The 115,343-nt window shown below is 53.0% G+C and carries 81 protein-coding genes (2 of these 81 cut by a window edge); 44 read left to right on the forward strand and 37 right to left on the reverse strand.

Annotation, left to right across the window (positions count from 1 at the left end):
* The 7 genes from EG028_RS07895 to EG028_RS07925 all read right to left on the reverse strand — a co-directional run.
* On the reverse strand, positions 1-921 hold the 5' portion of the coding sequence (locus EG028_RS07895) for a RagB/SusD family nutrient uptake outer membrane protein (protein ID WP_120515058.1). 756 nt of this gene lie to the left of the window's left edge; 921 of the gene's 1,677 nt are visible here — the first part of the coding sequence; the start codon lies at positions 919-921; its stop codon lies off the left edge, out of view.
* 33 nt (positions 922-954) lie between these two features.
* Entirely contained in the window at positions 955-4,116 is a 3,162-nt protein-coding gene (locus EG028_RS07900; RefSeq protein ID WP_206614364.1) for a SusC/RagA family TonB-linked outer membrane protein, read from the reverse strand.
* Positions 4,117-4,301: 185 nt separating this feature from the next.
* Positions 4,302-5,342, reverse strand: a complete 1,041-nt coding sequence (locus tag EG028_RS07905) for a FecR family protein (RefSeq protein ID WP_162946255.1) — start codon at positions 5,340-5,342, stop codon at positions 4,302-4,304.
* Positions 5,343-5,570: 228 nt separating this feature from the next.
* On the reverse strand, positions 5,571-6,131 hold the full coding sequence (locus EG028_RS07910; protein WP_162946256.1) for an RNA polymerase sigma factor: 561 nt from the start codon (positions 6,129-6,131) through the stop codon (positions 5,571-5,573).
* Positions 6,132-6,213: 82 nt separating this feature from the next.
* Positions 6,214-6,633 carry a hypothetical protein gene (locus tag EG028_RS07915; RefSeq protein WP_120515061.1) on the reverse strand — a complete coding sequence of 140 codons (420 nt, stop codon included), beginning with the start codon at positions 6,631-6,633 and terminating at the stop codon, positions 6,214-6,216.
* Positions 6,617-7,222 (reverse strand): DUF6934 family protein, encoded by a 606-nt coding sequence (locus EG028_RS07920; protein WP_120515062.1) that lies wholly within the window; start codon positions 7,220-7,222, stop codon positions 6,617-6,619. Before EG028_RS07920 ends, EG028_RS07915 begins: the two co-directional genes overlap by 17 nt.
* Before the next feature lie 172 nt (positions 7,223-7,394).
* Positions 7,395-9,773: a TonB-dependent receptor gene (locus EG028_RS07925; protein WP_120515063.1), complete on the reverse strand. Its 2,379-nt coding sequence runs from the start codon at positions 9,771-9,773 to the stop codon at positions 7,395-7,397.
* Between the two features lie 79 nt (positions 9,774-9,852).
* On the opposite strand from EG028_RS07925, the gene EG028_RS07930 reads away from it, so the two are divergent.
* The 4 genes from EG028_RS07930 to EG028_RS07945 all read left to right on the forward strand — a co-directional run bounded on the left by EG028_RS07930 (position 9,853) and on the right by EG028_RS07945 (position 12,459).
* Entirely contained in the window at positions 9,853-10,683 is an 831-nt protein-coding gene (locus tag EG028_RS07930) for a helix-turn-helix domain-containing protein (protein ID WP_206614365.1), read from the forward strand.
* Between the two features lie 69 nt (positions 10,684-10,752).
* Positions 10,753-11,130, forward strand: a complete 378-nt coding sequence (locus EG028_RS07935; protein ID WP_120515064.1) for a VOC family protein — start codon at positions 10,753-10,755, stop codon at positions 11,128-11,130.
* Positions 11,131-11,245: 115 nt separating this feature from the next.
* A complete protein-coding gene (locus EG028_RS07940) occupies positions 11,246-11,671 on the forward strand; it encodes a DUF1579 family protein (RefSeq protein ID WP_120515065.1) in 426 nt (141 codons plus the stop codon).
* A gap of 32 nt (positions 11,672-11,703) precedes the next feature.
* The gene (locus EG028_RS07945; RefSeq protein WP_123864600.1) at positions 11,704-12,459 is read left to right on the forward strand and encodes an SH3 domain-containing protein; all 756 of its coding nucleotides are present in this window, start codon (positions 11,704-11,706) and stop codon (positions 12,457-12,459) included.
* Here the strand turns inward: EG028_RS07945 and EG028_RS07950 are convergent, their stop codons facing one another.
* Positions 12,460-12,822: a VOC family protein gene (locus tag EG028_RS07950; RefSeq protein ID WP_120515067.1), complete on the reverse strand. Its 363-nt coding sequence runs from the start codon at positions 12,820-12,822 to the stop codon at positions 12,460-12,462. It lies immediately after the preceding gene.
* Positions 12,823-12,985: 163 nt separating this feature from the next.
* On the opposite strand from EG028_RS07950, the gene EG028_RS07955 reads away from it, so the two are divergent.
* Positions 12,986-13,711 carry a DUF4197 domain-containing protein gene (locus EG028_RS07955; protein ID WP_120515068.1) on the forward strand — a complete coding sequence of 242 codons (726 nt, stop codon included), beginning with the start codon at positions 12,986-12,988 and terminating at the stop codon, positions 13,709-13,711.
* Positions 13,712-13,827: 116 nt separating this feature from the next.
* Here EG028_RS07955 and dinD read toward each other — a convergent pair whose 3' ends face one another.
* Entirely contained in the window at positions 13,828-14,559 is a 732-nt protein-coding gene (dinD, locus tag EG028_RS07965) for a DNA damage-inducible protein D (RefSeq protein ID WP_120515069.1), read from the reverse strand.
* Positions 14,560-14,681: 122 nt separating this feature from the next.
* Between dinD and EG028_RS07970 the strand changes: the two genes are divergently transcribed.
* Genes EG028_RS07970 through EG028_RS07980 form a run of 3 tightly spaced genes read left to right on the forward strand, consistent with a single transcriptional unit; the run spans position 14,682 to position 18,342 of the window.
* Complete coding sequence (locus EG028_RS07970; protein ID WP_120515070.1) at positions 14,682-16,754, forward strand: TonB-dependent receptor plug domain-containing protein; 2,073 nt, start codon at positions 14,682-14,684, stop codon at positions 16,752-16,754.
* 48 nt (positions 16,755-16,802) lie between these two features.
* The gene (locus tag EG028_RS07975; protein WP_120515071.1) at positions 16,803-17,387 is read left to right on the forward strand and encodes an HmuY family protein; all 585 of its coding nucleotides are present in this window, start codon (positions 16,803-16,805) and stop codon (positions 17,385-17,387) included.
* A 19-nt stretch (positions 17,388-17,406) separates the two neighbouring features.
* Entirely contained in the window at positions 17,407-18,342 is a 936-nt protein-coding gene (locus EG028_RS07980; protein ID WP_185096812.1) for a DUF6607 family protein, read from the forward strand.
* A gap of 196 nt (positions 18,343-18,538) precedes the next feature.
* On the opposite strand, the gene EG028_RS07985 is transcribed toward EG028_RS07980, so the two are convergent.
* The 9 genes from EG028_RS07985 to EG028_RS08025 all read right to left on the reverse strand — a co-directional run bounded on the left by EG028_RS07985 (position 18,539) and on the right by EG028_RS08025 (position 33,201).
* A complete protein-coding gene (locus tag EG028_RS07985; protein ID WP_120515072.1) occupies positions 18,539-19,384 on the reverse strand; it encodes a sugar phosphate isomerase/epimerase family protein in 846 nt (281 codons plus the stop codon).
* 4 nt (positions 19,385-19,388) lie between these two features.
* Positions 19,389-20,501 (reverse strand): Gfo/Idh/MocA family protein, encoded by a 1,113-nt coding sequence (locus tag EG028_RS07990; RefSeq protein ID WP_120515073.1) that lies wholly within the window; start codon positions 20,499-20,501, stop codon positions 19,389-19,391.
* A 27-nt stretch (positions 20,502-20,528) separates the two neighbouring features.
* Positions 20,529-21,245, reverse strand: a complete 717-nt coding sequence (locus EG028_RS07995; protein WP_206614366.1) for a ThuA domain-containing protein — start codon at positions 21,243-21,245, stop codon at positions 20,529-20,531.
* A gap of 5 nt (positions 21,246-21,250) precedes the next feature.
* The gene (locus tag EG028_RS08000) at positions 21,251-24,511 is read right to left on the reverse strand and encodes a PVC-type heme-binding CxxCH protein (protein WP_120515075.1); all 3,261 of its coding nucleotides are present in this window, start codon (positions 24,509-24,511) and stop codon (positions 21,251-21,253) included.
* A 105-nt stretch (positions 24,512-24,616) separates the two neighbouring features.
* On the reverse strand, positions 24,617-26,182 hold the full coding sequence (locus EG028_RS08005) for an MFS transporter (RefSeq protein ID WP_206614367.1): 1,566 nt from the start codon (positions 26,180-26,182) through the stop codon (positions 24,617-24,619).
* Positions 26,183-26,201: 19 nt separating this feature from the next.
* Positions 26,202-27,275: a glycoside hydrolase 5 family protein gene (locus tag EG028_RS08010; protein WP_120515076.1), complete on the reverse strand. Its 1,074-nt coding sequence runs from the start codon at positions 27,273-27,275 to the stop codon at positions 26,202-26,204.
* A 92-nt stretch (positions 27,276-27,367) separates the two neighbouring features.
* A complete protein-coding gene (locus tag EG028_RS08015) occupies positions 27,368-28,078 on the reverse strand; it encodes a DUF3823 domain-containing protein (protein WP_120515077.1) in 711 nt (236 codons plus the stop codon).
* 18 nt (positions 28,079-28,096) lie between these two features.
* Positions 28,097-29,998, reverse strand: a complete 1,902-nt coding sequence (locus EG028_RS08020; RefSeq protein ID WP_120515078.1) for a RagB/SusD family nutrient uptake outer membrane protein — start codon at positions 29,996-29,998, stop codon at positions 28,097-28,099.
* Positions 29,999-30,018: 20 nt separating this feature from the next.
* The gene (locus EG028_RS08025; RefSeq protein WP_241559054.1) at positions 30,019-33,201 is read right to left on the reverse strand and encodes a SusC/RagA family TonB-linked outer membrane protein; all 3,183 of its coding nucleotides are present in this window, start codon (positions 33,199-33,201) and stop codon (positions 30,019-30,021) included.
* 399 nt (positions 33,202-33,600) lie between these two features.
* Here EG028_RS08025 and EG028_RS08030 point away from each other — a divergent pair, with 399 nt between their 5' ends.
* From EG028_RS08030 to EG028_RS08040, 3 genes are all read left to right on the forward strand, one after another.
* Positions 33,601-36,726, forward strand: a complete 3,126-nt coding sequence (locus EG028_RS08030) for a ligand-binding sensor domain-containing protein (protein ID WP_120515079.1) — start codon at positions 33,601-33,603, stop codon at positions 36,724-36,726.
* 9 nt (positions 36,727-36,735) lie between these two features.
* On the forward strand, positions 36,736-37,494 hold the full coding sequence (locus tag EG028_RS08035; protein WP_120515080.1) for a response regulator transcription factor: 759 nt from the start codon (positions 36,736-36,738) through the stop codon (positions 37,492-37,494).
* 565 nt (positions 37,495-38,059) lie between these two features.
* Positions 38,060-38,698, forward strand: a complete 639-nt coding sequence (locus EG028_RS08040; protein ID WP_120515081.1) for a response regulator — start codon at positions 38,060-38,062, stop codon at positions 38,696-38,698.
* On the opposite strand, the gene EG028_RS08045 is transcribed toward EG028_RS08040, so the two are convergent.
* On the reverse strand, positions 38,691-41,735 hold the full coding sequence (locus tag EG028_RS08045; RefSeq protein WP_120515082.1) for a sensor histidine kinase: 3,045 nt from the start codon (positions 41,733-41,735) through the stop codon (positions 38,691-38,693). The genes EG028_RS08040 and EG028_RS08045 overlap by 8 nt on opposite strands.
* 330 nt (positions 41,736-42,065) lie before the next feature.
* Between EG028_RS08045 and EG028_RS08050 the strand changes: the two genes are divergently transcribed.
* From EG028_RS08050 to EG028_RS08060, 3 genes are all read left to right on the forward strand, one after another.
* Positions 42,066-42,461 carry a hypothetical protein gene (locus EG028_RS08050; protein WP_120515084.1) on the forward strand — a complete coding sequence of 132 codons (396 nt, stop codon included), beginning with the start codon at positions 42,066-42,068 and terminating at the stop codon, positions 42,459-42,461.
* A gap of 12 nt (positions 42,462-42,473) precedes the next feature.
* A complete protein-coding gene (locus tag EG028_RS08055) occupies positions 42,474-45,086 on the forward strand; it encodes a DUF4132 domain-containing protein (RefSeq protein ID WP_120515085.1) in 2,613 nt (870 codons plus the stop codon).
* A gap of 128 nt (positions 45,087-45,214) precedes the next feature.
* Positions 45,215-46,609 carry a serine hydrolase gene (locus tag EG028_RS08060; RefSeq protein ID WP_120515086.1) on the forward strand — a complete coding sequence of 465 codons (1,395 nt, stop codon included), beginning with the start codon at positions 45,215-45,217 and terminating at the stop codon, positions 46,607-46,609.
* Positions 46,610-46,633: 24 nt separating this feature from the next.
* Here the strand turns inward: EG028_RS08060 and EG028_RS08065 are convergent, their stop codons facing one another.
* A complete protein-coding gene (locus tag EG028_RS08065) occupies positions 46,634-47,767 on the reverse strand; it encodes a serine hydrolase domain-containing protein (protein WP_162946257.1) in 1,134 nt (377 codons plus the stop codon).
* A gap of 140 nt (positions 47,768-47,907) precedes the next feature.
* On the opposite strand from EG028_RS08065, the gene EG028_RS08070 reads away from it, so the two are divergent.
* The 5 genes from EG028_RS08070 to eutC all read left to right on the forward strand — a co-directional run bounded on the left by EG028_RS08070 (position 47,908) and on the right by eutC (position 52,011).
* A complete protein-coding gene (locus tag EG028_RS08070; RefSeq protein WP_120515088.1) occupies positions 47,908-48,243 on the forward strand; it encodes a zinc-ribbon domain-containing protein in 336 nt (111 codons plus the stop codon).
* A 58-nt stretch (positions 48,244-48,301) separates the two neighbouring features.
* A complete protein-coding gene (locus tag EG028_RS08075; protein ID WP_120515089.1) occupies positions 48,302-48,937 on the forward strand; it encodes a hypothetical protein in 636 nt (211 codons plus the stop codon).
* Positions 48,934-49,599 carry a hypothetical protein gene (locus tag EG028_RS08080; protein WP_120515090.1) on the forward strand — a complete coding sequence of 222 codons (666 nt, stop codon included), beginning with the start codon at positions 48,934-48,936 and terminating at the stop codon, positions 49,597-49,599. The genes EG028_RS08075 and EG028_RS08080 overlap by 4 nt, the downstream gene beginning before the upstream one ends.
* Before the next feature lie 304 nt (positions 49,600-49,903).
* A complete protein-coding gene (locus EG028_RS08085) occupies positions 49,904-51,277 on the forward strand; it encodes an ethanolamine ammonia-lyase subunit EutB (RefSeq protein ID WP_120515091.1) in 1,374 nt (457 codons plus the stop codon).
* Complete coding sequence (gene eutC, locus EG028_RS08090; RefSeq protein ID WP_120515092.1) at positions 51,274-52,011, forward strand: ethanolamine ammonia-lyase subunit EutC; 738 nt, start codon at positions 51,274-51,276, stop codon at positions 52,009-52,011. Before EG028_RS08085 ends, eutC begins: the two co-directional genes overlap by 4 nt.
* A gap of 83 nt (positions 52,012-52,094) precedes the next feature.
* Here the strand turns inward: eutC and EG028_RS08095 are convergent, their stop codons facing one another.
* The 5 genes from EG028_RS08095 to EG028_RS08115 form a co-directional block, all read right to left on the reverse strand.
* Positions 52,095-52,553, reverse strand: a complete 459-nt coding sequence (locus EG028_RS08095) for a DUF1569 domain-containing protein (protein WP_120515093.1) — start codon at positions 52,551-52,553, stop codon at positions 52,095-52,097.
* Positions 52,554-52,660: 107 nt separating this feature from the next.
* Positions 52,661-53,035: a nuclear transport factor 2 family protein gene (locus EG028_RS08100; RefSeq protein WP_120515094.1), complete on the reverse strand. Its 375-nt coding sequence runs from the start codon at positions 53,033-53,035 to the stop codon at positions 52,661-52,663.
* Positions 53,036-53,143: 108 nt separating this feature from the next.
* Complete coding sequence (locus tag EG028_RS08105) at positions 53,144-54,457, reverse strand: hypothetical protein (protein ID WP_241559055.1); 1,314 nt, start codon at positions 54,455-54,457, stop codon at positions 53,144-53,146.
* Positions 54,458-54,511: 54 nt separating this feature from the next.
* The gene (locus EG028_RS08110; RefSeq protein WP_120515095.1) at positions 54,512-55,507 is read right to left on the reverse strand and encodes a GlxA family transcriptional regulator; all 996 of its coding nucleotides are present in this window, start codon (positions 55,505-55,507) and stop codon (positions 54,512-54,514) included.
* 87 nt (positions 55,508-55,594) lie between these two features.
* Positions 55,595-58,054, reverse strand: coding sequence for a TonB-dependent receptor domain-containing protein (locus EG028_RS08115; protein WP_162946258.1), 2,460 nt, complete (start codon positions 58,052-58,054; stop codon positions 55,595-55,597).
* Between the two features lie 232 nt (positions 58,055-58,286).
* Between EG028_RS08115 and EG028_RS08120 the strand changes: the two genes are divergently transcribed.
* From EG028_RS08120 to EG028_RS08140, 5 genes are all read left to right on the forward strand, one after another.
* Entirely contained in the window at positions 58,287-59,399 is a 1,113-nt protein-coding gene (locus tag EG028_RS08120) for a sensor histidine kinase (RefSeq protein ID WP_241559056.1), read from the forward strand.
* 22 nt (positions 59,400-59,421) lie between these two features.
* Positions 59,422-60,156 carry a LytR/AlgR family response regulator transcription factor gene (locus tag EG028_RS08125; RefSeq protein ID WP_120515098.1) on the forward strand — a complete coding sequence of 245 codons (735 nt, stop codon included), beginning with the start codon at positions 59,422-59,424 and terminating at the stop codon, positions 60,154-60,156.
* Positions 60,157-60,269: 113 nt separating this feature from the next.
* On the forward strand, positions 60,270-61,088 hold the full coding sequence (locus EG028_RS08130) for a CHRD domain-containing protein (protein ID WP_120515099.1): 819 nt from the start codon (positions 60,270-60,272) through the stop codon (positions 61,086-61,088).
* Positions 61,089-61,503: 415 nt separating this feature from the next.
* The gene (locus EG028_RS08135; RefSeq protein WP_120515100.1) at positions 61,504-62,082 is read left to right on the forward strand and encodes a pentapeptide repeat-containing protein; all 579 of its coding nucleotides are present in this window, start codon (positions 61,504-61,506) and stop codon (positions 62,080-62,082) included.
* A gap of 381 nt (positions 62,083-62,463) precedes the next feature.
* The gene (locus EG028_RS08140) at positions 62,464-64,815 is read left to right on the forward strand and encodes an arylsulfatase (protein ID WP_120515173.1); all 2,352 of its coding nucleotides are present in this window, start codon (positions 62,464-62,466) and stop codon (positions 64,813-64,815) included.
* A gap of 269 nt (positions 64,816-65,084) precedes the next feature.
* On the opposite strand, the gene EG028_RS08145 is transcribed toward EG028_RS08140, so the two are convergent.
* Positions 65,085-65,885: an alpha/beta hydrolase gene (locus EG028_RS08145; RefSeq protein ID WP_120515101.1), complete on the reverse strand. Its 801-nt coding sequence runs from the start codon at positions 65,883-65,885 to the stop codon at positions 65,085-65,087.
* A 93-nt stretch (positions 65,886-65,978) separates the two neighbouring features.
* Between EG028_RS08145 and EG028_RS08150 the strand changes: the two genes are divergently transcribed.
* The 13 genes from EG028_RS08150 (at position 65,979) to EG028_RS08210 (ending at position 86,552) form a co-directional block, all read left to right on the forward strand.
* Entirely contained in the window at positions 65,979-66,569 is a 591-nt protein-coding gene (locus EG028_RS08150; protein ID WP_120515102.1) for an RNA polymerase sigma factor, read from the forward strand.
* A 69-nt stretch (positions 66,570-66,638) separates the two neighbouring features.
* The gene (locus tag EG028_RS08155) at positions 66,639-67,577 is read left to right on the forward strand and encodes a FecR family protein (RefSeq protein WP_120515103.1); all 939 of its coding nucleotides are present in this window, start codon (positions 66,639-66,641) and stop codon (positions 67,575-67,577) included.
* An 82-nt stretch (positions 67,578-67,659) separates the two neighbouring features.
* Entirely contained in the window at positions 67,660-71,064 is a 3,405-nt protein-coding gene (locus EG028_RS08160; RefSeq protein ID WP_120515104.1) for a TonB-dependent receptor, read from the forward strand.
* A 5-nt stretch (positions 71,065-71,069) separates the two neighbouring features.
* Entirely contained in the window at positions 71,070-72,863 is a 1,794-nt protein-coding gene (locus tag EG028_RS08165) for a hypothetical protein (RefSeq protein ID WP_120515105.1), read from the forward strand.
* A gap of 6 nt (positions 72,864-72,869) precedes the next feature.
* Positions 72,870-73,067, forward strand: a complete 198-nt coding sequence (locus EG028_RS08170) for a hypothetical protein (protein WP_120515106.1) — start codon at positions 72,870-72,872, stop codon at positions 73,065-73,067.
* A 108-nt stretch (positions 73,068-73,175) separates the two neighbouring features.
* Positions 73,176-74,435 (forward strand): hypothetical protein, encoded by a 1,260-nt coding sequence (locus EG028_RS08175; protein ID WP_123864601.1) that lies wholly within the window; start codon positions 73,176-73,178, stop codon positions 74,433-74,435.
* 5 nt (positions 74,436-74,440) lie between these two features.
* Positions 74,441-75,460 carry a fasciclin domain-containing protein gene (locus EG028_RS08180; RefSeq protein WP_120515108.1) on the forward strand — a complete coding sequence of 340 codons (1,020 nt, stop codon included), beginning with the start codon at positions 74,441-74,443 and terminating at the stop codon, positions 75,458-75,460.
* Between the two features lie 5 nt (positions 75,461-75,465).
* The gene (locus EG028_RS08185) at positions 75,466-76,692 is read left to right on the forward strand and encodes a fasciclin domain-containing protein (RefSeq protein ID WP_120515109.1); all 1,227 of its coding nucleotides are present in this window, start codon (positions 75,466-75,468) and stop codon (positions 76,690-76,692) included.
* 10 nt (positions 76,693-76,702) lie between these two features.
* Positions 76,703-77,725, forward strand: a complete 1,023-nt coding sequence (locus EG028_RS08190; RefSeq protein WP_120515110.1) for a fasciclin domain-containing protein — start codon at positions 76,703-76,705, stop codon at positions 77,723-77,725.
* Between the two features lie 20 nt (positions 77,726-77,745).
* Entirely contained in the window at positions 77,746-78,744 is a 999-nt protein-coding gene (locus EG028_RS08195) for a fasciclin domain-containing protein (RefSeq protein WP_120515111.1), read from the forward strand.
* A gap of 35 nt (positions 78,745-78,779) precedes the next feature.
* Positions 78,780-82,082, forward strand: coding sequence for a TonB-dependent receptor (locus tag EG028_RS08200; RefSeq protein ID WP_206614368.1), 3,303 nt, complete (start codon positions 78,780-78,782; stop codon positions 82,080-82,082).
* 226 nt (positions 82,083-82,308) lie between these two features.
* Positions 82,309-84,141, forward strand: a complete 1,833-nt coding sequence (locus EG028_RS08205; protein ID WP_120515113.1) for a T9SS type A sorting domain-containing protein — start codon at positions 82,309-82,311, stop codon at positions 84,139-84,141.
* Between the two features lie 158 nt (positions 84,142-84,299).
* Entirely contained in the window at positions 84,300-86,552 is a 2,253-nt protein-coding gene (locus tag EG028_RS08210) for an ATP-binding cassette domain-containing protein (RefSeq protein ID WP_120515114.1), read from the forward strand.
* Here the strand turns inward: EG028_RS08210 and EG028_RS08215 are convergent, their stop codons facing one another.
* Entirely contained in the window at positions 86,553-86,963 is a 411-nt protein-coding gene (locus EG028_RS08215) for an SMI1/KNR4 family protein (RefSeq protein ID WP_120515115.1), read from the reverse strand. It lies immediately after the preceding gene.
* 181 nt (positions 86,964-87,144) lie between these two features.
* Here EG028_RS08215 and EG028_RS08220 point away from each other — a divergent pair, with 181 nt between their 5' ends.
* Positions 87,145-88,485, forward strand: coding sequence for an alkaline phosphatase family protein (locus EG028_RS08220; RefSeq protein WP_206614369.1), 1,341 nt, complete (start codon positions 87,145-87,147; stop codon positions 88,483-88,485).
* Between the two features lie 69 nt (positions 88,486-88,554).
* Here EG028_RS08220 and EG028_RS08225 read toward each other — a convergent pair whose 3' ends face one another.
* Genes EG028_RS08225 through EG028_RS08235 form a run of 3 tightly spaced genes read right to left on the reverse strand, consistent with a single transcriptional unit; the run spans position 88,555 to position 93,405 of the window.
* Positions 88,555-90,057 (reverse strand): MBL fold metallo-hydrolase, encoded by a 1,503-nt coding sequence (locus tag EG028_RS08225; RefSeq protein WP_123864602.1) that lies wholly within the window; start codon positions 90,055-90,057, stop codon positions 88,555-88,557.
* A gap of 10 nt (positions 90,058-90,067) precedes the next feature.
* The gene (locus EG028_RS08230; RefSeq protein WP_120515117.1) at positions 90,068-92,089 is read right to left on the reverse strand and encodes a gluzincin family metallopeptidase; all 2,022 of its coding nucleotides are present in this window, start codon (positions 92,087-92,089) and stop codon (positions 90,068-90,070) included.
* A 5-nt stretch (positions 92,090-92,094) separates the two neighbouring features.
* Positions 92,095-93,405: a patatin-like phospholipase family protein gene (locus EG028_RS08235; RefSeq protein ID WP_120515118.1), complete on the reverse strand. Its 1,311-nt coding sequence runs from the start codon at positions 93,403-93,405 to the stop codon at positions 92,095-92,097.
* Positions 93,406-93,548: 143 nt separating this feature from the next.
* Here EG028_RS08235 and EG028_RS08240 point away from each other — a divergent pair, with 143 nt between their 5' ends.
* Together EG028_RS08240 and EG028_RS08245 are read left to right on the forward strand one after the other, a co-directional pair.
* Entirely contained in the window at positions 93,549-95,000 is a 1,452-nt protein-coding gene (locus tag EG028_RS08240) for a ComEC/Rec2 family competence protein (RefSeq protein ID WP_120515119.1), read from the forward strand.
* A 184-nt stretch (positions 95,001-95,184) separates the two neighbouring features.
* Positions 95,185-96,240, forward strand: coding sequence for a linear amide C-N hydrolase (locus EG028_RS08245; protein WP_120515120.1), 1,056 nt, complete (start codon positions 95,185-95,187; stop codon positions 96,238-96,240).
* Positions 96,241-96,259: 19 nt separating this feature from the next.
* Here EG028_RS08245 and EG028_RS08250 read toward each other — a convergent pair whose 3' ends face one another.
* Positions 96,260-96,892 (reverse strand): DUF2306 domain-containing protein, encoded by a 633-nt coding sequence (locus tag EG028_RS08250; protein ID WP_120515121.1) that lies wholly within the window; start codon positions 96,890-96,892, stop codon positions 96,260-96,262.
* A 173-nt stretch (positions 96,893-97,065) separates the two neighbouring features.
* Here EG028_RS08250 and EG028_RS08255 point away from each other — a divergent pair, with 173 nt between their 5' ends.
* The 4 genes from EG028_RS08255 to EG028_RS08270 all read left to right on the forward strand — a co-directional run bounded on the left by EG028_RS08255 (position 97,066) and on the right by EG028_RS08270 (position 102,216).
* Positions 97,066-97,716 (forward strand): Pr6Pr family membrane protein, encoded by a 651-nt coding sequence (locus tag EG028_RS08255; protein ID WP_120515122.1) that lies wholly within the window; start codon positions 97,066-97,068, stop codon positions 97,714-97,716.
* Between the two features lie 54 nt (positions 97,717-97,770).
* Positions 97,771-98,439: a response regulator transcription factor gene (locus tag EG028_RS08260; RefSeq protein ID WP_120515123.1), complete on the forward strand. Its 669-nt coding sequence runs from the start codon at positions 97,771-97,773 to the stop codon at positions 98,437-98,439.
* 111 nt (positions 98,440-98,550) lie between these two features.
* A complete protein-coding gene (locus tag EG028_RS08265; protein WP_120515124.1) occupies positions 98,551-100,956 on the forward strand; it encodes a TonB-dependent receptor domain-containing protein in 2,406 nt (801 codons plus the stop codon).
* A 186-nt stretch (positions 100,957-101,142) separates the two neighbouring features.
* Positions 101,143-102,216, forward strand: coding sequence for a 3-oxoacyl-ACP synthase III family protein (locus EG028_RS08270; protein ID WP_120515125.1), 1,074 nt, complete (start codon positions 101,143-101,145; stop codon positions 102,214-102,216).
* Between the two features lie 48 nt (positions 102,217-102,264).
* On the opposite strand, the gene EG028_RS08275 is transcribed toward EG028_RS08270, so the two are convergent.
* The 6 genes in view from EG028_RS08275 to EG028_RS08300 are tightly spaced (at most 43 nt apart) and all read right to left on the reverse strand, a layout consistent with a single transcriptional unit that may run on beyond the window.
* A complete protein-coding gene (locus EG028_RS08275) occupies positions 102,265-105,348 on the reverse strand; it encodes a PVC-type heme-binding CxxCH protein (protein WP_120515126.1) in 3,084 nt (1,027 codons plus the stop codon).
* A gap of 43 nt (positions 105,349-105,391) precedes the next feature.
* Positions 105,392-108,616 carry a polysaccharide lyase family 8 super-sandwich domain-containing protein gene (locus EG028_RS08280; RefSeq protein ID WP_120515127.1) on the reverse strand — a complete coding sequence of 1,075 codons (3,225 nt, stop codon included), beginning with the start codon at positions 108,614-108,616 and terminating at the stop codon, positions 105,392-105,394.
* Between the two features lie 32 nt (positions 108,617-108,648).
* Positions 108,649-110,034: an enolase C-terminal domain-like protein gene (locus EG028_RS08285; RefSeq protein ID WP_120515128.1), complete on the reverse strand. Its 1,386-nt coding sequence runs from the start codon at positions 110,032-110,034 to the stop codon at positions 108,649-108,651.
* Between the two features lie 2 nt (positions 110,035-110,036).
* Positions 110,037-110,423, reverse strand: a complete 387-nt coding sequence (locus tag EG028_RS08290) for a DUF5017 domain-containing protein (RefSeq protein WP_120515129.1) — start codon at positions 110,421-110,423, stop codon at positions 110,037-110,039.
* Between the two features lie 20 nt (positions 110,424-110,443).
* Positions 110,444-112,291, reverse strand: coding sequence for a RagB/SusD family nutrient uptake outer membrane protein (locus EG028_RS08295; RefSeq protein WP_120515130.1), 1,848 nt, complete (start codon positions 112,289-112,291; stop codon positions 110,444-110,446).
* Positions 112,292-112,314: 23 nt separating this feature from the next.
* Positions 112,315-115,343, reverse strand: the 3' portion of a protein-coding gene (locus tag EG028_RS08300; RefSeq protein ID WP_162946259.1) for a TonB-dependent receptor. 385 nt of this gene lie beyond the right edge of the window; only the last 3,029 of its 3,414 coding nucleotides appear in the window; its start codon lies beyond the right edge, outside the window; the stop codon is at positions 112,315-112,317.

Raw genomic sequence — 115,343 nt, forward strand, 5'->3', positions numbered from 1 at the left:
GTTCGCCCCGCCGTCTACGTCAAAGTACTGGCGTGTATTGTAATGATAAAAATCCGCATAGAACCAGTCGTACTGCAGTTTGTTGAACTCGGACGGAATGGACCAGATGATCTCCTTCGATTCGTGGTTTTTGAAGCCATGCACACCGTTCCATACCGGGTCCAGGAGATAAGTTCCATACACGCCGGCAATGATATCCTCACACAGCTTTTGTGCTTCAGTGAATTTTGGCGTGCCGACGTAAGCCTCCGCGTTAAAATAGAGCCTTGCCAGCAAGGCAGCCGCGGCGGCGGCGCGGAGAGCGCCTTCTTCTTTATCTGCGGCCTGTTTCTTCGGCAGCTTCAGGATCGCTTCTTTCAGCAGCGTCTCGATATGATTGAAAGTTTCCTGGTCCGTGTTCCTGGGCAGTGAAGAACCTTCCAGCGATTCGAAAATGGGCAGCCCGCCGAAATAGTCCAGGCCGTAGAGATAAAATAACGCGATGAGCGTGTTAAGCTGGTTCACGTGATCGTCTTTATCAGCCTGGGTGAGCGCGAATTTGGAATAGTCCAGCTTGCTGAGGTCGGACTTGGCGTCCAGCGCGAGGGCAACGCCCATGAGGGTGCCACGCCAGGTTTCCCATATCCAGTTGTCGTCCGGCGTCCAGCTGTGGTAATGATACCGTTCGTTCTCGCCGCCATTATACCAGTGGCGGCCTTTGGTGGTTATAGCAAAATGATCCGCGGTATATTCCTGGAGCTTCCAACGGTCCGCCCCAAGATACCAGCGGGCATGGGTGAAAGGCCGGTACAGCGCTGCTTTGATATCTTTTTCGCTTTTGAAGAAAGTTTCCGGCGTTACCCGGTCGTAGAATGTCTGGTCCAGCCTGGTGCATCCTGCGAGGAACACAATTGTCAAAGCTGTAATGATCTTTATTTTCATATGGAATGAACTTGTGAATGAAAAATATCCTTCTTAGAAACTAACCTGTGCTCCGAACATAAAAGTGCGGGTTTTGGGGTACACGTTCCTTTCTTCGAAACCCGGCTCCAGCCCGTTGATGTTCACTTCAGGATCCAGGCCGCTGTAACTGGTGATCACAAACAGGTCGCGCACCGTGGCATACAGGCGCAGGCCGCCGAAGGGCTTTACCGCGCCGGGTTTGAAGGTGTAACCAACGGACAGTGCATCCAGTTTCACGAAGTCGCCTTTCTCCAGCCAGTAGTCACTCAGTTCTTTTTCTTTTTTGATCTGGCTGTTTTTGCCGAAGGCGCTGCGGAGCACATTCCGGCCGGTTTTCTGCCCGACGCCGTAATACATGTCGATCATGTTGAACACATCGTAGTTCAGCCAGCTGCGGAAATACACACCCGCATCAAACTGCTTCCAGCTGATGGAATGGTTCCAGCTGAGGATCAGGCGGGGTATGGCGTTGCCTACGAAATATTTGTCTTCGTTCTTTTTTTGCTGGGTCGCTACGTCGAACGGCTTACCGTCCTTGTCGTAAAGCAGCCAGCTGCCTTCAGAAGAGAAACCGGCAGACTTCCAGAGATAAAACTGGCCGATATCTTCGCCCGGATAGAGCCTCACAGCGGTGCCGGGACTTCCCGGAGCGGGAAAACTTTTCCGGTCTATGTAGGTGCTCCCGCCGTTGAGCGTAATAAGCGTGCTTCGGTTTGAAGCGGCGATGAGGCCCGTAGTATAGGTGAAATTTTCCTTGCGTACCACATCCACATTCAGCTCGATCTCATAACCTTTATTCTGCATATTGCCCACGTTCACCGTAGTGGTGTTGTGAATGGCGGGAGGTTGAGATACTTCCACGTTATAGATCATATCGTCCACCTTGCGTTTGTAGAGGTCGAAACGGCCGGAAAGGCGGTTGTCGAAGAAGGCGAAGTCCAGCCCGATGTTGTATTCTTTTTTCACTTCCCAGCGGATATCCTTGTTCTGGTTGTGCAGCACACCGTAAGTGCGGATCCATTCCCCGTCTACCAGCCACCAGGTGTCCGCCCCGTACATACGGGTGGCTACGTTCGCATCAAAACCTTCATTGCCGGTGGCGCCGTAACCGCCGCGCAGTTTCAGGTTATTGATCACGTTGCTGCCTTTGAGGAAAGGTTCTTCGGAGATCCTCCACGCGGCGGACAGACCGGGGAAGGTCCCCCACTGGTTGCCCGGCGCGAATTTGGAAGAACCTTCGTGGCGAAGCGAGCCGGTAAAGATGTATTTATCGCGGTAAGCGTAGTTCACGCGGCCGAAGAAAGCGATCAGTTTCACGGAAGGGCTCTTCCAGGAACCGATCCCCGCGCGGCCGTCTGCCAGGAAGGTACCGGTACCCATGTTATTGTCCTGGATACCATCTACGGGGAAGTTGGAATTGTTCGCATTAAAACCCTGGCCGTTGAAATCCTGGTAGGTATAACCGCCTACGGCGTTGATGCTGTGGTTTCCGATCACCTTATTATAGTTGAGCGTAAATTCGAGCGTGCGGTCGTCCCAGCGGCTGTAGCTCTGCGATGCGTTCCCATCAATGTTTTCCGCGCGGGAAATGCGGTGTTGCGAAGAACGGTAGAAATTGTTATGCTCGGAGTTGTTTTTGATAGCTATCATTCCCGAAGCAAAGAGATCTTTAGTCAGGTTGAGCTTCAGCGTGGAGCTGGCCAGCAGGTACTTGTACTGGGTCTTGTTACTGCGGAGCCTTACTTCGGCCACAGGGTTAAAATAATCATAGCTTGCGGTGAGCACGTTCAGGCCGGTCACATCATCTGCATTGTAGGGCGTTTCGGTGGGATTGAGCAATAACGCCATGTTAAATATCTCGTTGTCACTAAAGTCTGCATTAGCCTGGAGGTAGCTGATATTGGTGGAGAGTTCCGCGAAACCGCCGAGGAATTTGAAATTGGTGTTCAGCCTTCCGCTCACTTCTTTTCTTCTCGATTCGAGCGCCATGCCTTTTGCGTCGCGGGCCATGAAAGTAGCGTATACCTGCGCACTTTCCGTACCACCGTTTACATTCAGCACATAACGCTGGCTGAGGGGATTTTTATTGGTCACTTCATCATACCAGTCGGTGCGGTGCCCGAAGTCCGTTCCGAGGTCGTGCTGCAGGAATTCTTCAGCGGAAAGGCTTTCAGGCCTTCTGCGCACCGTTTCCATGAACAGTTCGCTGGTGAGGGTGACGTTGGTTTGCCCCGCTTTTGCTTTTTTAGTGGTGATAAGGATCACACCGCCGGAAGCCCTGGTACCGTAGATGGCGGCGGCGGATGCATCGCGGAGCACGTTGATGGATTCAATGTCTTCCCGCACTACAGAGTTGATGCTGCCGCCTGGTATGCCGTCTATCACGATCAGCGGCCCCTGTGCGGCGTTGATGGAGTTCACCCCACGCAACTGTACTGAAACGCCTGCGTTGGGATCGGTGCCGTTGTTGCCGGTGGAGATCGTGAGCCCGGGCACTTTACCCTGGATGGCCAGCAGCGGCGATACCGCCCCGGCAATCAGGTCTTTCTGCCGGAGATTGCTCACCGCACTGGTCAGGTCCCGCTTGTTCAGCGTGCCGTAACCCACTACCACTACTTCCCCCAGCTCTTTGTCCGTGCTTTCCACGAGCGTGATGTTGATGACGGTTTGCCTGGCCACCCTCACCGTCTGCGTGGTGTAGCCGATAAAGCTGAAGGAGAGGCTGCCTTCTTCATCCACCTGCACGGTATATTCACCCTTTTCGTTGGACACGGTGCCTTTTCCCGGCCCGGACATCACGGTTACGCCCGGCAGCGGCACTCCGGTTTTGTCGGTCACTTTACCTTTTACGGTGATCACGCCGGCGGGGAGCTCCGCTTTTTTGATGACCACCAGGTTATTGTCCATCAGGCTGTAAGCAAGGCCCGTGCCGGTAAGCAGCTGCCGCAACAGGTCTGTTACAGGCATGTTTTTCGCTTCCAGTGTCACTTTCAGTTGCTCATCCAGTACCAGGTTGCTGAACACGAAGCGGTACGCGGAACGTTTTTCCACTTCTTTCAGCGCGCGGGTGAGGCGGGTTCCCCTGAAGTCCACGCTCACCCTGTCCTGCGAGCTGCCTTCGTAGGCCATTACCTGCAATGTAGTAGTGAGCAGCAATACAATTGTCAGTTTCATAAGTAGAATCTTTTTAAACGCCCGGCTGACGGGCAGTTTAATACAGGTGTTTTTCATACCTTAGTGATGCTTTATGTTAGAAATTGGGCACGGAAGATCCGTACCCGTTTTTAGCCGGGGATAGAACAGGTACCAGCTGTTATATCCCCTTTTTTTATCGGGAAGGGCATTTAGTTTTGGCCAGGTTACCGGCTGATCCTGATGCTCCGGCCTTCTTTCGTGAAGGTGAAGCCGTAAGAGGCTTGTAACGCTTTTAACACCTGGATGATGTTTTCTTCTTCAAAAGTGGCGGTAAATCTATAGGCTTCAAGGGCCTTATCATCAAACTGGATAGACACGTCAAACCAGCGTTCCAGTTTTTCGCGGATGTCTCCAAAGGTTTCATTTTCTATGACCAGCCTGTTCTCCGACCATGCCGTCTCCACGTTCAGCTGCCTGCGGTTGTAACTCATCGGGCGGATGGCTGTTTTGGGCAGGACTGCTTTCAGACTGTCTGACACGACGGCAGACGAGGACACCGGCTTCAGCCCTGGTTCGGGTTTTACGATCACAAATTTTTCTTTCGGCCGCAGCACCCTGAAGCAGGACACCTCGTTTTCCAGCTGGATCTCCACTTTACCGCTCAACAGCGAGGTTTCACTCTTTTTATCGCCTGGATATGATTTTACGTTGAATACAGTTCCTAATACCTTCACATCATATCCTTCGACTTTTACGATAAAAGGTCTCCCCGCGTCCGGCTCCACCTCAAACAAGGCTTCTCCTTTCAGGCGCACACGGCGGTGGCTGACGCCAAAACCACTGTCCAGCCGCAGTTCCGAGCCTGCGTTCAGGATCACGGTAGAGCTGTCCGGCAGGCGTACGGTCTTTTTTTCCGCAAGTAAGGTGATAAATACGCTGGGCGCCGCTTCGGCAAAGACTGCCGGCGGCGTGGAGGGTTTCCATATCCAGTATGCCGCGAATGCTACGACGGCGATGGAAGCCGCTGCGGTCAATACACGGCGCAGGGGGAATACTTTGCTGACGGGGGCGGGCTGCTGGGTTTCCCAGAACATGACGGAGATACCCAGTACCATTTCCCGGGCTTCGGCCATGGTGGCGGCTTCTTCCGGGTATTGCCGCAGGTAGGTTTCCCAACGGACAATGTCCGTTTCCTGCCGGCGGAAACAGTAGTTAACAAACGAGTCGTCTATGACCAGTTCTTCCAATTCATAACGTTCGGACATGAGCTGCCTGTTTCCCTTATTGACGAAAAACAGGGACCGTTTTACCAACTTTTCTTGAATATTCCTGAAAAAAGACGGGAATGCCTTTATGGTGGCAGATTTTGACGGGAAAATGGGCAATGGGACATGATAACCCGGCCGGGGAATGCAGCCCGCCTCCCGGCAAAAGGATATACATGAGCGGGAAGCCCGGGATATCCCCATGCTTACAACCCCTCAAACGGAGCGTTACAATACAGGAAGAATGGAGAAAATGGCGGCAAATTTCAGCCTGGGGTCTGTTTTGGTGAGCTCGGCCCGCAGTGCTTTGATGCCTTCGTAGAGGTTATTGTAAACGGTGCGGCTGTTCCAGCCGGTGCGTTCGGCGATCTGTTCGGTGGTGAGGCCTTCGTAAAATTTCAGGTGGATGACTTTCCGGCAACGGGCCGGCAGGGCGTTGTAGGCGGTTTTTATTTTGGCGATCAGTTCTTCATTGGACTGGATCTCCACGATACTTTCGAGGATGGAGGGCTCGTAGGCTTTGATATCAATGAGCCCGGCAGCTTTCTGCTGCTGTTTTTCCCGGCGGTAATTGTCTACCAGCTTCCGGCTGAAAGCGCGGGAGAGGTAGGCTTGGGGATGCAATACCCCTTTGTACTCCAGGTTCTTCTGCATAAGGTCGAGAAAAAACTGTTGTACAAGGTCACGGCTTTCTTCTTCCCCATACCCCCATCGGAGCGCGATCTTTACCAGGTGGACGTGGAACGAAGCATACCATTGGTGAATATGCTCGGATAAAGGTGAACTCATATCACTATTCGCAACTTTTCTTGTGGCGAAAAAGTAGTAAAAATCCATGGAATAAAAAAAAGAGGCGGATTTCCCCTCTTTTTCAGTAGTAACCCCGGCTTTTGATTGGCGTTGTGATCCCCAGCGCCCTACGCCTCAATATCCTTTTATACAGAAGCGGATGATGTTCTGCCATATAGGCGTCTTTCTCCTCTGTTGTTCGTATTATTACAGGGATGGGAGGCAATGGATTGGCAGCCCGGAAAGCCTCACGTTCATCCCGTCTTTTCTGCAATTCTGTGGCATAAATAGTACGGATATGGCCCAAAAATATTTCCGCCGTTTCTTTTGAGCAGGTAATTTCATCTAATAACCGGATTTCTTCGGTGGGAATAAATTCAGCACAAAGGGTCATTGCCTGCTTCATTCCCTCTCTTTCAATTTTTCTTATTTCCTTCGATAGTTTTTCACACTCGCGTTCATGATATCTGTAACTAGATTCAAGTTCATTCTTTGTCTTCATAATTATGATTTTTAAAGTTATCCAAACCATATCCATCCCTGGATATTACAAAGTAGTTGTACATAATTTTACCGGCGGGTGGCCCACTTTGACTTACAGGAAAAGCCTTGCATCGTATATCCTTAAAATCAAAAGGATTGTCGTACTGCATATGTCCTACTCTGGCGATCCTCACATAAAATTTTATTCCGGTCAGCTTCATATATGCGGACAGATAAACAAAATTCCGCTGCCATCCCCTGTAATAGAACTCAGCCCTCGAATTACTGGAACCATCCACGCCAATGTTATGTCCTGGATAAGCACGTAAATACTCATCAACGAATAACAGGATGGTCGAAAATACCTTCATTAATTTTCTGTAATTCAATCTGGCATGCACATCGATCCTTCCTTTATAATCCATTGGTCCAAAAGCCAGGTTATAAACACATGGCAGTTTCCCCCACGGCATAATGCTCACTTCCAGTTTTAAACTTACAAAAGAACCATCGGTCAACTCAGCCTGGAATGTACCCTCTCCCTTATCCTCAGCCTCATATTCCACAGCATACACATCCATAAAATCAATCTTCGATCTTTGGGTCATAAACAAACAATTAGATGAAACAAACAATTACTACGCCTGCAATTATATTGCATTTTTCAATTCACCTACGTTTTCCCCACCTCCAAAATCCCACCTGTTCATCACATTTTTTTCCACAAAAAAAGCCGGCCCAAACGGACCGGCTTCTCTGCTATCAAAATGAGAATATTCCTTAAAACTTATATCCAACGCTCAGACGGAAATTCCTCCCCGGCTCTGCCTGCCAGTAATAATAATCAGCATAAGCAGCACCACTGTACAGGTAATCATCCAGGATGTTAAACAAGTTCGCATTTACGCTGATGCGGTCTTTTGCCCAGAACAGGCCGCCGTCAAGACGGAAGTAAGAAGGCATCGGGTCCTGGCCGGCACCGCCCCAGCTCCAGGTAGTTCTGTCCGCCTGGTAACTGAACCCGCCTGATACACCAAAGCCTTTCAACACACCTTTATCCAGCTTGTAATGCAACCATGCGTTCGCATTGTGTTTCGCATACCCGGGCACCACATCGCCTACTTTGCCGCCTACAGTGGCGGTTTCTGAAGCACGGGATATTTTTGAGTCAGTGTAAGCATAGTTCGCCACCAGGCTCAGGCCTTTCACGATCTCGCCACGGATATCAAACTCCACACCCTGGGATTTGGTCTGCCCCAGCTGAATGGAATAATTTGAATTGGCGGGGCCAGGCGTCAGTTCATTGTCTTTGATAATGCGGTAAACAGACAAAGTCGTGTTCCATTTGCCTTCCAGCCAGTCCTTCTTCAAGCCGGCTTCCAGGTTATTGCCGGTAATGGGTTTCACCTTTGCTGTCTGGTCTTCCAGCACACCTGTCTGCGGCATGAACGACTGATCGTACAGCGCATATACGGAGAATGATTTATCGATGGAATAACTCAGGCCGATACGCGGCGTAAAACGGTTGTCATATGTTTTGGTGCCATATGAATTTTCCTGCACGTAGGTAAAACGGCCGGCCAGCGTTAAACGGAGCGTGTTATCAAAAAAGCCCAGTTCGTCCTGCACGTACACCCCGGTGTAAAACTGGTCAACAATATTCTGACCAGCGCGTTCTTTCAGGCTTTTGCTGCGGTCGAATTTTGGCAAGCCCATTACGGGCGAACCGTATTTGGGGTTATTGGGATCAAAAAAAGCATTGTTGGAATCCAGCGGAAGGGTCTGCCCCCAGTCTGCCAGGTAATGTTTATTACCTACGTCTATACCGGTGAGTATCTTATGCTGAACAGGGCCTGTATGGAATTCACCATTCAGGAACGCCTGGCCGAATTCAGATTTATTGAGCGCATCCCAGATACCCACGCCGCGAATCATGGTCGCATCCTTGTTCACAGCGATCGGCCACATGGTAGAGCCTTCCTGCATGTAATCGGTATAAGCGCCCTGTACGGTCAGTTTCCAGTTGCGGCTGAAGCTATGCTGGAAGTTCAGCTGCACGCTGTGATCGTCGATGATAGTGGGATCTATGCCTGGCTCCGCCGTGGTAAAATTGCGCGGCAGTTTGGCATATCCGTCCGGGTGAAATACATAAAATGAACCGGCGTCAAACATGTTCACATGCTGGTACATGTATTCCAGGGTAAGGGAAGTGCGGTCGCTGAATTTATAGGTCAGTACAGGCGCAATGCTGTAACGTTTGTTGAATTCATAATCCCGGAAAGAGTTTTTCAGCTGGCCCATTACATTCAGACGGTACAGCAGCTTGCCATTTTTTGTCAGTTTGCCATCCAGGTCCAGGGTACCACGGTAAAGGTCGTAGCTGCCCGTCATGAAGGAAACTTCTCCTTTTGTAATACCGGTCGGTTTTTTGGTGACAATGTTATAGATGCCACTGGGCTCACCGTTGGACATCAGGAAACCCGCGGGGCCTTTTACGAACTCTATATGGTCCACCACGCTCATGTCTTCCGTAAGCGGGCCCCAGGTAGAAGTAATATTCATCCCGTTGCGGAAGGACGATGCCCTTGAGCCGCGCATATTGATGCGCGCGTACAGATCGCCCCAGTGCTCGATGCGCGTAGCGCCGCTCACGTTGCGGGTAACGCCGTCGCCCATGTTGATGATCTGCTGGTCCGCCAGTACCCTACCGGTCACCACCTGGATATTCTGCGGCTGCTCTATCAGCAGGCCGTTCAGGCGGAGGCTGTTCGAAGGTGCCGTTTCCTTATAAGGATTACGGATGTCTTTTACTGTATATTCTTTCAGGTTCACGCTGGAAACATTCAGCGTTACGTTCACTTCAGCGGTTTCGTTGCCGGAAACGGTCACAGCCTGCACCTGGCGGTCGTAGCCCACAAAGGACACTTCCAGCTCATAGTTGCCCGGTTTGATTTGCCTGAGGGAAAACTCCCCGTTTTCCTGTGTTACGCTCATTTTGCGCGTTCCTTTCAGCGTCACGCTCACCGCAGCCACGGGTTTACCGTCTGTGGTGGTCACTTTTCCGGCAATATGGCCGTAGTCGGCTTCGTCGTCGGCGGCAAACACCCCGCAGGAAACCAGCAGGGCAGATATGATCAGGAGTAGTTTTCTGTAATGCATATGTTAGTCTGATTTTCGGCTGCAAAGTTACCCTCGCCCCATGGCTGCCGTCGCTCGGATGCGGAAAACGATTTACGCGATGCGGAAAAAACCATATTACGGCTTTATCTTATATTCGCACCATATGCAGACCCTCCCGGACATACGGCGATTGTTCCACCCGCGGCAGCCATCACTGCGGCACGCGGACAATGGCGTGATGTACACGGAGCTCCTGCCCCATCCCGCGCTTTCCACCTTTATATATTGTTATTGGGAATTATATACCACCCGCCCGCTCAGCGGGCCTTTCTCCTACCGCGTGGTGGCGGATGGCTGCATGGATATTTTTGTTAATGCTTTTAACCCGGAGGAATCCTGGCTGGCGGGATTTTCCGCCTCCTATTCGGAATTTGCGCTGGAAAAGGAGTTTCATTATACCGGCGTTCGTTTCCTGCCATCCGCTTTCCCATTGCTGTTTGGCATACCCGCTTCGGATATGACGGACCGCGTGGAGCCGCTGGATATGTTATTGCCCGATATCGCAAAGGAATTATCCCGGCTGGTAAGCCCGGAAAAATTCGATGATTGTTTCCTGCCTGTGCTTGCAGGCTCACAATTCAGGGTGGACACCCGTTTTTTTGACGCCATGGACCGCATCCTGCAATCCAAGGGCACCTTACAGGCGGAACAGCTCGCGGAAGGCATCAGCGTGCGCCAGCTCCGCCGCCTGTTTGACCAATACGTAGGTGAAAGCCCGAAAACATTCAGCAAAGTGGTGCGGTTTCAGCAGATCCTGCAGGCCAAACCATCCGTGGAAAGCCTTCGCAGGAACAAGATATTTTATGACGCCGGGTATTACGACCAGGCGCATTTTATCCGCGAATTCCGCGCCATGTACGGCCTTCCCCCCAATACCGCCCTTAAATGATTATGTCCGATTTTTACAATGCCATAATCGCCTGAATACCGAATTTTGTTTCATAAAACATGTAACCTTATGAAACTGAATGCTGGCGTCCTTACCAACAAACTGGCCGAATCCAAAAAGTTCTACACGGAAGTACTCGGCTTTGGCGTAACCTTTGAAAATGAATTTTACCTGCTGATGCATACCCCTGGCCGCACCGCTGAGCTCAGCTTCCTGCTGCCCGATCACCCGAGCCAGCAGCCGCTGTTCCAGCCTGCTTTTGAAGGGAGAGGCATGTACCTCACCGTTGAAGTGGAAAATGTGGACGAATGGTATGAAAAGCTGCGGCAAATGGGCGTGGATATCAAAATAACGATGCGGGAAGAGCCTTGGGGCGACAAACACTTTGCCATTCAGGACCCGAACGGCGTGGGGATCGATATCGTCACCTATGCGCCGGCGGAATAAGCATACATAAAACACAAACCCCGGAGCCATTCCGGGGCTTTTTTTGTCCCTTATGCCCCTATAACCTGTCCCGCCCGCACCCGCTACCGGCACGATAATTAATGTAATTTCAGGTATGGAAAATAACATACAGCGCCTCAAAGTATTTGAAGGCATATGGCAGACAAAAGGCACCGGCAGGCAGGAACCCGTGATAACAGTGGAAGGAACCGATACCTACAAATGGTTCCCCGGCGGGCATTTTATGGAGCATTGGGTGGATGTGAAAATGGGAAAAGAACATATGCAGGCGCTTGAAATGATCAGTTATGACCCTGAAAAGAAACAGTTTTTCCTGCAATACTGGAACAATACCGGCAGTATGAGCGCCATGCACGGGACTGTGGAAGGTAACAGCTGGACATTCTTCAGTGAAACCGAACGCGGTACGTTCACCTTCAGCGCGGACGGCAGGCAGATCACCGGCACCTGGGAACAAAGCGAAGACGGCGGCAAAACCTGGAAACCATGGATGGATATGGTACTGACGAAGACCGCATAAAAAATCCTTATATTGAGGAAAAGGAAATACCTATGCCTCGCCTGTTCCTATCGCTGATCCTGGGTTTAATGCCTTATGTTTCATTTGCCCAGCACAATATTGCCTGCATCAATGACCCGGATGGTTTTACCAATGTTCGCAAAACGCCCGGCCTGCAATCTGAAATAACCGGGAAAATAATCAATGAAGAATTCTTTTATTGCGAACCCAATGCAAACGAGTGGTGGAAGATAACAATGAATGGTATGGAAGGATATATACACCGCAGCCGTGTTCGGATGTTAAATGACCTGCCAGACAGCGTGAATGCGGATATTTTTCAACGCAACTTTTCCCAATATACCCAGCAGGTTAAAAAAAAACACGATATCTGGTTGAAGTATAACGAAAAGGAAAAAAGGTGGAGAGATCCGAAAGACAGCCTGGCTTATAAAAAGGCGCGGAAAGAACATGGAAGACAATTCGAAACAAAGCTGGACCCATTGATGCTGGCGTTCAGTCCCTATTTCTGCCGCACGAGGGATACAGCCACGCTTATCCTGGTGTTTAGATACATGCTTACTGATACCGGCTCTGCCAGCGAAACACCTGATGATACTGTTGGGGAATGTTACATTTGCCAGCCGGAGACCGTTTTGCAGGTCATAGCCGGTTTTCCCCGCAAGGAACGCGGCGGGCTATACGCCGCTGTAGAATTAGGGCTGGTGAACCATTCTTTCGGGAAAGAAAAAGAAACAGTGTATCAAAGGCTTTCCAAACAGCTCAAAGATGCGGAAAAGGCCCCCTGATCATTGCAGGTATTCCAGCAGCTCTATCCTGTTCCCGAACACATCGCGGAAAAAGAACCGCTCGCGCCCGGTGATCACCGAAGAATAGGCGATCTCGATCCCTTTGTTTTGCAGGTACGTTTTGGCCGCCTCCAGGTCTGTGACCTCAAAAGCGGGGTGCCGCCCGGAAATATGGTCGGGTAGGTTATCTTCTTCCACCAGGTGCAACTGTACATCGCCCGCCTCAAACCAGGTAGCGTTCCGCGGATGCTGCCCCGGGATTTCCTTCAGCTGTAAAATACCCCCGTAAAATGCCCTGGCTTCGGCGGTTTTGCCTCTCGGGATCATTACCGCCACGTGATCCAACCTTTTAATACTGATCATCACTGGTTAAATTTCTGATTCACGGGGCAAATATCAGCAGATTTGCAGAATAAATGCTAAACTCGTTTAGCAAATTATGATATTATTTTGAAAAGGAAGCCCGGCGGGAGCTGGCATCTTCTTTGCTTCGAGTTGATATATTTGTATTCAAATGCCACCTGTAATGAAACACACCTACCTTGCCTGCGCCTTTTTTGTATTGCTCTTTTCCGGCTGCGAAACCACCCAGCAGATCATTAATAACCTGCCCACCACCACAACGGGCCAGCCAAACAGCCTCCAGATAGCCTCGGGGCTAAGGGAAGCGCTTACCATAGGCACTCAAAATACCGCCAACCGCCTCTCAGCGCCAGACGGCTTTTTCGCTAATGCCATGCTCAAAATACTGATGCCCCCCGAGGCGCAGAAGGTAGAATCCACGCTGCGCAATGTAGGGCTGGGCGGCGTAGTGGACAAGGCCGTTCTTGCCATGAACCGCGGCGCTGAAGAAGCCGCCAAGTCCGCCGCTCCCATCTTCATCAACGCCATCCGCCAGATGAGTATTACCGATGCCATCGGCATCCTGCGGGGAGGCGATTTTGCCGCCACCAATTATTTCAAACAGAAAACCACAGCCGCACTCACCACCGCATTCAGCCCGGTGATCAACAATGCGCTGAAAAAAGTGGACGCCACCAAATATTGGGCGGATGTATTCACAGTATATAACCGCTTCTCAAAAACCCCGGTGAATACAGACCTGACGGCCTACGTGACCGAACGGGCCATCAACGGTATATTTTATGAAGTAGGACTGGAAGAACAAAAAATAAGAAAAGATCCCGCCGCCCGCGTGACCGACTTGCTGAAAACAGTATTCGGCAGCCCACTTGCGCAGAACCGCTACTAAAAGGAGTTATTCAAGATATTTACCGTATGATAAACTGCCTGAGCTGGCAAAGAGGATCGATGAAGTGATCCCTGAGCTGGAGAAAAAAACGACGTTTTAGGGTTTTAATAAAATACTCATTTCTGCTTCCCCTTGCGGGGCTTTTGAATATCTTTTAAAACCTGTTTATTTTCGCCATCAAGCTTTCGTTGAATTTTTTTAACATCCTCAGCCGGGGGCAGTTGTTCTGGTTTTACTCCCCTTTCATGGAGCATTTTCCTCACCGCCAGATTATTATCTATGTGTTCTTTAGATATCGCATTTTCACCTGCAAGATCTTTCTCAATAACGTTGTGGCTTGTTAGCTCGCTTGCAAAATCCTTCGCCTTAATAGTAAGTGTCGGTAAAAAATCGGCCAAGGGCCTACTCTCAGGAACCCTCAATTTCTTTTTCATATCTGCGGTATTAAAACCTCCAAACAATGCCTGATCAACCTTACTCCTGATTATAGCAAACCCCCTTTCATCAACTCCCCGTTCGAAAATCACACCGGAAAGTTTGTTTTCCGATTTTGATAATTTCTCTCTTGCATTAACCCGGGCAATATCTATTAACCGCTGTTCTATTATTTCCTGCTTCCTCGTTTGAACCGCAAAATAAGTCTGTGCGAAAGCAATCTCCGACTTCCCCGCATCACCATTCTGGGCAACCAGGTAACATGCATACCTAGAAAGTGCCATATCATCAATTTGGCGTTGAGCTCCTTTAGCCAATCCGATCATTTTCCCGATATCAGCAAAATGATCAGAAATCTTAGCCCCGGCATTATGACAGGCCTTTTTTGCTTTTTCAAGCACTTTAGCAAAAATATTTAAATGATTGCACCCGCCCCAAAGCTGTTTTTCCCGATCGCGTAACTATATTTCCCTTTTGCGTAACAGTTACGATTTTCCCCTTCCTACATTTGCGGCTCAGCTTCAGACTAGCCAACATGTACAGATATATACTCTTATGCGCCTGCATTTTGCGGGCAGGCATTTCTTTTGCCCAAACCGACACCACCGCCGCCGGCAAAGACCTGCAGGAGGTAGTGGTCACTGCCACGCGAAACGAGCAGCAGGCAGGCAAAGTGCCCATCCCCGTCACCATCATCAACAAACAGCAACTCCGCTCCATGGGTGCGGTATTGCTGCAGCAGGTACTGGCAGAGCAAACCGGCCTGTTCATCACCCCGGACCATGGTACCGGTGTACAGATGCAGGGGCTGGACGCGCAATATGCCCTTATCCTCCTCAACGGCGAACCGCTTATCGGCCGCACCGCCGGTACTTTGGACCTCAGCCGCATCATGGTCGGCAATATCGAAAGGATAGAGATCATCAAAGGCCCCGTGTCTTCGCTCTATGGCAGCGACGCACTGGCAGGCGTGATCAATATCATTACTGACAGCAAAAGCCGCCAGGGTTTTACCAGTATAGACAGCCGTTACGCCACCAACAATACTTTTAATGCCAATGCGGAAACCCGCCTGTTCGGCAAACGCAGCGCCTTCAGCGCCAGCGCCGGATATCTCAGCAGCGACGGTTATACCCTGGGAGACGGCGCCGGAAGCCCAACCTCCGCGCCTTTCAGATCACTCACCCTGCAATCCCGCTGGCAGCAGGACTGGAGCAAACAATTACAGACATCCCTCTCCGGCCGGTATTACCGCCAGCGGTACGACAGCTACTTCCAGGATACCAAAGGCACCGTGGACGATATCGGGAAAGAACAGGACGCCAATATTTCCCTCCAGGTAAAACATACGCCCAACCAGGATTTCAGGCAGACGTTCCGGTTGTATTACTCCCGTTATCACACGCAGGAAGACATGATCTACCGGCAGAACAAAGCGATTTACGATACTTCCTACTTCACCCAGCAATACATCAAACCGGAATACCAGCTGGACTGGCAGGTACATCCCAAACACCTGCTCACGGCAGGATTGGGATATGTGCGCGAATCCGTTGAAGCCACCCGGTACGATGAAAAGATGGCGTTTAATACCGGGTATCTTTTCCTCCAGGAAAACTGGCAGCCGGCAGAACGCTGGAATATATTGCTGGGCGGCCGTTTCGATATGCACGATCAATACCCCTCGCAGTTCAGCCCCAAACTGTCTGCCTCCTATAGATTCCTGCCGCAGTGGCGTGTGATGGCTTCGGTGGGAAGAGGATACCGCGCCCCGGATTTCAGGCAGCTGTACCTGCATTTTAATAACGCCGCCGTGGGTTACACCGTGGCCGGCACCCGGCTGGCAAAGGATATACTCCTCCAGATGCAGCAACAGGGCCTGATCCGCCAACTGTATGTGGATCCGGAGAACCTGAACGAACTGGATGCGGAAAGCTCTTGGTCGTACAACCTGGGCGTGCAGGGCAAACCTTTCAAAAGCAGCCATGCCAAGATGAATTTCTTCTACAACAAAGTGAGCAACCTCATCGATACACGCCCTATTGCCGAGAAAACAAACGGACAGCGGGTATTCAGCTATATCAACCTCAAAAGCATTGCCACCTGGGGCGCAGAAGCCGAATGGGAACAGCAGATCGGGGAACATTTCCGCGCATCCGCCGGTTATCAATACCTCATGAGCCGCGACAATGAACTGTACAAACTGGTAAAAGACAAACAGGTATACACGCAGGATAAAGAAACACGCGAAACACGTGCGCTCAAAAAGAGCGAATACTTCGGGCTGTTCAACCGCAGCCGCCACACCGGCAACTTCAAGCTCAGCTACATCCATACCCGCCTGGGCCTGGACTTCAACGCCCGGCTGCTGTACCGCGGCAAATACGGTTTTGCCGACGAAAACGGGAACCAGGTGCCGGATACAGACAGTGAATTTGTAAAAGGTTACGCCACGGTAAACGTTGCGGCGGCCAAACTGCTGCTGCAAAACCGCCTGCGGATACAGGGAACGGTGGAAAATCTTTTCGGGTATACGAACGCTTCCTATATCCCAACCCTTCCAGGGCGGCTGTTTTCAGTAGCGGTCGGTTACACGTTCAATCACTAAACAAACATTTAATCATCATTCACTTATAAAACGTATAAAACGCAGTATATGAAAAGACAGAAATTTTACCTCGGCGCATTGGCTGTAGCGGCATTTTCCATCACCGCCTGCAGCAACGACGATGATGTGAAGCCTGAGCCCAAACCGACCATCGTATCTACCACCGCCGTCAACGTGAACGCGGACGCGGCAAATACCGGGAAATTCACCCTGTTCAGCTTCGCGGACAATAAAGTGATCGCCAATGCGGATTCCGCCACCACCAAATGGGACATCGGTTTCAGGGCTACCACCATCATCATCAACGGCGGCACCAGCGGCCCCGGCAGCGCACAGGCGCAGGTACTCACCGGCGTATACAACGAGCTCACCGCCGCGCCCGAAGCAGGATATGCCGCGGACGGAGCTACCAAAGCGATCACCGGCTGGTACAATTACAACATGACCACGCACATCATTTCACCGGTAACAGGTAAGTTTTTTGTACTGAAAACCGCCACCGGCAAATACGCCAAAGTGGAAGTGACCAGCTATTACAAAGATGCACCCGCTTCACCGACCCAGACTTCCGAATCCCGTTATTATCATTTCAGGTATGTATACCAGGCAGACGGTACGCGCAATTTTAAATAAACCATAAAGCTTTTCATCAATGAAAAAAACGATCATCTCCGCTATTGCCCTTGCTTTCGTAGCAATGAACGGCAACGCGCAGGACAAGCTCGCACAGGACAAAGCCGCCATCAAAAATCTCTGCGGCTGCCACGACGTTACATTCGAATATTCTGAAACATTCCCGGCAGACACCAATTACAAGCCGAAAGGTTACAAAAAGACCAGCGGCGCCATTGAATACATCACTGTAGCCGAAGAAGGCCCGCGCCGCATCGTGCTCCAGCACCTGCTCATCGCCGGTGGCGATGTGATCAAACACTGGACGGAAGATTGGCAGTACGAAAACCGCACCCTGCTGAGCTTCGACAAAGACGACCAGTGGAAAAAAACAGAGCTCCCCGCCGCAAACGTAAAAGGCCAGTGGACGCAGAAAGTATTTGGCGTGGACGATGAGCCCCGTTACGAAGGCTCCGCCAGCTGGGTACATGCGGATGGAAGGCATTACTGGGAATCCACCAGCAGCGCTCCCCTGCCCCGCCGCGAATACACCACCCGCAGCGATTACAACGTGCTCGTGCGCACCAATCACCACGAGATCACTTCCAAAGGCTCCATCCACGAGCAGGACAACCAGAAGGTAGTCCGCACAGACGGAACCGACAAAGTGATCGTTGGCGAAAAAGGCCTCAACACCTACAACCGCGTGGACGATGCACAATGTGAAAAAGCCATCGCCTGGTGGAATGAACACAAAGCCTTCTGGGCGCTGGTACGCAAAGGCTGGGACCAGCTTTACCAGGACAACTCCACCGTTACACTGCAGAAAAAAGTGAACGATACCCCGCTGTACAAAGCCATGGGTGAACTGGAGAAAAAAGCGCACGACAAAGAACTGACCGGCGCCGCACTCGAAAAAGCCATCGCATCCACCTTGCAGCAGTTTGCAGGCAGGAAGGACGTGAGCATGAAATAATTCAACCCTGAGAAAGTGATCCCGTTCCTGGTTCTTCCGGGAGCGGGATCTGTATTTATAGTCAGTTCATTTATCAGCTAATGAATAGAGGGCGCCAAATAATTGATTATCTACACAAAAGCAAAAGGCGGCTTCTCTTTCGAGAGAACCGCCGATTGTTCCACGTTTCCAGTTACTGAATCAAAAAAAGCCGTTATTAAAAAATACTCCTGTAAAATGTTGCCCCTTCGGCAGCCAGTTCGTCCGCGCTGTTTGCCAGCGGCCGCCAGATACAGGCCGCGCGGGCCAGTTCTTTTGACGGCGCGCCAAAGGTTTCCAGCACGATAGCCCCGTTGTAACCGATCTCTTTCAGCGCGTCGCGGATGCCGGGCCAGTCCAGGTGGCCGGTGCCGGGTGTACCGCGGTCGCTTTCATTGCCCTGCACATGGCAGAGCAGCTCACCGCCTATTTTGCGGATCGAGGCAGGGATATTTTTCTCCTCGATATTCGCGTGAAAGGTGTCCAGCGAAATGCGGAGGCTGGGATGACCGGCTTCTTTTACCAGGTCCAGGGCCTGGTCCACTGTGTTGATCATATCCGTTTCAAAGCGGTTCAGCGGTTCCACTCCCAGCAATACGCCATGATCCGATGCGGCTTTGGCGGCTTCGCGGAGGCCCTGCAGGCACCAGGTTCTTTCCTGCGCCTTTTGTTCAGGGCTTACGATACGCGTTTTGCCGACGGCTGCGTAGAGCGGGCCGGTGAATACGGGACTGCCCATCTGCTCCGCAATGCGGGTACAGTCTATGATGTAATCCAACGCCTGTTTGCGGATGCCTGCATCTTCCGAAGAAAGATCACGGTCCGGCCCGAAAGCGCCGCTGATGGTAATCTTCAGGCCGGTGTCCCGCGCCATGGATTGTAATTGCTGCCAGTCTATCAGTCCCGCGTCCTCCACCGCTACCTCTATGATGTCGTATCCGGCTGCTTTGATCTTTTGCAGCAGGTGAAACGATGCGGTGGAAAAAGGAGAAACCCAAACGAATGTGCTAACGCCTCTCTGCATATGCTTAACTTTCAAAATCAGGTATCTGTATACGTTTGCCGTTGTTCATCGCGGACTCGTGCGCGCAGATGCCCGCGCAGGTGTAGTTTGCCGCAATGTGCGCATCCACCGCGGAATAACGGTTTTCTGTGATCGCCGCGAGGAATTCCTGCACCAGGTGAGGATGCGAGCCGCCATGGCCCGCGCCTTGCAGGAAAGACACGTGATTAGGATCGTCTATCTTTTCCCTTTTGGTAAAATGCGCGATCTCCGGGATCAGCAAAGCGTCCGTATCGGGTACATTGATGCGTTTTGCGTTTTCGCCGCCGTCGAAGATGACGTGTTCTTCATCCTGCAACTGCTCCCATTCGAAAGACATTTTAGTGCCGTATACATCATAACTTTCACGGTACTGGCGCACCACGTCAAAAAGAGAACGGGTGGCCTCGGCTACCACGTCGGAATTTTTGAGGGTGAAGGTGGCCGTTTCCACGGCAAAAGGAGAATTGTACCGTTTGGCGAGATCGTCGCTGAGGCGGCCGGAGCCGTGGCATACCACGGATTCAGCTTTCGTATTGTTGATGCGCAGCAGCGGGGAAATCGCGTGCGTGCCGTTCAGCATGGGCGGATACCCTTTCCAGTATTCGTCCCAGCCGGGCATGCTCATATCCTGGATGTGCGAACCGCGTACAAACTGGATGCGGCCCAGCTGGCCTGATTCCGCGAGATGCAGGCCGTACAGGAACTCACGGGTGTACAATGCGGTTTCCATCATCATATACACTTTGCCTGATTTTTTTCTTGCTTCCACGATGGCTTTACAATCTTCCACCGTCATCGCCATGGGAATGGTGCAGGCGGTGTGTTTGCCCGCATTCAGGGAGGCCAGTGTCATTTTCGCGTGTTCGGGCACGGGTGTTACAATGTGGATAGCATCTACGTCCGCGCGTTTAGGCACATCTTCGTAATTGGTAAAGATGAGGTCATCATCCAGGTTAAACTTTGCTTTCAGCTCTTTCAGCGTTTCCGGATTGCGCGTACAGATACCTACGCGTTTGATGGCGGGATGGTTCTGATAAATGGGTATAAACTCTTTGCCAAAGCCCATTCCAACGATTACTACCGTGATCTGTTTCATTGTATATTCTGATTTGTTATTGAAAATTTATTTACGCGCCGCCCATTTCACGGCATTCCGCAGGATGGTCTGGTATGCTTCCAGCTCATGGGAAGCTGCATCATGGCCCAATGCAAAGCCTACGATACGCGCCTTCGGATTTTTCACCACAAACAACGCGGGATGCGTTACGCCAGCTTCGTTTTTGCTGGTGGCCAGCACACGGATGCCGGGGCCGGCGGGGTCTTCGTTGTAGTGATACAGTTCATCATCCAGTTTAAAAGTTTTGGGAACATTTTTGGTGATGGGATGTTTGGAATCATTCACCGTAACGGTGAAAGGGCCGTATTTTTCATGGGAACGGCTGCCGCCGCTGACCAGTTTAAAATTGTAGGTAGGCCAGTCTCGCCAGTTGTACCAGATGGATGCATGCGCCAGCACCAGGCCTTTACCCGCATCCGTAAATGCGAAAATGGCTTTGCGGGTCACGGAATCCTTGATGGGTTGGTTGTTGGAGAGCATCAGCACGTCTGTTTCAGGCAGATGTTCCAGGATGGTGGTGGGATCGTCTGTATAGGTAACCGTGGCCAGGCCGCCTTTCCGGAGCGTGGCGGCATCTTCTTCTTTGTACCAGCGGTTAAAATCGTGCGAGCCGCCGCCGCCGACCATCAGCACGCGGATCTGCGCCGCCAGCGGATTAGCTGCTATCAGCAATGCCAGGCCGAGGCCAAGGCGCATAATTGGTTTGGAAATGTGGTGTGTCATATCGTTTAATTGATTACTTGCATAATACCGTTCATTCCCCGCCAGTGGCCCGGGAAAGTGCATACAAAAGGATATTCCCCCGCCCTGGAAGGCGCGGTGAAGCGAAGGCTCACTGTTTCGCCGGGGCTTACCAGTTTCGTGGCCCATAATACTTCCGGCACTTTGGGCACGTATTGCATTTTGGAAGCCTGCGGGTCGCGCACCATCGCATCGGCCGCTGCGCCTACTTTGGGCAGGGTGCCGGGTTTGAGGATGAGCAGGTTGTGCTGCATGCCGTCCGGGTTTTCCAGCCTGATGGTCACTTTCTGGCCGGCTTTTACGGTGATGCGTTTTTTATCGTACTGCATGATGTCTTTCACTACTTTCAGGTCTATTACGATGCCGGGCGTTTCAGCACCGGGGGCCAGCGTGGATTTTTTCACCGGCCTGTCCAGCTGGAGAGTGGCGTTTTGCAGTTGCCCCGTGAAATTGAAACGGCCTTTGTAATCCGCTACTTTCTGGTCCGGCAGCTGTTCTTCTCCTGCTCTCAGCACTACAGTGGCGGGAGCGGTAAAAAGACCGGGAGCTTTACCTTTCGCGGCTTCTTTACCATCCACCAGGATACGTATATCGCCTGTTTTGAGCAGTTTTGCTTCCACCTCCATTTTTTCGGGCAGCGTGTCTGTGGTGACAGCCTGGTAACTTTTACCCTGCTGGTTCACCACCATGACCAGTTTACCTTCCCGGATATACAAGCCGTAACCGTTCTGCTGGTTGCCATGCGCCATGATGAGCCCTTCCACCGGGCGTTCCCTGCGTTTGCCCACGGTGCCTTTGATGATGATCTCCTTGCCGGTGATGTCCGGCGGGTTTTGCATGATAGCACGGGGATCGAGGCTGTACACGGTTTGTTCCAGGCTTTTGATCACATTTTTAGCGAAGGCGTTGGGTGCGCCGGTAGCAGCCGCAGCCAGGAATCCATCTTCATGGGTCACCGCCGCGGCAAACAGCGCGCGGCTGAGCCAGGGGTCTTTTGCGTTCTGTGCATTCAGCGCGGCTTTGAAAAGCAACGCACCTGTTTCTTTAGATGCAGGGTAATCTGCCAGACTTTTTAACACCGCCAGCCGCACCTGCAGGTTGCGGTCGTTGATAATATTACTTTGAAGGATGGCGGCCAGCCCTTTCTTCTCTTCTTTTAATACTTCCACCGCGGCCTTGCGCACGCCCGCGGCAGGATGTTTCAGCGCCCGGGTGATCACCGCCATGGAAGCGGCATCGTATGCACCGAGCCCCTGCAGCGTCCACAGAGCATGTACGGCCGGGCCGTTCAGCCCTATTTCATCCACTTTCACATCCTGTATGATCTTATACAGCGCGGGAATAGCCTCTTTGTGCTGCCCTTCCACCAGCAGGCGCTGGGCCGTCATGCGCCAGAACATGTTGTCGTTTTTCAACGCAGCCGTCAATCCCGGCACATCGCCGGCTTTCAGTTGCATGGGCGCGCTGGTTTTGCCTTTTTTGTACACCACCCTGTATATGCGGCCATGCGCCACGTCACGGAGTTTACTTTCAAAAGCGTTGCCTTTGCCATGGGGCTGCTCAGTGAAGGGCAGTACCATTTCGCGGGGGGCCTGTTCTTTTACGAATACGTTGTGCTGGATGATGAAGTTGTACCAGTCCGCCACCCACACCGCCCCGTCAGGGCCTGTTTGCGCCTGTACCGGGCCAAACCATTCATCTGAACTGGCCATGAGGTTCCAGCCGTCTTTTTCTTTAAAGCCCGCGCCATCCGGCTCTATCACGGCTTCGTGCACGAGGCGCACGGTAGGTTCGTTAATAAACGCGATACGGTTCCAGTAGGATTTCGGGAAGTTTCGCGCGGTATAAAAATGATGCCCGGTGGCGGAGGTGAAGCCGCCCATTACGTCCACCTGGCGCAGGTTCGGCGTCATGGCGTGTACATCATAGTGACCGTCTATCTTCTGCACCGCGTCCAGCGGTTGCGCGCCGCTGAGCGTGCGCTGCAGGAAGCCGGCGGGCATGGAATAATAGGCGCTGTGGGTATTGTTGGCAGTGGAAATGAATACATGGTTGTCTTCTGTGAAACCAAGGCCCCAGGTGTTGTTCGAGGTTTTGGCCAGGAAGTTGAAATCTTCGCCGTTCGGCTTAAAGTTGTATACGCCCATGGGGAAACGAAGCGGTTTGCCGTTCATCGTACCGTCAAAGCCGGAGAAACCCACCACGCCCCATATCCGGTTGTTGAAGCCGTAAATAAGGTTGGAAGGGCCGGCGTGCGTGTCCTGTTTGCCCCAGCCGGTGAACAGTACTTCGCGCACATCTGCTTTATCGTCCCCGTTCGTGTCTTTCAGGAAAAGGAAATTGGGCGCCATGGATACGATGGCCCCGCCGTTTGTGAGCACGATGCTGGTGGGGATGTTCAGGCTGTCCGCGAAGATGGTGAACTTATCCGCTTTCCCGTCACCGTCTGTATCCTCGCATATTTTGATGCGGTCGTTTGCGGCGCTGTCTATTTCGGTGAATGCGTTCGGATAATCCACGGATTCCACGATCCAGAGGCGGCCGCGCTCATCCCAGGTCATGGCGATGGGTTTGGTGATATCCGGCTCGGCTGCAAAAAGTTTGATCTCGAAATCCACCGGCACCTGCGTGAGTTTGTTGGATTGTTCGGGACTCAGCGCTTCCTGCATTTTCGGCACGAGGTACCGTTTGGTATAATCCGCAATAGTGTCCGAGTTATAAATATCCACGTCCGGTATGTTAGCCGCGATGATCTGCTGTCTTACGTTTTCGCCGAGCGCCCAGGAAATGCTGTCTTTCATTTTATCCAGGAAAAGCAGCTGTTTCCATTCTTCATCTTTCGTACCTTCCTTGGTGTAAAAGATGCGGCCTTTGCCTTCGGTGCCGGATCTGGCCGCCCATGGCGCGTTTTTGAACATGGCGGCGCCTTTGTTCAGGATCACCAGCCCTTTCCCCGAGGCTACGAACTGCTTCAGGGCTGCGTCCCTCGCGGGTGTGAGCAAAGGCGCGGAAGCGTTGATGATCACCCCGTCGTACGCTGAAAGGTTTTCCGCGTTCAGATCCGCGGCGTTTTCGGTATAGGTGAGATTGATGCCGCTTTTAAACAATTTGGTGGCCAGCCAGGTGGCGTGTATCGTGCCCTTCTGCCCCAGGAACAGTACTTCCGCTCTCCTCCCGCCGTCGTAATTGGCCGCGAAAGTGAAAGCGCATAAAGCTCCTGTGATCATCAATACAATTAATCGGTTCATGCTGTCATTCTTTGAAATAAATATTGTGTTAACCCGGGGTGACAATAGATGAGGTGTTCTGGGGGAACAATGGATGATGTATTTATCATTTCCTAAACACACATTTTAAGCCTCCGTACGCACAGGTGGCAGCAGCACGGGTTTGTAGCCGCCGCGGGAACGGAACCAGAGTATCATGCCTGCATATCCTACCAGCATAATCACCGGGAAGATGGATACGGTGCGGAGTGCGTCTTTTTTGGCGTTCTCGCGCACGGTCTGGATCGTAGCCAGTGTTTCAGGCGACGCGGCGGATAGTCTGGAAGCATCCAGTACTTTGTATGCGCCAAAGAGGCTTTGTCTTTCTTCGGTCACATATGTGCTGTGAAGAGCGGTCTGGTTAGCGACATCATACGTGGCGAGGTTGGCGTCCAGTTTTTTATCCTGTACAAAACCCAATATCACCGCGCCTATCACGCCTACGCCCACCTGGCCCACGGCGCCGGTAAAGTTGAGCGCCAATACGCCGCCTTTGGGAAACTGCTCAGCCACAACGCCCAGCATCGTGCCCCATAGGAAGGTTTTGCCCAGTGCGTATACGGTAGCCGCCAGGATGATATAAAAACCAGTTGAAAATGAGAGGAACTGCAAGCCTGCAAACGCGATCAATGCGCTCACGGCCAGCAGCCCGAGGGGTGAAAGTTTATGAACGAAAGGCCCGGAATAAAAACGGAGGATAGCCATAATGATGGACGTATAGATCAATACCCATCCGCCTTTGAACCCTACCTTCGCCATTTCCGGCGTCATCAGGTCAGTGATCCAGCTGTCTGTGCCCAGCTCAGTGGTAGCCAGCAGGATCATGATGAGCAGCAATAAAATGAACATCGGCCGGCCCCAGCTGCGCACCACCAGGCCCACCGCGCCGGTAATGGCCAGCGTCACCACGATCTTGCCGGTGAGCGACCAGTCCAGCAGGCTGCCGATCTGGAACGTACAAAGAGACACGATGATAAAAATGCCGCCGATACCTACTTCCTTCACCATATCCAGGTAGGATATACCAGCCTGCACGCGCTCGCTGACAGGGAACACGCGGTTGAAGATCATCACGCCGTATGCCAGCACCGGCACAAGAATGAAGCCCATCATATAGGTCCATTTCACACCGGTGTGCATGAGGAAGATACCGAGCAAACCCGCCAGTACCATGCCCGCCGGCCATCCGGCGTGCAGTATGTTCAGCCATTTTGTTTTTTCTTTCGGGTAAAGACTTGCCACCACGGGGTTTACCACCGCTTCGGCCGCGCCATTGCCCAGCGCGAACAGCAGGGTGCCGTAATACAGCATCCAGTAACCGTCCGCCAGTACCGTAAGCAGCACGGAGCCGCAATGGCAGAGGAATGCGAACACCATAGCGCTTTTGTACCCCACCTTGTCTATGATCAGGCTGAACAGCACGATGCTGATGCCGAAGGGCCAGAAACTCACACCAAAGATCTCTCCCTGCTGGGTCTTACTGAGGCCGAACTGTATGCCCCAGCCATCCATCAGGAAAGAGCGGAACACAAACCCGAAGGCGGATGCCACCAGTACGGTAAAACAACCCCAGAACAGCAGCCTGTCCCCGTTCTTAGGCCGGGATGAACCGGTCTGTACCTGCTGCACGGAGGCAGATGATATCATATCCATACGAATAATTTAATGTCGGTTAACGCTTGCCGGTCAGGGATTTGATAAGAGCAGTCTCCGCCGGGTCGTACGGCACGCCGTTCTGCCGGAAAATGTCGTGGAACCATACTTTAGGCTCGCCGCCGTCTTTCATGGGCGTGTCCCAGGCATAGATCGTATTGCTCTTTCCGGCTACCAGCCCCCAGTTGATCGCGATGATCTTTCTTTCCTTCAGGCCGGGCAGGATGTTTTTAAAGAAACTTCCCCTCGTGCGCGCCATGTATTCGGTGCAGATCAGGGGTTTGCCGGTAACGCGGGCCAGCGAATCGGCCACGCGGAAGTGGCTGTCGTCGTTCGTGTAGTCGTGGTATGTGATAACGTCGGAATTATCCAGTTGATACTGGGTGAGTTCTTTCAGGCGAAAGTTCCACACCCCGGCGCTCAGCGGCTGGTCCGGGTTTACGGCGCGGCCCCAGGCAAATACTTTTTGCAGCAGCGGCATGCTTTTGTTGCCATAGTTGGAATTGCCGGGCTCGTTGTATACGTCCCAGAGGAGAATGCGTTTGTCGTGTTTAAATGCGGTGAGCACTGCTTTTACATACGCTTCGAGTGTGGAGATGAGCGCGGGCTCGGTATGTAATAACTTACCCGGGTCCTGGAGCCATCCGGAATTGTGGATGCCCGGTTTGGGAGCGGGTTGCAGGCCTGGTTTGTAGGTATCGTTCCAGCAGTCATCGAAGATGACAAAAACGGTTTTAATACGATGTTTGTCCGCAATGGCAAGGTATTGTTTCATCCGGTCCAAGAACCCTTCCTTGTCCGTTTCCCAGGCCAGGTGATGCAGGTATACGCGCATCACGGTCATGCCGATGCCGGCGGCATAACCCAGATCACGGTTGATGGTCACGGGGTCGAAGGTTTCCTTCTGCCACATTTCCAACTGGTTGATGGCGTTTGCGGGATAAAAGTTGGCGCCCGCCATCCAGGGCACCTTCTGGTACCATTCATTTGCCTTTTCTTTTGACCATACCGCCCTTTCCGCCTGTGCATTCGTTTGCAATGCGGCAGATAATAAAAAGAGCAGCAGCACACATTTCATTGGGAGATTTTTCATTCGTATTGCCAGTTTTGTTTTGCTGATGGAAGGCGGCTGCTCTCCCGGAAGAGCAGCCGCGCATATTTTGATCTACGTTGATTTTCGATCTGTTACAAACTCAGTTTTACCACGGGTGAAAATATCATATCCTCCACCCCGCTCACTTTCAGCCCGATGCGTGCGTACACGTAGCTCTGGGCTGGCACAAGCACAGGGATGGTTGCGCTGAGGGCCACATTGGCCGGATCTGTGATCTCCGCACCTGTCTTGCCGGCGGATGCTATGTTATAGTTGCCCGCGCCGGACACAAAAGCGGATTTGTTGATATAAAGGTTCACCCTTTCGATATCTCTTGCATTGGCGTCTGTGATGATCTTTTCGATGTTAAACACGCCGTTCACTTTGCCCGCGGCAACACTCAGCTGTGCGTTGCGTATCATGTAATAAGGCGTTACTTCCAGGTTGAGCGCCTGGCTGCCGTTCATTCTCACGGTGATGGTATCGGGGTTGCCGGCGGCTGTTTTTTTCCAGAGGAAAGGCCCCTGGCCGTTGGGGACGATCAGTTTATATTCCCCGTTGAACAGCAGCAGGGAATAACTGCCGTCCTGTTCGAAGGAGGTGTTGCTTACCGAGCCTGTTTTACCAAAGCCAAACTGGTACACCTGGTAAGGCACCTGGTTATATTCCAGATGGATCTCTGCTCCCTGGTATTGCAGCCGTCCGCTCAGCATGGCGGAAGGCGGATCGTAGTTGTCCTTTTTACAGCCGGAGGCTGCCAGAACGGTGAGGAGCGTTACTATAAGATAGTTCAATAATTTCATGATGCCGGAGTTTTTTGGTTAATCCTGGTTCGGTTGTTTCAGGATCTTAGGATTATTTGAACGGATGTTGTCATCGATGAAGGAATAATAGTTCCCCATCCGGAACCTGTTCGTACCGGTTACGAGGGGGCTCTTCACGATCTTGAACAGCCATTTGCCATGATTCGGGTTGCCGGGATTATGCAGCTTGTAGCTCCACAGGCCAAAGGGCTGCGTGTTCCTTTTGTTTGCCGCCCCGATATTGGCCAGGAGGTCCGCTTCGGTCATGGCCACGCCATCCCAGACCACATGCGCGTTGCGCCAGCGTTTCTGGTCAAACAGGATATGTCCTTCAAAGGAAAGCTCCGCCCTGCGTTCGTGCATGATACGCGCCAGGGTGATCTGCGCGCCGGTGAGCGGTGTCACCAGCCCCGCGCGGGCTCTTACCTGGTTCATATAACCCGCCGCTACACCGGACTGGCCCAGTTCAAAAGCCGCTTCGGCCGCGTTCAGCAACACTTCCGCATAGCGGTAACGGACAAAGGGCACTTCGCTGCCGGTACCGCGGGAACCGGAGCCTGCCGCGGGATCAAGGTATTTCCGGAGATAAAAACCGGTTTGCGCGGTATGTTCCTTCCCGTTGATCGGGCCGTCGAAACCTACCACCTGTACGGGACCGGCGCCGCCGGGCAGGGTCTTCTGCTGGCCGCGCTCATCACCGGATACAATGCCGCCGTCCGCCAGCTGGTAACCAGCCCAGATGTCTACCGTACGGCCTTTGAAGGAAGTGCCGGGCAGCATCACGGTGCCGCCGAGGCGGGCGTCGCGGCCGGCGAATATGTCCACCTGCGTGTTGTAAAAGACCGGGGCGCCGCCGCCATCCTTAACCGGCAGCGGGGCGAAGGTGTTATCCAGCTTTTCGAATGACTGCACGAGGTTCAGCGAAGGGTTCAGCCTGCCGCCTTCTTCTTCTTCCGCTCCGTAGCGGGGCTGGTTCACCTGTGTGAATCCATGCACTTTGCCGCTTTTCAGCTTAAAATCTTCGATGAAGATCGTTTCGGGATTTGTACCCTTGTCGTAAAAGATAGAGGCGAAATTTTCGCTCAGATCGGGCTTTTTATTATAAAGACCGTAAGCGCCCGCGCTGCCGTCTATGATCTGCTGCGCTGCCGCGAGGGATTTGGTGAAATAACCATTTGCCATGGCGGCGGGAATACCCACTTCGCCGCCTGCCAGCGCCACCTGCGGGGTATTGGAGCCATATTTTGCGATAGAGCCCGCATACAAAGCTGCACGGCACTCCATAGCCAGCGCCGCACCGCGGCTGGCGCGGGATTTATTGTTCACGTCCGCCGGCAGGTCCATTTTGATGGCTTCGGCTTCCGCGATCACAAAATCATAGATGTCTGATTCCTTCGCCCGGGGATGCTGCAGGTAGGTGGGGTCGCCTTTGAAGTCGTACAGCATAGGCTCCAGGATCAAAGGCACGCCGCCCATCCTTTTTACCATTTCAAAGAAATAGTTGGCGCGGAGGAAACGGCCTTCCGCGAGGAAACGTTTTTTGTCGCCATCAGACAGTTTGGTGGCTGCTTCGCAGCGTTGCAGGAATATGTTCAGCTCCCTGATATAGGTATAATCCCAGGTGCTCCAGAAATTATACCCCCATTCGTTGCGTCTTACGATCTCCTGCGGGGCATTGCTCTGCGAAGGGAAGGTTTCTGAAAAGTCCGCCATGGATTCCCAGCTCCTTACAGTGGAAAAATCCAGCTGGCGGTTGTATAGATTGGCGAGGATAGACAGCACCTGGTTAGGGTCTGAAAACGCCTGTTCGTTCGTAAGGATGGACGTGGGCAGCACGTTCAGGAAATCACTTTCCTTTTTGCAGCTGCTCGCCCCCGCCAGTAAGGTCAATATGCCGAATGATACTATTTTAAGTTTCATGGTTCTGATGCTTGAATGGTTTAGAATGAAAGGCTGGCCCCTACGTTGAACACCTTGCTCTGCGGGTATTGCAGACCGTTCCTGTCGTTGATCTCCGGGTCCAGGTTGTATTCTTTCAGGTTATCGAACATAAACAGGTTGTAAGCGTTCACATATATTCTCGCGCGTTGCGCTTTCACCCTGTTCATCCAGTCCCCGGGCAACGTATACCCCAGCTCGATCGTTCTCGCGCGGAAATAGGTCACGTTGTGCATCCAGAAAGTGGACCACTGGTTATTGCTATGTCCGTGATCGTTGTAGCGGAGGGCCGGATATTTGCCGGGGATCCATTTGCTGTTGCGGTCCCAGATATTTTCCCTGTGCCAGCGGTCCGTGAATATTTTGTTCAGGTTGCCGTCGTTGGTGAAAGGCACTTTCATTTCATGCTCCTGGATCCAGGTGTAGTTGCTGGCGCCGGAGAAGTCCATTACAAAATCCCAGTTGCCGTATTGCAGGCCCAGCTGCAGGCCGAAGTTCATGTTCGGCTGCGAGCCGGAAGCCCAGCCCAGCGGGCGGCGGTCGTTGCCGGTGATCTTGCCGTCACCGTCCAGGTCCGCATATTTCAGGTCGCCGGGCAGCAGGGTACGGTTACCCTGGCCGTCGATGTTCACGGGATAATTGTCTATTTCTTCCTGGCTCTGGAACTGGCCGATGTATTCCAGCACCCATTCAAAACCCTGCCAGCGGCCTTCGCCGGAGGCGAAATACTGGTCTACCGAGTTAAAGAACACGGGGTTGTAACTGGAGATAAATTTGCCGCGGGAGTAGCTGATGTTCCCGCCTACGCGGTATTTCAGCTTCTGGCCCAGTTCGCCGTTGTACTGCAAGTTGAAGTCCACGCCGGTACGGGCGTCCTGGTTGATATTTTCATCGGGGATAGCGTAACCCAGCTCGGAGGGGATCAGCACGTCGGTCTTCCTGCCGCGCAGCCCGTCGCGTTTGCGGTAATAATAATCGATGGCGCCGGAGAGTCTATTGTCGAAGAAACCGAAGTCGATACCAAAGTCCAGGTGCGAGCTTTTCAGCCAGGTGATATTACGGATGGGCGCTCCCCTGTCGCGGGACCCGATGACGGGCTTGCCATCCAGGATGGCTACGCCGTCGTTGTAATTATACCCTTCAATGTAGGAGAATTCAGCCAGGCCGAGGGCGCTGCCGTCGTCACCCAGGATGCCGTAGGAGCCTCTCAGCTTCAGGTCAGACAAAATGCGGTTGTTGCCCAGCAGGTTTTTCATAAAACCTTCTTCGGTGATGCGCCATGCGGCGGACACGCTCGGGAAATAACCCACGCGGCGGTCGGGCGCAAAGAGATAGGAAGCATCACGGCGCATGAGGCCTTCGATGAAGTATTTGTTTGCATAGCTGTAGTTCAGACGGCCTGCGATACCTGTCCTGGCCTGCCTGTAATCCTCATCCCTGTAAGTATCCGCCGTGCTGAAGTAGATCAGCGGCAGTACGTTCGTGGTAGGCACGGAATGTATCCAGTTCACCAGGCGCTGGTTGTTGATACGTTCGGACACGACCATGGCGGACACCGTGTGTTTGCCAAATGATTTGTCGTAGGTCAGCCTGATCTGCGAGCTTTGATTGATCACTTTTTCCTGGTTTCTTTCACGCCATGGGTTGATACTGCCGCCGGTGCGGGTATAGGTATCGTTTGAGGGATCGTAGGTGTAAGTGTCGTAGGTATACTCATGGTTATTCAGCAGGTTGTCCGCAAAATAATACGAGTACAGGCCGGCAAGCTTCAGGCCTTTCACACCAGGGATCTCCCATTCACCGTCCAGGTTCATCTGCAGCTGGCGCCAGTCGCTTTTGTATTTACCGGCGTGTGTGGTGTTGAGATATCCCCAGTTGGTTTCGTTGTGTTTGATATCGTTCAGATAATTGGGATTATCGTTGGCGAAAGGCCTTTCCATGGGCGTATTGCGGAGGATGGCGAAACGTGCCTGCCAGTAGTCGTCCGAATGAGGCACGCCGGGGTTCTCCCTTGTTTCCACCCTTCCGTTGATAGACATGCCTACTTTGAGGCCATTGGCCACGCGGGCGGACACATTGCTCTGGATATTGGTACGTTCAAACTTGTATTCCCTGCCCAGTACCGAGTTCTGGAACAGTCGCGTGGCGGAGAGGTAATAAGTCACTTTCTCGGTGCCGCCGGTGAAGTTCAGGTTATACGTATTTATAGGCGTGTTGCTCTTTACAATATAATCGCGCCAGTTAAAACTCTTATAGCCGTATTCCGTGCCTGCTTTGTATTTGTCCAGCTCGGCCTGTGTGATGTTCGTGGTGATGGGGTTGCCGCCTACGGGCACTACGCGGTTCATTTCCGCTTCGGCTTTCAGGCTCATGTAGTCGTATGAATTATCCAGCACGTCGATGAAACGCGTCCAGCTTTGAACGCCCCAGTTGGCGGAGAGATTGATAGAGCTGCGCTGGCCTAGTTTACCTCTTTTGGTTTGCACCACTACCACGCCATTAGCCGCGCGCACGCCGTAAATGGCCGCGGAAGCGTCTTTCAGGAAAGAGATGCTTTCAATGTCGTTCGGCGAAATATTATTGAACTGGCCCTGGTCCTGCTGCACACCGTCTATTACAAACAACGGCGCGCCCATGTTGCGTATCTGGATGCTGGCGGATGCGCCGGGGCGCCCGTCCGCCATCCTGAAAGACACGCCCGGTACCTTACCGGCCAGCGTGGTGCTCACGGTGGAGCCGCCGCGCACGTTGCCGATTTCATCCGCGGTGACGCTGGAAATGGCATTGGTAAGGGACTTTTTGCGGGTGGAGCCGTAACCTACCACCACTACGTCAGTTAAGTCCGTAGCAGAGCTGGAGAGCGTTACATTGATGCTGCTCCTCCCCCCCACCGGCACTTCCTGCGTTTTAAAACCCACCATGGTGAACACGAGCACTGCATTTTCTTTTACAGTAATGGTGTAATTGCCTTCCATGGTAGAAAGCGTGCCGTTGCGGGTGCCTTTTTCGTATACGGTCACCTGCGGCAAAATGTTGCCCGTGCTGTCTTTCACGGAGCCTGTTATTTTTTGCGTGCCTGTTTGCGCGAGCGCCGGCAGACACAACGCGCCCAGCAACATCAGCAGCAATAAGCGCAGCCGTGTTCCTTTGAGCGCAAAGATTTTAGTGTGTGTAAATTCGTTCATAAGTGAAATTGATTTTGGCAGTTAGGAAACATAGTTCTCCCATCAGGGCGCGTGCATAGTTTTTAAACGCCTTGCAATTGTAGAGTGCGGAATATATTGGAAAAGGGTTCTCCGCGGAACGTGGATCTCTTGTTAGCGAATCATTTTGGTCATCAGCCGGAATTACACAATAGAAGCACGTTCCAGCTGATCCTCCGGCTGGGCGGAAGCTGGTTTACCTGCATCTAACATCAGTTTCATTAACGTTATCCAAAGAAAGAGAAATGATTTTATAACCATTCGCCGATTTATTTCATTTTTTCGCAAAAACGTACCAAATTTCAGCGCGCTTATTTATCGCTGTCCGGGAAAGATCAGGTTATTAATATTATATTTGGATCAGCGCACAAACTAACCACGTTGAAAAAAAGAATATTCATACTGCTGCTGATTGCGCTCTCCGCCGGGCATTCCGCCAACGCCCAGAAGTATTATTTCAGGCATTACCAGGTAGAGAACGGCTTGTCTCACAACACAGTGTTCTGTGTGCAGCAGGACCAGCAGGGATTTATATGGATGGGCACCAAAGACGGGCTAAACCGCTTTGACGGGCATGCATTCAAAGTATTCCGCAACATTCCGGGGGACAGTACCAGCCTTGCTTCGAACTTTGTGTATTCGCTGGACGTGGATCCAAACGGGCAGCTGTGGGTAGGCGCCAGCATTGGATTGTACCGTTACCACCCGGTGACGGAAAGTTTTGAAATGATAAAAGGCACCGGCGCTAAAGGCGTCGGTTCTGTGAAATGCGATAAAAAAGGATTGATATGGTTCATGGAGGGGTATTCCCTTTACAGCTACGACCCGATCAAAGATACGCTCATTCATCACCTGGACCCCGCAGGAAGAGAAGATGCGGTAACGGATATTAACATAGACGATGCCGGCAATATATGGCTGGGCTCCTGGAAAGGCACGGTGCGGACATTCAACAGCAGTAAAGCATTCGATATTTTCAGCCATTCGCCCAAAGTGACCTACAAACAGGTGACCGTCATTATGCCCGCATCCGGCGGCAGGCTACTGGTGGGCACTTCCAACCAGGGGCTTAAACTGCTGGACCCGCACAAGGGTACTTATGAAGACCTCATGACCAGGACGAATAATGACGTCGCTATCTATGTACGCCACATCCTGCATCACCAGGGCGATGAATACTGGATAGCCACAGAGTCCGGCATTTACGTGTACAACCTCGCCACGCGCCGGTACATCAACCTGAAAAAAGAATACAACAATCCCTACTCGCTTACGGACAACGCCGTGTACTACCTCCATAAAGACAAAGAAGGCGGCATGTGGGCCGGCACTTTTTTCGGCGGGAGCAATTATTACCCACGGCAATACACCTATTTCCAGAAGTGGTTCCCGGACAACAGCAGTAACACCCTCAGCGGAAACGCCGTGCGCGAGATCTGTGAAGACCGTTTCGGGAATATCTGGGCCGGCACGGAGGATAACGGTATCAATAAAATAGATCCCGCCACGGGCAAGATCACCCAGTATCAGCCCTGCAGGAATGCCAACGGCATCTCCCATACCAATATCCACGGGCTTTATGCGGAGGGAAATAACCTCTGGATTGGCACGCTGGACAATGGCCTGGATAAAATGGACATCCGTAGCGGCCAGGTGGTGAAACATTACGCCGCCGGCCCGGGCTCGTTTTCCAGCAACTTTATCCTCTGGATATACAAAGCCCGGAACGGCTCGCTGTTCCTCGGCACCGGCTCGGAGCTGGCAAAATATGATCATACAAAAGACGCGTTCCTCAAAACAGACCTGATGCCGAACAGCAACCAGCGCAGCATTGCGGAATCGGAGGACGGCACCATCTGGGCGGCCACGGCGGACAACGGGCTGTACTGGTTCAATGAAGCCACCGGGCAGAAAGGGAACTACCGTCATAATCCCGGCGATACCTGCAGTCTCAGCGCCAATTCGCTGAACACCGTGTTTATAGACAGCCGCCAGCAGATATGGACCGGCTCCGAAGGTTTCGGGCTGAACAGGCTGACACCCGCCACCGGCTGTTTTAAAAGATATACCACCCAACAGGGCCTGCCCAGCGATTATATCTTCAAGGTGCTGGAAGATGACCGGGGCAACATGTGGGTGACCACCTCCCGGGGCCTTGCCTGCCTGAACCCGAATACGGGCGCCATACAGGTGTTTACCAGCATCAACGGGCTGCTGAACGACCAGTTCAACTACAACTCCGGTTACAAGGACAAAAACGGCAGGATGTACCTCGGCAGCGTAAAAGGCATGATCAGTTTTAACCCGGACCAGTTCCTGCCGGACACTTTCGTGGCACCGGTATACATTACCGGTTTTAATGTCAAGAACAAAGCCACGGCAAGGGAAGACAAACGCGCGCTTTTTTTCACCAAAAAGATCGTGCTGCCGTATGACCAGTCGTCCTTCAGCATAGACTTCGCAGCGCTGAGCTTTACCGCGCCCGATATGATCTCCTACGCCTATATGATGGAAGGACTGGACAAAGAGTGGACCTATCTCAAAACCAACCGCATCGTATATTTCACGGATCTGAAACCCGGGCGTTACACCTTCAGGGTGAGCACTACGGACAACAACGGAAAGCTGGGCGACCATCCCGCGTGGCTGGAAATTGAGATCAGGCCGCCTTACTGGGCCACTTCCTGGGCGTATGTTTTATACGCTGTCATCGTGGCGAGCGCCGCTTATTATTTTATCCGGCGGTATCATATCCGGCAGACGCTCAAACACAAACGCAAACTGGAAGAGCTGCAACTGAAAAAAGAAAAAGAACTGTACCAGGCAAAAGTAGACTTCCTCACGAACGTGGCCCACGAGATCAATACGCCGCTTACGCTCATCAAAGGGCCGCTGGAGCAGGTGATAGAAAACCCTGAGCGGCTGCAGGCGAACCGCAATCACCTGCAGATCATGGAACGGAATACGAACCGGCTGGTACAGCTCACGAACCAACTGCTGGATTTCCGGCAGACGGAGGCCACCGGTTTCAGGCTCGATTTTAAACGGTTGAATATCTCCTCCATTCTCCAGGACACCTTTGACAACTTCAGGCTGCCCGCCGCGCAAAAGAAGCTCGATTTCAGGCTGAAAATGACCACAGAAGACATCTATGCGTATGCGGACGAAGAAGGTATCAACAAAATATTCAGCAACCTGTTCAGCAATGCCATCAAGTATGCCGACAAAAATGTAAAAATAACGTTGCGGGAAAACGGGAAGGACATCATCCTTGAAGTAACCAACGACGGCCCGTTGATACCGGAAGAAATGCGGGAGAAAATATTTGCGCCATTTGTGCGCCTGAAAGAGAACGAAAAACAAAAAGGCACAGGAATAGGGCTGAGTATATGCCGCAGCCTGACCGTGCTGCACAAAGGCGAGCTGTATGCGGCACAGTCCGAAGACGGCCTGAATACCTTTGTGCTCACCCTGCCTGTTGGCCAGGCAATATCAACCGAAATATAAACCACCGTTATGCAACCTGTTATTCTGCTTGTTGACGACAACGAAGAGATCCTCGATTTTGTCAGCTCGATCCTTGAAAGCGAGTATACCATCCTCCGTTCGGAAAACGGCGAGGAAGCCATCCGCCTGCTGCACGCGGAAAGCGTGGACCTCGTGATCAGCGATGTGATGATGCCGGAAATAGACGGGCTGGAGCTCTGCAAACGCATTAAGACCACCTTTGAGATCAGCCACATCCCCGTGATACTGCTCACGGCCAAAAACACGCTGCGCTCCAAGATAGAAGGACTGGAAACAGGCGCGGACGCCTATATCGAAAAACCTTTTTCCCCCGCCCATCTCAAAGTGCAGATCGCCAACCTGCTGAGCAACCGCATCAAGGTAAGGCAATACTTTGCCAGCACACCGCAGGCCGCCATCAATACCATGGCGCATACGGGCGAAGACAAGGCATTCCTCAACAGCATCTACGACTTCATTCTCCAGGAGATAGAAAATACGGAACTGGACGTGGATCACCTTTCACGTTTTGCGAACATGAGCAGGATCAGCCTGTACAGGAAGATCAAGGCGATATCCGATCTTACGCCCCATGAGCTGATCAATATCACCCGGTTAAAAAAAGCGGCGGAGCTGCTGGAAGAAAAAAACTATAAGATCTACGAAGTGGCGATGATGGTGGGATACAAATCGCAGACCCATTTCGGGAAAAATTTCACCAAACAGTTTGGCGTAAGTCCGAGCCAGTATGCAATGCAGAAGAAGTAAAGACCACCCGCCAGTTCCGGTACCGGAATAGCGCACGTTATAAAGGGATAAACAGGTCCTTTCCGCTAATATTTCTACCGGTTGTAATCTTGGTAGCAGGTGTATTCGGTTGCGGAGGAGCCGGAATTTAACGCCAGTGGCTATTCCAGTACGGTTCCGGGTATGCGCATTCCTACCGGCGCAATATCGTCAGATGCACTCGTTGGTTCAAATATTTTACAGGAAATCAGTTGCCTGTGCACTGAAAACAGCTTAAATGCCTTAAAAGTGAATGTAATCGGGCATTCCCGGGGAATGGATACAATTCTTCATAGGTGGTTACGGTTTGTTTTACGTTTGTTTAGGTTATTGATAGAATATGGGTATGCTCATCAAAAAAACGGGTGTACCTGGTAGTACAATTCTCGTGGCCCTAAATTAGCGGAAACACACTATTCCCCGTATAGAGCGAATTCGCAAGGTTTGTAGTATTAATACTACATTGGCAAAAACCGTCCCGGGGAGTGGTGCGGGGCATGTAAAAATGATTACTTTTACGCTGTCTAAGTCTATTTGAACCGCTCCTATGAAAACTGTACTCATTGCGGACGACCACTCTATCGTGAGATTAGGCGTTTCGCATATTATATCCACTCTCTCCACACCCACTGTCGTCGAAGAAGCGTCCACTTTCGACGAGGTGATTGTTTACCTTGAAACGAAACCTTTCGACCTGCTGATACTGGACATCAACATTCCGGGGGGTAACAACCTCCAGATGATCGATGCCGTAAAGCTGCGCCAGCCGCAGATCAGGATACTGATGTTCAGCGGCTACGATGAGCAGTTGTTTGCCATCAATTACATGCAGGCCGGGGCGGATGGTTACCTGGTAAAATATTCCCCTGAAGAAGAGATCAGATCGGCGATCAGCACGGTGCTCAATCAACAGAAATACATGAGTGCCGGCACGAAGGAGCAGCTGCTGAACATGCTCAACTCCCAGCGCGAACCGGTACAGAACCCGCTCTCCATCCTGTCCAGCCGCGAAGTGGAGGTGATGTACCTTCTCACGAAAGGTATTCCCGTTGCGCGCATTGCGGACATGCTGAACCTGCAGGTCACTACCGTGAGCACCTACAAAACCCGCATCTTTGAAAAGCTGCAGATCAGCAATATTGTTGAGTTGCTGGAAAAAGTAAAAATGTACAGTACGGCTAACTGAGCAGGTGCAGCACAACGCTCACCCGGGTGCCGCCGCCTTCGTTCGGCTGCATTTTCAGCCGCCCGTTGATCAGCTGCAGCAGCTCTATCACGATCAGCAGGCCCAGCCCCCTGTGTTCCTCCGGCCAGTGGCTGTCCCCTGCCAGGTATCTCCCCGGCGAATGCATATTGACCCGCTCCAGGAGCTGCGGATGAATACCGATGCCCGTATCGGTCACACGGATGATCACCATATCCCCTATCCGTTCTGTTTCAAGCGTAATGGTGCCCGCAGGTGTATATTTCACCGCATTGTCCAGGAGGTTGTGCACCACCACGCCCAATAGCTGCCTGTTCACCAGGGCCGGCCCGGTCCCGTTCGTATGATGAATGATCCCGACGTTCCGCATCTGTGCGATCGGCCTGAATATACCCGCTTTCTCTTCCAGCAGCTGGTCCAGGTTCAGCATCTCAGACGAGGAACCGTTTACCGAAAACTGCATCTTCATGTACTGGATCAGGTTTTCGATGAGGTGGTACATGCGGTAATGCGTTTCGTAGAGTGCGTCGTGCTGTTTGTCTTTCCCGCGCATGGCGCCGGTCATGAGCAGCAGGAATTTCATGGGGGTCTTGATGTCGTGCGTAATGGCCGCAATGAGGCGCTGCTGCATGAGCGCCTGCTGATGCAGCTGTCTTTCGGAAGATTGCAGGAACTCCAGCGTTTCTTCCAGCCTGCGCGTTCTCTCGGATACATGCATTTCCAGCATCCGGTTTTTGTACTGGCTACGCGCCAGCCTGATGCGCATAAAAACAAACACCAGCAACCCGAGGAAACAGGCCGCCAGTACCCGGAACCAAAGTTTTTCGTACCAGGCTATCTGCACGGTGATAAACACCACTTTGTCAATATAATTCTGCCTGCCAAAACCATTTACTTTCCTGACGCGGAGCCGGTAATTGCCCGAATGCAGGCGTGAGAACGAGATAGAGCGGTCGTTTTCCACCGGCAGCCAGATATCCTCCCCATCGCCTTCCAGCGTGTAGAACAGCTGCACATTGTACCGGTCCCCAAAGTAGGGCGTGCTCACCTCCAGGCGGAACTGCTGGTAGTTGTTCGGCAGCACAACGGTGTCTGTGAGCGCCAGCCTCCGGGTGTCCATTTCCATATTATCTATGAACAGCCCTTTGTCCGGCAGTTCCGCTTTGATACCGGAAGGCGGGAACATCACCAGCCCGTCCAGCGAAGGCAGGGACAGGTTGCCGTTCGGCAGCTTCAGCGCGCATGGCTGGCAGCCCCCGTTGAATTCATTGGTATTAAAACCCTTGTTTTTGCCGTAGTACAGGTAAAAGACGTAGGAAGATTCCCCATGGGCATATGCCAGCAGGTCTTTCCGCGCTACCTGGAAAAGCCCTTTGTTTGTCGTGATCCAGAAATAACCATTGTCATCCTGTGTTATACAATGGGCCGTATTGAGGTATTGCAGCCTGTCCAGCGGCATCTGGTAGGTCATTCCGTTCTCCAGCAGAAAAAAGCCTTTGTCGTAAGTGGTCACCCATAGTTCTTTCCGGGACAGGGAATAGACGCTGCGTACATTATAACCGCTGAGGCCGGCAATGGTATCTACTTTAGCGTTGCTGAGCTTTACCTTGAACAGTCCCCTGCCCGAGCCCACCCACAACACGCCGGGATGTTCGTATGAAAAATAGGTGATATCCTGCACAGCTGAAGTGAACAACAGCGGTACGGGATCAGGCCGGTCCGTGTCCACATAATACAGCCCGGCGTGTTTGAACCCGATCCAGAGGCGGCCGTCTTGCCCGGCGTAGATCCGGTTGATCTCATCGTGCAACTCCCGCACCCATAACAGTTCAGTGAAATCCTTATTGTATTTTAGCAGGTGGCTGTTGGATTTATGCCAGTGATTGCCCTGCTGGTCCGTTTGCATGCTGTAGGCATCTCCAACGTGCTGCTGCCGCAGCAGGGGAATTTCATAGGTTTTACCAGTTTCGTCAAACAAAAAGCCCTGCGGCGTGATCACGCCATTGGTGCCATACACATTTTGCGAATAATACACTTCGTTGCTGCCCAGGCCTGCCCGCCGCGGCCTGAACTGTTTTTTTGTGATCACGAACAGTCCTTTGGTGAAGCTGCCAAGGAAAAGCCGGTGATGCTGCTCGTCCTGGTATACGGAAATAATATCCTGCCGGTGAAACTCAAAATCCTGCAATACCAGCTGGGTATACAGCATGCCGCCTTCCCCTTCCGTAAGGCGGTAGAGGCTGCCGTTCAGGTAGATGAACAGCTGATCCGCCACATAGTTCCAGTAAAGCTCCATCTTGTTTTTATCCGTGTTGTAAGCGGGGTTTTCAGTAATATCCCCGCAAAGGTTTACGGGATGGCCGCCAAGATTATCCAGCATGAGGAATTTCCCTTCAGCGTCGAGGAAATACAGGTGACGGCGGATAGTGAAGAAGTTCCAGGGATTGTTGTGCGCAAAAGGATGGCTGAACAATTTGCGGTCCTTATCCATGTATGAATAGGAATTGCGGGAGATCAGGTAATAAGAACGCGCGCCCGTGGGAATAAGATAATGATCCACCCGCATTACGGATTTAAAACCGTTGGGCAGGCCCACTACGGGGTAAATTCCGGTGGTATCATTGTACACGAAATATTCGTAATCACGGGTAACAGGGAGGTGATTGTGCCAGAATGTGGCCCTGCCGTTGCTGATGCGGATGACCTCCTTTTCAGAGGTGCGGGCGAACAACATTTTTCTTCCGGCATCGGGATAGATGTAGGTCATGCGGCTGGTGCGCAGCGGGAGGTCGTTGCCATTGAAGTTCCTGAACTTCTGCCCGTCAAAGCGTACGAGGCCGTTTTCCGTGGCAAGCCACAGGAAACCGTCGTTATCAGGCGCTATACTTTTTACGCTGTTTTGAGGCAAACCATTCTCATCCGTAAAATTTTCTACGGTGTAAGGCAGTGTGTCTATATCAGCAGCCTGGACGCTGAATGCACGACTAATTAAACCCAATAGTAAAACAAACGATCTCATGGCCGTTTTAAAGAATCCGGTTGGCGTACTATATAAGTGCGTTATTAAAGATATGGACGCTTTAAGCAGCGGGGTTCCGACGTTTCATATACAAAAAAACATAGCTATATAGGAATGGATTTATCCGCTCCATCCGGCGAAAGAAATCTGACAGGCAAATATAAAAATGAATTATTCGGAATCCTAAGCGAAAGTTTGTTTTTTTTGAAATATAACACGGGCGGCAACGGGAACGTGATGTATGGTAAATCTTTCAAAATGAGGCCCATACAAGGGAAGGTGAGAATGAAAAATGCCGGATTTGTCTTATATTTAAGGTAAATTATACCTATGCCCGTAACCCTAACAATGACAGACGAGAGCGCCGGCGGGAAGGTGCTCCGTGAGCTGGAAATATCCTTTGCCAGCGAGCTTACGACAATCTCAGATATCATCACCACCCGCGTTCGTGCTGAAGTGGAAGCCTATAACAATAAGATGCCGGAGTATTTCAACGGCCTCATACAACCCGGCGATGCAGAACGCACCATCAACGGATTTAAGATAAAAGCCCACAAAAAGGTGGATGCCAGCCAGCAATGCGCGACCGCACTCGACGCCTATACGAAAAATGGCTTCTTCGTGCTGGTGGACAATATCCAGTCCACCTCGCTGGATCAGATGGTCCTGATCAATGAAAACACCCGCATCAGCTTTATCAAACTCACGCCGCTGGTAGGCGGATAAAACCTATGCCTTATGGGGATCTTCGATTTTCTGAAGAATAAAAACTCCGGCAACAAACCAGCGGCCGGCAATGACGCGCCGCCTGAAAAAAGCCAGCCACCGGGCGATACGCGCTCTTTTTATCTTGCCATCGGCGAGGCGGCCCACCAGGAAATGCTGCACGAAAGAGCCATCAATTCCATCTCCCCTTTTACCGATAAAAAGGTATTTAAAGAACGTATACAACCGCTGACGGATAAAGAAAAGGTGGCATTAATCGTAACCGCCACGCAGGAACTGCACGCCCTGATGACCGATCACACGAAATTTAACACCTCGAAGGGCAACCAGATGTATCACCTCTGGACCTTTATTATCGAGGCAACGATCAAAGAGAAGATGAACCTGGACGATGAGGATATCCATACCCTCGTGACCGTATTCAGCAGTTACCAATGCACGCACCATGACAACAATCATATCAGCCACTGGCCCATCATGCAGCTGATATCACAACTCGATAAGATCAAACCCGAAGGACCGGTATCGGATACATTGAGGAGCGCGCTCAGTACGCTGAAAGAAAAACTGGAAGCCCCGGCGGCGTATCACCTGCGAAAAGATCAGACCAAACAACTGGCCAAGCTCGGCCCGGTATACGCCCGGCTCATGCAGACTGATGGTGGACCGGTGCCTGTTTATTTCCGGGGCAACGATATATTCAGCGACTATGCCAATCAATATCTCCGTGGACTGAGCGGCGCAGAAGCCGGCCACTGGGCCAGGCTGATGATCCATACACAGAAAGCCAGCGGCAGCAAACCTTCCAATAAATTCCTGACCGAAGGCGGTGCGCTGATCAGGGCCCTGGGCGAAGATGCCTTTCATGAAAAGATCAATGATTGGCTGGTATTCCTGGCCGCTATGAAAGATTCGGAAGAAGATAACGGGTATGGATATACGTGCACTACTTATCTCCATTCCGGCATCTTCGATCACGTCAGGGGATTTGTGTGGATCTGCTCTTATTATTCAGACAAAACCACTTTATTTAATATCGCCGCCCTGGCGGAACGTGCTTTCCGGAAAATACCGCAGACCGGCCCCGCCGCGCCCGCCCTCGGCAACGCCTGCCTGTTTGCGCTCGCCAATTCCGAAGGCATGGGCGGCATCGGGCATCTTTCCAGGCTGAAGCTGCGCATCCGGCAAAATAACACACAGGGCATCATCGAAAAGTACCTGGTGGAAGCGGCCATCGCGCAAGGTGTTTCCACGCACGACATAGAAGATATGGCGGTGGAGGATCATGGTTTTGAAGACGGGAAAATAACCTTCAGCTTCGACAGCGCCAGCGCCGTATTACAATTGACCGGCACAGGCAAAACAGCACTGAACTGGTTCAAAGCGGATGGTACGCCACAGAAGTCCGTACCCGCGCAGGTGAAAGAACAACATGCCGAAACACTAAAGACCATCAAAGAAATCATCAAACAGTCGGAGGCCACGCTCAGCGCCCAGCGGGACAGAATGGACAGGTTTTTCCGGATTGACCGCAGTATTCCCTGGCCGCATTTCAAAACGTATTATTTTAATCATCCCCTGCTCGGATACATTGCCCGCAAACTCATCTGGACAGTGGAGCATGAAGGCATACAACATCATGTCATTTATCATAACGACACCTGGCTGGATCAGGAAGGCCATGCAGTGGCGCTTACACCGGGAGAACAGACGCATTTTACGCTCTGGCATCCCGTACATCACAGCGCGGCGGTCATCCGGCAATGGCGGGACTTCCTCATGCAGGAGCAGATCGTACAGCCGGTAAAACAGGCTTTCCGGGAAATATACCTGCTCACGGACGCCGAAGTGAACACACTCAGCTATAGCAACCGGATGGCCGCGCACATCCTGCGCCAGCATCAGTTCAACTCGCTAGCCAAACTCCGTGGCTGGAAATATGCCCTGCGCGGCTCTTTTGACGGCGGGTCTGAAGAAGTGGCCACCCTCCTTCTGCCCGATTTTAACCTGCGCGCGGAATACTGGATACACGCAGTGCAGGACCAGGAACACATCCTGCCCTCCGGCATGTACGAATACATTGCCACGGACCAGCTGCGGTTCATCAATACCTTCACCAGGGAGACCGTCAGCCTGCCGGAGGTGCCCGCTGTTGCACTCTCGGAAGTCATGCGCGACGCCGATCTTTTTGTGGGCGTGGCCAGCGTGGGCAATGACCCCAACTGGACGGACAGCGGCGGCATCCCGCGATACCGCGATTACTGGTATACCTATTCCTTCGGAGAGCTTACAGAAGTGGCCAAAACCCGCCGTTATATACTCGAAAACCTGGTGCCCCGGCTGAAGATCGCGCCGGTGACCACCTTACAGGATAAGTTCCTTGTCGTAAAAGGAAAATTACGCACCTACAAGATTCACCTGGGCAGCACGAACATCCTCATGGAGCCGAACGACCAGTACCTGTGCATCGTGGCGGTCCGGTCCGCCAAAGAGCCCGGCGGCAGCTTTTTCCTCCCGTTCGAAGGCGATGCGGGGCTTTCTCTTATCCTCAGCAAAGCGATACTGCTGGCGGAAGACGACAAAATAAAGGATGTGACAATTACGCGGCAGATCAACCGTTTATAAAGACGGAGAATAGCACAAGACAAATAGAAGAATGTTTCCCCGGTTGAAATGAAACTTTAGAACAAGGGCCGCGTCCTTATAAAGTAACCCGTCCGTGCGGGGCGGCTTCTCTGTTCAAACAACCTTTTATGATGAAAACACCCTTATCCGTCATCTGCCTGCTGCTTTCGGCCTTTTGCCTCCGCGCGCAAAACCCCGCCGTTGCAAAGCTGGAAAAAGACATTCCCGTGCTAATGAAAGACGCCATGATCCCCGGCCTGACCGCCGCGCTCATTGAGAACGGCCAGCTGGTATGGACGCACAGCTACGGTGTAAGTAATTCCGCCACTGGCAAACCCGTCACGCCCGCCACCGTTTTTGAAGCGGCTTCCCTCAGCAAGGTTGTGGCCGCCTACGGCGTGTTAAAGCTGGTAGACGATGGCCGGCTGGACCTGGACCTGCCGCTCACGAAATATCTCGGCAATAATTATGAGGTAGAAGACGAAAGGATACAACTCATCACGGCCCGCATGGTGCTGAGCCATTCCGGCGGCTTCCCGAACTGGCGGCCGGAAGGCGGCAAGCTCACCATCCTGTTCAAACCGGGCGAAAGGTTTCAGTATTCAGGCGAAGGGTTTGTGATGCTTTCCAAAGTGGCGGAACTGATCACCGGCACGGAGTTTAACGCCTATATCAACAAAACTGTGTTTGAGCCGCTGGGCATGACCAGCAGCAGCTACAACTGGGAAACTCCTTTTGATTCATTGCTGGTATACCGGCACGACTGGCTGGGCGCGCCGTCCCGCCGCTGGGAAGGCCATGGCGTAAACGCCGCCGCCAGCCTGCGCACCACTATCGGGGATTATTCAAAATTCCTGATCGCCCTGCTGGAGGGCAAAGGCCTGAAACCAGCCACCCTCAAGGTTATGCTCAGCCCGCAGATAGGCGTGGACGAGAAGTCGCCACAGGTGGCCTGGGGCCTCGGCGTGGGATTGGAAAGTACTCCTGGTGGGAAATATGCCTGGCATTGGGGCGACCAGGGAGACAGCAAATGTTATTTCACGGCGGACCTGGTGAAGAAAAACGCCATCCTCTATTTTACCAATAGCCGCAACGGCCTTACCATCGCCACCGAAATGCTGAACGACGGCCTCGGCGGCGAACACCCTGCTGTGGCATGGCTGGGTTATGACCGCTACGATCCGGACGCCCCCGCCCTGTACGCGGATATCCTGCAACGCGGGGCGGCCGCGGCCTTACAGGCCCATCATGAGAAAGGCAAAAAATTCACAGAAGCCAAACTGAACACCATCGGCTACCAGTTGCTGCGGCAGAAACGGGTGGACGATGCCATTGCCGTGCTGGAGCAGAACGCCGCGGACTTTCCGCAATCCGGCAATGTATGGGACAGCCTCGCCGAAGCCTGGATGGAAAAAGGCAATAACTCCCTCGCGATAGAATATTACCAAAAGTCCCTCACGCTGGACCCGAAGAACGATAATGCCGTGGTGCAATTAAAGAAATTGCAGGGACAGGGAAAATAAGGACAGCCCTTTCCGGCATACCGCTTATTCCAGGAAATGATCCAGGAAGGCTTTCGCAAATGCCGAAGCCTGCACCTTTCTATTCAGGTTTTTATGAAAGGGGCTGAAGAACCCAAAAGGACCACCCAGCGGCTGAACGATGTGATAAAACGGCCGGCTGACGTCCTGCGAATTGGCAAGAATGATAAAAGTGATGTCTTTTTCCGGCACTTTCAGGAACAGGGCGGAGTATCCCATCCACCAGCCGGTGTGCCAGATCATTTTCAGGCCTTTGTAACTGGTCACGAACCAGCCCAGGCCATATTGGATCTTTTTCCCTCTTTTGTTGACAAAAGGCGTCCATACCTGCTCCCAGGTTCCCGGTTGCAGGAAACGTTTTTCATCTATGGCGGCTGAATAAAGGGCAAGGTCCGCCACGGTGCTCATCAACCCTGCCGCCGGGCCGAAGCCGTATTTGAAGGTGACGGTATCCAGCCGTTTTTTCTTTTTGTTCCAGTCATAAGGCCGGGCCGTCCATGAAAGATATTTTTCTTTGTCCAGGCCGCTGAGACTAAAATCCAGGCTATCGTCCGTACTGGGTGCGGTGCGCGTCATTCCCAGCGGGCGCACGATGGTATCCATCAGCAGCTCCCCGAAACCGCGGCCGGACGATTTTTCGATCGCTTTGTCCAGCTGGTGGTACCAGCCCCCATTGTACCTGAATTTGTAGCCGGGTTTATAACTGTTCCACATGTTGCCCATGGCCGTATGGGTCATGAGATGTTTCAGTTTGATGCGCGGGTCGCTGCCCCAGCGGGCGCCGAGGTTGATGCCATATTTACTGATCGGATCGTCCAGGCTGAGCTTCCCGGCTTCTACCTGTTGCATGAGGAGGATGGAACCAAAGGTTTTGGTAACGGAGGCCACCTGGTACACGGTGTTTTCATCGGGCACGATCTTGTTGGCTACGTCCGCATACCCGAATCCTTTTTTCCAGGTCAGCGTTTTCCCGTGCATGACGCCTACTGAAAGACCGGGGATGTGATATTTTTCCCGGAGGGATGTTATTTTCTTTTCAAAAGAGCTAAGATTGGCGCTGCCCCATCTTTGATCCTGCGCCCGGAGGCCGGCGGTGAAACAAATAAAAAGCATTAGAATGGCGTAAGGTTTGTGCAACATGCTGTCGTTTCTTTGTTTAGGCAAATATGTAAAAAGGCGCTCCGGCAGCCTATTCAATTCCGGAATTGAGTGCTGCTTAGTAAGGAATTGAGAGGTTTTCGGTTTATTTCCATACTTTGGCATCCAAACCTATTTACCCTATGAGCCTTGTAATTTTCGGAACCTCGCAGACACCTGTCCATACAGAATATCTGCATACAGACTGTCCTGTTTGTAATTCAAGCCAGCACGCAGAAGTGATGGTGTATTCCGAATACGTTCATGTTTATTATATACCCTTTTTCCCGGTGGGCAAAGACGCCTTTACTGTTTGCAGTCAATGCGGGTTTAAAAAAACAACCCCACTCACCCGCGGGTTCTGCTCCGCCCATTCGCTGGATTACCGGAAGTACCGTCACCCAATGCGTACATTCTCCGGTCTCTTGACCATTGGCGGCCTCATTGGCCTGACCATTCTCGTTTACCAGCTGGACTAATAAAATATTAGTATTATTTGCACTATATTTGAGGCGTCTTTCTGTAAACCGTACAGTTATGAAATACGCCCTATGCCTTTTTCCCGCTTTTCTGTATGCCATTACGGCATCTGCCCAAACTGCTGAATATGAGCTTTATAAACGATCCGCGGATTCCTGCGGGCAGTCGGTGATGCTTTACCGGGACGGGACTTTTTATACCACCGGCGGCTGCAAAGGCGCCGGGGAAAGTTCGGTAGGGCAATGGCGGCAGGTACAGGACACGGTATTTTTCCGGTCCGGGAACCCGGAAAATGTAAAAGTGATACAGTCGCTAACGGCGTTCACCACACCCGGCGACTCGCTCAGCGTGGTGATACTCGCCAGCTGCGGCAAAAATATCTCCCAGAGCACTGCGCTTTCCTGGGAACTGCCGGACGGCGGCCGCGACCCGATGCTTATTTCACCGGAAGGGAAAATACTGATCACGAACCCGCCTTCGGAAGGGCGTTTATTGCTCAGCGTGATGGGCCAGGACATCCGGCTGCCCAGCGATGTGGCCAATAACTTCGTGATCAGGCTGAACATTCCCGCCGAATGGGCATCCGCCCGTGAGTGGTGCCGGATGAGCCGGTTTTGTCTTCTCAGAAAAGAAGGCAGGCTCGAAATGCCCGGTATAATCTCCGCTGTGTATGACCAACACACACATCAATGATCAAAAAAATGATCTTCCTCAGCTGCCTGCTGGCGGCTTTTTTACATGGGGGCGCACAGGAACGCCCTTACCAGACCTACAGCTATTCGTCCATATCGGGTCTTTGCGGGCATACTATCACCCTTCACAAAAACGGGACATACGTTTATATGTCCGGATGTGAAGCAAACCAATATTACAACTGCGGAACCTGGACCACAAAAAGAGACACCATACATTTTCAACCGGCGGACAACAAAACGATCCCGGTCGTACAACAGGTTACCGCCACCCGTGTACCCGGAGACAGTATTTATCTCACCGTCCTGAACAAAAACGACGCGAATGTGACCCAATGGATCTCCGCCGCCCAGTGGCTGCCCCGCATCGGCGTCATTTATCGGTTAAATGAATATGATACCGCCCCGGTTAAAAGCGATATCAGGAAAGAAGGCAGTTTCATTACGCTGATTACGCTGAACCGCATGTTCGCCAGGAGCTTCGATTACCCCGCCGATACCGCCAATCACTTCGTGATAAAACTGCACCTTTCCGAAGACCAGATTGTCACCAGGGGCCGCTGGGACAATATTCCGGCATTCTCCCTGATCAAACACCGGGATAGCCTGAAGGAAGTCATTCCGCATCCGCTCGCCATCAAATATGTACTTGAAAAAAAGTGATCCGCTTGAATTTTACAATCATCCCTTTGATTTATTATAACACCGCCATTTCCCTCCTTCCTATTTTTGTACCATCGGCCACCTCTTCCCGGGATTTAACCCGGTACCCATGTCCAGGCTGGTAAATGCCTACCTGAGAAGCGTGGAAGGCGTCATTACCGGCGAAGTGCTGCGGGTGCATGAATAGAAAACATTAAAAACCAGACACTTATCCTTATCTTTTTTGCGGGGCTGATTGTAACCCGGATAACGTATCTTATCGTACAAAAACAAAAGATCCGGCAGCTTTCCTGAAACGCAATATATGTCCTGGCGCCATACCATACATCACCGCAGCTATCATTTCAGTGACCTGAAAACGTTACTGGCCAAAGCATCGCCGCACCGGTCGGGAGACGCATTGGCGGGGCTTTCCGCCGATACTTACGAAGAACGCGTGGCCGCTCAGATGACGCTGGCCGACCTTCCGCTCAAAACATTCCTGCAACAGGCCGTGATCCCTTACGAACAGGATGAGATCACCCGCCTGATCATGGACACACACGATGCCACGGCCTTCGCTCCCATCGCTTCCCTCACCGTGGGCGGGCTGCGCGACTGGCTGCTCAGCGATCTTGCGGACACCGCCACGCTGCGGCAAACCGCCGCGGGCATCACCCCCGAAATGGCGGCGGCAGTGAGCAAACTCATGCGCAACCAGGACCTTATCAGCGCCGCCCGCAAGATGGAAGTGGTCACGAAGTTCAGGAACACCATAGGGCTAAAAGGCAGGCTCAGCGTACGATTACAACCCAACCACAATACAGATGATCCGAAAGGCATTGCGGCCTCCATGATAGACGGCCTGCTGTATGGCAGCGGAGACGCGGTGATCGGGATCAACCCCGCCACGGACAGCCCCGAAGCCGTGATCAGCCTGCTTACGCTTATCGACAATTTCAGGCAGCAATACCATGTGCCCACACAGTCCTGCGTACTCTGCCACATCACCACTGCTATGCAGGTGATGCGGAAAGCGCCGGTAGACCTTGTGTTCCAGTCCATCGGCGGCACGGAGAAGACCAACAGGAGTTTCGGCGTAAGCCTTTCATTGCTGGAAGAGGCCTATACCGCCGCGCTGGAACTGAAACGCGGCACCATCGGCAACAACGTAATGTATTTCGAAACAGGCCAGGGCAGCAGTTTATCCGCAAACGCACATGAAGACGTGGACCAGCAGACCTGCGAAAGCAGGGCGTATGCGGTGGCACGCCGTTTTAACCCACTGCTGGTGAACACCGTGGTAGGTTTTATTGGCCCCGAATATTTGTTTGACGGCAAACAGATCATCCGCGCCGCACTGGAAGATCATTTCTGCGGCAAGCTGCTCGGCCTGCCAATGGGCGTGGATGTATGTTACACCAATCACGCGAATGCGGACCAGGATGATATGGACACCCTGCTTACGCTGCTGGGCGTGGCGGGCTGCAACTTTGTGATGGGCGTGCCCGGCGCGGACGATATCATGCTGAACTATCAATCCACTTCTTTTCACGATGCGCTGTATATCAGGCAGGCGCTGGGTTTGCGGCCCGCGCCTGAATTTGAACAGTGGCTGATACAATACGGCTTAATGGATCAAAACGGTAAGGCATTACCCGTACCCTCTTCTCACCTGCTGCTGCAAAATTATCTATGAGCGAAGAACTGTACATCACACCGGACCCCTGGAGCGGGTTGCGCAGGTTTACCGCCGCGCGTATCGCCTTGGGCAGAACCGGCGCCGCCATTCCGCTCCGCGAAGTACTACAGTTCAGGCTGGCGCACGCGCATGCCAGGGATGCCGTATTCTCCGCGCTGGACCTCCGGCTGTTCACACAGCAGCCCTGGGAAATAAATATATTGCACAGCGAAGCCGCGGACCGTACGGATTACCTGCAAAGGCCAGACAAAGGCAGGAAACTGCACCCGGCATCAGCCGCGTCTTTCGCGCCCGCGAACAAGGATGTGGCGATCATTGTGGTGGACGGCCTTTCTGCCACGGCGGCGAACCAGCATGCTATTCCTCTGATTGAAAGACTGATGCCCATGCTGCTGTCCCGGAAGATCAGCTGCGCGCCCATACAGCTGGTACAGCAGGGTCGCGTGGCCATCGGCGATGAGATCGGCGGGCTGCTGCAGGCAAAACTTTCCATCCTCCTCATCGGCGAAAGGCCGGGCCTCAGCTCGCCGGATAGCCTGGGCGTGTATCTTACCTTCAGCCCGCGCCCCGGCATTACAGACGAAGCCCGTAACTGCATTTCCAATATCCGGCCGGAAGGTTTGCCTTACGATATGGCGGCCGCCAAGATATTTTATCTCGTACAGGAGGCGCTGCGGCTGCAACTTACGGGCATCATGCTGAAAGACAACTATACTCCCGCGCTGCCATAAACTGCCACGCTCCCCTTTTTATTAAACACAACAACCGCTCCTTTATGGGAAACGGTTGTATACATGCGATATAACTGCGCCGCCTATACGCCAAACTGTGTAAGATGATGATCGAGGTGTTTGTAAAACATATTGTTCCATTCGGGAATGCTGAGCCTGCCAAATGAAAGGCTTTCCTTGTTATCAAAAGCCTGGCTGCCCAGCAGCTGCGTTTTGTTGATATAATCGATGAGGCGCGTTTTTTCTCTTTCAAAATCCCGCTCGCCCGTGATAAGGAAAGCCGGGGCCGTGCGGTTGTGCTTTTTATAAGGTACTTCGTCGCACACTACTTTTTTCACAAATGTTTTCAGCATAAAGCCCATAAAGAAGCCCGGTTTAGGGTATTTGTCATCATACACCATTTCGTAGGCAACATTTACATGGGCCAGCATCTGCCCCACATTCATTTTACCCCATTGCGCCGCGGTGGCGGGCGTAAGACGGTTGATGCGTTCAATCACCTGGTCTGAAACGCCGCGTGTGAAAATGTCCGGTAATGCCATGTTTGGTAGGTTAGGTTTTAAAATACAGGTTTTAGCGGCATAAAAATAAAACATTCCCGCACACAAACGCATAACCCTTCCTCCACCAGCGATACCACAGGATAATTTCAATCCGGTTTTGCGGGCGTAAGCATCGTCAGCACGCATACCCATCTGCCGTTTTCCTTCCGGCATACATTGGTGGACCATTCCAGGAAACTGAACGGCATGCCCTGCCAGGTGCCCGCGCTGGTGCCTTTGCTGGTGATCACGGCGGAGTCTCCGTATATCTTTACCCTGAAAGAGCCTGAATCCATACGGGTATGCACCAGGTCGCCGGAGCCTACCCATTGCAGGTAGGCGGATTTGGGCATGATGCCGCCTTCCGTGCCTACGATCACCCAGTCTTCGGATACAAACTTTTCAAACTCCGCGGTGATGTTCGTGAGGATGGCTTCATCCCAGTCATGCTCAAAATCAATGAGTGTTTGTTGTTCTTCCATGATCTGTTTTTTTGATGCAAGCTACGGGCGTCATCAAACATAAACTTGGAAAAAACCGACATTTATCCGCCGTTGCCGGTATGGTTACAAACCTGCAATGAAGCGTATTTAAAGACGCGGGGGCGTATTCCAGATGGCTTTTACCGTTTCTTCCACATTAATGCCCATCGGGCAGGCGGGGGATTTTGTATTGCCGCGGTTACGGATCATGGGCTTGCCTCTTCCCAGGGATACGATGCGGCAGATGGGCATTTGCAGGAAACCGTTTTTGTCTGTTTTGGCGAGCCAGTCGCGGGCGTACCACAACCATTTGTTACGATACTCCTCAGGCTGAAGATAAAACCAGCTGATCTCGTCGTATCCCCAGATAAAATGCGAAGTAGTGTCCGCCACGCCGGGGTTGCGGCTCACACCGAAGTTGTCGAACTCCACGAGGTAAGGCAGCGATTCGCAGGCCCAGCCGCTGGGCGTAATGCCGCCCTCGCTCCTTTTGAAAAGCGCATCCAGGTAACCGACCTGCAACACGCCCTGCTGTGGTTTATCCACGACTTCTTTGATGCGCAGCGGGAATGAATTAAAGTCCAGCAGGCTTTTGCCATTTGCCACCATGCCGCCGGAAGGCGTATGCGCATCCAGCAGTACCCAGTGGCGGCGGGTATGATCTTTTGCGTAAGCTCTTACTTTGGCCAGGAATTGCGACCAGTGGCGATAGTCTTTGTCTTCCATACCGATGAGCGCGATCTGCCCCATGTGCAGGGCTTCGCAGCCAAGGTTCATATACGAGCCGGACAGGAACATCAGCCAGAGCTGCGCTTCCGTGCGGGTGATATCCGGCACGCTGCGGCCTTTGCCCCAATGGTCCACGAGTTTGCCTTTGAGGTTCAGCATGCTGTCGTAACGGAAGTAACGTTGCTCCACCGGCAGGCCCAATGCTTTGAAGGTCCATTCCGGAATCGGCACACTGTCCGCCATCCGCCCTACGGCCTCGAATACGGCCGCCTGGAAGATCACTTCCGGGTCTTTTTTATGTACCTCGTCAATGAGTTTGCGTGCCTGGCGCCAAAAGTCCGGATTGTTCAGCGTGCTTTCCTTTCCCCAGCGGTAAATAGCCCTGCCGATGAACTTCGCGCCGATGTTGCGGATCATCCGCAGGTCATCTGCTTTGTAGGGATATGTTCCATCGTTCACATAAGGGTCCTCCGCGAGAAATTCCGCCATGGTCACAGAGCGGCTGAGGTAATACTCCAGCGTTTCCCGGGAAATGCCTTTTTCATCAAAGTACCCGATGGCAGTTTTTTTCTGGGACACGGCAGGCGGCGGTGGGGCCGGTGCGGCGGGGGATTGGCCAATGGCCGGGGAAAAGGTAATGAACAGGATGCACAGCAGGGCGCACATACGCAAACAAGCAAAGGATAGTTGCATAGACGTGGTTTTCAGTATTGATATGGTTCAAGATACGGAGAAGAACGGGCACTGTCAATAGAGGCTGTTCACGGCTGCGTCTTTGTTGTATTTATTGCGGTATTCCTGCGGCGTGAGCCCGGTGATCCTGCGGAAAAGGTCCCTGAACGCTTTGACGTCCGCATACCCTGTTTCGTACATCACTTCATTCACGGTTTTACGGCCGGTTTCAAGCGATTTTTTAGCCATTTCCACCCTTACCCTTTGCTGGTATTCAACGGGGGTATTGCCGGTGGCTTTGATAAAGCGCCTGTCGAAGTTGCGGCGGCTTACGGAGAGGCTGACGGCCAGCTCGTCCATGTTCACTTTTTCGTCCAGGTGGTTTTCGAGGTAGGCCTGTGCCCGCAGGATCACATCGTCCGAATGGTCTTTCTGGCCGTTGAAGATCGTGAAAGGGCTCTGGCTGCTGCGGTCGATGTCCACCTGGAACACTTTGGCGCAAACGATCGCCGTGGGCCTGTCGTAGTATTTTTCCACCAGGTACAGCATGAGGTTGAGGAAAGAATATGCGCCGCCGTTTGTATAAATACCCTGCTCGTCCGTGATCAGCCGGTCCGTTTGCAGGTTCACGCCGGGGAACATTTCGGTGAACTTCTTCGCGGCGTTCCAATGAGTGGAGCAGCATCTCCCCTCCAGCAGTCCCGTGGCCGCCAGCAGGAATGCGCCGGTGCATATGCTGGCCACTTCCGCCCCGTTTTTGTATTGTTCCCGCACCCAGTTCACTACTTCCCTGTTCCGCTCCACTATCGCCTCCAGGCCTTCGTGCGCCTGCGCGGGGATGATCAATAAGTCCGTCTGCTTAACGTCGCTGATATAGGTATGCGGATTGATGGAGAACAGGCCGCCGTAAAGGTCTGTAGATGCAGAAACACCCGCCACCTGCACACGGAACACCGGCTCTTTTCCCAGGCTTTTGTAATGCGCGTTGGCCTTAAGAAAGAACTTATACGGGCCAACCACGCTGCTCAGGTTGTTCTGCCCCTCCGGGATAACGATGGTGAGTGTTTTCATGATCGATCTGTTTGCCCAAAAGTAAAACTAAAAAATGGCCAGATCGGCCCCTTACAATGTCCATCTTCCCCCCGGTAAATAGGTACACTAATTCCTCACCCGCTCCCGTTCTTCCTTTGAGCCGGCGCCATCCGCCCTCCGCCCCTTCAGCCCGGTGCTGCCAAAGCTGCGCGAATAGGTCAGCTTCACGATCCGGGCGATGCCTGATTCCGTACTGAATGTCACCTTGCTGGAAAGGTCCAGGGCTTCTTCCGTCACCGTTCCGAAATAACTGGTGATACGAAGTGTTTTGAAGATGTCCGTAACGGACAACCGGAGGCTACCGCGGTTTTTTGTAAACTCTTTTTTTATACCCCCGTTCACCATACCGAAACCATCCGCTTTTTTTGAGCCGTCGTAAGCAGGCCCGTTGTACCAGCCGGACAGCTCCACGGAGAAACCGGCGGGCATCCTGAATGTTTCGGAGAAGTTCGCGGTGTAGCCCCAGAACGATCCGGTGGCGGGGTATTTTGTATGGCTCAGCTGAAACTTGCGCCAGCCGCCATTTACACTATAACTCATGCTCCACCATTTTGTGACGTTCACCGGGAGGTTCGCCTGTAAGGAAAAACTTTTGAAATAATGCATGTTGTGCGGGGACAGCACGAGGTAATCGCCGGTGAGGCTTTCGGAAAGCTGGTATCGGATGATGGGATCCCGGTCGTGGCTGTACACCAGGCTGAAAACATACCCTTTGTAATTGTAGCCGAGCTTGATATTGTCGGTGATCGTGGGCCGCAGGAGCGGGTTGCCGGTCTCCATGCCGGTAGGGTCTATATACACTACAAACGATGCGAGATCATTATAGGCCGGGCGGCTGATGCGTTTGGTATAAGATAATTGCAGGTCCGATGTTTCCTTCAGTTTCCAGCTGAGGAATATAGCCGGAAAAAGTTTCCCCAGCTTACGGTCCGCCACCACAGCGTCCTTTTCAGGGTCCCGCATCCGGGTGGAGGCGTACTCGTACCGCGCGCCCGCGTTCAGGCTGAGCTTTTTAAGCAGCTGTGCGTTCAGCGACAGATACACCGCGCCGATGCCTTCGTTCATCACGATATTGTTCGTAGCCGCGGCCCTGCCTACCCATTCGCCATCCACGAGGCTTTCTATGCCGGATGCGCTGCGCGTATGGGTATACGTGCCTTTTAACCCGGCTTCCAGCTTCAGTTTCCCGCTGATCTGCCGGCTATGGTCCATCTTCACCACACCCGCCTGAATGACGGAGCCGGACTCCCCCCGCTGCCAGGGAGAAAGTATAGTATCGTTCGGCCCGGGCGGGTTCCCGTACTGGTCCATCATGGTACTGTAGGCGGTGGTAGGAAAACGGTTCCTGTAATGCAGGTAATCCGCATCGATGCGCAGCTGCGATTTTTCGCTGATCTGCCGGTCCGCATACAGGGAGACGATGATGTTATTCCAGCGGTTATGGCCTTTTACATCGGCATCCAGCGAGATCACCTTCCCGTTTTCGATATGATAGGTGGCGTCGTTCCGCACACGTTGTTTCACATGGCTGCGGTTAAACGTGATGCCGCCACCAAAACTGAACCGGGGATCCAGCTTTGTATCAAAACCGATATTCAGGTTATGGCTCTGCTGTGTAGGTTTGATGGTGCTCAGGAAACCCGACCGGGATCTTCCGCCGAAGATGGGCACAATGTGATCCGAAGCGGAAAACCAGTTCATGTTCATGTTGTCGTAGTTGTAGGAATAGTTCCCGTACAGGCCCGTCCGGCGGACGTTCCGTGCAAAACCGGCGCTGGCGGCCGCTTTGCCGCCCCAGCCATAACCGCCGGTGAGGGAGATCTCCGCCTGGTCGCGGTTCCGTTTCAGTTGTATATTGATCACGCCCGCGCTGCCTTCCGCGTCGTACCGGGCGGGCGGGGTGTTCAGCAGTTCTATTTTTTCGATATCGTTCGCGCTCATGCCGCGCAGCATATTCACCAGCTGCTCCTGGCTCATGCGGATAAGCCGGCCGTTCAGCATCACCATCACCCCGCTTTTGCCGTTCAGGCCGATGCTGTTATTGCGCCGGTCTATGTACACGCCGGGGCTGCGCTCCAGTACTTCCAGTACGGAACTGCCTTTGGTAAGCACGCTGCTTTCCACGTTCACAATAGTGCCGTAGGGCTGCTGCAGGAATAGCGGCTTTTCTGCTCGGACGGTCACTTCGTCCAGCTGGCGGGCGGTTTCCTCCAATACAAAAATGCCGCCGTCCCTGCCCTGCCGCGAAAGCTCAAAAGGCGGGGTATCCGTGGTGACAAAACCGAGGCGGGAAAAACGGAGGATATATTTTCCGGGCGGTATGCCTGTGAAGCGGTAAAGGCCCGTTTCATCCGTCAATGCCGCTTTTACGAATACAGTATCCGCCGCGCGGAGCAGGTGGGCGTTGGCGAACGGAACGGGGGCGCCCCCGGGGGAATGGAGCCGGCCGGAGAGCAGGGTATCGGCAACCCCGCCGTGGGCGGAAGCGGATAATACCAGTAACAGGTAAAGGATGAAGGTTTTCATGACAGGGCGGTTTGTTTCCGTTACAAAACAAACCCGCCTCCGCCGCTCCCCAAAACGGGAATGACCACCCGCCGGGGTTAATTGACCAAATGCCGGGAATGCCCCAAAACAGCCCCAAATACCGCTTGTATACCAGCCCCGGCAGGTTGTCATTTATTTGGCGCGGATCGTATAGCGATGCGGCGCAAATGGCCAAATACGCAGTATCTTTAATAACATATACTTCCTCATCGTGCAAACCCAACCCGGGCCACACTGGCTGCTGAAATACAAACTCTATCACATCCCCTTCTGGTGTGTGTACCATTTCACATGGTGGTCCGTGGCCATGGGCAACCCGCTCAAAGCCGCCACCTCCATCATGGAGCCGCACAGTACCATCAAGTTCACGTTTTATGTCATTTTCCAGGCCATCGCCGTGTATGTGAACCTGTATTACCTGATCCCGAAGTATCTCGAAAAAAGCCGTTTCGCCGCTTATATTTCCCTGCTGCTGCTCACCGTCACCGGCGCTTCCGCCATGATCGTGACCGGTTATTACCTCGCGCCTTTCGTGACCGGCAAAACCATGAACGAGATCTTCGGGCACAACAACTGCCTGTTTTTCTTTTTCAGCAACGCCCTCCCCTCCACCCTGGCCAGTATGACGCTCGCCATGAGCATCAAACTCACCAAAAACTGGATACAGGCGAACCGCCGCCGTCAGCTGCTGGAAAAAGAGAACCTGGAGACGGAACTGAACTTCCTCAAGAACCAGATCAACCCGCATTTCCTGTTCAATACCATCAACTCCATTTTTTTCCTGATCCATAAAAACCCGGACAGGGCATCCGATTCACTGGCAAAGTTTTCCGAACTGCTGCGTTACCAGCTGTACGAGTGCAACGACAAGCAGATCCCGCTCAGCAAAGAGATCGACCACCTGGAGAATTGTATAGAACTGGAAAAGCTGCGGCTGAATGAAAACGTGGCGGTGAGCCTCAGCATAGAACCGCCTTTTGCGGAACATCTCAGCATCGCGCCTTTTATCCTGATGACCTTCGTGGAAAACGCCTTCAAACACGTATCGCGGCATACGGGCGAGGCGAACTGGATAAACATCCGCCTGCACCTGCGCGGGCAGCACCTGGACTTTACCGTGGGCAACAGCACCGACCACGCCGCAATGCCGCAGATGGGCGCGCATGGGGGCATCGGCCTGAAAAATGTACAACGGCGGCTGGACCTGATCTATCCCGGCAGGTATTCGCTGAACGTCCGCTCCGGCGCATCCGCCTACGAGGCAAACCTCCAGCTGGAACTGGCCGCGGCGGCGCAACCCGCCCTGCTGCAAAAGATCGGCTGATCATTTTTAAAACACCCGGAACATGATCAATTGTGTAATCATAGACGACGAACCGCTGGCCCGCGAAGGCATTGCGGATTACGTAAAGGAAGTTGACTTTCTCCATCTCGCCGGCACCTGCGAGAACCCGGTGGAGTATGTGAAGCTGCATGAAAACCAGCCGGTAGACCTGCTGTTCCTCGATATTCAAATGCCCAAGATCAATGGCATAGATTTCCTCAAAATGGCGAGGAACCCACCCATGGTGATCATCACCACGGCTTACCCCGCCTATGCACTGGAAGGTTTTCAGCTGAATGTGCTGGATTATCTCCTGAAGCCCGTTACCTTCGACCGTTTTTTCCGCTCCGCCGCCAAAGCCAAAGATTATTACCAGCTGCTGAACAAAAACACGGCTGGCCCGCAGCTGCCCGCCGAAAAAACAACCGACTACTGTTTTATCAAATGCGGCAGCAAATACGAGAAGATACATTTTGAAGATATCCTGTACGTGGAAGGCATGCAGAATTACATCAACATCTACACCACCAAAGGCAAATACGTGACCCTGCTGTATCTGAAGAACCTTGAGCAGAACCTGGAAGGGCATTCTTTCATCCGCGTGCACAAGTCGTACATCGTGTCCGTGAGCAAAATAGAAAGCATACACGGTAATGAGATCTTCATACAGTCCCACCGGGTTCCCATCAGCCGTCATTACCGCGAGCAGGTGCTCCAACAGGTGGTGATGAACAAACTCTGGGACAAATCCCGCTGACCCGGTTGCCGCCAATTCCCCTACTACTGTTGTTTCTCCGCCGGATTTTCCGGCCCCGGGGCAACCAAATTGGACTGATCATTGTATGATTAGTAAGAACAAAACCATTCGTTATGAGAAACAAACACGTAATTGGCATCACTGCCCTCCTGGTGGCCGGTTTTACTTCCTTCTCCTCCTGCAATAACGACGATGATGATGGCAACAACCCCATACTGTTGTTCGAGATCCCCCTCAGCACGAAACTGGAGAACCCCGCCCCGGCCGGCAGATCGGAAACCGGTTTGCTCACCATGCAGCTATACGCGGACAATACGCTCCGTTACAATTTTAAAGTAGATAACCTCGCCGGCGGAGATGCGCTGACGATGGCGCATTTCCATACAGGCGACCCTGTGACCAACGGGCCCATCGTCCTGCCTTTTCCCGCCTGGACGGGCAACACCAGCAGCGGCACCCTCACCCTGCGGCAATCGCTGGCGGACAGCCTGAAGAACCGCAGCAATGATATTTATTTCAATGTGCACTCCACCCAGCTCCCAGGCGGCCTCGTACGCGGCACCGTGAACAGCGACCTGCTGCTGGCGGAAACGGTGAACCTCTCCGGCGTCAATGAAGTGCCGCCCGTGGTGACCACCGCCACCGGCGTAGCGCTCATCCGCCTGACCGTGGACAGGAAATTGTATTCCAAAGTAACCGTGGCTAATCTTCCCGGCGGCGACGCGCTTACCATGGCGCACATCCACCGCGGGGCGGCTGGCGTGAACGGTGCGGTACTGGTGCCTTTATGCGCCACCGCGGCGGACTTCGGCATCTCCAAAATGACCCAGCTGGACGAGCCTACCGCCAGCGCCGTGAGAACGGAATCATTATACGTGAACGTACATTCCACCACCTGGCCGAACGGTGTGATACGCGGGCAGATGCGGTGATATTGTTTACTCTTTTTTCTCAAAAAAGGGGATAAATACGTTTATCCCTTTTTTATTGGTCCCAACCGTTAGTTAAAACTATGCACTTTTGTACAAGGGCTTTAGTAATGCAAGAAAATCTACCTCAGAACTGGCCTTGTTTGAGGCCTTGTTGTGAAAAGGTCGTCATTGCGAGGAGCAGCGGGGGATTTGTGCAGGAGCCGCGACGAAGCAATCTCCATATCTTGGAGTACTTCCATCCGATGCAGGAGATTGCTTCGTCGCCCCACCCACTTTAGCGCTGCTGCTCCTCGCAATGACGGGCTTTGGGCCAGCCCGGGGCACTAATGTGGAGGATCGGCACCGAAGCAGGGCTTTAGTCCGGATTCCAAACCTCTGCACTTTCAGTGCAGAGTATTTTATTTACCTTAACCGGATGGAAGAGCTATACAACGAAACTTTCACCAAAAAGGACTACACGCAGAACCCGCTGCCAAAGGGCGAATACGAGCAGTGCACTTTCGACGGCTGCAATTTTTCAGAGGCGGACCTTACCGGCTGCGTATTCCTGGAATGTGAGTTCAAAGGATGTAACCTGAGCCTGGCCAAACTCAGCAATACCGCTTTCAGGGAAGTGACTTTTAAAGACTGCAAAATGCTGGGCCTGCGGTTTGACCAGTGCAGTAAATTTCTCTTCCAGCTGAGCACGGACAACTGCAATTGCAACAGTGCTTCTTTCTTCCAGACCAAACTCACCAAAACCTCTTTCAAAAATACCCAGTTCCAGGAAGCGGACTTTTCCGAGTGCGACCTCAGCAGCACCCTGTTCGATCACTGCGACTTCAGCAACGCCACTTTCGACCATACGACATTGGAAAAAGCCGACCTGCGCACCTCTTTCAACTATTCCCTGGACCCTGAGCGCAACCGGATACAGCAGGCCAGATTTTCACTGTACGGCCTGCCGGGGTTGCTGGGTAAATATAATATCGAGGTAGACGAGCCCGGGAGCTAAAAACATACTATGTTTCTTCGGTGATCCTTCGGTGATCGTTCGGTCATCCTTCGGTGAAACACCCTCAAACCCGCACCACGACCGAACACAACCGAAGGATCACCGAAGGATGGCAGGAGGATGTCAGTAGGCTTGCCAGTCAAATGCAATACCACGGCCTTTCTACGACGGAACAATACCCTATTGGACAAGTAGGATATGACAGCGGCATTCCCGCAGCACTGGTACTATTTTAACATAAAACTATCCGGCACCCCCGTTTGTTATAATATCCGTCACCCCATACTCCCGGCATACATCATATGGCACTCGACGTTTTTTACCCCTTACCCGGCTACAGTACCGGCACAGGGGATTATTGCAACACTTAAAACGCCTGCCATGAGACAATTATCCGGATCCTTCTTTTCCTTCCTGCTGGTATGTACAACCCTGCACGCTTCCGCGCAGCAACAACCCGGTACGCCGGCAGTGCTGCCGCGGCCGGACTGGCATTTCCGGGGTTTTGAAGGCCGTACCTACCTGGATTCCGACCCCCCGCAATTCCCGCAGCCCGTACAGGCGCCCAAAGGCGCGCCCAATATCGTGCTGATCCTGCTGGACGATACCGGTTTCGGGCAGTATGCCACCTTTGGCGGCGGCGTACCTTCGCCCACCCTGGACAAACTCGCGGCCAACGGGCTCCGGTACAACCGCTTTCATACCACCGCCCTTTGCAGCCCTACCCGGGCGGCGCTGATTACCGGGCGCAACCATCATTCCGTTACTTTTGGCAGTATCACGGAAACCGCCACGGGTTACGACGGTTATACCTGTGTGTTGCCCAAAAGTTGCGGCACCGTGGCGGAAGTGCTGCGGCAAAACGGGTATATGACCGCATGGGTCGGCAAAAACCACAACACCCCGCCCTGGGAAACCAGCTCCGCCGGGCCATTTGACCGCTGGGCAAACGGCCTCGGCTTTGATTATTTCTACGGTTTTAATGCCGGCGATATGAACCACTGGAACCCCATCCTATACGAAAACCGCGACCTGGTACCTCCTTCCAAAGACCCCGATTATCATCTTACCGTGGACATTGCGGACAAAGCCATTGCCTGGACGAGAAGAATGAAAAGCATTTCCGCGGACAGGCCCTTTTTCCTCTACGTAGCGCCCGGCGCGAACCATTCTCCGCATCAGGCGCCGAAAGAATGGATCGACAAATTCAAAGGGAAATTTGACATGGGCTGGGACCAGTACCGCGAAGAAACCCTGCAACGGCAGAAAAGGCTGGGCGTGGTGCCCGCCAATACCAAACTCACCGCACGCTCCGCCGGCCTGCCCGCATGGAATACGCTGAACGCGGACCAGAAGAGGCTGTATGCGCATATGATGGAAGTGTTTGCCGGGTATGCGGCCCACGCGGATTACGAGATGGGCCGGGTGATAGACGCCATCAAAGAAATGCCCGGCGCGGACAACACCGTGTTTATTTACATCGTGGGAGACAATGGCGCCAGCGCGGAAGGCGGCATTGAAGGCTCCGTTAATGAAAACCTCTTTTTCAACGGCTTCCCGGAGAAATGGGAAGACAATATCAAAGTGATAGACGAGCTGGGCGGGCCCAAACATTATAACCACTTCCCGTCCGCCTGGGCGCACGCGATGAACACACCCTTTCAATGGACCAAACAGGTAGCGAGCCATTTCGGCGGCACACGCAACCCCATGATCATTTCCTGGCCCGCGAAGATCAAAGACAAGGGCGGGCTGCGTACACAGTTCGTGCACACGATAGACATCGTGCCCACTATTTACGAGATCTGCGGCATCACGCCACCGGATGCGCTGAACGGCGTTACCCAAAAACCCATTGAAGGGATCAGCATCGCTTATACATTCAACGACGCAAAAGCGAAAGAACAACACAATACACAATACTTTGAGCTGGGCGCCAGCCGTGGCATTTACAGCAACGGGTGGATGGCATCCTCCCCGTCGTTTATGCCCTGGCAAACCGTACGCACAGGGTATGATCCCGATAAAGCGAAATGGGAACTGTACAATGTAACGGATGACTATTCACAAGCCACCGACCTGTCTGCCAGCAACCCGCAAAAGCTGCGCGAAATGCAGGACCTCTGGTGGGTGGAAGCCGCCAAATACAATGTGCTGCCGCTGGACTGGAGGGCGGTGGAGCGCCTGAATGATGAAGCGATGGGCAGGCCCAGCATAACGGGCGACCGCACTTCCTTTGTGTATTACCCCGGCCAGCTGGCCCTGCCCAATGGCGCCGCGCCGCGCATCCTGAACAAGTCCTGGACGTTGACAGCAGACATAGAGACCAGTGGTGCCGGCACGGAAGGCATGATCGTTACCCATGGCGGACTGGTAGGCGGGTACGGGCTTTACCTGAAAGAGGGCAAACCCACCTTTGTATACAACTTCCTGGCGCTGGAACGGCTGAGCATGAGCGGTAATGAGCCGTTGCCACAGGGGAAATCCGTCATCACCATCAATTTTAAATATGACGGCAAAAAAGGCGAGTTCGGAAAAGGCGCGGAAGTGACGATGCTGGTGAACGGGAAAAAGGTAGCGGAAGAAAAACTGCCAAAGACCATTCCGATGCAAATTTCCCTGGGCGAAGGCCTGGACATCGGCATGGATAATGGTTCCGCTGTGGACTTCACTTATAAGCTGCCGTTTGCATTCACGGGAAAGATTGAGAAAGTGGCGATACAGTTGAAATGACGTATTACTATTACTGCCGTCCTCCCGCAACGGGAGGACGGGAAAAATCTAATACAGAACTGGCCTTGTTTGGGGCGTCGTTGTGAAAAGATCGTCATTGCGAGGAGCAGCGGGGATTTGTGCAGGAGCCGCGACGAAGCAATCTCCTGATATTGGCGTACATCCATCCGATGCAGGAGATTGCTTCGTCGCCCCTCCCACCTGGCTCAACTGCTCCTCGCAATGACGAGGCTGTTATTTTCCTCTAGCGTTGCTTACAGACGCAATAACTATTTCTTCCTGATCTCCTTCAGCATCAGGGGAAACGCACCCCTTGGCATATCGCCGTGGCCGTAGCCGTCCAGCTCGTAGAGATACGTGCGTTTATGGCCTTTGAGTTTCATCATGCGGGCGAAGTAGGCATTCTCTTCATAACGCCCGAGCATTTCCATTTCGCGGTCGCCGGTATAGAGGTAGAGCGGCGGTGCGTCTGCCCGTACGTGATAGAGCGGCGCGTATTCGTCGATGACGGGTTGTGTGTCCGGGATGCCTTTTTCGTGGCGGACCGTAAAGTGAGTGATGGCCTGTGTGCTGAAAGAATACAAGGCGGCGATACGGTTGGCATCGATGTTATATTTCCCCAGCCACTGTTTATCCAGCCCGATCATACAGGAGAGATAAGCGCCCGCGGAATGGCCGGATACGTAGATCCTGCCCGTATCCCCGCCGAGGGCGGCCGCATGTTTAAATGCCCATGCCACGGCGGCGGCGGCGTCTTCAATATACGCGGGGCTGGTTACTTTGGGGCTCAGCCGGTAGTTGGCCGCGATCACGATCACATGTTGTTTTTTCAGCTCAGCCGGGATGGATTTATTGCCGCCGGTGATGCCCCCGCCGTGGAACCATACCACTACCGGCGCGTTCTCCGCTTTGGCGGGGTAATATACATCCAGGCGGCAGCGCTCTTTCATATAGTCCGTTTGTTCCCCCACGCGGTAAGGGATATTGTCTTTCTGGATATACGTGGCGGTATCCTGTGAAAACGCGGAGATGCTGGTTATCAGCAATAAAAACAGGGCATAGTGTTTCATGTACCAGGTGTTAGGGTACAAAGAAAATGAATTAACGTAAAATTCACCCTGCTTTATAGTCCGTTTTCCTATTTTGGCTCACATTTCTTATCCATGAATTATGCAATCCTGACTACTGAAGAGCTGATGGAGGTGGTGCGTGGTGGGGACGGGCAGGCGTTCGACGAGTTGTATAACCGGTTCTGGGAACAATGTTACATTTTTGCGTTCAGGCGGCTGAAGAACCGCGATGACGCTAAAGATGTGGTGCAGAACGTATTTGTTACCCTCTGGCACAAAAAGGATAAACTGACCGTGAACGTCAATGCGGAAGCATACCTTTTTACCATGGTGCGCAATGAAACCCTGCGTTGCATCTCCCGGGCCATCAAAGACCGCCGCCGTGAAGAAGAAATGGAACAACTGCTGCAACCCGTGCTGGACGAGCTGCTGGACCCTTATCAGAAAGAAATACTCCTGAAACTGCTCAGCGAAGAAGTACGCCTGCTGCCGGACCGCATGCAGCAGGTATTCCGTATGAACATGGAAGAGAACCTGAACACCACTGAAATTGCCCAACGGCTCAGTCTTTCGGAACAAACCGTCAGGAACACGCTGAACGCGGCGCTGAAAAAGCTGCGCGTTAAAATGAAAGAAGCCGTTCTCCTCATCGTTATGCTCATAGAAGCCGGGCAGATGAAGTAACATTAAGTTAACACACCCGCACTGGTTAAACCCGCCTGCCGCTGCTCATATAAGCAGAAACAAGGCTCAATGAACATACAGCACTTCAAAAGGATCATAGACCGCTTTCTGCAGGGCGATGCCGGGCAGGAAGAGGAACAGCTTATCCGCCAGTGGTTTGCCGCCACGGATAAAGAACCCGTTACGCTGGGCGATGAAGAGCGCAAAGCCCTCGCCGGGGAGATCAAACTGGCGGTGGACGGGCGCATTGGCATCACCCGCCCCGCCAGAGTAATAAGAATGCGCCGCCTGCTGCGTTACGCGGCCATCTTCGCGGTGCCGGTGCTGGGCCTCAGTGTGTATTTAATCGTGCAATACCGGCATACAACAGATACATATGCTTTCCTTCATTTCGAAGCCCCGGCCGGCGAAATGAGAAAGATCACCCTGTCCGACAGTTCCATGATCTATTTATTCCCCGGCACCCGCCTGGATGTGCCCGACCGTTACGGTGAAACGTCCCGCAGTGTGAAAGTAGCCGGCAGAGCCTTCTTTGACGTGAGGCAAAACGTGGGCAAAGTGTTTGAGGTACAGTCCGGCAAGCTGACCACTACGGTACTGGGCACCTCCTTTGAAGTAAAAGAAGGCGCGGACAAACTGATCGTATCCGTACGCACGGGCAAGGTACGCGTGCATTACGGCGCGCGCCTGCTGTCCGACATTACGGCGGGGGACCGCCTGGTGATGGACACCGCCGGCAAAGGTTATGTGCTGGAGCACTGGCAGGGGAAAAATGCCTTCAACTGGATCAGCGGCGGATTATCGTTCCGGCAAACACCGCTGCATGAAGCCCTGGACCTGATGGCCGACTGGTATAAAGTAAAAATGATCATCAGAAATACAGACCTGGAAAAAGAGAAAGTAACAGCCAACCTGGAGGGGCAAACGCTGGAAGCAGCTATGACAGTCCTTTCGCAGACGGTAAAATTCAGATACGAACATAACGGGAACCAGATCGTCATTTATTAAACCGGAAAAATAAACATTCCTATACGGGCAGCGGCATACCTGCTCATGGCCATGCCATGCCCATCACTGTAAATTATAGACTATGCATCATGGGTTACACACAAGGTTATTATTATTGATTTTGCTGGCCCTCACCGCAGTCCCCTCCTTTGCGCAAAACAGGGGAAAAACATTCAGCCTGGGGAAAAACAATCTCAGCGCCCGCGAGCTGATCGCCCTGCTGGAAAAACAAGGGAATATCCGCTTTACCTATAAGGATGCCGTTGCGGCGCGGCTGGAGCAAAACCTGCAACTACCCGCCAGCAGCATCCGGCTGGAAGATGCGCTGAACTACCTGCGCATCTCCGCCGGCATCAGCACGGAGCAGAACGGGGATTACGTGATACTCGGCGTGGCCGGCGACCCCGTGACCGTAAAAGGGAAGGTAACCGATGCAAAAGGCACACCGCTCCCCGGGGTCACCATCAAGATCAAAGGCACGAACACCGGCGCTATGAGCGATGCCAACGGGCAGTTCAGCATCAAGGCGCCTTCCGCGCAGGCAGTATTGTCCTTATCCTTTATGGGATATAAACCCAGGGAAGTGAGAGCCGGCACCGGCGCGGCCCTTAGCATCGTATTGCAGGAAAGTTATACGCAGCTGGGCGAAGTACAGGTTACCGCCACGAACAGGACCAATACCGAAGCCGCCGTATTAAACGAACGTAAAAATTCAGGTGTGGTGCAGGATGCCATCTCCGCCGCGCAAATGACCAAAAGCGCCAGCATTACCACCGTGCAGGCGTTGCAAAGGGTCACAGCCGTGACCGTGACGGACGATAAATACGTAGCCATCCGTGGCCTCGGGGACCGCAGCGTGATCGCCACGCTGAACGGCGCAAGGCTGTCGTCCGCGGACCCGGACCGCAGCGTGGTGCCGCTGGACATCGTACCGGCCGGCCTGCTGGACAACATCACCGTGTACAAAACCCTCTCGCCGGACCGCCCCGCGGATGCCTCGGCCGGTATCATAGAGCTGAAGACAAGATCCATACCTGACAGCCTCACGCTGGAGTTTACCGCGCAGACAGGTTTTAATACAAACATCGGGCTGAACGGCAAATACAACGGCTTCTACAACGACAGGCTCGGTTTCTGGGGGCAGCATGTAAAAGACCACGATCTGCCGGCGGACTTCCTGGCGCTGAAAGACCAGTATCCCGGCGGTCTGGTGCAGATACAGGAAATGTTTATCCAGAGCCGCAACAACCCCGCGCTGGCCGCCGAATCCTACCGCATCAGCACCATTATGCAACGGTTCGAGCCGGTGCTCACCACTTCCTACAAAAACGCCAGTCCGAACCAGGTGTACAATATCGGTTTCGGCAATATGTATAAACTGCGCAACGGCCATAAACTGGGCGTGGTGCTGAACGGCAGTTATTACCAGCGCACGGAGGACATTTACCAGGCCACGCGCAACCAGTACAGCCTCTTCCAGGGCATCGTAACCGGCAATAAGAACATCTTCAACCAGCTGGCCATTCCCAATTTCATTACGCCCGCTTACCCGCGCCTGGGCAACTACCTCTCATATAAGGAGAACATCGGTAAAAAGACCTTAAACTACGGTTTACTGGCCGGCCTCACCTACCGTTTCAACGCAAGGCACATCGTGCAGGCGCAGGTAGTGGGCAGCCGGGGGGCTGAAACACAAGCCAGCAACCTCACCGGTTCGTGGCGGAATACGGGAATGGAATTCCCGGTATACAACGTGATCAACCAGCTGCGTATGTCCCAGCGCACGTTCGACACCTACAACCTGCAGGGCGAGCACAAGATCCTGGAACAGAGCTGGAGCCCCCGCCTCACCTACAACCTGAGCACTTCGCGCAGCACGCAGAACGATCCGGACTTCCGCTCCACCAATCTCGCCAACCTGCGCACCCTCCGTTATGCGGACCCCGGGGGCGTAGGCATCGGTGAAGACACCTATGCATTTGTAACCGGTATGGTGCATGGCGTGGGCGATGACTATTCCAGCATTATGGTGGCGGACCCCAACGGCCGCCAGTTCCGCAAGCTCACCGAGCGCAACTACAACGGCAAGGCCGACCTTACGCAGCCTTTTAAAATAGGCGGCGCCGAGCAGGTACTCAAGTTCGGCTTCAACTACCTGAAACGCGAACGCGACTTCACCACCAATATCCTGGGCCTGCCCTCCACCAGCCTTGGCGGCGGCAGTGCAGACCTGCTGAACCAGGTGGGCGGGAACATCAACGAACTCATCTCTCCAAAATATGTGGGCCTGCAGGATCCCGGCACTTACGACGAAGAAGGCAAGCCCCGCGTAGGCGGTTTCCTCTACCAGATCCGCAAATCGCCCAATAACTACACCGGCACCTACGAAACACGCGCATTCTACGGCATGATAGACACCCGCTTTTTACAGCACTTCCGTTTCGTGGGCGGCGTAAGGTTCGAATCTACCGACATCAAAACGCTGGTAGACACCAATAACATTTTCATTCCGCTGAACATCAGCGCCACCAGCGGCTACACCGGGGACGCGCTGCGTTACAGCACGCTGAACCCGCGCAACCGTTACGTGGAGGACTACAAACCTTTCTATTCCCTGAACCTTACCTACTCCCCGAAGGAAAGCATGAATTTCAGGTTTGGCTACAGCACTTCGCTGGCGCGGCCGGAGATCAGGGAGCTGATCAATATCTATGAATACGACCCCTTCCAGTTCGCCGTGGTAGGCGGCAACCCGGACCTGAAGAACCAGTTCACCCGCAGCTTCGACTTCCGCTGGGAATGGTTCCCGACGCGTGGTGAAGTGATCTCCGCTTCCGCCTTCGGTAAGATCATCGAGAACCAGCTGCAGCGTGTGTTCTTCTACCGCTCGCCCGGCAACCAGAGCACCGCGCCTGAATTCCCGCTGATCGTGTTCGAGAACGACCCGAACGATGGCCGCGTGTATGGCATAGAGCTGGAGATAAGGCACAACCTGGGCCGCTACTGGAGCCCGCTGAAACCGGTATTTTTTGGAGCCAACGCAATGCTGGCCTACAGCGAGATCGACAAAAACCCGGCAAGGCTGGAAGCCGCCCGCATCAACGACCGCCGCTCTCCCGCGAAAAGCCCCGTGTTTGAACAGGCGCCCTATTCCGTGAATGCCTATATCGATTTCGAACACGAGCGGTCCGGCACCAACATTACCGCCAGCTTCAACATCGTGGGCGCAAGACTGATACAGGTGCAGATGGACGGCACACCGGACCTGTACGACAGGCCCGTACCCGTGCTAGACCTCGTATTCAGCAAACATCTCGGCAAACGATGGCTGGTAAGAGGTTTCGGGAAAAATATCCTGAACCCGGACTTCAAACAGGTATATACCAACCCCGGCAACAACGGGAAATACCATGGCACCACCTACATCTACCGGCAGTATAAAAAAGGCTCGGAAGTATCACTGGGTATTACTTACAAATTATTCTGATCCACATGCATATACAGACCATCAAACGGAAAATAGCCACCATCCTGCTTTTGGCACTGGTTTCCATGAGCGCCTGCCTGAAAGAAAAAAAGGACAATCTCATTGAGCCGCTGGACGTTTTGCAGAAATCCAATTCATCCATCCGCATGTTTAACCTGACAGGCGGCCCCGTGGATGTGATGATCAACAACATCCCGCTCACCTCTTTCAACAACTCCGGTGGCGCCACCCCGCTGGGGCTGAGCATCTTCCCATCCGGCAAATGGAACTCAGCCGAGAACGGCAGCCCGTTCACCATCATGAACGGCCTGCTGGACAAGAACGGAAAAGCGCACCTGGTGCTCACCGCCGGAACAATATTAAATGAAGACACGGTGCTGCAGAACGACATCACGCAACCGCGCGATTATTACCTGCTGCCGGACGGGAGCATGAAGATACTGGCCCGGCAGAACATACCGCCTTCCAGGCCCGAGAATTTCAGGATCAGGATCATCAACATGGGCGACGAAAACGATGCGCTTGGCCTGGGCGCCCCGCTCTCCCTCACCTGGGCGGACGGCAGCGCGGTAAGCCCTGAGCTGCAAAACATTGCCTCCAATACCAGTTCTGAATATGTGGAGATCCCATATGGGTCATACCAGTTCAAGCTGTTTACCGGCACCGGCGCGGGCGTCAATGTGATCAAACAACTGGCGGAACTGCCGCTGAATGCGCTGTTTGACGGTTGCAACCCCGACGCCGTGATACCCCAAACGGGCCTCCTGCCCAGGGTGCGCACTTTCAAGCCCGGCGGCGTGTACAGCATCGTGGTGAGCAGCGGCGCGATCACCTTCTGGGATTGTTACAGGTTCTCGAGACTCGGGAAGATGGTCAACTCTTACCGCATTGTGACCGAGCTGGACCCTGGCGTGAACCATTCCTATGCACGCATGCACGCCCTGAACGCTATGCCCGGCAAACAGGTACGGGTAAGGGTGGATGGCGCTTTCTTGAGCGAAAGCCCTATGCCCTACCTCGGATCGCTGCCTTACAATGAAACCGTAAACGCCGATTATAAAATATTCGTACAAGGCGAGCATACCGTGCAGGCCGTGGATGAAAAAGGCACCGTGCTGGCGGAACAATCGCTGCGGCTCTATCCGTACGACAATTACACCATCTGGGTGAACGAACGGCCTGACGGCAAACCGGGATTGTTATTTTCCGCCAACGACATGACCTCCACCCTGTATGCATCCAACTATAACAACGGCCAGTTTCCTGACGACGGCACCAGCGGCACTCCCCGGCGCGTCAATTTCCCGTACGCCTGGCAAAGCCGGTTCCTGAACCTGAGCCCGGACCTGCCTTATGCCACCTTCACCAATGACCAGTCGTTGTTCCAGACGGCGCCGGTGTATGCCGACAGCTTACGGTACTCCTCCGCTTACGTGAACATCGCATCCGGCGTGCTGCCGGAGCGGAATGCTTCCATTCTTTACACCATTCCGGCTAAAAATGAATTTACCTACTTCGGCGCGGAACCGATCTATGAAATGGATATCACGCCTTCGTTCATCAGGGTTTTCAGGAGCCGCCCCGGCAACCCCGGTGAAATACCCGGTGAATGGCTGAAGCAGGTAGCCCCGCTGGATGCGAAAAAAGCATTCATCGCAAACCCGCAACTGTATGTCAGCGGCGGAATGACTCCGAGAGTGGAAACCGGCATTTATTCCATCGCGCTCGTAGGCCGTACCTACAATTCCTCCGGTGGAGATGACAAAGCAAAACTGGTGGTCATCAAGCATAATAAATAAAATATCATGACTATCCGATTGTTTATACAGATACAGGAAAAAGGCCATGGTTGCGAAAAGCCCGTCATTGCGAGGAGCCGCGGGGATTTTATGCAGGAGCCGCGACGAAGCAATCTCCAGATACTGGAGTACCTCACTTCAATGAAAGATTGCTTCGTCGCCCCTCCCACTTTGGCCCTGCTGCTTCTCGCAATGACGGCTTAGCTGGGCAACGTTGGCTCATCTTAAAAATTTCATTTAAAATATTAACGGATGAACCCGAGCATTAATGCGAGGCTCCATCCGGCAAATAAAAAAATAAATCATTATCGGATGAAAGCGATATATTCTTTACTGGTCCTGTGCGCAGTGATGACGGCGGGGTGTATGAAATACGAAGAAGCGCCGCTGGTGGAAAGCCCTTCCTACATCAGGGTGTACAACAACCTGCCCCAGATCGGCAACGCCCTGTACGCCGGGCAGGCCACCCCTTTCCTGACCCTGCTCGTAGACCCGGAAACGGATGGGCAGGGGGTGCCTTCGGACGCGGGCATCGTGGGGGACTTCCTTGCCACCCGGCAGCTCTTCAGCCTGTCTTACCCCATCAACGCCGCGAACAATGATATTTCCGGCTCGGTGTTGAACGGCAGGGGCGGCTCCACTGCTTCGCTGCTCCCTTCCAACTACGAGTATCCCGGCAATGCGCATGTGCTCACCGCGCCCGCCATCAACGGCTTCGATCTTTCCGCGTGGGCGCAGATACCTTCCGGCAAACACCGCATCATGTTCATCGTGCGGCCGCAGAATAATACGCCGTTCAAAAACCTGAGCGCTTTAATACGCGGCAATATACTTATAGACACCACGGTAGAACTGGCGCGGGGCGAAGTATACACCCTGCACGCGGTGGCGCGCGACCTGGATGAAAAGAAATACGGATTGTATATACGCCGGGAAAGTTTTGTGCATGAAACGTTCGATGAGAACAAGATCTACACGGGCTTTGTAAACCTTTCCGGCAATATGCCGAAAGCGATCGGCGCGGGTTACGGCAACGTATATCCGGACAGGCCCGCCATTTACTGCACCTATTATATGCCTTCTGTGGTCAGCAACTCCAACGGCCCCCAGCTAAACATCCTGAAAGGATACGATAAAACCTATTTCACCACCCTGCGGCAAAATATGGATACGGTCATCCATTACCTGGAACTGCCTATGTTGCCAAGGGATTCTTTTTTCCTGCAAAACGTGATCAAAGAATACGCGCCGGATGGCGCTATCGTCCAGGGCGGCCCGCTCAACCCCTCCGGCAGGGGCATTGGCACATTACCTTCGTTCGCGTTTCATTTCGCGGACGCAGCCAACCCCACCCGCTTGACAACCCTGTTCTCCGCGGCTAACCCCCGTACGTTCAACAACTTCGACCCGGTCAACAGCGCGGCAACGAGCTTTACGCCCAACCTGAACCTTATCGTGAACAGCAACAATGTGAACCGGCTGTACTCCACCCTGAACATCATGGAGATCGTGTATGACCGTGTGTACCTGATGCAGGTACAACGCGGCTTTAACACGGTGCCTTTAAACTGATAATCATGAAAGCATACCAGACTTTAATCACCATTTGCCTCCTGCTCAGCGCAGGCTGCATTAAAATGGAAGACGACGCGCCCGTTAAGGTGGAACGCCAGCTGGGAGTGATCCTGCAAAACAACTACGCCTTCAGCATGTTCTACAGCGCCCTGCAACGCACCGGGCTGGACACAGTGACCACTTCGCAGGAACAATACACGCTACTGGCCCCGGACAATGACGCCTTTATCCTTTCCGGCATAGATGAGGACAGCCTGCGGCGTATGAGCGATGCGGCGCTGAAACAGCTCATCGGTTATCACATCATCAAAGGGAACTACCCTTTTTCAAGCCTGCCGCAGACCATCGACTTTCCTTTCACTTCACTTGAGGGTACCGTACTATATGCCTCCGTACCCATGGCACCCAATTCCTGGGAACCGTCAAGGATCCATTTCAACGGCCTCAATGTAAAAAAACTGGACATCATGGCGGCCAATGGCGTGATACACGCCATGGAGAGAGTGTTGCGCTACCCCGCTCCCACCGTAAAACAATGGCTGGAAAATGCGCCCCGGTACAGCCGCTTCGCCGCCTCGCTGAGAAAGTTCGGCCTGCTGGACACCCTTGCCGGTACCGGTCCCTTCGTGGTGCTGGCGCTGCCCAACGAAGTGTTTGACCGCTATGGCATTGACGATGCCATGCTCGAAACAATCGACACCACCACTTATAAAAAACTGCTGTTCAACAACTACACGCTCAGCCCGAGAAGGTTCTTCTGGTCCGACCTCGGTGACGCACCCATTTCCCAATATGGTGCGGGCGTGATGCCCCCGGTGTTCCTGCAACCCGACGCTGTGCTGGAATACACATTCGAAGGGTTCAGGGTATTCCCCTACAATTTCAAGGAACTGCAACAGCTTGGCTGGTGGGAATATGGGGAGCCGGTAAAAGACAGCGACACGGACTATCCCGCGCTGAACGGCGTGGTGCACGGCGTTAGCGGCGTACTCGTTTATCCTGACAGTGCAAGAATAAATTAAAACTTATGAGAACAATATCTTTTATCATACTGATGACGGGCCTGCTGGGCGCAGCATCCTGCCTGAAGCCTTCCGATTCGGACATGCAGGTATCCCTTCCCATACCCCACTCCGGCACGGACATACACGAAGTGCTGGCACAGCAGCCGGGGCTGGCGTTGTACAACCAGGCTTATACACGGCTGGGCATAGACAAGGAAATGGACCACAATAAGGGTTATACGATCTTTGCCGTGAAAGACGCGGGCATGATAGCCGCGGGGCTTACCGCCGAAAAGATCAGCAGCCTGCCACTGGATTCGCTGGCCAAACTGATCCGGTATCACAATCTGTCCGGCGCGCTGGATGACAATGCGATCCTCAGTGCCGCGTTCACCCTCATTACGTCCACACTCCGGCAGGACACCGTTCCCTACCGAGACCACTACGAGCAGCTCGTGCTGCCGCGGCTGTACATTTCGGGCAATGACAAACTTTACCTGAACGATTATCCTGTATCCGCGCTGCCTTCCGCCATCAAAGCGGCGAACGGATACATCTACGCAGTAGACAGCCTCGTGCAGCCGCCGGCGGCGCGTACGGTACTGGAGATCGTGGACGAAGACCCTGAACTGAGCCTGTACCGCTTCGCGCTCAACCTGCGGGACAGCCTCTTCCGCGATCCGGTAGAGGCATGGGGCTATTTTGATGATCTCACCTGCTCCGACACCTTTTTCTTCGCCACCGCCTTCAATCAATATGGCCAGGCGATGACACATAAGCCCACCGTCCTTGCGCCTACCAATGACGCATTCCGTGCCGCGGGGCTGCATACGGAAGAAGACATCCGCAACTTCGCGCTCAGCGTGCCCATGGAAGTATATATTGACTACAACACCTACATGATGTACATCAATTATTCACCCCTGGATTCCATCCTGAAGCGGCACATTATATACAACGAAGAACTGATCAACCAGGCGAGGCTCCCGCTGCTGTACTACGACCTGGCGAAACCCGCTTTCAGCAGCAGCGCTTTAAACGTCTATAAGCGGGGCATCAGCTTCTTTGGCCCGCTGTCCTACAAAAAGGAAACCTACAAATTGCAATTTTCCGTTTCAAACGGCGACCTGAAGGTGCGGTACAACCCAGGCCCCGGTGGAGTGGCCAACATCATCCGCCAGCCCGGCAACAAAGGCATCGGGATAAACGGGGCGGTGTACAAAACGGATCAACTTTTTAAACCGCAATAAACTCAACAGGATGAAGATCAGATCAACACTGCTGTACTTCGCAGGCATCTGCCTGCTGGCCTGCGGCTGCAATAAAGATAAAAACGGCAAAACCGCGCCGGACCCTTCCTATACCAGCCGCATACCCTTTGTGCTGCAGGACAATTTCACTTTCGATGTATTATGGGCTGCTTTGAACTATGCGGACATGCAGGACTCCCTTTTGCAGGAAGGCCCTTATACCCTGCTGGCGGCGCATAACGATGCTTTCGCGCTGTTTAATCAAACATCCAACGATCCCGCCCGCTTCACTTATTTCATAACCTATAACAAGGCCAGGCAGCTGATGCAATACAGCATCCTTTCCGGCATATTGTCCACAAAGGCGATGCCCCTGCAGGAAAACAAAGCCTATCTCACCCACCTCGGCACAAATGTGTACATCAGCAAATACCTGCAAAACGGCGATACGATTGTAACCATGAACGGAATCCGCCTGAAGAGCCTGGACAATCCTGCCTCTAACGGACTGATACAGGTATTGTCCGAACTGCCGAACGTGGAGAATTTCCCTTCGCTGGTCACGGCCGTGCGGAGCGACACCTCACTCTCCCTTTTTTCAGCCGCTATGAAACACAGCGGGCTGACGGATTCGCTGGACGGTGCAAAAGACGCGTACACCCTGCTGCCGCCAATCAACAGGGCATGTATGTCTTCAGGCACTGTACTGGCTTCCATGGAACGCATATCGCAGTCAACGCCCGAAGAACTGAAAACGCTGCTGCGGTATCATATCATCAAAGGGCGGTATTTCACCAGCGATCTTTTCCGCGCGGTAGCGGCCGACCCTTCCGGCATCACGATGCAGGACGGCGGCAAGGTCGGGATCGGCGGCAGCCCCACCGGGTTCAACAGCATCCGGTTCACCGGCACGGGCAACGATGGTATGGCCGCGGGTATACCGCCTTTCCCGTATCAGCGTTTCGATCTCAACTCCAACATACCCGCCGGCAACGGCGTGATGCATAAAATAGACCGGGTATTGATCCCCTGACCCATTTAAAAAGATCAGACATGACTATATACAAACATACACTGATGCTGTGCCTGCTGCTTTTCTGCGCAGCCGCCTGCACCCGTAAAACGGAATTGCTCTCCAACAGGCCGCAACCCGTTATGCAGGATTACCTTGCCACACAGCCCGAACTTTCGCTGTTTGGCAAGGCGCTGAAAAAGGCCGGTCTTGACAAAGACATCCGGCTGCAATCCGGCGGACCTTTCACCTTTTTTGTACCGGTAGACAGCGCCATGATCCGTGCCGGCTTTACCGAACAGGTTATCAATAATTACGACGCGGACAAACTGGCGAAAATCCTCCGGTACCACATCCTCAACGGAAGGCTGAGTTCTACCACGCTGGTAGGCAATTACACACAGGATGCCTTTTCACTGGAACCCGGCCGCCTGCCCAAAGTGAGCCGCAACTTCCACGGCATATTCCTGAACGGCATCACCGTGACCACACCAAACGTGGAACTGGGAGACGGTGTACTGCATAAGATGAACGGCATATCCCTTTTACCCGGCCTGGATGCGTACGACCTGTTACAACAACATCCCGACCTCACCTTCATGGCATATTTCGTGCGCCACACGGACGGCTGGGAAGAACGGCTGCGGGAGCCTGATACCCTCCGGTGGAAAGGCAACGGTCTTGAGCGCGGCTTCACTTTCCTGGCGCCGACAGACGAGGCATTCAGGGAAGAAGGTTACAATACCCCGGAAGAACTGATGCAGGAAGATCCTGTATATGTGCGCAATCTGCTGGGCTTCTACCTGATAGGCGGCCGCTGGTTCATATCGGACTGGCTGGACGGCGTGGAATTATCAGGTTACCGGCGCCCGGCGCTCTATGCGCTAAGCACCAATCCCATGGGGTATTTTATACAGGCAGGCGGTCTCACCTTCAAGACGCATTACAACCTGAATGTGCCGCGCATCATCCACAGCGACATCATGGCGGACAACGGCGTACTGCATATCGTAGATAAAGTGATTAAAGCAGGTATCTGAGCAATATGATTACTGGAACGACAAACACAATACCGATGAAAAAATATTTACTGATCATCATCCTCTGCCTTACCGCCTGGCTACAGGGCGCTGCCCAGGAAACCAGCGGCGGCCTGCAGGGAAGGGTGTTCAACACCAACGGCGAAGCCCTGCCCGGCGCCTCTATAACGGCCACGCACATACCGTCCGGCACGCGTTACGCCATGGTCACTTTTAATGACGGGCGTTTCCTCTTCACCGGCATGCGCATCGGCGGGCCTTATGTGGTAGAGATCGCATTTATAGGCATGAAAAAAGAAACCAGGAACATCCCGAAGATCGCATTGGGAGAACCGCTGGTACTGGAAGTGCATTTACAGGACGATGCCTCCGCGCTGAAAGAACTGGTGGTAAAAGGCAGCCGCAAACCTACCGCCAACACTTACGGCGCAGGCATGAGCATCCGCCAGCAGCAGATACAGAACGTGCCTACCGTCAACCGCAGCTTGACCGACATCACGCGCCTGGTACCACAAGGCTCGAAGGATAACAGTTTTGGCGGGGCCAACTTCCGTTACAACAACGTAACGATAGACGGCGCCATCAACAACGACGCCATCGGATTCAGCCCCAGCACCGGCGGGCAGACGGGCACCTCTAACATGCCCGGCAGCAGCACGCGTACCAACCCCATTTCCCTTGATGCGATCGAGGACATGCAGGTATACCTGGCGCCCTACGATGTGAAGATCGGTAACTTCACCGGCGGCAGCATCAACGCCGTAACCCGCTCCGGCACAAACGAAGTACACGGTTCCATTTACGCCTATGGCCGCAACGCCGCACTGGTTGGCCCGGACAGAACGGGGAACGAACTGGATAAAAAAATGCCGTCCTCCTTTCACGACCTGCAAACGGGTTTCAGGCTGGGCCTGCCGCTCATCAAAAACAAACTGTTCTTCTTCACGAACCTCGAAATCACATCCAGGGAAGATGCGATACAGCTGGTGGCGGGCAGCAATGCTTCAAAAGGCGTATTGTCCAGAACGGACGCCACCGCCATCCGTGAGCATAGCATCAGCAAATATAATTTTGACCCGGGCACAGACGGCCTGTTCAACGCCTCTTCCGGCTCGCGCAAATTCTTCAACCGAATAGACTGGAACATCAACGCCAACAATCAACTGGTACTGCGCAACAACACCATCCTGTCCGATGCCGTACACATGGACCGCGACCAGCTGAGCTTCCGCTTTGGCAGCATTGCGTATAAACAGACGAACAACCAGTCGTCTACCGTAGCGGAACTGAAGACGCGCTTCAGCAACCGCTTCTCCAACAGCCTGGTGCTGGGGTATACGAACATTCACGATTACCGCACCCCCGAAACCGATCCCGCTTTCCCACAGGTGCAGATCGTAGGCAGAACGCCCGGCTCCACTATCTTTTTCGGTACGGACCGTGAAGCCTCCGTATTCAATCTGAAACAACGCACCTTCGAGTTCACGGATAACGTGACCCTGAGCACAGGCAAACACACGCTCACCATCGGCACCCACAACGAGTTTTACGGCATCGATTACGGCTTTGTGAACGGCTGGAACGGCAGGGTGACCTACCAGAGCATCGAAGACTACCTGGCCAACAAACCCCAGCGCGTGCAGGGCAATTTCCATTACTACAACAACAACCGCGATTACCTGCTGGCAAACCCTTCCGCGAAGTTCAACATCAGTTTTCTCAGCCTCTATATCCAGGATGAGATCCGCATATCAGACCGTTTCCGCGTAACCCCCGGCCTTCGCGCGGACTATACACTGCTGCCCGATAAGCAGACGTTGAGCGAACGTACCAAAAACGCCATCGGCGACCCCGATTTCGGGAATACCTATACCTATACCCCACTCAGCAAGATCCTGAACAATTATCTTGAAAAGCCGCTGATGAGCCCCCGCATCGGCTTCCGCGCGGAACTCACGGAAGACCGTTCCCTTGTGCTCCGCGGCGGGGCAGGCATCTTTACCGGCAGGATACCCCTGGCGTGGCTGGGTTACGCCTTCTACAACGACGGCAATTCTTACGGCACCATAGACATGCGCACGGACGGCAGCCCTCCCAGCCCCTTCAGGCCCGGCACCGATCCTTTATTGCCTTCGCCCGGCAACCCTTACCAGGGTATTGCGGGTTTTGCATATGAACAGGGGAAAGTGGTGAACGACCGCAACGCGGGCACCACACAGATAGATGTGATCGATAACGAGTTCGTAATGCCCAGCGTGCTGCGCGGCAGCCTGGCGGTGGACTATACGGACAAACACGGATTCAAATACACGCTGGAAGGCATGTATACCAAAACGATCAAAGACGTGATGTTCCGCCAGGTGAACCTGAAAGACATTCCCGTATATTATGCCTACGACACCGCATCCGGCCTGCGCAGGCAGCCCATCTTCTCCGGCAGCGTGGATCCGCGGCTGGCGAACGCTTACGAGCTGAGCAATACCGGCAAAGGTTACCGTTACAGCATCACCGGCCAGGTCAGCAACCAGTTTGAAAACGGGGTCAGCTTTTCCGCCGCATACACCTACGGCATGTCCAAAGACATCTCCAACGGCATCCGCAACTCCATGGAATCCAACTGGCAGCTGAACCAGGCGCTGAACCCGAATGACCCGCAGCTGGCCTATTCCAACTTTGACATCAGGCACCGCATTGTAGCCACGCTGTCTTACAACAAAAAATGGAATGGCCGCTTTACCAGTCATTTTTCACTGTTGATCACCGCGCAGAGCGGCAGCCCGTATACGTATGGTTTTGTCAACTTCACGCCGCAGAATACGCCGCAGCAGGTAGGCCTGGCCTATATACCGGCACAGGGGGAATCTATCCGGTTCTTTGCGCCTATACTGGCTGAAGACAACCAGACCGTACTGGTCACCCCGCAGGAACAGGCCGCGGCATTCGACCGGTTTATTGAGGGCGATAAATACCTCCGCACCAGGAGAGGGAATTTCACAGAAAGGAACACAGGCAGAACTCCCTGGAACAATAACGCAGACTTTCATTTTGCGCAGGACTTCCATTTTGGCCACAAACGCGAAGGCGCGAGAGAACATACTTTAACCTTCTCGCTGGACATTATCAATGTCACCAACCTGTTGTCAAAAAGCTGGGGGATCGTATACTTCGCGCCCAATACCTACAACTCTACCGCAAGCGTCGGACTGCAGCCGTATATACCTTCCAGGACTTCAGGCGGCTACCCGCTGTACCAGTTCGTGGAGCCCGGCAAGCCATATTCCGTGGACCCTGTGGGCTCGCGCTGGCAGATGCAGACGGGGCTGAGGTATTCCTTTTAACCACCTCGCATAATTCATATTGTTTGATTGCTGGCTGCTTTTTAGCAGCCAGTTTTTTTTACAGGTAAAGCCCCCGGGTTGTCTATCCAGTTGCTCCTGGTCATGTTTTTATTTAAGGACGCGGGTACTGAGATAAAGTTGCAGCCACCCGCCTTACCTTGATGCCCGGAGTTGACCCCTATACGGAAATGCGTTCTTTCACTTCTACATAAAACCTCATGCTATCATGAAAACATTTACCCTGTTTATTCCCTTGTTGCTTTGCTATGCCCTTGCAGCGGCACAACCTGCCGGTTACGTGCCCGGCACGCAGGTCTGCTGGACCTTCAACGGCCGCGCGCACGGTTACTTCAAAGCCGCGGGCAACGGTGAGCGCCACATTCTCATTTCGTTCACCGGCGTTGGTGAAACCGGCTGCGCCAACTACGATTCACAATCGCCGCAGAAATTCCTGAAAGACAATGGCCTGAACTGGGACGGGCGCACTGTGCGCACCCCCGGCGACACCATTATATGGGAGATATATACCGTTCCCAATACATCGAACATGTGGATGGGCGCCTATATATCCGACATCAATTATCTTTTCAACCACATCGCACCGATTGACACCAGCGAACACTGGCGTTTTCATGTGGAAGGGCTGAGCTTTGGCGTAGGGCGGCTCTGGGCGTTCCTGGGCAACTCGCAGGGAGATTACAACCCATACCGGGGCATATTCTCCACCACCATCAGCATAGCAGGCACACAACAAGACCCCGCGCTTATCGCCTCCGCATCCGGCAATACGCGCAACTGGGTATGGGTGGGCAGCCAGGATACGGGGATCACACGCCCGAGTTATTCCCACAACATCTACTACGCCATTACCGGCCCGAAACATTTTACCTACCAGGTGGGCGGCCGTCATGACGGGAGTACCTGGGACAGCTGCCTTTCCCTGAAAAACACGGATACCATGACCAACCGATGGTTGTGGATGGTAAGGAAGCCCGATACGTTAACAGAACCGCCCATTGAGCTACCCTGTCCTATTTCCGGCGGCCCGGCCAATTACGTGGCGGGCACGCAGGTGAACTGGCAGTTCAACAACCGCTCACATGGTTACTTCCGGGCGGCGGGATGCGGGGAAAGGCATGTGCTGATCGCGTTCACGCATGATACCTCCGTGGACAGCACCAATTACCAGCTCAACTCGCCCGCCAAAATATTGCAGGATGCCGGCATTAACTGGGACGGGCGTTCCGTACGGGCGCCTGGCGATACGATCGTTTGGGAAGTGGTCACGATACCGTACAATTCCGGGTTCTATCTTCCCGGCTATGCCAATGATATCACTTATATCCTGCAGCATATAGAACCGCTGGATACGGCCAATCACGACCGCTATCACATTGCCGGCATAGGCCATGGTGCCAGCAGGATGTGGGCTTATCTCATCAATACGCAGAACCACAACAGCCCTTACCGGCATATATTCTCCACCACGCTCACCGTATCTACCACCTGGAGCAGCAACTATGCGCCCGTAACCGCATACAGCGCCGGCAGGCGGCACTGGGTATGGCATGGCGCCAGCGACACCAATCCTACTACGCCGCCGTGGGCTTCCACCGATTATTATAATGCACTCAGCGGCGATAAGCGGCTGACCATGCAGACCGGCGGAACCTTCGGCGCCAGTACCTGGGACAGTTGTTTCAGCATTGCCGGTACAGACAGCAGCAACAACCGTTGGCTGTGGATGGCCACGCCTCCCGCTTCGCCTTTCCTGCGTACCGCTGCCCCCATACCGCCTGTGCTGAAATCGCAGAAACCGGAAAGTCTCCGGCTGTATCCGAACCCCTCCCGCGGCATCTCCCGCCTGAGCTGGAACGGCAAACCCGGAACGGCCTACCGCATCAGCGTATCCGACATCAGCGGCAGGATCCGCAAAACAGAAACAGGCATACGCGGAAGCACACACGTACTGGATATCTCCAACCTCGACAAAGGCCTTTATATCGTACAGGTAGAAGGCGGCGGGGAAAAATTTGTGTTGAAACTGATCAGGGAATAACGCATGACGATGCCGTCTCCCGATAAAGAGCTGCCCGCGAGGGCGGCTTTTTTTCATGGAAGCCGTTCCTCCACGCCGGTATGGAATGAGGCTTTGCCACGGCTGTTACTTTCAGGCGTGTTTTTTGCGATCGCATTGAAGATCATTTAACCGGAACCATGCAGCATATATCCATTGTAAACGCCAGGCAGAACAACCTGAAGAATATATCACTGTCGCTGCCGAAAAACAGGATCACCGTATTCACCGGCGTATCCGGCTCAGGCAAGTCGTCGCTGGTGTTTGAGACCATTGGCGCGGAAGCGCAGCGGCAGCTGAACGAGACATACGACAGTTTTGTACGGCACCGCCTGCAACACTACGGTCAGCCCGATGTGGATAAGATCGAGCACCTGAACGTAGCCATCGTGATCAACCAGAAACGGATAGGCGGCAATGCCCGCTCCACCGTGGGCACGGCCACGGATACCTTCAGCCTGTTACGGTTGTTGTTTTCCCGCGCCGGGGAGCCATTCGCGGGATACGCCAATGCTTTTTCCTTCAACAATCCGGCCGGTATGTGCCCGAATTGCGAAGGGCTGGGAAAAGTAAACACGATCAACCTGAATAAACTGATCGACCGGCGTAAGTCCTTAAACGAAGGCGCCATCAACTTCCCCACCTTTCAGCCCGGCAGCTACCGCTGGGCGCGGTATACGCTTTCAGGATATTTTGACAACGACAAAAAACTGCGCGATTACTCTCCTGAAGAATGGGAGCTGCTGCTGAACGCGCCCGAGCACAAGCCACCGCATCCTTTGCCCGGCTGGGGTAAAACGCAGCAATATGAAGGCGTGATCACCCGCATCACGCGTACTTTCCTGAAAAGAGAATCCAAAACGTTCAACCGTAACAGTGAAGAAGTATACGAAGTGATCCGCCTGGATGACTGCCCGGTATGCCACGGCGCGCGGCTCAATCAACAGGTGCTGGCCAGCGGGATTAAAGGGAAAAACATTGCGGACTGCGCCGCCATGCAGATCAACGAGCTGGAAAAATTCCTGGAACAGATCAAAACCAAACAGGTACAGACCATCGTGGCCGAGCTGATCAAAAGACTCCGGCACCTCATCGATATCGGCCTTTCCTATCTCAGCCTGGACCGTACCACCAGCACGCTTTCCGGCGGGGAAAGCCAGCGCATCAAGATGGTCAAACACCTTGGCAGCAGCCTGACCGGCCTCATTTACATCTTCGACGAGCCCAGTACCGGCCTTCACCCGGCGGACGTACAGCGCCTGAACCGGCAGATGGAGCAGCTGCGCGACAAAGGTAACACCATCCTCATCGTGGAGCACGACCCGGACATCATCGCCATTGCGGACCACGTAGTGGATATGGGGCCCAAAGCGGGCGTACATGGCGGAGAGATCGTGTACGAAGGGACATTCAACGGCCTGAAACGTTCCAAAGGTTTAACCGGCGCATATTTCCGCCAGCAGCATACGCTCAATGAACAGCCGCGCACAGCCTCCGGGCATCTCACCATTTCCAACGCCACGCTGCATAATGTAAAAAACGTGACGCTGCGCATCCCGGAAGGCGTTCTGAACGTGATCACCGGCGTGGCCGGCTCAGGCAAAAGCACGCTGATCAACCAGGTGTTGCCGGAACAACATCCATCCGCCACGCTGATAGACCAGAGCCCGCTACGCGGCTCCAGGCGGGCGCACATCGCCAGTTACACCGGCGTCTTCGACGAGATCAGGAGCCTGTTTGCCAAAACCAATAAAACCAGTGCGGGCATATTCAGCGCAAACAGCGAAGGCGCCTGCCCCGAATGCAAAGGCCTCGGTATCATCACCCTGGACCTCGCATTTATGGACAGTGTGGAAGAAACCTGCGACGCCTGCAACGGTTCAGGTTACAATGGCGAAGCCTTACGTTACAAATGGCATAAAAAAAACATCGCCGAAGTACTGGCCATGACGGTGGAAGAAGCCATTACTTTTTTTGAAGGGTACGCATTGAAAGACATCCTGCAGAAAGTAGCGAGGCTGGGGCTGGGATATATTTCACTGGGGCAGTCGCTGAACACTTTTTCAGGCGGGGAAAGACAACGCCTCAAACTGGCGGCCGAGCTGGAAGAAGAAGGCCGCCTTTTTATCTTCGACGAACCTACCACCGGTCTGCATCCCTCTGATACGGCACAGCTGATGACGATCTTCCAGGAGATGGTGGACAAAGGCAATACCGTCATCATCATCGAACACAATGTGGAAGTGATCAGCCAGGCGGACTGGGTGATAGACATCGGCCCCGGCGCAGGGAACAAAGGCGGAAAAGTGGTATTTGAGGGGACTTTGAAAGATATGGTGAAGGCGAAGGATAGTGTGACGGGGAAGTATCTGAGGGAATATTATTCGAAATAATCAATAGATCACATCATCATCCGCGAAGACCAACCGGATCGTACGCGTAAATGATTCCGCCAGATATTCTACTCCCAGATGCCTGAAATCTTTGTATAAGCCGGGCCGGGTTTTAAGGAAGCCGACATCATAACTGTTGATCATAAAATCGGAAAAGCCGATAAAATCCTTATTGGCAGCTGCCTCATACTCTTTTATGATCCTTTCCAGCGGCCAGATGGCCACAAGGTTCGCCAAAAGATCCATTTCGGCAAAACCATCAGCCAGCATATAAAAGGCTTTAAAGTCCTCCGGGAACTCAAATGACAGCGCTTCCTCCGCCTGCCTGATCTGATCCGGCGATGCACCCGGACTTAGTTTGATCCCTTCCCGTTTCCATTGGTCCAATATCTTTTCGAATGTCCATTCCATAGCACCAAAATAGAAAAATCCTGTCAATGTAATCCCGTTTCGAAGTTAAACCCGGGCACCACAATAATACTCCGGAAACGTCCAATTAAATATTTTTAAACCTGAATTAAAGATTTCGTAACATTATTTATTACGAAGTGTAAACATTATTTTAGACGTTTATACCCTATAACAATTCCAAATGAAAAGAACCATACTTGCGGTTGCCGCAATGTTTTTCCTCCATACTATGGCCAATGGACAGGACCAGCACGTCATCCTGATCAGTATCGACGGCCTCCGGCCCGAGTTTTATAAAGATCCCTCCTGGAACATGGTGAACCTCCGCCAGGCGATGAAAGAAGGCGTGTATGCGGACGGCGTGGACGGCGTATTCCCGACCGTCACCTACCCTTCCCACACCACGATGATCACGGGCGTAAAACCCCTTAAACACGGCGTATATTACAATACACCCTCAGAGCCGCTGGGCATTACCGCCAAATGGATCTGGGATTATAATACCATCAAAACACCCACGATCTTCAGCGCGGCCAAAGACAAAGGTTTAAAAACAGCCTCCGTATACTGGCCCGTTTCCTTTAATTCCCCCGCCACGTACAACTTTCCCGAATACTGGTACCTGTCCGACAAAAAGGCCCGTATCACCCTCAAAGCCCTGAAAGAAAATACCACCCCCGCAGGCCTTTACGAGGAACTGGAAAACAATGCGCTTGGCAAACTGGAAGACATCGACTTCAGCGGCGACTACCTGGGCCTGGACGACAATCTTGCCCGCACCGGCTGTTACCTCATCCGCAAATACAAACCTGCGTTTACAGCCATACACCTGGTAATGGTGGACCACTTTGAACACGAAGAAGGCCGCGACGGCGACAAAGTAAGAGCGGCAGTAGCCAGCGCGGACCGCGCCGTAAAAAGCATCCGCGAAGCGGTGGACATGGCGGGCATTACCAAAAACACCACGATCATCGTCACCGGCGATCACGGGTTTGTAGACATTCACGCCACGCTGGCGCCCAATGTGCTGCTGGTTAAAGCTGGCCTTTATGATCCGCAGAAACCGGAGGACTGGAAAGCTTATTTCCATACGGCGGGCGGCGGATGTTTCCTCCAACTGAAAGACAAAAACGACAAACAGACCAAAGAAAAAGTACTCCAGCTTTTAAAAAGCCTGCCCGTGCAGCAACAGCAGACTTTTATCATCAAGTCCCGCGAAGACCTGGACGCGATCGGCGCCGATCCTACCGCGGCATTGGGACTGGCGGGGCAACAGGGATATGCGTTTTCTCCCACGGCCACCGGCGAGTTCATCCGCGCGGCGAAGGGCGGCACACACGGGTTTTATCCTGATTTTAAAGAGATACAGACGGGTTTTGTGGCCTTTGGCAACGGTATCCGTAAAGGCGGCGTGATCCCGCAGATGGGCCTAGTGGACATTGCGCCGCTGGTGAGCAACCTCCTCCAGCTGGATATGCCGGCGGGAGATGGCTTGCTGCTGAACGGGGTGCTGGCGAAATAAGCGGTTTATATTCAATATATAAAGAAGGGCTCCTGTTCGCGGAACGGGGGCCTTTGCTGTTTTAAATGATCAGGCCTTTACTTTATAATCGATGTAATAACCATTTGTTTCATCTTTTTTAAAGTCGTCCTCAAAAGCCGCTTTTTCTCCTACGTTCATCTTGCTCCGGGCTTGTTTTATTTTCCCTGCGATAGGTTCCTGGTCATGGAAGTCATAAAAAATGCCCTTTTCATTCATGATCATCAGCCGTCCTTTTGTCTTTCGCAGCAGTTCCTGGAGCATTTCGCGGTTGGGCATGGTGCCTTTCCAGGCCGGAGGAATAACCTTGTAATCGAGAGAGCCCATAGCCGCCAGGTCTTTATGCTCCATCATGTTCAGGCCAAGGCGCTCCGCCGTCCCATTGTGGCTCATATGATGCGCAATCTTGTAGAATACTGTACGGCGAAGCAGGTCCTGGGTAAAATGTACACCATCTTCAGGTTTTTCAATACCTTCCCAGCTGATGTTGTGCCAGGTACGCCAGCTGCCATATTCAGCATCTCCTGGAAAAAGCATTACCCGCCGGTTTTCTTCAAATTCAATAGCAATCACCAGGCTTAAATTGTTGGTCAGCGTACCGATCCTCAATGCAAGGTTTCCCGCGCTGAAGAGCCATTCGTTCTCAATCGTGCGCCATGCGCAATCAGGATCGTCATATGACTTACGAACATTATTATTATCTGATGCCGATTCGTAAAAGGCCTCAAAGGGTAAAATACCATCCGTTCCCCCGGCGGCATTTGTGCCTGTTATCGCCACGGCAAAAGCTTCCTCTCCTTTTAATATTTTGTTGTGCGTATAACTTTCACCTTCTCCACCGCCTTCCGTTTCCACATCATCCCACTTTTCCGGGGGGCCCAGTACATAAAACCTTACACCTTCAAGCCCAGGGAGGTCCTCTATGATATTGCCGGGGTACATGTACTCAATATTGTCGTTTGCTATTTCCTTTTTTACGATACGCATTCCTTCCAGCATTCCTTTGTATTGTCCCGCCACGCCTTGCATATGCAGCATTGAGAAGTTTGACAGGGCGGCTGCAAAGTGCTTCCTGGCCCCCATTATCGCAAGGCCATCGGCGCCGTTTATAAATGCCTCGCGTTCCTCTGGCCGCATAAGCGCTTCTTCCAGCCTTTCCGAAGCCAGGGCCAGCGCCCTTTTCTTTTCACCGTATTCTGTTTTCCACCTTTTTATTTTGGAGAGACTGTCATTTTCCGACCAACTCATCCATATCTTTTTTACGGTAAAGTTGTTTGTAAAAACGTCACTGCAGGTTTCGAATACAGATACATGGTCCAGGTGCTCGTGTGTGATCACCAGCAGGTCCACTTCCCCTTCTACATATTCTTTCAGGTCCTCCATGAAGGGCGTCAGCCGGTCTTTGCCGCCGGTCCATACGCCACAGTCGATCATCATCTTAAATCTTACATTGTCACCGGCGAAGAACTTGATGATAAAACAATCGCCGGTACCCATACAGTACATGCGTACCACGGCATGTGTTACTTTATTGGCGCTATTTGTATTTGGCATAAGCTGATAATTAATGATGTAAGAAACAAAAGGGCTCATTCAGAGGATGATGCAGGCCGCTGCCGAAATAGCGGTTGTATTCGCTGAGGTGCATCAGTCCCTCCTCACGCTGGTAATTGTATTGCTGCCTGATCCGCTCCCTGTCTATTTCCACTTCACCGGTCTTTTTAAGTTTATCAATATTCAAAAGCGGTTTGCACACTACATATTTCAGCTCCTGTGTATTCAAGTCAAATATCATGGTACAGCCGCCGTATAATACAAACCTGTCCTGTATGGGCAGGCCATCTTCAGTAGCGCCGGCATTCCCTTCCGGCAGTGGTTCTCCCAGGTGGTAATGCTCTTTGAATTCCCCCGCTTCCATTACGATACCGCTGCGTTGCACCAGCGAAAACACCACCTGGTTCAGCAGATTGTTTTCAGGCCCTACCCTGGACACCAAACGAAGGTTCTGAATCTGATAGGAAGGCCCTTCACCCCCCAGATACTTTTTTGTGGATGTGCGCACACCAAAATCTTTCCAGTTGGTATTAAACACCAACCCCGTCAGCATCTGAAATTTCCCGTTGCCCAGGAACTTTTCGGACAGCCTGCTATGGAGCCCATTTTCGCCTGTGATATATTTCCTGCTGATCCTGAAGATCTTTTCCCTGTCCTGTTCATAGGAGATATCCGAGGCATACTTCCTGAAAAATTGCGTCAGTATCTGGATAGGATCATCTTTCCCATTCCCGGCGAGACCATTTCCGTTCATCAACTCCAGGCTGTCTACACTGAATGTTTTGAGCCCTTGGGGATAAATCCCCCTTCTTCTGAAAGCTTCTATAAAGGCGAGGCGGTAATCGAGGCTGTCATTATTTACCAGGGCCCTATCCGCCGTGATGATTGCGCGCAGGTAATCACCGAAAGTGATGTCTACCGGCGGGCAATAGTCCAGCGCCCTGATACACATATTCAGCACGTGTTTGGCTGCTTTGGACGCCTCTGAAGCCAGGCGGTTCACCAGGTCCGGGTGCAGTTCTCCCTGAGGCAGCACTCCAGTCCCACCGGTGGCCATTCGCAAAAGGTCTTTTATTCTTCCTTTATAAATGCTGAGAAATGCCTCAAATACGGCCGAAACGAGGGTACTGCCCCGCTGATGCGGCTCCATCACGGTGTTATACTCATCGCCGCGCGGCTCTTTTGCTTTCCATGTTTTAGTAACAGGGTCTATCTCCCCAATGGCGTCCCTCAAGGAGCCATAGCTGCCGATAGCGGAGCCAAACTCCTGCGCCAGCTCGCCCAGCAGATTCTGCGACGCCAGGTCGCCACGGGTTTTAGCCACCTGGTGTTTTAACACTTCGGGAAAAGTAAAGTGCTGGAAAAGCGCGACGATATCTGCAAATGCTTCATGAAATGCAAGAACATCCGGATTGGAAGCCTCTGAATAGGCCGGATACATACCGTCCAGGATAGCGTGCGTTACCTCATGGGCAATAATATCATGACTGAGACAGGTAAATACAAACGAGCCTGGCATGTGCAGGGTATTGTTGGCAGGCCTTGCTTCGAAATACCCAAACAGCAGCGCTTTTTTCTGCGGGCTGTAATAGGCATTGGTATCACGGAGAGCATGCGGGTATACGCGGAGCCTGGCTACATATTCCGCGTACTTGTCGCGGTCCGCCAGCCGCCGGGGAGCCCATATCACTTTCCTGCCAAGTGCCGTTTCAAAATTAGTGATGGTGGTCATGGCTACCGCATAGACCATCTGCTGATGAAACTGCGGGTTAACTTCAGACGGCTGTAATCCGTCCTGCGCCAGCAGGTTTTTATTATTGAGTACCACCGGTTCGTAATGTTTTTTGGTGGTGGGGTCGTAATCCACCACCTCCAGGTATTCACCCACCGGGCCGGGGTCAAGTTTGGTTTCCCATGGCACATTGTATACAATATTGTTGATAAATGCGGTATCGCTTCTGAGCGACAACGAGGGGTCGAAGGCGTAACCACGGAGCCTTCTGAAAGCGGGAATTTTGTCTGGGATAGGCATAATAATCAGTTTATCAGATCGGGACAATATAATTTTACCTGTAGCTCTGTAAGGTCTTCCGCATGTCGGATCAGGAAGTTCACCCGCTCTTCGGACAGGCGGGTGAGATTGGTGCCTGTATTCCGGGCAACCATTAGCTCCGCACCGTTCAGCCCCCGTGCCGCAATACCGCTGAACCCTACTTTTGAAGCGATAAAATCTTTGATCTCCTGCTTGTGGTTCTTTATATCCTGGAGGTATTGCGGGGGGAAATTGTGATGCTGTATGACAGATAACGGTACGTTCCCTTCCAGCATATTGTCCACAAACCCGTCCAGGCACTCTTTAATATCCCAGCCAAGGGAATAATAAGCGATGGGCCTGCCTGTCACATTTGTATAAATATGCTGGACCATCTGGGCGGTTTTGATCCTGTACATGAACAGGTTCATTGTGCGGAGCAATAATGAGAAAGTATTTTTGTATTGTTTATCGCCCATAAAAGGCCCGCCGGCATCGGAAGTAATGATCCGTCTGCAGGCCAGCCCACCTTTGGGTTGCGTAATCTTCGAAATACCCTGGTTGTCGTATACTCCGCCGTCTACCAGTACCGGCTTCACCCTCTTAAAATCCCCGCCGGCCTTATAATAACATGCATCAATCTTTACCGGGGAAAAAACAAACGGTATGCAGGAAGAGGCCATTACCGCACGGGCGATGGGAAACTCCCCCGGGTTAAATTCGACAGGCGGGATATACACGTCCTTATCCGAATACATAGAATCCGACATAAAGTTCCTCCCGAAGTAAAAAGGCCTGCCGGTATGCAGATTGGATGATCCGATGACCAAAATCGGGGACCCTTTAAGGTCCCTCAGCTTTTGGCCGTGATAAAGGAACCTGTCGTAAGCGCGTTCTATCACCTTGCTTACGTCAAATATCCGGAACTGGTATTTCATGAGCAATATGCCCCACATCATCAGCAACAGGAACGTCAGCCAGGCCCAGGAAGTAAAGGACAATACGATGGAAACAAGCGGAAGCCCGATAAATACAAAGGCAGATCTGATCACGGTCCAGGTGCGAAGGATGCTCCTGATCACATCATGTTTCTGCAAATTGTTTTTCATTTCTTCATGAAAGGCTTTGTATTCGCCTTTATACAGGCACCAGGCCGCACCTGTAATAGTACCCCCCGAAATAGTGGACAACACACTGACCTTGTCCAGTATATGCAGGTCATTCAGCTTGTTTAAAGTACCAAGATGAAAAGCTGCGGCGCGATAGCCGCCTCCGGAAAGGGACAAGCCCAACTCATGACGGGGAATAACGGGCATAAAGGATAAACATTAGGGGTAAATGAAAGATAAAACATATTTTATTGTCCACCAATACCCAAAAGTGAGTATTGTTTATTTACGCCTGATAAGATAAATTGAGTATAATCTCTTATCATCTTTACCCCCCAATTTCACACCGCATGCACGACCTTCTCATCACCCAGAATCTTTGTCTGCACCCTGCCGGACAGGGATTTTTTTACAGCGGCAATATGAGTTTATACCACTACCCGACAGAATTCAGATTTGTCTTTGATTGCGGTAGCCTGAACAGGGACAACATTAGGGATGAGATCGATAAATACAAGCGCACACAACTAACGTCCCAAATTGACCTGCTTATAATTTCCCACTTTGATGCGGATCATGTCAATCACCTGGACTACCTGCTGAAAGGAATAAAGGTCAAAAAGATCGTCGCGCCTTTTGTAGGAATCGCTGAGCGGCTATTCCTCGTATTCCGGCTGATAGAACAGGGAGAACTGAATAACCCGGATAGCAGCGGCACCGTGGATATCATCATCGATCCGGCATCCGCTTTGGCACCGTACCTGGACGAGGGTGGTGACATTACTTTTGTGGACAGCGACCCGGAGAACCCGCCATTTCCACCGCCGGGCGATGATGCGCCGCCGGATGAAGAAGGCCGGGGAGAAAATATCGAATGGAGCTTTGCATTTGAAGGGGGTACTATGCCGATGCCCCCCGGTGAACTGAACACCAAATCCACGCAGGCAAGGAAAGTAAAGGATTCACAGAAAGGGTTTACACGGGCGAATGATACCCCGTTGATGGAGTTCCTCTTCTACAGGAAAGATATTGGGTCGGATAACAAAGCTTTTTTTGATAAAGTATATGAACTGTTCCTGCAACGTTTCAGCACGGAGTTTAAGTATCCGGCAAATCCTGGCATTGATGAACTGACAAATGTGATCAAAAACAATCTTCGTTCGGCCACAATCGTAAAAGAGTTATTCCAGGAAGCGCTGAAAACGGTAAATAACATCTCCATCAAAGAAAATGAGTTGATGAACATGAATACCACGGCACTTTCATTGTTACACTATAACCTGGTGAAAAAATTCAGTAAAATCGCACCCTGGCATTACGCGAAAAACTCTGACCGTTATACCCAGCAGATATACCATATCCAAAAATTGGATGGAACGGCCGGCACTGAGACACGCCTTAGGTCCAATCAGGTTGACTTTCAATATTATTACGGATATCACTATGAAAGGTCTCTCATAGCCAACACCCTGCTTACCTCGGATTCATTTCTGCTGGCGGAAGAAGATACCAACGCTTTTATGAGGAGATATAAAAACTATTGGCATAACTTCTGGTTATTCCAGGTGCCGCATCATGGCTCTTCCCATAATTCCAGCCTGCATCTTTTTACAAGGCTGCCGGTCGACCGCTGGTTATTTATCAATTACGGCGTACATAAAGCCTGGGGCGGCACCTGGCGGCATCCCAGTCCCAAAGTGATCACAGACCTTGTAGCCGCGGGAATCTCCACCAACCTGCTGGCGGTAAATGAAAATAATGGATACCATATACGGGTGGAATATACACTTTATGACCGTTGAGCAAAAGCTAAATATTTCCCTATAAAATATAATCAAGCTATAAAAGTAAGAGACCGGCCCCCTCCCAACCTACAGCACTTTCCCGGAGGTTAGCGGTAACCTCCGGGTTAGCGGCGGCCGCGGCCGGAAGGGTCGTTAAACATTCTGTGTCCGGGCTTGTTAGTAAAAAGTAAATCCTGATATTATGAGACACCTGATCAGACTTGCAATACTGGCGGCTATCTCCATGATCATCTGCCCGCCTACACCTGTGAACGCCTGTACGCGCGTGGTGTACAAAAGCCCCGGCGGCCTTGTACTTACCGCCCGATCCATGGACTGGAAAGAAGACATCCTGACCAATCTCTGGATATTCCCACGGGGTATGCAGCGCAGCGGGGAAGCCGGCCCTAACTCCATTAAATGGACCTCCAAATATGGCAGCGTAACGGCATCAGGATATGACATCTCCACCACGGACGGGATGAATGAAAAAGGGCTGGTAGCGAACGTGCTATGGCTCGTGGAATCAGAATATCCTCCCTATAACGGCAGCGGCCCGGGATTGAGCATCGCTGCCTGGGTACAGTATGTGCTGGACAATTTTGCCACGGTGAATGAGACCGTTGAAGCCCTCCGCCAGGAAAAATTCACTGTCGTAACCGATAAGGTGCCTGGTATGGAACGCCTCGCCACCCTGCACCTCTCCGTATCGGATGCCTCCGGCGACAATGCCATCTTCGAATACATCAACGGCAAACTGGTCATTCATCACGATACCGCCTACACCGTGATGACCAACTCCCCCATTTTCGACAAACAGCTTGCGCTGGGTGAATACTGGAAAGAGATCGGCGGCACCGTGATGCTGCCGGGCACCAACCGCGCGTCGGACCGTTTTATACGGGCTTCTTTTTACATCAAAGCCATTCCCCAGACAGACAATACACATGTGGCCACAGCGGCGGTATTCAGCGTTATCCGCAACTGTTCCGTGCCACTGGGCATCTCTTCACCCGAACAGCCGAATATTTCTTCCACCCGCTGGCGCTCCGTATCAGATCACAAAAACCTGATCTATTATTTTGAAACGGCGCTCACCCCTAATACCTTCTGGGTGGACTTTAAGAACGTAAATTTCTCCAAAGGCGCCAGGGTCAAAAAGCTGGGCCTGACCAAAGGGGAAATATATGCCGGCGACGCTGCTAAAAAGTTCGTGAACGCCCAGCCGTTCAGGTTCCAGGGCCTGGGTAATCATTAAGGCTCCGGCCATTACCACATCAGGCTTTGCGCCGGGAAGCCAGTATCATTTCATAAATGTACAAGGGTACAGCCCAGCCCAGCCAGAAAAAGGTAGGCGATATATCCGCAAAATCACCCAGCCGTTGTACAACGGGCAGCTTCAGCAAAGAGCCGGATACCACGAAGGCGAGGGTAACGATATAACTCCTGGTCATCCATTCCTTGTGCAGCTTAAATTTCCGCTGAATGGCGGCGCGATAGGCAATAGTCGTGGCGGTGAGCCATACGCTTACCCATACCTGCAAAGAAAAAGCATAAGGCCAATTGATCGCATGAGCGGTGGTAAACGCCAGTATCAGCGCGCAGAGACCGCTTGCGGCAATAGCGAGCAGGTACAATATGCCAATGATACGATGGAGGCGCCAGTTGTTGTTCCGGAGCCTGTCCCAGAACTGGAAAGGCCCCATGATCAAGGCCCCGCCACCCGCGGTGATGTGCAGGATCAATACATAACGGAGGTCAAAATATTTCCCGAGGGCCTCGGGTGTCATTTCAAGGAAGTGATCCGCGTTGTGCATAAATTGCCAGGTGAGGAACACAATAAGCGACCAGAACAATAATTGCAGTACTTCCCATATATTCCATGGCTTTGCGGCAAAGGTATTTTTCATCGTCGGTCTGTTTGATTGAACACAAAAATCAATACAGGCGGCGGCGAAATCAATAACGGAAGAATTATTCAGTCAGGGAAAATTTATTCCCTGTACGCCGCTATTGAAGAAACAATAGGAAACTACAGCAAGAGTATGTAACTTATACAGATATATTACATTGCAGATACCTCATGAACACATCCCCGAAATTCCTGAAGACATACGCGGCCATAGGCGCATTACTGGGCTGGTTTGCCATCGCCGGCCAGTTGTATCTCTCTGTTACTACCAGGACGATACCACTGGGAGAGCTGCTGTTGCGGTTCATCGGTTATTTCACCATCACCACCAATACGCTGGCGGCGCTCACGTTCACTGCCTTCTGGCTGCCGCGCGATACCCGGCTGGGCCGCCTGTTCAGGAAGGCGGAATCCGTTTTTGCCATCACGGTGTTTATTATCGTTGTGGGTGTGATCTACAACCTTATACTCCGTTTTTTATGGGAGCCCAAAGGGTTGCAGCTGGTGGTGGACGAACTGCTGCATACCATTCAGCCGTTGGTCTTTGTATTGTTCTGGATACTGTTCATCCCCAAAAGAGGCCTGAAGATAAAAGCATTTAACCCCTGGATGATCTACCCGCTGATCTATATTCTTTATGTGATCACGCTGGGCCTTTTTACGGGTCATTACCCCTACCCCTTCGCGGATGCGGAATTGCTGGGTTATCCCAAGGCCCTGCTGAACGGGGCGGCCATGCTGGGAGGCTTCTGGGTACTGGCCTGGCTGCTGCTGGGAGTAACCCAGCTGCGCAAGGAAAAGCTCTCCAGGCAGCCGGAATGACCCCAGGCGGCCACCCTTCTAAATTTATTCTAAATTGGGGTATAATTTTACCTCATGAAACTCCTGGTGATTGAAGATGAGACCGATCTGGCGTCCAGCATAACAGGGTACCTGGCCGATTATACCTGTGAAACCGCCGGCACCTATTCGCAGGCGCTGGAGAAGATCGGGCTGTATGAGTACGACTGCATCCTGCTGGACATTATGCTGCCCGGCGGAGACGGCATCAGGATACTCGAAGAATTCAAGCGGCTGAACCGGCAGGACGGGGTGATCATCATTTCTGCCCGCAACGCGCTGGACGATAAAGTAAAAGGATTAAAAAAAGGAGCCGACGATTACATCGCCAAACCCTTCCATCTCTCGGAGCTCGCCGCACGCATCCACTCCGTGATACGCAGGAAAAATTTCTCCAACGCGGACCTGATCATACAACAGGAACTGAGCATAGACCTGCTCTCCAAAAAAGTGACCGTTCACGGCAAAGAAATCCCGCTCACTAAAAAAGAACTGGAACTGCTCCTGTACCTGATGGGCAATAAAAACAGGGTGATCTCCAAAAGCGCCCTGGCTGAGCATCTTTCCGGCGACATCGCCGATATGCTGGACAGCCATTCATTTGTATACGCACACATCAAAAACCTGCGTAAAAAACTCACCGATGCCGGTTACGGAAACTACCTGAAAAATGTATACGGCACAGGGTATAAATGGGAAGAATAACCAGTAAAAAGAGCAGCCCCTGAAAAAGAACTTCTTCCATTTATGTGAAATGGCAGCATGCTAAATTTCTTCTAATTCGGTTTGCAACTTTGCCATTAAAACATCCACCCAATGTCCAGGCTTTATTCGATCGTTTGGTTATTCCTCCTGTCGGCCGCCACGGCCGGAGCCCAGACCGCTACTATCTCCGGGCAGGTAAAAGACGCTGCTAAAAACACGCCGCTGCCCATCGTGAACGTGACCCTGCTGCGCCCGGCGGACAGCGTCCTCATTACCGGTAGCATTACCAATGAAGAAGGGCGTTTTTCCATCCCCTCCGTTAAAAAAGGCAATTACCTGCTGAAGCTCAATTACCTCGGGTATGTACCGCAGTTCAAGCCCCTGCTGGTAGGCGAGCTGAGCGCTTTCCTGGACCTCGGGCAAATAGATATGCAGGAAGATGTAAAACAGCTGAGCCAGGTGGAGGTGACCGCCAAACAGGAAGCTATCGCCGCCAAAATGGACAAAAAGACCTTTACCCTTGCGAACAACATCAGCCAGTCCGGCGGCTCCGCGATGGAAGCCATGAAAAACCTGCCGGGCATCACCGTGGGCCAGGACGGCAAAATACAGCTGCGCGGCAGCGATAAGGTGATGGTGCTGATAAACGGGCAACAGACCGCCCTCACCGGCTTCGGCGGACAATCCGGCCTGGAGAACATCAGCGCCTCTTCCATCGAAAAAATAGAGATCATCAACAACCCTTCCGCCCGCTACGACGCCAATGGCAATGCGGGCATCATCAATATCATTTTCAAAAAAGAAAAAAAGGATGGGTTTAACGGCAAAGTTGGCCTCACGGCCGGCCTGGGCGCACTGTGGGTAAAAAAGGAAAACCTGCCGGACATCCGCCCGCAATACCAGCGCACGCCGAAGATCAACCCTTCCCTTTCGCTGAACTACCGGAAAAACAAAGTGAACTTCTTTTTGCAGGCGGACGACCTGTACACGGAAACCCTAAACAAAAACGAATTTGTAGACCGTTATTACGATAACGGCGATACCGTGCGCCAGCAGACCAAACGTAACCGGAACACCAATTTCGCTACCGTCAAAACAGGTCTGGACTGGTTCGTCAACGATCAGAACACCCTCACCGTTTCCGGCCTGTTCAGCAGCGAAAAGATCATCGATCACGGGGACGAGCCTTTTTTTAACGGCCGCTTATCCGAACGCGACAGGCTCTGGCAGTTCCTCGAAGACGAAATAAAAACCACCGCCACCGCTTCCGCCATCTGGCAGCATAAGTTCAGGCAGCCCGGCCGTTTACTGAATGCCGCTTTTAACTACACCTTTCACCGCGAGGACGAACAGTATTATTTTAAAAACATCAATCCTTCCTTTACCGGTGTGGATTCTTTTAAGCTGCTCTCCGACGAACATGTGGCGGACTTCACGCTTGATTATATCCAGCCGCTGAAACACGGGCGCCTGGAGGGCGGCCTGAAATTCCGCAGGCGTTACATTCCCACCAATATGCAGTTCATCCCCGGCGTGAACTCCCCGCTGGATACCAACGCGGGCGGATGGGCCAACTACGGGGAAACCATCCCGGCCGTGTATGGCAACTATGTGCTGGAAAGCAACAAATTTGAAGTAGAAGCCGGCCTTCGCCTGGAATACGTCAGGATCCAATACGACGTGAACCCGGAGCACAGCACCTACAAAAGCGATGGTTACCACTACACCCAGCCCTTCCCGAACCTGCGGCTGGCGTACAAAATAGACCCGGACAACAAAATATCCCTCTTCTACAGCCGCCGCGTGGACCGGCCAAATGAAGTGGACATCCGCATCTTCCCGAAATACGACGATGTGGAAATCATCAAAGTAGGCAATCCCGCGCTGCGCCCGCAATTCACCAATTCCTTCGAAGCGGGTTACAAAACCAGCTGGCCGGAGGGATATTTCTACGTATCACTCTACCACAAACGGATGGATGCGACCATTACGAGGATCGGCAGCACCGTGCCGGGCAGCAACCTGATCTACAATATTTTCCAGAATGCCGGGCATAGCTACAACACCGGTTCGGAGATCATCATTTCACACAACTTCGGCAAACTGGCGTCGCTGAACCTAAACCTGAACGGCTACCGGCATATCATCGATGCGTTTACCGTAGTGAACAAATACCCGGTCGAAAACACCTTCACCGCCGAAAAACAGGATATGTTCGCCGGCAACGTGAAGCTCAACGGCCTGTTCCACCTCGGCGCACAGACAGACCTCCAGTTTTCCGCTATTTACCTCTCCCCGGACATCATTCCCCAGGGAGAGATCGGCGCCCGCTTTTCGATCGATATGGGCGTAAAAAAGATTATCCAGAAAGGAAAAGGCGAGCTGATCCTGAACGCGACGGACATTGCCAATACGCTGCGGATAAAAAGAACGGTGAACGGGGAAGGCTTCCGTTATATCAGCACGGATTATTATGAAACACAGGTGATCCGCCTTGGATATGGTTATAAATTTTAACAAAACAGCTTAATGTAAAATGGATAATTCCGTGTAGGCCATCCTTTCTTATTAGAATTCTTCTAATAAAATCCAAATTTGACGCTCATATGGGGGTTTATTCCTAATTTCCCGTTATGTATATCAAACAGCTTGAACTATTTGCAGGAATTGTGGCAGCTGGCGTAACGAGTAAAATTACTTCCAATGAGTATTTCAACTGTCATTACAGGGACCGGGAGTTACATCCCGCCTGTTATTAAAGAAAACCGGGAATTTGCGGTGAACGATTTTTATACCAATAGCCAGGAACCCATTCCCAACGCGGCAGAGGAGATCATCGAGAAATTCCGGAAGATCACCGGCATCTCGAAACGGCGCTACGCCCAGGAAGGAATGAGTGCTTCGGACATGGCCTGCCTGGCCGCGCAAAAAGCGATCGAAGATGCCGCCATCGACCCCGAAACCATCGATTACATTATTGTAGCGCACAACTTCGGCAACGTGGTGAAACACACCATCCAGATGGACGCCGTGCCTTCCCTGGCCTCACATGTAAAACACAAACTGGGCATCCGTAATCCTTCCTGTATACCGTACGACCTGCTGTTTGGCTGCCCGGGCTGGGTGCAGGGCCTCATGCAGGCGGACGTTTATTTCCGCGCCAATGCGGCCAAACGGTGCCTGATCATCGGCACGGAAATGCTCAGCCGCGTGATCGACATCTACGACCGGGATAGTATGATATTCAGCGACGGCGCGGGCGCCTGCATCGCGGAAGCGCGGGAAACCGACGGCGGCCCGGGCCTGCTGGGCAGCAGCGCGCAATCGTATACCGTCAATGAACTGGCGTATATCAATATGGGTAAATCCAACTACCCCGGCTCCGACGAACGCGTCCGGTTCATCAAGATGCAGGGGCGGAAAGTGTATGAGTTCGCCCTGAAGTATGTACCCGTTGCCATTAAAAGCTGTCTTGACAATGCGGGCGTGCCCATCGCCTCCGTGCGCAAGATCTTTATCCACCAGGCAAACGAAAAGATGGACGAGGCTATTATCAAAGCATTATACGCCTTGTACCAGCAGCCCGTAGTACCGGAAAACGTAATGCCCATGAACATTCATGAGCTGGGAAACAGTTCCGTGGCCACCATCCCCACCCTCTTCGACATGGTGCGCAAAGGCGAGCTGCCGCAGCACAACCTGGCGGCCGGGGATATCGTGGTGTTTGCTTCAGTGGGTGCCGGTATGAATATCAACGCCGTATGTTACCGCATATAACTAAAGCCGGGGAATGGTTCCGATGAACCTCCCCGGCTTCTCTCTCTGCTACTTTTTCATGATATAGGAAAAGATATCTTTTATTTCCTGGTCCGATAAGCGGTCCAGGAGGCGTTCCGGCATCACGGAGGTCTGCTGCGCTTTCATTTCTTTCACCTGCGTTGCGGAAAGGATCATGTCTTTGCCGCCCATGGGCTGAAGGGTGATGGCATTGCCGTTCCGCGATACGATCTTGCCTTCCAGCGTACGCCCGTCTGTGGTCACGATGCGGTGGATCACGTATCCTTCCCGGATATCCGCATTGGGATCAATGATATTCAGCAGCATACTGTTCATATTGTCGCGGTCGTAACCGGTGAGGTCCGGGCCAATGTTGCCCCCGGCGTCGAACAGGCGGTGGCAGGCGCCGCAGGTGCTCTGGTACAGTACTTTCCCTTTCGCCACATTGCCGCCGCCGGCTTTGATGAGTTTTAAATACCGGGTGATGCTTTCGTTTTTCTCCGCTGTGGAAGACAGTTTTACATTTGGCCACAGCCGGTTCACCTGTTCATTGATCTTCTCGTCTTTCAGAAGTTTCAGCTTGCGGGCGGCCTGCTCGCTCACATCATCCCTGTTGATCACTTTTGTTTTTTCTATTGCATCCAGGAAAGAGGCAGCCCATGACGCCCTGCTGGAAACAAGGTCTACGGCGGCATTCCGCACGCTTACATCGCCACGCAGCTGCGGGTAGGCCGCCACTATCTTTGTACCTATTTCAGGGGCGCTGAAATACTGTAATGCCTGGAGGCCGGTTTCTTTTAATGCTCCCGACGAATTTCCCGCTGCCACTACTTTCAGTAATGCCGGTACCGCCTGTTCGCGGCCGGTTTCGCCCATGATGCGGATGTAAGCCAGGCGGTGACGGGGTTCCGCTTTCCCGTCGCTGATGATCTTAATGGCCTGGTCTATCGCTTTGGCATCCCCCTGTTTGACCGCCAGTGCCAGCGGCGCGCCGAACAGCTCCGCCTGGTAAGGCTGGATGGCTTTGGTGAGGGCGGGTGAAAGACCGGTTATATCCTTGCCGCGCAAGCCTTCGCTCAGCCCGCCGATCAGTATCTTAGCCATGGCGGGAGAAGGTGCCATTTCGATGAGTTGTGCGGCGGCGGCGTAATTTGTTTCGCCGCCTGGCATTACGTATCGTTGTACCAGTCTTTTGAGGATCGTTCCCTGTACGGTTTTATTCTGCCACACCTGGCGGTTTTTGAACATGGCGAGCACAAGGTCACGGTCCGTTTCCGCTTTGGCTTCCACCGCCCACCAGGTGAGCAGCGGGATGTCCGGATCGGCCGCGTCGTTCCCGCTTTTCAGCAAACCTGCTATCATCGCCACCGCGAGCGGGCCGGGCATACGTTTGGCCGTGGAGGCCAGCTGGCTCCTCACTTCAGGGTGCTGCTCCGCCTGCGCCAGTTTGGTAAGCCGCTCCGTTACTAAGGGGGAAGCCGATTTGTTATCTCCTGCCAGCCTCACCGCCCAGTACCGCACATACGGGTCTTTATGCGCCAGCGCGATCAATGCCACATCATCGTTGTAACCCTTGCAGCCATTGATCGCCCAAAGCGCTTCCAACGCGGTCTGTGCATCGCCGGTACGGAGCAGCGGCAGCAACGCGGGCACGAGCGACCTGTCCCCACGGTTGGCAAACTGTACCTGCGCCTGCTGGCGGTACCATTTGTTTTCATCTTTTAATAAAGCTATCAGCTGCGCCGGTGTATACTTACCCAGGTCAAACGGGGGTACAGTCCTTTCGCCTGTTTTGTTCCGCAGGCGGTATACCCTTCCGGAAGATTTGTGCCAGGTATCGCGCGGGTCCACGTGGGAAAGACGGCTGTCGTACCAGTCCGCCAGGTACACCGCGCCATCCGGGCCGGCTTTGATGTTCACCGGGCGAAACCAGTGATCGTCCGTTTTCAGCACCTGGTCTTCGTCGATGTTTTTGTAAGAAGAGCCGGACTGTTCGAAGCGGGTGAGCTGTACAAAGTTCAGCAAGGGGTTTACGGCGATCATTTTGCCCTTATACCGTTCCGGCAGGGCAGTTTCCTCATACCGGATCAGCGAGTGCGTAAAACGTTTCTTTTCGCCCGTAAGCGGCATGCTGGGCAAATGCCCGAAAGTATATGCGTTCGTGTAAGGGCCATGTTTCCCCAGGCTTTTCTGGTAATAACCGCCCTGTTTGAAGTTCGGGCCCCTGTCGTAACCGTTGTCGCCGGAAAACACTCTTCCCTTGCTGTCGAATTCGACATTAAACGTATTGCCGCCGCCTTCGGCGAACACTTCAAACACCTGCGTGACCGGGTGATAACGCCATACTGCCTGCCCCTGGAATGCCACGTTCTTTGAAACGGAAGAGCTCACATTCGCCGTAGTGGTACTGCCCTGTGCGCCATAGAGCCAGCCGTCCGGCCCCCAGCGCAGGCTGTTCGCCACCGCGTGGGTATCTTCCAGACCAAACCCTTCCAGGCATACCTGCGGCGCGCCTTCGGGTATGCCGTCGTGGTCCGCATCCGGATAAGCAAGAAGATACGGAGGGTTCAACACCCAGACTTTGCCGAGGCCCGTTAATACACTCGTTGCAATATTCAGTCCCGTGATGGCATCTGTGGTTTTATCATATTTGCCATCGCCGTCCGTATCTTCAAAGATGCTGATCTTGTCCGCGCCTTTAGCGCCTTCCGGCGGGGCCGCGGGCACTTTATCAAATTTTACGCGCAGGTAATTGTCCACGCTGGTTACTTTCAACCCACGGGGATAGGGATACTGATGATATTGCACCACCCACAGCCTGCCGCGATGATCGAAGCTCAGCTCTACCGGCTGTACCACCTGCGGTTCGGACAGTACGAGGTCCAGCGCAAGGTCATCGGGGTATTTGAAATGCGCGAGCGTTTTTTCAGGCAGCGTAGGCTCGGAGGAATCGCTGAGCGCACCCACCCCGCTGAACGACTGCATGTACCGGGCCACATCTTCATTATCGCTTTCCGGCAATTGGGACGCGGCCTCCGATCCATCCTTCTGCTTTTTGTTCTTTTGGTTGCAGGCTGTGCCAAAGGCAACCAGGCTTACGCACACCATCCATACTTTTAAGCTCACATTCATTTTTTATACTTTTAAAAACACGATCCCTACCGGGATGACCACATTACTGTTTAATAAATATTCCCCGCTCCTGTATATCCGTACCCGTCAGCACAATTACGTAACTGCCGGCTTTAAGGCCTGAAACATCCACGGGGCTGCGGTTCAGACCTTGTTTGAATGATATTTGTTTTGACTGCATCAGCGCACCCTGCATGTTAAATATCCGGATATGCGCCATGCCTGCTTTTACCGCGGTGAATTCCACGTCCATGTTTTTGCTGGCCGGGTTCGGGAAGACGGTAAATCTTTTTTCTTTACCGTCTTCCTGCTGTTTGGCAATAATCCCGGTGGAATCCGCGACTGCCTGTGCGCGGCGCGCGCCATCCGGCACTTTCAGCTTGATGGTTTGTGAAAAACCATGCTGAAGCGTGAATGAAGCAGTGGCGGTAGTAGCCGAGTGCGTGATGGAAGCTCCTGAAAGGTTCTCCACCACATCCCAGTTGCCGTTCAGCACCAGGGTCACCGTGCGCGGATTCGATTTCCAGTAGTAGTTAAAAGCGGTTTCCGTTGTAATATTCATGTCGGGCGAATTCACCGTTACGGTGATCGTATCCCCATTTTCTCTTATACCGGCCACACATACGGCGGACACGCTTTTCACATGCCCGGTATTGACGGCGGTGGTCGCTTTAAAAAATACATACCCTGTCAGCGCCAGCGGGTTGTATCTCACAATGTGCATGGTATCCGTTTGTTTCAGTATGCTGTATAACGTGCCGCCCGCCAGTTGTGTGGCCAGTGCCTGCATATCGGCCGGCGTAATGCCCGGGGCCACGACAAAATGATATTTTTTGTTCACGGGATTAAGGTCGTGGTTTATCCAGGCCTTGCTGGCATACGCGGTTGCAAAGGAGTTGGGTAGGTTATGATTGGCAACGTTTTCCTTCGGTGTGGACTGCTGTCCTCTTACCACGGTCACTATGCCGTTGCCCTGCGGGATGTAATAACCGGTGGTCTGCGCATTCAGCAGCCAGATACCGGCGGGCTGCGTATCGAAGTCCTGGGTATAGGGCTGGGTGGAAAGCGGCGTGGTGGAGTTCACATAAATGGCAGGGTTGGTGGTGGAGTCTATCGCCTGGAAGAGGTTCGTGGCTACATTGCCCATATTATTGATAGCGTTGATGCTGCTGCCGAGGCAGATCATAATGCTGTCGAAGGCGAACACGGATTTTTTGGCTTTCAGGCGGGAAGGGCCGTAATTGCCATTCGCCTTTTCATCGAGGTTCAGGCCGAATATACCTTCCTGCCCGAGGGACAGGGAGCCGGCGAAGTTGTTGTTCTGAAACTCCATCGCGGTGGTCTTTTTCGGCTGCAGGCTGTCGTAGTTCGGGAAATGAACGGTGGTGGTGCCGGGCATCACATTCCAGTCCCAGCCTTTGCCCGCGAGTATATACCCGGTGGCTGCGGACGTGCCGCCGTACAGCACTTCCAGTGTGCCATAACTCTGGTAACGGCCATAGCGGTTTTCCAAGCTGTATATTTCCGCCCCGAAGATCTTGCTGGTGAACCCTCTCATTACCGCCGTCCAGTTGTTTTTCCGCTGGATGCCCAGAGCGCCGTAATTGTATTGATAAAAACCATCGGCGGACTTGGGAGACACGTCAAAAGTGCTGGTACCCGTCACCGAATTATAAAAAGCGCCCATCTCCTGGTCCGCGGGCTCGCCCTTGATATCCCCACCAATGAGCACGAACTTCTGGAAACGCCCCAGATCTATCGGTAAAGCAGCCGGGAAAGGATTCCTGCCGGATTCGGCGTGTGCATACAGCACGCCTTTGGAGGAACCGGCAAGCAGGTAGGTAATCCCTTTACTGAGATTCTCATAAGAAGCAAGGTCCACCCTGTACACCGTGCCTTTCAGTTTCTCCGCCATATCTATCCACCTGCCCCATGCGGCCATGTAACTGGTATGCTGCGAGCCATGGTGATACCCCACACCGTCGGGTTTCATGCCGTCGCGGCCGCCGATGCCGGGAACGGTATTGCGCTCCAGGTAACGTTTCACCATCTTCACATCCCTTACCGCCACATCGTCATCCGGGTTTGCCAGCGCCAGTTCGAACAGGAAAATGATCCGGAGATTGAGGAAGTCCACACTGTATCCTTCCGTGAAAGTGGCGCCATAGATCACGCTGTATTCGTTGTTCCATTTCAGCATGTCCAGCACCTGCGCCCTGACAGCGGGCGTATAGTATGGCAGGGCTTCCAGGAAACCAACGGGGAAAGTGCGGGCATTGGGATAGGAATTGGTCTGGAATATGATCCTCCCTCCTTCCGCCATGCCTTCGTCCAGCAGGTATTTTGTGAACAGTTCCAGTTTGGCGATGGCATCCGCATCGCTGGCCTTTGACGCTTTTGCCAGCACGCTGATGTAAGTGGACCATATCACCATAGAGTCGATCCTGTAGATATTTTTAAGGCCGCGCCCGTTCAGCGTACCATCCGGGTTGGTGCTGATCTGGCAGGCTGTCACATAGTTTTTCACAGTGGTGAGCGTGGGCGCCACAGTGCCGATGCCGCGGGCAAAGCGGGTTCTTAACACTGCGAGGTCCGCAAGCTCCGGCCCGGTGGCGCTTACCACGGGCAGGTCAGGCCCTGCTACCCAGTTGGGCAATACGTTCAGGTAAGGGGCATTGGTCACATGTTTGCGGAAATGCGCATAATCCGGCAGCACCTGCGGGCCGGGGAGGCGCACGTTGTTGTCGCCGATGATAACGGCCTCGTCTATGTGCAGGGTGCAGGTATTCGCGGGATTTTTGGGGATGTAGGTGATACGCATTTCTTCCAGCCCGAAGGTGGTCAGTGTATCACCGAAGTTGTAATCGTAATAATAAGAGCGGTGAAAATCACGCCAGCCTTTAAAGTTCAGTAACATTTTGCCTTGCCGCTGCACTACGCCGGAGCCGTCCATGAACTGGAACAGCAGCGTGTCTTCCGTAGCTTCCGGCAGGTAAAAGAATATCTGCGCCTGGCCCGTGGTGGCATTGCGCACTTCCGAGGAAGGGATCGCCAGGCCGGTGGCGCTGATGTAATCGCCGTTCTGCGCCTGCCATTTCAAAGCATTACCACCGCCTTTTACGTGCTCCGCGCTTAAGGATAACGGCGTAGCGGAGCTGGTCTGCCAGTTCACCGGTATCTCACTATCAAAAGAAACGCTGCGTTGTTGGGATTTAACCTGTCCACACACTGTCAATGCCACTACTGCAATCAATAAAATTGTTTTCATAGCTGATGTGTTTATTGAATTAAAGGATGATGTTATGAATGGCTGTCGTGAAACAAGCCTTCGTAATGGGCGGACGGGAGAAAGATGCCCCCGCTTTGCCGGTAATAATCTTCATTGAGCTCAAACACGCCATTGCGCGGGCGCGTCCATGATGCGGCGGACAGCGGGTGCCAGGCGGACATATTTTTCCAGTTGCGGTAATTCATTTCGCCGTTCGTTTCCATAATACCCATACCGATGCCAGGGAAAGGCATCAGGCGGGCGGCGAGGTTTTTATTCCATTCCACCAGCACGGGGCTCACCGTCAGGTCCGCGCACAGGCAGGGGATGTTTTTCTCGGCCGCCAGCGCGGCGATCTTCATGGACAGCGTAAGCGTTTTTGCAATGCCTTTCAGCACCATGGCGGTATATCCCTGTTCAATCCTGCGCAGGGCGCCTGCTTCGTCGTGCACGCTTTCATCCGCCGCCATCCTGATACCCGTGTCGGACACATCTTCGTCGTTGTGCTCCGCCAGCGGTTCTTCGTAAAAAAGGATATGTTCCAGCGCCCCTGTTTTTTTTGCATGATCCAGGTAACGCATGAGCCCTTCCTTTTTTTCATAACGGCCGTTTGCATCGAGGGTGTAGATCAGTTTGCCACTGGCCGTATGCGGCGTGCGCAGGTCTTTCAGTACCTGGTGTACCTGGCTCAGCCTTTCCATATCTTTTTCCAGCATGTCTGCCTGTGTACCGGGATAGCCGGTTTTGATCTTAAAGACAAAATATCCATCCGCCGTGGCCTGTTTCAGCTCCTGTACCGGCATACCGTAAGGCACCTGGTAGGTGACCGCCACTTTGTTGTTCCTGTGCGACAACCCCTTTTTGTATGCGGCAGGCACCATGGCGTCAAAATCATGCAGCCCGTTTTCCGCCGCGTACAGCAGCCAGGCGGCGTTATCCGCGCTCACCAGCGCGTTGTACACGAAGTTGGTATGCAGGTCTTTTTTACCGGTGATCTGCCTGGCCTCCACCAGCAGTTGCGGGAAGATGGACTCCTGCAGCATCACCGGGTCTGTGAAAGGTGTATTCCGGATCAGCTTCAAAGCCCTTATGGCGGTGAGGTACATCAGGGCGTTGCCTTCGGTTTCCGTATGCGCGGCAAACATTTCCGCGTCACCGTACAGTACGCTTTGCGTGGCGATGCCTGTTTTCTTATGGCCGGATGCGGATTCCAAACGGGAGGCTACCTGCCACAGCTCGGTGAGGTAACCACCCTTAAAACCAAACGGCCGCATCAGCGCCTCCCGTTCAAAATCCGAATCGGCATGGGTGATCGTTATCTTCTTCAGTTCCTCCGGATAGCCTGCCGCACGGGCGATGCCGCTTGCGGACAGCACTGCCGCCATACTGGTGTTCCGTATAAATTGTCTCCTGTGCATGGTTAATCTGTAACAGTTACGCTGATCTCTCTTACCACTTCCCTTGTGCCGTAGATACTGGCGTTTTTAGCCACAAAAAAGGCTTTGTATGAACCTTTCACGGCATAGGTATAAGTATACTTCTGCAGCCGGGAATCGGAATTGCCTTTCACCGGGATGGCTTTGTTGATCCCATCCGGTGCGGTTTCCGGGAGGTATTCACGGCCGGTCTCCCCGGAATAAAAGGAAATAATGCCCGCCGTGCCTTCAAATTCAAATGCATTTTCTTTGCCCGCTTCGAAGGTGACGGCGCTTGATTTCACCCTGAAATCGGGTGTTTCGGGCAACACTTCTTTTTTACAGGCTACCGTTACCAGCAGCATGAAACAGATGATTTGTACATATTTCATTTGGATATCGTTTTAATGCATTACCATCCCGGGTTTTGGGTGAGTGCTCTGTTTAAGGTCAGTTCTCTTGTAGGGATCGGCCAAAGCGTGTTCCTATCGGAGATATTCGGGCCATACCCTTTGATAAAAAGATTCAGGTACGCGGGCGTCGTGAGGCTGCCAAGGTCTGTTTTTATCGTCTCTGACAGCTCGTGCATCCTGTCTACGAAGATGCCCCAGCGGATCAGGTCCGCTTTGCGGTATGTTTCCCCGTTCAGCTCCCTCGATCTTTCATCCTGTATGAATTTGCGGAATGTCTCCGGGCCGGCCGTGGCGGAAGAAGGTACTTCCGCTTCCACAGCGGAGTAAATCGTTGCGGTGGCCGTAGCGCCGATACCTTCGCCGCCGTTGAACGTGATCGTGGGCGCCGACGTGAAGCCTACGCCCCTGGTCCTTCCGTACACAGGGTCCGGCGCAAACGTGAGGCCGGTCACGCGGCCGCCGGAGATGGTAGCGGTAGCGGCAGCGCCTGTGCCTCCGCCACCGGAGATGGTGACTGTGGGAGCGGCGGTGTAGCCGGCGCCGCCATGGGTAATAGTGACTGCTTTAATGCTGGTCCTCCACCCTCTTCTTCTCACTTTGTTCACCGCTTCAATAGCTTCTGTTGTGGGGCCGGATATTTCGTTTTCCGCTTCGGCATACATCAGCAGCACGTCCGAGAAACGCAGCAGCGGGCAGTTTGTGGGCGTGGCGGTATTGTTCTTCGGCAATACGATCTCGTATTCCCGGCGGTATTTCCCCGGCCAGCGGTTGTACGCGGTATTGCGGTTCACGGAAGCCACATAATTCTTAAAATTAGCAGGCTGCGCAGCGGTGCCGTAGTTGAAGTTCGTGATACACCAGTCCCTTCTTACATCACCTTCATCGTAGCGGTAATACAGGTCCGCCGTGGCTTTGATGCCCGCGTAGGCAAATCCTGTCTGGCTATTGGTAGTAGCGGGGCCGTTCACATCACCGAGAGAGCCGGTCTCCGTATAGGCGTCAGACCTGTTCCCCCAAAACTCCACTTCCCATAAGGATTCTTTGATATCATACTTATCAGTGATCAGGTTGATGAATACGCCCGAATACGAAGGGTTCAGCGCATGACCAGCCTCCGCATCATCTATTACCTTTTTGGCCCAGTTACGTGCGTCTGTGTATCTACTGATCTCCTTTACAGGATGGCCGGCCATATGCAGGCATACCCTCGCCAGGATGCCGCGTACGGCGGATTTGTTCACCCTGCCGCCAAAACCCAGCTCCTGGATGGGCGCCACAAGGCCTTCCGCTTCGGTCATGTCCGCGATGATCCGCTCGTACACCTGCTTAGCCGTAGCTCTTGGGGCATCCACATCACTCACGGATTTCGGCGGTGTAAGGATCAGCGGCACGCCACCATAACCCTGCACGAGCATAAAGTAATAATACGCTCTCAGGAACAGCGCCTCGCCTTTCACCCTTGAGCGCACCGCCGCATCGATGGCGGGGTTGTTGTCAAGGTTGGCCAGCAGGTAATTGGCGCGGCCGATGCCTATGTACAGATTGCTCCAGAAGCTCTGGAAGTCCGGGTGGGCCGCCGTGTAATCATAAATATGCAATCCGCTCAGCGGGGAGTTTTTTACATACCAGTGCTCATCTCCCTCAAACCCGAAGCGGAAATGGATGGGATTGGAATACAGCACACCGAGATTATCGTACACCCCGTTCAGCGCGATGTTCAGCTGCTCGGCCGTTTTGTAGTAGGTGGACGGCTCCAGGAAATCCTTCGGCTTGCGGTCCAGCTTCTTTACGCAGGAAACAAGGCCAGCCAGGAGCAACGCGGACAATATTAAATTTCTGTACTTCATTTTTATAGTATGAGCGTCAGGAATTAAAAAGTAACATTCAGGCCAAACACCACCGTTCTGGCGATCGGGTAGGCTGAAAAATCAAAGCCCGGCGTGAGCACGGAGCTACGCACCGATACTTCGGGGTCCATGCCGGAGTAATTGGTGAAAGTGAGCAGGTTCTGCGCGGCCACCGTGAGCCTGAGTTTGCTCAGGTGCAGGGTTTTCAGCACATGCTCCGGGAGGTTGTACCCCAGCGAAACGGTTTTGAGCCTGAGATACGAGCCATCTTCGATAGCCCTCGATGAATAACTGCCGATCGTTCCCTGGCCACCCGATTTGAAATTTTTGTTGGTCGGGTTGCTTTCGCTCCAGCGGTCCTGGTAGCTGGCAAACTGGTTCAGGCTGAGCCGGATGTTGCCGTTGCCTTCGAACATATACCGGTTGGCATTCAGGATGTCGTTGCCGTAAGACCATTGCAGGAATACGTTCAGGTCAAATCCTTTGTAGGAGAAGTTGTTGGAAAACCCGCCGGTATGGATGGGCTGGCCGCGGCCTATCACCACCAGGTCCGCGGGCGTGATATCACCGTCGCCGTTCATGTCCCTGTATTTGATATGCCCCGGCTGGGCGGCGGCGCCGTTGTTGGACACGCCGGGTTTTAAGGTATACGTTCCGGATGTGGATTTATTGAAGTCGGACAGCTGGTACACGCCGTCGAAAATGTAACCGTAGAACATGCCCGCGGGCTGGCCTACCTGTGAGATATACGGCGGGTTGTTGTTGTATTGCGTCTCGAAGTTGACCGTGGAATACAACGCCTCCTGTCCTCTTACCAGTTCCAGTATTTTGTTTTTGTTGAAACTGATGTTGAAGTTGCTGCTCCATTCAAAATCCTTCGATCTGAAGTTGACGGTCTTTAACCCGAACTCAACGCCCTGGTTCTGGATCTTGCCGATGTTCTGCTGCGCCTGCAGCATGCCCATGGTAGCGGGCAGGTCCGCATTAAGCAACAGGTCGCTGGTGACCTTGCGGTACCAGTCCACGGTGAATTCCACGCGGTCGTTGAACAGGCCGAGATCGTAACCGATATTCAGCTGGCGGGTGGTTTCCCATTTCAGGTTGCTGTTGCCGAGGCCGGAGATGATCGCGCCTTTGCCGGGAGTGCCGTTGTTGAATGAATAAGAATTCCCGACAGGAAAGCTCAGGCCGGAATACGCGTCGTAGTTCCCTACACGGTTATTGCCGGTGCTGCCGTAACTCGCTCTTAGTTTTGAATTGGACACAAAGGCGAGCCCTTTCATAAAGTTCTCTTCCTGCATATTCCATGCAAAAGAACCGGAGGGGAAATAACCCCATTTGTGGCCTTTGGCGAACTTGGAAGAGCCGTCGCCGCGGAACGTGAATTCCAGCATGTATTTCGAGCGGTAGTTGTAAGACAGGCGGCCGAAGAACGATGCGATAAAGTTTTCGCCGGAAGTGGCGTATGCGGTATAGGGAATGCCTTCGTCCATGCCGGGCATTTGCAATTGTTCGTTCGGCAGGTTCTGGGCGGCGTAGCCGTAGGTTTCCGCTTTGTATTCCTGGAAAGAGATGCCGCCGAGCGCGGTTATTTTGTGATCGTTGCTGATCGTGGTATTGTAGGTGACGGTGTTATCGTTTGAAAGGATACTTGTTTCGGTATAGGTGACGGAGCCGTGCTGGCCCCTGATGTTGCGGGGGTTCAGCGGGCTGCCCTGTACGGTTTTGGAGTTAAAAAAAAGATCGCCCCGGCGCTGCCTGTTGGACATGGAGCCGGCAAACCTGAATACGAGGTTGCTGAGGGGGGAATAAGTAAGGTAACCGTTCGCCAGGAAATCAGATGTGCTGGTTTTGTTATACTCGTTGTTGCTGGTGGTGATGGGATTCAGCCGGATGTCGTACTGGTTGATAAAAGCCATATCGCCGTCATCATCTATCAGGTCCGTATTGGGATCGCCGGCTACGGGCCGGTAGCCCCAGGCGCGGGACAGCAGGTAGGTGGTGAACGAGGGGCCGTTGCCTTCCGCCACGGGCTGGCCATGTGTATTGATGCGGCTGTAATTGATGGTGACGCCCGCTTTCAGCTTCCGCCCGATAGCCTGGTCTATGGCGGCCCTGCCCTGGTAGCGGCTGTATCCTGAATTGATCACGATGCCTTCCTGGTCGTATACGGAGCCGGAGAGAGAGTATCTCGTCTGCCCCGATCCGCCCCTGATGGCAATGTTGCTGATCAGCACCGGCGATGTGCGGAACACCTGGTCCTGCCAGTTGATCCCTTCCATATCACGGTAAGATTCCAGCGTGCGCCCGTTCTGGAAATAAGCGTTGGTAGCCGATGTTTTGTTCAGCTCTTCCTGGTATTTTACAAATTCATAGGCATCCATCACGGGAATGGTCTTCTGCACCTGCTGTATGCCGTAAGAGGTATTAAAAGTAACTACCGGCTTGCCGATCCTGCCTTTTTTTGTTTCCACCAGTATCACGCCGTTCGCCGCCCGTGAGCCATAGATGGCCGTAGCGGAAGCGTCTTTGAGAATGTTGATGGTTTCGATATCATCCGGGTTCAGCATGCCGTCCTCGGGGTCTTCGATGGGGAAACCGTCTATCACGTACAGGGGGGAATTATTTTGTGTGAGTGAGTTGGCGCCGCGTATCACGATGCCCATGCCTTTGCCCGGCTGCCCGTCCTGCGAGGATACCTGCACGCCGGCGATGCGCCCGGCCAGCGCTTCTGTGAAAGAAGCGACGGGGGCTTTGGCGAGGTCAGCCATGTCCACCTGGCCCACGGCGCCGGTGAGGTCCGCTCTTTTCACCGTACCGTACGCCACTACCACTTCCACCTGCCCGAGCGTGTTTGCCTGCTGTTTCATGCGGATCTTTCCCAGCTGCAGGTCCGCGGATTCATTTACGGTCACCTGCATACGCAAGGGCTGGTAACCCAGGCAGGAGATCTCCAGCGTGTAATTGCCGGGGGCCACGCCCGCCAGTAAAAAATTGCCGCGCCCGTCTGAGGATGTGCCTTTGTTCCCCGGTGTCAGTCTCACGGAAGCCC

The sequence above is a fragment of the Chitinophaga barathri genome, assembly GCF_003807585.1.
Taxonomy (GTDB): domain Bacteria; phylum Bacteroidota; class Bacteroidia; order Chitinophagales; family Chitinophagaceae; genus Chitinophaga; species Chitinophaga barathri.

Bases quoted from the DNA above. Each gene is read 5' to 3' on its own strand.
- EG028_RS07900 (WP_206614364.1), bottom strand. From the start codon at position 4,116: ATGAAACTGACAATTGTATTGCTGCTCACTACTACATTGCAGGTAATG.
- EG028_RS07905 (WP_162946255.1), bottom strand. From the start codon at position 5,342: ATGTCCGAACGTTATGAATTGGAAGAACTGGTCATAGACGACTCGTTT.
- EG028_RS07910 (WP_162946256.1), bottom strand. From the start codon at position 6,131: ATGAGTTCACCTTTATCCGAGCATATTCACCAATGGTATGCTTCGTTC.
- EG028_RS07915 (WP_120515061.1), bottom strand. From the start codon at position 6,633: ATGAAGACAAAGAATGAACTTGAATCTAGTTACAGATATCATGAACGC.
- EG028_RS07920 (WP_120515062.1), bottom strand. From the start codon at position 7,222: ATGACCCAAAGATCGAAGATTGATTTTATGGATGTGTATGCTGTGGAA.
- EG028_RS07925 (WP_120515063.1), bottom strand. From the start codon at position 9,773: ATGCATTACAGAAAACTACTCCTGATCATATCTGCCCTGCTGGTTTCC.
- EG028_RS07930 (WP_206614365.1), top strand. From the start codon at position 9,853: ATGCGGAAAAAACCATATTACGGCTTTATCTTATATTCGCACCATATG.
- EG028_RS07935 (WP_120515064.1), top strand. From the start codon at position 10,753: ATGAAACTGAATGCTGGCGTCCTTACCAACAAACTGGCCGAATCCAAA.
- EG028_RS07940 (WP_120515065.1), top strand. From the start codon at position 11,246: ATGGAAAATAACATACAGCGCCTCAAAGTATTTGAAGGCATATGGCAG.
- EG028_RS07945 (WP_123864600.1), top strand. From the start codon at position 11,704: ATGCCTCGCCTGTTCCTATCGCTGATCCTGGGTTTAATGCCTTATGTT.
- EG028_RS07950 (WP_120515067.1), bottom strand. From the start codon at position 12,822: ATGATCAGTATTAAAAGGTTGGATCACGTGGCGGTAATGATCCCGAGA.
- EG028_RS07955 (WP_120515068.1), top strand. From the start codon at position 12,986: ATGAAACACACCTACCTTGCCTGCGCCTTTTTTGTATTGCTCTTTTCC.
- EG028_RS07970 (WP_120515070.1), top strand. From the start codon at position 14,682: ATGTACAGATATATACTCTTATGCGCCTGCATTTTGCGGGCAGGCATT.
- EG028_RS07975 (WP_120515071.1), top strand. From the start codon at position 16,803: ATGAAAAGACAGAAATTTTACCTCGGCGCATTGGCTGTAGCGGCATTT.
- EG028_RS07980 (WP_185096812.1), top strand. From the start codon at position 17,407: ATGAAAAAAACGATCATCTCCGCTATTGCCCTTGCTTTCGTAGCAATG.
- EG028_RS07985 (WP_120515072.1), bottom strand. From the start codon at position 19,384: ATGCAGAGAGGCGTTAGCACATTCGTTTGGGTTTCTCCTTTTTCCACC.
- EG028_RS07990 (WP_120515073.1), bottom strand. From the start codon at position 20,501: ATGAAACAGATCACGGTAGTAATCGTTGGAATGGGCTTTGGCAAAGAG.
- EG028_RS07995 (WP_206614366.1), bottom strand. From the start codon at position 21,245: ATGACACACCACATTTCCAAACCAATTATGCGCCTTGGCCTCGGCCTG.
- EG028_RS08000 (WP_120515075.1), bottom strand. From the start codon at position 24,511: ATGAACCGATTAATTGTATTGATGATCACAGGAGCTTTATGCGCTTTC.
- EG028_RS08005 (WP_206614367.1), bottom strand. From the start codon at position 26,182: ATGGATATGATATCATCTGCCTCCGTGCAGCAGGTACAGACCGGTTCA.
- EG028_RS08010 (WP_120515076.1), bottom strand. From the start codon at position 27,275: ATGAAAAATCTCCCAATGAAATGTGTGCTGCTGCTCTTTTTATTATCT.
- EG028_RS08015 (WP_120515077.1), bottom strand. From the start codon at position 28,078: ATGAAATTATTGAACTATCTTATAGTAACGCTCCTCACCGTTCTGGCA.
- EG028_RS08020 (WP_120515078.1), bottom strand. From the start codon at position 29,998: ATGAAACTTAAAATAGTATCATTCGGCATATTGACCTTACTGGCGGGG.
- EG028_RS08025 (WP_241559054.1), bottom strand. From the start codon at position 33,201: ATGAACGAATTTACACACACTAAAATCTTTGCGCTCAAAGGAACACGG.
- EG028_RS08035 (WP_120515080.1), top strand. From the start codon at position 36,736: ATGCAACCTGTTATTCTGCTTGTTGACGACAACGAAGAGATCCTCGAT.
- EG028_RS08040 (WP_120515081.1), top strand. From the start codon at position 38,060: ATGAAAACTGTACTCATTGCGGACGACCACTCTATCGTGAGATTAGGC.
- EG028_RS08045 (WP_120515082.1), bottom strand. From the start codon at position 41,735: ATGAGATCGTTTGTTTTACTATTGGGTTTAATTAGTCGTGCATTCAGC.
- EG028_RS08050 (WP_120515084.1), top strand. From the start codon at position 42,066: ATGCCCGTAACCCTAACAATGACAGACGAGAGCGCCGGCGGGAAGGTG.
- EG028_RS08055 (WP_120515085.1), top strand. From the start codon at position 42,474: ATGGGGATCTTCGATTTTCTGAAGAATAAAAACTCCGGCAACAAACCA.
- EG028_RS08060 (WP_120515086.1), top strand. From the start codon at position 45,215: ATGATGAAAACACCCTTATCCGTCATCTGCCTGCTGCTTTCGGCCTTT.
- EG028_RS08065 (WP_162946257.1), bottom strand. From the start codon at position 47,767: ATGTTGCACAAACCTTACGCCATTCTAATGCTTTTTATTTGTTTCACC.
- EG028_RS08070 (WP_120515088.1), top strand. From the start codon at position 47,908: ATGAGCCTTGTAATTTTCGGAACCTCGCAGACACCTGTCCATACAGAA.
- EG028_RS08075 (WP_120515089.1), top strand. From the start codon at position 48,302: ATGAAATACGCCCTATGCCTTTTTCCCGCTTTTCTGTATGCCATTACG.
- EG028_RS08080 (WP_120515090.1), top strand. From the start codon at position 48,934: ATGATCAAAAAAATGATCTTCCTCAGCTGCCTGCTGGCGGCTTTTTTA.
- EG028_RS08085 (WP_120515091.1), top strand. From the start codon at position 49,904: ATGTCCTGGCGCCATACCATACATCACCGCAGCTATCATTTCAGTGAC.
- eutC (WP_120515092.1), top strand. From the start codon at position 51,274: ATGAGCGAAGAACTGTACATCACACCGGACCCCTGGAGCGGGTTGCGC.
- EG028_RS08095 (WP_120515093.1), bottom strand. From the start codon at position 52,553: ATGGCATTACCGGACATTTTCACACGCGGCGTTTCAGACCAGGTGATT.
- EG028_RS08100 (WP_120515094.1), bottom strand. From the start codon at position 53,035: ATGGAAGAACAACAAACACTCATTGATTTTGAGCATGACTGGGATGAA.
- EG028_RS08105 (WP_241559055.1), bottom strand. From the start codon at position 54,457: ATGCAACTATCCTTTGCTTGTTTGCGTATGTGCGCCCTGCTGTGCATC.
- EG028_RS08110 (WP_120515095.1), bottom strand. From the start codon at position 55,507: ATGAAAACACTCACCATCGTTATCCCGGAGGGGCAGAACAACCTGAGC.
- EG028_RS08115 (WP_162946258.1), bottom strand. From the start codon at position 58,054: ATGAAAACCTTCATCCTTTACCTGTTACTGGTATTATCCGCTTCCGCC.
- EG028_RS08125 (WP_120515098.1), top strand. From the start codon at position 59,422: ATGATCAATTGTGTAATCATAGACGACGAACCGCTGGCCCGCGAAGGC.
- EG028_RS08130 (WP_120515099.1), top strand. From the start codon at position 60,270: ATGAGAAACAAACACGTAATTGGCATCACTGCCCTCCTGGTGGCCGGT.
- EG028_RS08135 (WP_120515100.1), top strand. From the start codon at position 61,504: ATGGAAGAGCTATACAACGAAACTTTCACCAAAAAGGACTACACGCAG.
- EG028_RS08140 (WP_120515173.1), top strand. From the start codon at position 62,464: ATGAGACAATTATCCGGATCCTTCTTTTCCTTCCTGCTGGTATGTACA.
- EG028_RS08145 (WP_120515101.1), bottom strand. From the start codon at position 65,885: ATGAAACACTATGCCCTGTTTTTATTGCTGATAACCAGCATCTCCGCG.
- EG028_RS08150 (WP_120515102.1), top strand. From the start codon at position 65,979: ATGAATTATGCAATCCTGACTACTGAAGAGCTGATGGAGGTGGTGCGT.
- EG028_RS08155 (WP_120515103.1), top strand. From the start codon at position 66,639: ATGAACATACAGCACTTCAAAAGGATCATAGACCGCTTTCTGCAGGGC.
- EG028_RS08160 (WP_120515104.1), top strand. From the start codon at position 67,660: ATGCATCATGGGTTACACACAAGGTTATTATTATTGATTTTGCTGGCC.
- EG028_RS08165 (WP_120515105.1), top strand. From the start codon at position 71,070: ATGCATATACAGACCATCAAACGGAAAATAGCCACCATCCTGCTTTTG.
- EG028_RS08170 (WP_120515106.1), top strand. From the start codon at position 72,870: ATGACTATCCGATTGTTTATACAGATACAGGAAAAAGGCCATGGTTGC.
- EG028_RS08175 (WP_123864601.1), top strand. From the start codon at position 73,176: ATGAAAGCGATATATTCTTTACTGGTCCTGTGCGCAGTGATGACGGCG.
- EG028_RS08180 (WP_120515108.1), top strand. From the start codon at position 74,441: ATGAAAGCATACCAGACTTTAATCACCATTTGCCTCCTGCTCAGCGCA.
- EG028_RS08185 (WP_120515109.1), top strand. From the start codon at position 75,466: ATGAGAACAATATCTTTTATCATACTGATGACGGGCCTGCTGGGCGCA.
- EG028_RS08190 (WP_120515110.1), top strand. From the start codon at position 76,703: ATGAAGATCAGATCAACACTGCTGTACTTCGCAGGCATCTGCCTGCTG.
- EG028_RS08195 (WP_120515111.1), top strand. From the start codon at position 77,746: ATGACTATATACAAACATACACTGATGCTGTGCCTGCTGCTTTTCTGC.
- EG028_RS08200 (WP_206614368.1), top strand. From the start codon at position 78,780: ATGAAAAAATATTTACTGATCATCATCCTCTGCCTTACCGCCTGGCTA.
- EG028_RS08205 (WP_120515113.1), top strand. From the start codon at position 82,309: ATGAAAACATTTACCCTGTTTATTCCCTTGTTGCTTTGCTATGCCCTT.
- EG028_RS08210 (WP_120515114.1), top strand. From the start codon at position 84,300: ATGCAGCATATATCCATTGTAAACGCCAGGCAGAACAACCTGAAGAAT.
- EG028_RS08215 (WP_120515115.1), bottom strand. From the start codon at position 86,963: ATGGAATGGACATTCGAAAAGATATTGGACCAATGGAAACGGGAAGGG.
- EG028_RS08220 (WP_206614369.1), top strand. From the start codon at position 87,145: ATGAAAAGAACCATACTTGCGGTTGCCGCAATGTTTTTCCTCCATACT.
- EG028_RS08225 (WP_123864602.1), bottom strand. From the start codon at position 90,057: ATGCCAAATACAAATAGCGCCAATAAAGTAACACATGCCGTGGTACGC.
- EG028_RS08230 (WP_120515117.1), bottom strand. From the start codon at position 92,089: ATGCCTATCCCAGACAAAATTCCCGCTTTCAGAAGGCTCCGTGGTTAC.
- EG028_RS08235 (WP_120515118.1), bottom strand. From the start codon at position 93,405: ATGCCCGTTATTCCCCGTCATGAGTTGGGCTTGTCCCTTTCCGGAGGC.
- EG028_RS08240 (WP_120515119.1), top strand. From the start codon at position 93,549: ATGCACGACCTTCTCATCACCCAGAATCTTTGTCTGCACCCTGCCGGA.
- EG028_RS08245 (WP_120515120.1), top strand. From the start codon at position 95,185: ATGAGACACCTGATCAGACTTGCAATACTGGCGGCTATCTCCATGATC.
- EG028_RS08250 (WP_120515121.1), bottom strand. From the start codon at position 96,892: ATGAAAAATACCTTTGCCGCAAAGCCATGGAATATATGGGAAGTACTG.
- EG028_RS08255 (WP_120515122.1), top strand. From the start codon at position 97,066: ATGAACACATCCCCGAAATTCCTGAAGACATACGCGGCCATAGGCGCA.
- EG028_RS08260 (WP_120515123.1), top strand. From the start codon at position 97,771: ATGAAACTCCTGGTGATTGAAGATGAGACCGATCTGGCGTCCAGCATA.
- EG028_RS08265 (WP_120515124.1), top strand. From the start codon at position 98,551: ATGTCCAGGCTTTATTCGATCGTTTGGTTATTCCTCCTGTCGGCCGCC.
- EG028_RS08270 (WP_120515125.1), top strand. From the start codon at position 101,143: ATGAGTATTTCAACTGTCATTACAGGGACCGGGAGTTACATCCCGCCT.
- EG028_RS08275 (WP_120515126.1), bottom strand. From the start codon at position 105,348: ATGAATGTGAGCTTAAAAGTATGGATGGTGTGCGTAAGCCTGGTTGCC.
- EG028_RS08280 (WP_120515127.1), bottom strand. From the start codon at position 108,616: ATGAAAACAATTTTATTGATTGCAGTAGTGGCATTGACAGTGTGTGGA.
- EG028_RS08285 (WP_120515128.1), bottom strand. From the start codon at position 110,034: ATGCACAGGAGACAATTTATACGGAACACCAGTATGGCGGCAGTGCTG.
- EG028_RS08290 (WP_120515129.1), bottom strand. From the start codon at position 110,423: ATGAAATATGTACAAATCATCTGTTTCATGCTGCTGGTAACGGTAGCC.
- EG028_RS08295 (WP_120515130.1), bottom strand. From the start codon at position 112,291: ATGAAGTACAGAAATTTAATATTGTCCGCGTTGCTCCTGGCTGGCCTT.